The 84,943-nt window shown below is 71.7% G+C and carries 86 protein-coding genes and 1 rRNA gene; 54 read left to right on the top strand and 33 right to left on the bottom strand.

The features are described from left to right. The 9 genes from rrf to E6R18_RS22585 form a co-directional block, all read left to right on the top strand. Window positions 1–109, top strand: a 5S ribosomal RNA gene (gene rrf / locus E6R18_RS22625); the annotation flags it as partial. Window positions 110–180: 71 nt separating this feature from the next. After that, complete coding sequence (locus E6R18_RS22620; RefSeq protein ID WP_136318723.1) at window positions 181–825, top strand: HAD family hydrolase; 645 nt, start codon at window positions 181–183, stop codon at window positions 823–825. 42 nt (window positions 826–867) lie between these two features. Beyond that, window positions 868–2,073, top strand: coding sequence for an MFS transporter (locus E6R18_RS22615; RefSeq protein WP_168712410.1), 1,206 nt, complete (start codon window positions 868–870; stop codon window positions 2,071–2,073). Next, window positions 2,042–3,214 (top strand): acetoin utilization protein AcuC, encoded by a 1,173-nt coding sequence (locus E6R18_RS22610; RefSeq protein WP_136318722.1) that lies wholly within the window; start codon window positions 2,042–2,044, stop codon window positions 3,212–3,214. The genes E6R18_RS22615 and E6R18_RS22610 overlap by 32 nt, the downstream gene beginning before the upstream one ends. Window positions 3,215–3,307: 93 nt before the next feature. After that, window positions 3,308–4,123 (top strand): phosphatase, encoded by an 816-nt coding sequence (locus tag E6R18_RS22605; RefSeq protein ID WP_136318721.1) that lies wholly within the window; start codon window positions 3,308–3,310, stop codon window positions 4,121–4,123. 127 nt (window positions 4,124–4,250) lie between these two features. After that, window positions 4,251–4,463 (top strand): helix-turn-helix domain-containing protein, encoded by a 213-nt coding sequence (locus tag E6R18_RS22600; protein ID WP_136318720.1) that lies wholly within the window; start codon window positions 4,251–4,253, stop codon window positions 4,461–4,463. Window positions 4,464–4,573: 110 nt separating this feature from the next. Further along, the gene (locus tag E6R18_RS22595) at window positions 4,574–4,672 is read left to right on the top strand and encodes an AURKAIP1/COX24 domain-containing protein (protein WP_003948845.1); all 99 of its coding nucleotides are present in this window, start codon (window positions 4,574–4,576) and stop codon (window positions 4,670–4,672) included. Window positions 4,673–4,835: 163 nt separating this feature from the next. Then, window positions 4,836–5,909 carry an NAD-dependent epimerase/dehydratase family protein gene (locus tag E6R18_RS22590; RefSeq protein WP_136318719.1) on the top strand — a complete coding sequence of 358 codons (1,074 nt, stop codon included), beginning with the start codon at window positions 4,836–4,838 and terminating at the stop codon, window positions 5,907–5,909. 15 nt (window positions 5,910–5,924) lie between these two features. Beyond that, the gene (locus E6R18_RS22585; protein WP_136318718.1) at window positions 5,925–6,947 is read left to right on the top strand and encodes a lysophospholipid acyltransferase family protein; all 1,023 of its coding nucleotides are present in this window, start codon (window positions 5,925–5,927) and stop codon (window positions 6,945–6,947) included. 27 nt (window positions 6,948–6,974) lie between these two features. On the opposite strand, the gene E6R18_RS22580 is transcribed toward E6R18_RS22585, so the two are convergent. The 3 genes from E6R18_RS22580 to E6R18_RS22570 all read right to left on the bottom strand — a co-directional run bounded on the left by E6R18_RS22580 (window position 6,975) and on the right by E6R18_RS22570 (window position 10,431). Then, on the bottom strand, window positions 6,975–8,177 hold the full coding sequence (locus E6R18_RS22580; protein WP_136318717.1) for a DUF5667 domain-containing protein: 1,203 nt from the start codon (window positions 8,175–8,177) through the stop codon (window positions 6,975–6,977). A gap of 228 nt (window positions 8,178–8,405) precedes the next feature. Then, the gene (locus E6R18_RS22575) at window positions 8,406–9,182 is read right to left on the bottom strand and encodes an ECF subfamily RNA polymerase sigma factor, BldN family (RefSeq protein WP_136318716.1); all 777 of its coding nucleotides are present in this window, start codon (window positions 9,180–9,182) and stop codon (window positions 8,406–8,408) included. Between the two features lie 301 nt (window positions 9,183–9,483). Beyond that, window positions 9,484–10,431, bottom strand: a complete 948-nt coding sequence (locus tag E6R18_RS22570) for an HAD-IB family hydrolase (protein WP_136318715.1) — start codon at window positions 10,429–10,431, stop codon at window positions 9,484–9,486. A gap of 106 nt (window positions 10,432–10,537) precedes the next feature. On the opposite strand from E6R18_RS22570, the gene E6R18_RS22565 reads away from it, so the two are divergent. The 6 genes from E6R18_RS22565 to hemB all read left to right on the top strand — a co-directional run bounded on the left by E6R18_RS22565 (window position 10,538) and on the right by hemB (window position 16,989). Continuing rightward, window positions 10,538–10,813, top strand: a complete 276-nt coding sequence (locus E6R18_RS22565) for a glutaredoxin family protein (RefSeq protein ID WP_136318714.1) — start codon at window positions 10,538–10,540, stop codon at window positions 10,811–10,813. A gap of 272 nt (window positions 10,814–11,085) precedes the next feature. Further along, window positions 11,086–11,865 (top strand): redox-sensing transcriptional repressor Rex, encoded by a 780-nt coding sequence (locus E6R18_RS22560; protein ID WP_136318713.1) that lies wholly within the window; start codon window positions 11,086–11,088, stop codon window positions 11,863–11,865. After that, the gene (locus tag E6R18_RS22555; RefSeq protein WP_136318712.1) at window positions 11,862–13,259 is read left to right on the top strand and encodes a glutamyl-tRNA reductase; all 1,398 of its coding nucleotides are present in this window, start codon (window positions 11,862–11,864) and stop codon (window positions 13,257–13,259) included. The genes E6R18_RS22560 and E6R18_RS22555 overlap by 4 nt, the downstream gene beginning before the upstream one ends. After that, on the top strand, window positions 13,256–14,218 hold the full coding sequence (gene hemC, locus E6R18_RS22550; protein ID WP_136318711.1) for a hydroxymethylbilane synthase: 963 nt from the start codon (window positions 13,256–13,258) through the stop codon (window positions 14,216–14,218). The genes E6R18_RS22555 and hemC overlap by 4 nt, the downstream gene beginning before the upstream one ends. Next, window positions 14,215–15,882: a bifunctional uroporphyrinogen-III C-methyltransferase/uroporphyrinogen-III synthase gene (locus E6R18_RS22545; RefSeq protein WP_136318710.1), complete on the top strand. Its 1,668-nt coding sequence runs from the start codon at window positions 14,215–14,217 to the stop codon at window positions 15,880–15,882. The genes hemC and E6R18_RS22545 overlap by 4 nt, the downstream gene beginning before the upstream one ends. Window positions 15,883–15,993: 111 nt before the next feature. After that, window positions 15,994–16,989 carry a porphobilinogen synthase gene (gene hemB, locus E6R18_RS22540; protein WP_206308358.1) on the top strand — a complete coding sequence of 332 codons (996 nt, stop codon included), beginning with the start codon at window positions 15,994–15,996 and terminating at the stop codon, window positions 16,987–16,989. A 9-nt stretch (window positions 16,990–16,998) separates the two neighbouring features. Here the strand turns inward: hemB and E6R18_RS22535 are convergent, their stop codons facing one another. Next, window positions 16,999–17,346, bottom strand: coding sequence for a hypothetical protein (locus E6R18_RS22535; protein ID WP_136318709.1), 348 nt, complete (start codon window positions 17,344–17,346; stop codon window positions 16,999–17,001). A 90-nt stretch (window positions 17,347–17,436) separates the two neighbouring features. Here E6R18_RS22535 and E6R18_RS22530 point away from each other — a divergent pair, with 90 nt between their 5' ends. Further along, window positions 17,437–17,850 carry a DUF3224 domain-containing protein gene (locus tag E6R18_RS22530; RefSeq protein ID WP_136318708.1) on the top strand — a complete coding sequence of 138 codons (414 nt, stop codon included), beginning with the start codon at window positions 17,437–17,439 and terminating at the stop codon, window positions 17,848–17,850. On the opposite strand, the gene E6R18_RS22525 is transcribed toward E6R18_RS22530, so the two are convergent. Next, window positions 17,844–18,554, bottom strand: coding sequence for a DUF4232 domain-containing protein (locus E6R18_RS22525; RefSeq protein WP_136318707.1), 711 nt, complete (start codon window positions 18,552–18,554; stop codon window positions 17,844–17,846). The two genes, E6R18_RS22530 and E6R18_RS22525, sit on opposite strands and share 7 nt — an antisense overlap. Window positions 18,555–18,894: 340 nt before the next feature. Here E6R18_RS22525 and E6R18_RS22520 point away from each other — a divergent pair, with 340 nt between their 5' ends. Then, entirely contained in the window at window positions 18,895–20,250 is a 1,356-nt protein-coding gene (locus tag E6R18_RS22520; RefSeq protein ID WP_136318706.1) for a helix-turn-helix transcriptional regulator, read from the top strand. Between the two features lie 59 nt (window positions 20,251–20,309). Here E6R18_RS22520 and E6R18_RS22515 read toward each other — a convergent pair whose 3' ends face one another. Further along, window positions 20,310–21,578 (bottom strand): choice-of-anchor A family protein, encoded by a 1,269-nt coding sequence (locus E6R18_RS22515; protein WP_136318705.1) that lies wholly within the window; start codon window positions 21,576–21,578, stop codon window positions 20,310–20,312. Between the two features lie 113 nt (window positions 21,579–21,691). Continuing rightward, a complete protein-coding gene (locus E6R18_RS35400) occupies window positions 21,692–21,814 on the bottom strand; it encodes a DUF4253 domain-containing protein (protein ID WP_346764996.1) in 123 nt (40 codons plus the stop codon). Window positions 21,815–22,158: 344 nt separating this feature from the next. On the opposite strand from E6R18_RS35400, the gene E6R18_RS22505 reads away from it, so the two are divergent. After that, complete coding sequence (locus E6R18_RS22505) at window positions 22,159–23,388, top strand: phospholipase D-like domain-containing protein (RefSeq protein ID WP_136318704.1); 1,230 nt, start codon at window positions 22,159–22,161, stop codon at window positions 23,386–23,388. A gap of 69 nt (window positions 23,389–23,457) precedes the next feature. Here the strand turns inward: E6R18_RS22505 and E6R18_RS22500 are convergent, their stop codons facing one another. Next, on the bottom strand, window positions 23,458–23,871 hold the full coding sequence (locus E6R18_RS22500; protein ID WP_206308357.1) for an ATP-binding protein: 414 nt from the start codon (window positions 23,869–23,871) through the stop codon (window positions 23,458–23,460). A 186-nt stretch (window positions 23,872–24,057) separates the two neighbouring features. Between E6R18_RS22500 and E6R18_RS22495 the strand changes: the two genes are divergently transcribed. After that, on the top strand, window positions 24,058–24,486 hold the full coding sequence (locus tag E6R18_RS22495; RefSeq protein WP_136318703.1) for a hypothetical protein: 429 nt from the start codon (window positions 24,058–24,060) through the stop codon (window positions 24,484–24,486). Window positions 24,487–24,546: 60 nt separating this feature from the next. Here E6R18_RS22495 and argS read toward each other — a convergent pair whose 3' ends face one another. Next, window positions 24,547–26,325, bottom strand: a complete 1,779-nt coding sequence (argS, locus tag E6R18_RS22490; protein ID WP_136318702.1) for an arginine--tRNA ligase — start codon at window positions 26,323–26,325, stop codon at window positions 24,547–24,549. 170 nt (window positions 26,326–26,495) lie between these two features. Between argS and lysS the strand changes: the two genes are divergently transcribed. Further along, window positions 26,496–28,262, top strand: coding sequence for a lysine--tRNA ligase (gene lysS / locus E6R18_RS22485; protein ID WP_136318701.1), 1,767 nt, complete (start codon window positions 26,496–26,498; stop codon window positions 28,260–28,262). Window positions 28,263–28,331: 69 nt separating this feature from the next. Here lysS and E6R18_RS22480 read toward each other — a convergent pair whose 3' ends face one another. From E6R18_RS22480 to E6R18_RS22470, 3 genes are all read right to left on the bottom strand, one after another. Beyond that, window positions 28,332–29,705: a DUF2637 domain-containing protein gene (locus tag E6R18_RS22480; RefSeq protein ID WP_136318700.1), complete on the bottom strand. Its 1,374-nt coding sequence runs from the start codon at window positions 29,703–29,705 to the stop codon at window positions 28,332–28,334. Between the two features lie 139 nt (window positions 29,706–29,844). Further along, complete coding sequence (locus E6R18_RS22475) at window positions 29,845–30,642, bottom strand: DUF3558 family protein (RefSeq protein ID WP_136318699.1); 798 nt, start codon at window positions 30,640–30,642, stop codon at window positions 29,845–29,847. A 191-nt stretch (window positions 30,643–30,833) separates the two neighbouring features. Beyond that, window positions 30,834–31,694, bottom strand: coding sequence for a DUF3558 domain-containing protein (locus tag E6R18_RS22470; RefSeq protein WP_136318698.1), 861 nt, complete (start codon window positions 31,692–31,694; stop codon window positions 30,834–30,836). A 170-nt stretch (window positions 31,695–31,864) separates the two neighbouring features. Here E6R18_RS22470 and E6R18_RS22465 point away from each other — a divergent pair, with 170 nt between their 5' ends. After that, window positions 31,865–33,058 carry an RtcB family protein gene (locus tag E6R18_RS22465; protein ID WP_136318697.1) on the top strand — a complete coding sequence of 398 codons (1,194 nt, stop codon included), beginning with the start codon at window positions 31,865–31,867 and terminating at the stop codon, window positions 33,056–33,058. A 17-nt stretch (window positions 33,059–33,075) separates the two neighbouring features. Here E6R18_RS22465 and E6R18_RS22460 read toward each other — a convergent pair whose 3' ends face one another. Together E6R18_RS22460 and E6R18_RS22455 are read right to left on the bottom strand one after the other, a co-directional pair. After that, window positions 33,076–33,834 carry an SDR family NAD(P)-dependent oxidoreductase gene (locus tag E6R18_RS22460; RefSeq protein WP_136318696.1) on the bottom strand — a complete coding sequence of 253 codons (759 nt, stop codon included), beginning with the start codon at window positions 33,832–33,834 and terminating at the stop codon, window positions 33,076–33,078. A gap of 58 nt (window positions 33,835–33,892) precedes the next feature. Next, window positions 33,893–34,228, bottom strand: coding sequence for a YnfA family protein (locus E6R18_RS22455; protein WP_136318695.1), 336 nt, complete (start codon window positions 34,226–34,228; stop codon window positions 33,893–33,895). A 182-nt stretch (window positions 34,229–34,410) separates the two neighbouring features. Here E6R18_RS22455 and E6R18_RS22450 point away from each other — a divergent pair, with 182 nt between their 5' ends. Further along, window positions 34,411–34,908 carry a MarR family transcriptional regulator gene (locus E6R18_RS22450; RefSeq protein ID WP_136318694.1) on the top strand — a complete coding sequence of 166 codons (498 nt, stop codon included), beginning with the start codon at window positions 34,411–34,413 and terminating at the stop codon, window positions 34,906–34,908. Between the two features lie 13 nt (window positions 34,909–34,921). Here E6R18_RS22450 and E6R18_RS22445 read toward each other — a convergent pair whose 3' ends face one another. The 7 genes from E6R18_RS22445 to E6R18_RS22410 form a co-directional block, all read right to left on the bottom strand. Further along, window positions 34,922–35,656, bottom strand: a complete 735-nt coding sequence (locus E6R18_RS22445; protein ID WP_136318693.1) for a Mut7-C RNAse domain-containing protein — start codon at window positions 35,654–35,656, stop codon at window positions 34,922–34,924. 65 nt (window positions 35,657–35,721) lie between these two features. Next, on the bottom strand, window positions 35,722–36,561 hold the full coding sequence (locus E6R18_RS22440; RefSeq protein WP_136318692.1) for an NAD(P)H-binding protein: 840 nt from the start codon (window positions 36,559–36,561) through the stop codon (window positions 35,722–35,724). A 99-nt stretch (window positions 36,562–36,660) separates the two neighbouring features. Further along, window positions 36,661–37,200, bottom strand: a complete 540-nt coding sequence (locus tag E6R18_RS22435; RefSeq protein ID WP_136318691.1) for a GNAT family N-acetyltransferase — start codon at window positions 37,198–37,200, stop codon at window positions 36,661–36,663. A 43-nt stretch (window positions 37,201–37,243) separates the two neighbouring features. Next, entirely contained in the window at window positions 37,244–38,065 is an 822-nt protein-coding gene (locus tag E6R18_RS22430; RefSeq protein ID WP_136318690.1) for a helix-turn-helix domain-containing protein, read from the bottom strand. Between the two features lie 11 nt (window positions 38,066–38,076). After that, complete coding sequence (locus E6R18_RS22425) at window positions 38,077–38,337, bottom strand: hypothetical protein (protein ID WP_136318732.1); 261 nt, start codon at window positions 38,335–38,337, stop codon at window positions 38,077–38,079. A gap of 373 nt (window positions 38,338–38,710) precedes the next feature. Continuing rightward, window positions 38,711–38,866, bottom strand: a complete 156-nt coding sequence (locus E6R18_RS34120; RefSeq protein WP_168712409.1) for a hypothetical protein — start codon at window positions 38,864–38,866, stop codon at window positions 38,711–38,713. Between the two features lie 124 nt (window positions 38,867–38,990). Then, window positions 38,991–39,584, bottom strand: a complete 594-nt coding sequence (locus tag E6R18_RS22410; RefSeq protein ID WP_136318689.1) for a hypothetical protein — start codon at window positions 39,582–39,584, stop codon at window positions 38,991–38,993. Window positions 39,585–39,714: 130 nt separating this feature from the next. On the opposite strand from E6R18_RS22410, the gene hemL reads away from it, so the two are divergent. From hemL to ccsB, 7 genes are all read left to right on the top strand, one after another. Next, window positions 39,715–41,031 carry a glutamate-1-semialdehyde 2,1-aminomutase gene (hemL, locus tag E6R18_RS22405; protein WP_136318731.1) on the top strand — a complete coding sequence of 439 codons (1,317 nt, stop codon included), beginning with the start codon at window positions 39,715–39,717 and terminating at the stop codon, window positions 41,029–41,031. Then, the gene (locus E6R18_RS22400; protein ID WP_136318688.1) at window positions 41,028–41,738 is read left to right on the top strand and encodes a histidine phosphatase family protein; all 711 of its coding nucleotides are present in this window, start codon (window positions 41,028–41,030) and stop codon (window positions 41,736–41,738) included. Before hemL ends, E6R18_RS22400 begins: the two co-directional genes overlap by 4 nt. Before the next feature lie 165 nt (window positions 41,739–41,903). After that, window positions 41,904–43,166, top strand: coding sequence for a hypothetical protein (locus E6R18_RS22395; protein ID WP_136318687.1), 1,263 nt, complete (start codon window positions 41,904–41,906; stop codon window positions 43,164–43,166). Between the two features lie 67 nt (window positions 43,167–43,233). Then, window positions 43,234–43,842: a TlpA disulfide reductase family protein gene (locus E6R18_RS22390; RefSeq protein WP_136318686.1), complete on the top strand. Its 609-nt coding sequence runs from the start codon at window positions 43,234–43,236 to the stop codon at window positions 43,840–43,842. Between the two features lie 4 nt (window positions 43,843–43,846). Next, complete coding sequence (locus E6R18_RS22385; RefSeq protein WP_136318685.1) at window positions 43,847–44,608, top strand: cytochrome c biogenesis protein CcdA; 762 nt, start codon at window positions 43,847–43,849, stop codon at window positions 44,606–44,608. 6 nt (window positions 44,609–44,614) lie between these two features. Continuing rightward, window positions 44,615–46,366 (top strand): cytochrome c biogenesis protein ResB, encoded by a 1,752-nt coding sequence (locus tag E6R18_RS22380; protein WP_136318684.1) that lies wholly within the window; start codon window positions 44,615–44,617, stop codon window positions 46,364–46,366. Next, a complete protein-coding gene (gene ccsB, locus E6R18_RS22375) occupies window positions 46,363–47,445 on the top strand; it encodes a c-type cytochrome biogenesis protein CcsB (protein ID WP_136318683.1) in 1,083 nt (360 codons plus the stop codon). The genes E6R18_RS22380 and ccsB overlap by 4 nt, the downstream gene beginning before the upstream one ends. A 73-nt stretch (window positions 47,446–47,518) precedes the next feature. Here ccsB and E6R18_RS22370 read toward each other — a convergent pair whose 3' ends face one another. Further along, window positions 47,519–47,902 (bottom strand): PLD nuclease N-terminal domain-containing protein, encoded by a 384-nt coding sequence (locus E6R18_RS22370; RefSeq protein ID WP_136318682.1) that lies wholly within the window; start codon window positions 47,900–47,902, stop codon window positions 47,519–47,521. Window positions 47,903–47,991: 89 nt separating this feature from the next. On the opposite strand from E6R18_RS22370, the gene E6R18_RS22365 reads away from it, so the two are divergent. Together E6R18_RS22365 and mqnP are read left to right on the top strand one after the other, a co-directional pair. Further along, a complete protein-coding gene (locus E6R18_RS22365; protein ID WP_136318681.1) occupies window positions 47,992–49,449 on the top strand; it encodes a menaquinone biosynthesis decarboxylase in 1,458 nt (485 codons plus the stop codon). Then, on the top strand, window positions 49,446–50,363 hold the full coding sequence (gene mqnP, locus E6R18_RS22360; RefSeq protein ID WP_136318680.1) for a menaquinone biosynthesis prenyltransferase MqnP: 918 nt from the start codon (window positions 49,446–49,448) through the stop codon (window positions 50,361–50,363). Before E6R18_RS22365 ends, mqnP begins: the two co-directional genes overlap by 4 nt. Here mqnP and E6R18_RS22355 read toward each other — a convergent pair. Further along, a complete protein-coding gene (locus E6R18_RS22355) occupies window positions 50,353–50,946 on the bottom strand; it encodes a rhomboid family intramembrane serine protease (RefSeq protein WP_136318679.1) in 594 nt (197 codons plus the stop codon). The two genes, mqnP and E6R18_RS22355, sit on opposite strands and share 11 nt — an antisense overlap. Window positions 50,947–51,058: 112 nt before the next feature. On the opposite strand from E6R18_RS22355, the gene E6R18_RS22350 reads away from it, so the two are divergent. After that, window positions 51,059–51,724 carry a UbiX family flavin prenyltransferase gene (locus E6R18_RS22350; protein WP_136318730.1) on the top strand — a complete coding sequence of 222 codons (666 nt, stop codon included), beginning with the start codon at window positions 51,059–51,061 and terminating at the stop codon, window positions 51,722–51,724. 11 nt (window positions 51,725–51,735) lie between these two features. Here the strand turns inward: E6R18_RS22350 and E6R18_RS35280 are convergent, their stop codons facing one another. Next, window positions 51,736–51,870, bottom strand: a complete 135-nt coding sequence (locus E6R18_RS35280) for a hypothetical protein (protein WP_276607266.1) — start codon at window positions 51,868–51,870, stop codon at window positions 51,736–51,738. 132 nt (window positions 51,871–52,002) lie between these two features. On the opposite strand from E6R18_RS35280, the gene E6R18_RS22345 reads away from it, so the two are divergent. The 6 genes from E6R18_RS22345 to E6R18_RS22320 all read left to right on the top strand — a co-directional run bounded on the left by E6R18_RS22345 (window position 52,003) and on the right by E6R18_RS22320 (window position 57,276). Further along, window positions 52,003–52,458 carry an Lrp/AsnC family transcriptional regulator gene (locus E6R18_RS22345; RefSeq protein WP_136318729.1) on the top strand — a complete coding sequence of 152 codons (456 nt, stop codon included), beginning with the start codon at window positions 52,003–52,005 and terminating at the stop codon, window positions 52,456–52,458. A 50-nt stretch (window positions 52,459–52,508) separates the two neighbouring features. Continuing rightward, window positions 52,509–53,672, top strand: a complete 1,164-nt coding sequence (gene mqnE / locus E6R18_RS22340; protein WP_136318728.1) for an aminofutalosine synthase MqnE — start codon at window positions 52,509–52,511, stop codon at window positions 53,670–53,672. A 124-nt stretch (window positions 53,673–53,796) separates the two neighbouring features. Then, window positions 53,797–54,321 (top strand): GNAT family N-acetyltransferase, encoded by a 525-nt coding sequence (locus E6R18_RS22335; RefSeq protein ID WP_206308356.1) that lies wholly within the window; start codon window positions 53,797–53,799, stop codon window positions 54,319–54,321. A 145-nt stretch (window positions 54,322–54,466) separates the two neighbouring features. Further along, a complete protein-coding gene (locus E6R18_RS22330; RefSeq protein WP_136318678.1) occupies window positions 54,467–54,721 on the top strand; it encodes a DUF4229 domain-containing protein in 255 nt (84 codons plus the stop codon). A 412-nt stretch (window positions 54,722–55,133) separates the two neighbouring features. Further along, window positions 55,134–56,492 (top strand): dicarboxylate/amino acid:cation symporter, encoded by a 1,359-nt coding sequence (locus E6R18_RS22325; protein ID WP_136318677.1) that lies wholly within the window; start codon window positions 55,134–55,136, stop codon window positions 56,490–56,492. Between the two features lie 160 nt (window positions 56,493–56,652). Beyond that, the gene (locus E6R18_RS22320; RefSeq protein WP_136318726.1) at window positions 56,653–57,276 is read left to right on the top strand and encodes a TetR/AcrR family transcriptional regulator; all 624 of its coding nucleotides are present in this window, start codon (window positions 56,653–56,655) and stop codon (window positions 57,274–57,276) included. Here the strand turns inward: E6R18_RS22320 and E6R18_RS22315 are convergent. Together E6R18_RS22315 and E6R18_RS22310 are read right to left on the bottom strand one after the other, a co-directional pair. Continuing rightward, entirely contained in the window at window positions 57,273–58,139 is an 867-nt protein-coding gene (locus E6R18_RS22315) for a MaoC/PaaZ C-terminal domain-containing protein (RefSeq protein WP_136318676.1), read from the bottom strand. The genes E6R18_RS22320 and E6R18_RS22315 overlap by 4 nt on opposite strands. A gap of 4 nt (window positions 58,140–58,143) precedes the next feature. Continuing rightward, on the bottom strand, window positions 58,144–59,463 hold the full coding sequence (locus E6R18_RS22310; protein WP_136318675.1) for a 3-oxoacyl-ACP reductase: 1,320 nt from the start codon (window positions 59,461–59,463) through the stop codon (window positions 58,144–58,146). A gap of 76 nt (window positions 59,464–59,539) precedes the next feature. Between E6R18_RS22310 and E6R18_RS22305 the strand changes: the two genes are divergently transcribed. Both E6R18_RS22305 and E6R18_RS22300 read left to right on the top strand, forming a co-directional pair. After that, complete coding sequence (locus E6R18_RS22305; RefSeq protein WP_136318674.1) at window positions 59,540–60,817, top strand: acetyl-CoA C-acetyltransferase; 1,278 nt, start codon at window positions 59,540–59,542, stop codon at window positions 60,815–60,817. 246 nt (window positions 60,818–61,063) lie between these two features. Further along, window positions 61,064–62,977 carry an AMP-dependent synthetase/ligase gene (locus E6R18_RS22300; protein WP_136318673.1) on the top strand — a complete coding sequence of 638 codons (1,914 nt, stop codon included), beginning with the start codon at window positions 61,064–61,066 and terminating at the stop codon, window positions 62,975–62,977. Window positions 62,978–63,019: 42 nt separating this feature from the next. On the opposite strand, the gene E6R18_RS22295 is transcribed toward E6R18_RS22300, so the two are convergent. Beyond that, on the bottom strand, window positions 63,020–63,757 hold the full coding sequence (locus E6R18_RS22295) for a helix-turn-helix domain-containing protein (RefSeq protein ID WP_136318672.1): 738 nt from the start codon (window positions 63,755–63,757) through the stop codon (window positions 63,020–63,022). A gap of 274 nt (window positions 63,758–64,031) precedes the next feature. Between E6R18_RS22295 and E6R18_RS22290 the strand changes: the two genes are divergently transcribed. The 10 genes from E6R18_RS22290 (at window position 64,032) to E6R18_RS22245 (ending at window position 75,719) form a co-directional block, all read left to right on the top strand. After that, window positions 64,032–64,991, top strand: coding sequence for an ATP-binding cassette domain-containing protein (locus E6R18_RS22290; protein WP_136318671.1), 960 nt, complete (start codon window positions 64,032–64,034; stop codon window positions 64,989–64,991). After that, a complete protein-coding gene (locus E6R18_RS22285; RefSeq protein WP_136318670.1) occupies window positions 64,988–65,764 on the top strand; it encodes an ABC transporter permease in 777 nt (258 codons plus the stop codon). The genes E6R18_RS22290 and E6R18_RS22285 overlap by 4 nt, the downstream gene beginning before the upstream one ends. Before the next feature lie 111 nt (window positions 65,765–65,875). Continuing rightward, window positions 65,876–66,820, top strand: a complete 945-nt coding sequence (locus E6R18_RS22280) for an LLM class F420-dependent oxidoreductase (RefSeq protein WP_136318669.1) — start codon at window positions 65,876–65,878, stop codon at window positions 66,818–66,820. 10 nt (window positions 66,821–66,830) lie between these two features. After that, window positions 66,831–67,616 carry a glucose 1-dehydrogenase gene (locus tag E6R18_RS22275; RefSeq protein WP_136318668.1) on the top strand — a complete coding sequence of 262 codons (786 nt, stop codon included), beginning with the start codon at window positions 66,831–66,833 and terminating at the stop codon, window positions 67,614–67,616. 112 nt (window positions 67,617–67,728) lie between these two features. Then, window positions 67,729–68,850: an LLM class flavin-dependent oxidoreductase gene (locus E6R18_RS22270; RefSeq protein WP_136318667.1), complete on the top strand. Its 1,122-nt coding sequence runs from the start codon at window positions 67,729–67,731 to the stop codon at window positions 68,848–68,850. Window positions 68,851–69,129: 279 nt separating this feature from the next. Next, window positions 69,130–70,869 (top strand): D-aminoacylase, encoded by a 1,740-nt coding sequence (locus tag E6R18_RS22265; protein WP_136318666.1) that lies wholly within the window; start codon window positions 69,130–69,132, stop codon window positions 70,867–70,869. Further along, window positions 70,866–72,329 (top strand): aldehyde dehydrogenase family protein, encoded by a 1,464-nt coding sequence (locus tag E6R18_RS22260; RefSeq protein WP_136318665.1) that lies wholly within the window; start codon window positions 70,866–70,868, stop codon window positions 72,327–72,329. Before E6R18_RS22265 ends, E6R18_RS22260 begins: the two co-directional genes overlap by 4 nt. A gap of 262 nt (window positions 72,330–72,591) precedes the next feature. After that, entirely contained in the window at window positions 72,592–73,818 is a 1,227-nt protein-coding gene (locus tag E6R18_RS22255) for an MFS transporter (RefSeq protein ID WP_136318664.1), read from the top strand. A gap of 114 nt (window positions 73,819–73,932) precedes the next feature. Next, the gene (locus E6R18_RS22250) at window positions 73,933–74,772 is read left to right on the top strand and encodes a hypothetical protein (protein ID WP_240799823.1); all 840 of its coding nucleotides are present in this window, start codon (window positions 73,933–73,935) and stop codon (window positions 74,770–74,772) included. Between the two features lie 101 nt (window positions 74,773–74,873). Beyond that, a complete protein-coding gene (locus E6R18_RS22245; protein WP_136318663.1) occupies window positions 74,874–75,719 on the top strand; it encodes an LLM class F420-dependent oxidoreductase in 846 nt (281 codons plus the stop codon). On the opposite strand, the gene E6R18_RS22240 is transcribed toward E6R18_RS22245, so the two are convergent. Beyond that, window positions 75,716–77,200 carry a hypothetical protein gene (locus E6R18_RS22240; RefSeq protein ID WP_136318662.1) on the bottom strand — a complete coding sequence of 495 codons (1,485 nt, stop codon included), beginning with the start codon at window positions 77,198–77,200 and terminating at the stop codon, window positions 75,716–75,718. The two genes, E6R18_RS22245 and E6R18_RS22240, sit on opposite strands and share 4 nt — an antisense overlap. A 39-nt stretch (window positions 77,201–77,239) precedes the next feature. Continuing rightward, window positions 77,240–77,965: a class I SAM-dependent methyltransferase gene (locus E6R18_RS22235; protein WP_136318661.1), complete on the bottom strand. Its 726-nt coding sequence runs from the start codon at window positions 77,963–77,965 to the stop codon at window positions 77,240–77,242. Window positions 77,966–78,157: 192 nt separating this feature from the next. On the opposite strand from E6R18_RS22235, the gene E6R18_RS22230 reads away from it, so the two are divergent. Together E6R18_RS22230 and E6R18_RS22225 are read left to right on the top strand one after the other, a co-directional pair. Continuing rightward, a complete protein-coding gene (locus E6R18_RS22230; protein ID WP_136318660.1) occupies window positions 78,158–78,634 on the top strand; it encodes a hypothetical protein in 477 nt (158 codons plus the stop codon). A gap of 151 nt (window positions 78,635–78,785) precedes the next feature. Continuing rightward, complete coding sequence (locus E6R18_RS22225; protein WP_136318659.1) at window positions 78,786–79,406, top strand: DUF4333 domain-containing protein; 621 nt, start codon at window positions 78,786–78,788, stop codon at window positions 79,404–79,406. A gap of 51 nt (window positions 79,407–79,457) precedes the next feature. On the opposite strand, the gene E6R18_RS22220 is transcribed toward E6R18_RS22225, so the two are convergent. After that, window positions 79,458–79,703, bottom strand: coding sequence for a DUF397 domain-containing protein (locus E6R18_RS22220; RefSeq protein ID WP_136318658.1), 246 nt, complete (start codon window positions 79,701–79,703; stop codon window positions 79,458–79,460). After that, window positions 79,700–80,566, bottom strand: a complete 867-nt coding sequence (locus tag E6R18_RS22215; protein ID WP_136318657.1) for a helix-turn-helix transcriptional regulator — start codon at window positions 80,564–80,566, stop codon at window positions 79,700–79,702. The genes E6R18_RS22220 and E6R18_RS22215 overlap by 4 nt, the downstream gene beginning before the upstream one ends. A gap of 133 nt (window positions 80,567–80,699) precedes the next feature. Between E6R18_RS22215 and E6R18_RS22210 the strand changes: the two genes are divergently transcribed. Next, the gene (locus E6R18_RS22210; RefSeq protein ID WP_136318656.1) at window positions 80,700–81,161 is read left to right on the top strand and encodes an ATP-binding protein; all 462 of its coding nucleotides are present in this window, start codon (window positions 80,700–80,702) and stop codon (window positions 81,159–81,161) included. Here the strand turns inward: E6R18_RS22210 and E6R18_RS22205 are convergent. Together E6R18_RS22205 and E6R18_RS22195 are read right to left on the bottom strand one after the other, a co-directional pair. Beyond that, window positions 81,136–81,222 (bottom strand): hypothetical protein, encoded by an 87-nt coding sequence (locus E6R18_RS22205; protein WP_136318724.1) that lies wholly within the window; start codon window positions 81,220–81,222, stop codon window positions 81,136–81,138. The two genes, E6R18_RS22210 and E6R18_RS22205, sit on opposite strands and share 26 nt — an antisense overlap. A gap of 176 nt (window positions 81,223–81,398) precedes the next feature. Beyond that, window positions 81,399–82,103: an HAD family hydrolase gene (locus E6R18_RS22195; protein WP_346764995.1), complete on the bottom strand. Its 705-nt coding sequence runs from the start codon at window positions 82,101–82,103 to the stop codon at window positions 81,399–81,401. A gap of 117 nt (window positions 82,104–82,220) precedes the next feature. Between E6R18_RS22195 and E6R18_RS22190 the strand changes: the two genes are divergently transcribed. Further along, entirely contained in the window at window positions 82,221–84,803 is a 2,583-nt protein-coding gene (locus tag E6R18_RS22190; RefSeq protein ID WP_206308355.1) for a bifunctional FO biosynthesis protein CofGH, read from the top strand. Window positions 84,804–84,943 lie beyond the last annotated feature (140 nt).

Genomic DNA, 84,943 nt, shown 5'->3' with positions numbered 1-84,943 from the left:
TCATTGCGTTAGGGAAACGCCCGGTTACATTCCGAACCCGGAAGCTAAGCCTTTCAGCGCCGATGGTACTGCAGGGGGGACCCTGTGGGAGAGTAGGACGCCGCCGAACTCCTTTTAGGAAGAGCCCTGTGCCCTTGTGGCACGGGGCTTTTCTGCGTTCTGAACGTTTAAGGTCGTGCCATGCGCTACGAACTTGTCATCTTCGACAACGACGGTGTGCTCGTGGACAGCGAGCCGATCTCCAACACCATCCTGGCCGGCTACCTCACGGAGCTGGGCCACCCCACCTCGTACGAGGAATCCCTGCGGGACTACATGGGGTCCGCCGTGCACCGCGTGCACGACCTCGTGGAAGAGCGGACCGGGGCGAAGCTGCCGGACGACTTCGACGTCACACTCCACTCGCGGGTCTTCGCCGCGTTCGAGCAGGAGCTGGAACCCGTCCCGGGGGTGGACGACCTGCTGGGCAAGCTCGTCGCCGACGGCATCCCGTACTGCGTCGCGTCCTCCAGCAGCCACCAGCGCATCCGGGTCAGCCACCGCAAGACGGGGCTCGACCAGTGGTTCGAGGAGGAGTGGATCTTCAGCGCGGAGGACGTCGGCCGGGGGAAGCCCTCGCCCGACCTCTTCCTGCTGGCCGCCGAGCGCATGGGAGTCGCGCCCGAGCGGTGCGTCGTCATCGAGGACAGCCCGCTCGGGGTCGAGGCGGCACGCGCGGCCGGCATGGACGTGTACGGGTTCACGTCGATGATGCCCGCGGACCGGCTGACCGGTGTGACCGGGTACTTCTCCGACATGGGACAGCTGCCGGAATTGCTTGCCTGACGCGTCTACCCATGGGTAGAAACTGGCTCTACGCTCGCGGCCATGACAGATGCACGTTTGCGGCACGGCAGGGCGTCCCTCGCGTTGAGCTTCTTCGTGCAGGGGGTCACCTTCGCCCTTCTGGTGACGCGGATTCCCGCCATCCAAGGCCGGTACGGGATATCCGACGGCCTGCTGCCGGTGTTCCTCGCCGCCGTGCCGATCCTGGCCGGGGCGGGCAGCGTGGTCACCGAGAAGGTGGTCGCGCGGGTGCGGCCGCGGGTGGTCCTGCGGTGGGCGCAGCCCGTCGTCCTGCTCGCGCTCCTCGGTGTCGGGGCCGGCAGCGAGGTGTGGGAGGCCGCCCTGGCGCTCGGGCTGTTCGGGCTGGCCGTCGGCGCGCTGGACGCGTCCATGAACATGATGGGCGTCAGCCTCCAGCGGGCGTACGGGCGTTCCATCATGCTGGGCTTCCACGCCGCGTACAGCCTGGGCGGGATCGCCGGGGCCTCGATGGCGTGGGCCGGGGCGCACTGGGACCTGTCGTTGCTGGTCTCGTACCTGCCGGCGGTCGTGGTGCTGCTGCCCGTCGCCTTCATCGGGAGCCGGTGGTACGTCGAGGGCGGCAAGGACGAGGAGCTGGAGAAGGGCGCCGAGGGCGGGAAGACCGCGTCGGTGTCGTTCCGGCTGCTGCTGCCGCTCTGCCTGGTGATGTGTTTCGCGTACATAGGGGACTCGACGGTCTCCAACTGGAGCGCGAAGTACCTCCAGGACGTGCTGGGGAGCTCCGAGCAGCTGTCGACCGTGCCGTACAACGTCTACATGGTGACGACGCTGCTGGGGCGGGCCGTCGGGGACTTCGGGGTGCGGCGGTTCGGCGCGGTGGCCGTGGTGCGGGCCGGGACCGTGCTGGCGGCGGCCGGATTCGGCGTGGTGGCCGTCGCGGACGGGGCGTGGACGGGAATGCTCGGGTTCACCATGCTGGGGCTCGGGCTGTGCGTGATCGTGCCGCAGACGTTCGCCGCCGCCGGGCGGATGTTCCCCGCGGCGAGCGACACCGCGATCGCCCGGCTGAACATCTTCAACTACGTGGGCTTCCTGGTCGGCTCGCCGCTCGTCGGGGCGCTCGGGGACGCCTGGAGCTACCGGGGCGCGATGCTGGTGCCGATGGTGCTGGTGCTCGCGACGCTCGTGTACGCCAAGTCGTTCGCGGCGGAACCCGCCCGATACGGTGGCGGGCATGAGCGGCCGCGCACAGTTGATGTGGGATGACGCAGTAACGGGGTACGACTTCGGGGAAAGCCATCCGATGGACCCGGTCAGGCTTGCCCTGACGATGGGGCTGGTGCGCGCGTTCGGTCTGGACCGGGCGGTGGACGTGGTGGCGGCCAAGGCGGCCGGGGACTCCACGCTGCGGCTCGTGCACCGGCCGGACTACGTGGCGGCGGTGAAGGCCGCGTCGGCCGATCCCCGCTCGGCCGACCAGGCGTACGGGCTCGGGACCGTGGACGATCCGGCGTTCGCCGGGATGCACGAGGTGTCGGCGCTGATCGCCGGGCAGTCCGTGGCGGCCGCCGAGGCGGTATGGCGGGGGGAGACCCGGCACGCGGTGAACTTCACCGGCGGGCTGCACCACGCGATGCCCGGGGGCGCGGCCGGCTTCTGCATCTACAACGACCCGGCCCTCGCCATCGCGCGGCTGCTGGAGCTGGGCGCCGAGCGGGTCGCGTACGTCGATGTGGACGTGCACCACGGCGACGGGGTGCAGGCGGCCTTCTGGGAGGACCCGAGGGTCCTGACCGTGTCGTTGCACGAGCACCCCCGGACGCTGTTCCCGCAGACCGGATGGCCCGAGGAGACCGGGGCGGGGGCCGGTGAGGGCGGTGCGGTCAACGTGGCGCTGCCGGCCGGTACGGGGGACGCCGGGTGGCTGCGGGCGTTCCACGCGGTGGTGCCGGAGCTGCTGGCGGACTTCCGGCCGCAGGTGCTGGTGACGCAGCACGGGGCGGACACGCACTTCGAGGACCCGTTGGCGCATCTCGCGGTCTCGCTGGACGCGCAGCGGTCCGTGATGGCGGCCTGCCACGACCTGGCGCACGCGTACGCGGACGACGGGCGGTGGGTGGCGCTCGGCGGGGGCGGCTACGCGGTGGTGGACGTGGTGCCGCGGTCCTGGACGCATCTGGTGGGCATCGCCGCGCATGCCCCGGTGCACCCGGAGTCGGTGATTCCGTCGTCCTGGCGGGACGAGGTGTACGCGCGGACGCGGCAGCCGGGGCCGACGCGGATGACGGACGGGCGTACGCCGTCGTGGTCGTCGTGGGAGGACGGGTACGACCCGGCGGACCGGCTGGACCAGGCGGTGCTGGCGACGCGGCGGTCGGCGTTCCCGCTGCGGGGGCTGCTGGCCTGAGGACGTACGGGATGTGAGTACGGGTTACGCCGACTGTGGGGCGAAATCCGGCTTTTGGTCCCTGGATGGTGCGGGTGGGGCAGCATCGGTGGGGTGTTGAGCACCGGAGCGCTGCGTGCGCATCTGCTGGCGGCCCGGCTGGCCGGGCCCGTGGCGACCTCGCGTGAGGTGAGTCTGCGGAGTTATCGGCTGTTCGCGGCCAGGGACCCGCGGGTGACGCTCGGCCTCGACCCCGGGCGGGGCTGGGGGGAGCGGGAGCTGCTGCGGCTGATGGCGGACCGGTGCGGGGTCTCGGACGATCCCGCGCATGTGTCGGGGCCCGATGTGATCGATCCCGAGCGGACGGTGGCGGGTCTTGACGCGTTCGCCGCGCGGTTGGCCGAGGCGGCGGCGCGGCGGGCGCCGGTGCTCTTCGGGACGGGGCATCCGCATCGGCTGCTCGGTTTCTACGCGGCGCTGGCAGACGCTTTGTCGACGGTGGGGTGCCCTGTTCTCACCCCGGCGCAGGGGCGATGTATCGACATAACGACTCGGTTCGGCCTACGTACGTACAACCTCGACTACGTACGGGGAGTCGCGCTGGTGCGTGAACCCGGCGCGGGGGCTGCGGGCGGTGGCACCGGCGCACACTCCCATTCGCCGCTTCCGGTGAGGGTGGTGCTGGAGGCCGCTGCGGAGGGCCGGGGGCCGCTTCCGGAACTCGTCGTGGGGGACCACGGGTGGGTCTGCGGGGCAGGTCAGCTGGGCATCGAGGCGATCGGGCTCGCCGATACGGACGATCCGGCGCTGTTCGTAGGGGAGGCCGAGGGGCGGGTGGCGGTCGCCGTTCCGCTGGACGACGCCGTGCGCTCCGCGTACTACCTGCCGCTCACGCGCTATGTACTCAATCGGGCGTGTCTGTCACAGTAGCGGCCGATCGTCTCTCCTCTTCCCCACTCGCATCACCCGCCCCTAATCTGGGGAGTGAGCGCACAACGACGAAGAGTCACCGGAGGGGAAGCCGGTGCGCGTCTCGTGCGGAAGGTACAGGTGAGTCATGGCTGCTGACAGCGAGATGCCTCTGAACGAGGTCAAGTTTCTGACTGTGGCGGAAGTCGCCTCGGTCATGCGGGTGTCGAAGATGACCGTGTACCGCCTGGTGCACAGCGGGCATCTGCCGGCGATCCGGGTGGGCAGGTCCTTCCGGGTGCCGGAGCAAGCGGTTCACGAGTATCTCCGCGAGTCCTTCGTGGGGGTGGCATCGGCCTGACATTCCCCTCGGATTACGTCCCTCACGCGGTGGCGGGTAGGCTAGGCCGACGTAGGTCGTGTGGGCCCAGACGCCCCGCACCAGTGAAGAAGAAGTGAGCGAGGGTAGTCGTGGGCTCTGTTATCAAGAAGCGGCGTAAGCGGATGGCCAAGAAGAAGCACCGCAAGCTGCTCAAGCGCACGCGCGTTCAGCGTCGCAACAAGAAGTAGGCGAACGCAGTTCGTGAATCCGCAGCCCTCCCGCCGTCCCGGCGGGAGGGCTGCGGTGCTGTGTGCGGGGGGTGTCCACCCGCTACGGTGACGTCCTGCGGGACTTCTCACCTCTCGCACGGAAGACCGACCGAATACGGGAGACCGACGGAAGGCGCTGATCTTGGGGAAGGTCGTGCTCGTCACGGGAGCGGCCCGGCAGCTGAGCGGCCGTTTCGTGCGGCGTGTCCAGCGTGAGCCGGACGTGGAGCGGGTGATCGCCGTCGACGCGGTCGACCCGGGGCACGAACTGGGCGACGCCGTCTTCGTCCGCGCGGACATCCGCCAGCCCGCCATCGCCCGGGTACTCGCCGAGCACGCGGTGGACACCGTCGTGCACCTGGACGTCAGCGGCACGGCGCTCGGCACGCAGGGGCGTACGGCGGTCAAGGAGACCAACGTCATCGGCACCATGCAGCTGCTCGGCGCCTGCCAGAAGGCACCGGCCGTGCAGCGGCTCGTGGTGAAGTCCAGCACCAATGTGTACGGTTCCGCGCCCCGCGATCCGGCGGTCTTCCACGAGACGACCCCGCCCAAGTCGCTGCCGGCAGGCGGCTTCGCGAAGGACGCCGCGGAGGTCGAGGGATACGTACGGGGCTTCGCGCGCCGCCGGCCGGACGTGGCCGTGTGCGTGCTGAGGTTCGCGAACATCCTGGGGCCCGACGCGGACTCGCCGCTCGCGGACTACCTGTCGCTGCCGGTGCTGCCGACCGTGTTCGGGTACGACCCGAGGCTCCAGTTCGTCCACGAGGACGACGTCATCGACGTGCTGGGCATCGCGGCGAGCGAGCCGAGGCGCGGGACGCTGAACAGCGGCACGTTCAACATCGCCGGCGACGGGGTGCTGCTGCTCTCGCAGTGCTCGCGGCGGCTGGGGCGGCCGACTGTGCCGTTGCTGCTGCCCGCGGTCACCTGGGTCGGGCAGGCGCTGAGGGCGGTCGGCATGACGGACTTCTCGCCGGAGCAGATCCGGCTGCTCACCCATGGCAGGGTGGTCTCCACGGTCCAGATGCGCGAGACGCTGGGGTTCTCCCCGCGCTACTCCACGGCGGAGGCGTTCGCGGACTTCGCGCGCAGCCGGGCGCCGGGGCTGCTGCCGCCCGAGGCGGTCGGCCGGGCCGTGGACCGCGTGGCCGCGGCGGTGCCCCGGATCGCCGGGGCGGACGGCGACACACACCCGACTCCGAGCGCCAGGTAGAGGAGTGCAGCGACGATGGCGGATGCCAAGGTCATTCCGTTCGACGACGACCGTTCGCGGTCCGGGGGTCTGCCGCGCGCCGCGCGCCGGCGGCCTCCGGTAGGCGGCACCGGGTCGGTGAGCGCGCTCCCGGGGCAGCCGGACGCCTCGCCGCCGCCCGAGGAGCCCCAGGAGGGCCCGCGGGAGGCCGCGGGGCGGGGCGGCTGGGAGCGGAGGATCGCGGGAGGGCTCGCCTTCCTGCGGCGGCGGGTCACGGGCGAGTACGACGTGGACGAGTTCGGCTACGACGAGGAGCTGACCGACCAGGTCCTGATGTCGTTGCTGCGGCCGGTGTACGAGAAGTACTTCCGGGTCGAGGTGAAGGGCGTTGAGAACATCCCGGCCCAGGGCGGGGCGCTCATCGTGTCCAACCACTCCGGGGCGCTGCCGCTGGACGGGCTGATGCTCCAGGTCGCGGTGCACGACCACCATCCGGCGGGGCGGCATCTGCGGCTGCTCGGGGCGGACCTGGTCTTCATGCTGCCCGTGGTCAACGAGCTGGCCCGGAAGGCGGGGCACACCCTGGCGTGCGCGGAGGACGCGGAGCGGCTGCTGCGCAACGGCGAGGTGGTCGGGGTGATGCCGGAGGGCTTCAAGGGGCTCGGCAAGCCGTTCGGCGAGCGGTACAAGCTGCAGCGCTTCGGGCGGGGCGGTTTCGTGTCGACGGCGCTGAAGGCCGGGGTGCCGATCGTGCCGTGCTCGATCGTGGGCGCGGAGGAGATCTACCCGATGATCGGGAACTCCAGGACGCTGGCGCGGCTGCTGGGCTTCCCGTACTTCCCGATCACGCCGACGTTCCCGTGGCTGGGGCCGCTGGGGGCGGTGCCGCTGCCGACGAAGTGGACGATCCAGTTCGGGGAGCCGATCGAGACGGACGGCTATCCGCTGGAGGCGGCCGAGGACCCGATGCTGATGTTCAACCTGACGGATCAGGTGCGGGAGCAGATCCAGCACACGCTGTACAAGCTGCTGGTGCAGCGGCGGTCGGTGTTCTTCTGACGGCCGCCGCCGCACCGGCGGGGCGGGTCAGCCCTTGTCGTCCTCGGCGTGGATGCCGAGGCCGCCGATCAGGCCGGGGAGCAGCGGCGGCAGCGTGACGTCCGGGGCCGGGGGTGTGCTCGGGGTGTCCTTCGACGGGGTGGTGGCGTCGGGCGAGGGCGGGTCGAAGAGGCCGCCGCCGTCCGTGCCGCCGCCGATCAGGCCGTCTGCCGGGCTGCTGCCGGCGTCCGAGGGGCGGGGGGACGAGCTGGTGTCCGTACCGCCCTTGTCGTGGCGGGCGGACGAGGAGGGCGACGGGGTGCGGGCGCCGGTGGACGGGTCCGTGCTGGTGCCGGTGGAGCCGGAGCGCTGGGATCCGCCGCTCTTCTCCGGGGCGCGCGGGAGCAGGGACTGCAGCGGCGCGACTTCTTCGTCTATGGCGGCGAAGACGGAGCTGACCTGGTCGCCGACGTCGGTGAGCTGGACGGGGAGGCGGTCGCGGAGGTTGGTCCAGCTGTCGCGGTGGGAGCGGGAGAAGCTGTCCAGGGCCTGGATCGGGCCGAGGGCGCCGTCCCGCTCGTAGGCGGCGTGGAGGAGGCGGTGGCCCTCGGTGGCGTCGTGGGTCATGCCGTTGAGCGTGCGCCTGATCTCGCCGAGCTGCTCGTGGTCGAGGTGGCCGGAGCGGGCGCGCTCCATGAGGCGGCGGGCCTCGCTGAGGCGGGTGGACGCCTGGTCGAGGTAGATCTCGCCGCGGTCGGTGTCGTTGTTGGTGAGGCCGAGGTGGATGTCCTCCATGCCGCGCTTCAGGCCGTAGAGCGAGTCACCCGGGAGGGCGTCGGAGCTGGCAGCGGCCACTCCGCCGAAGGCTCCTGCGGCCACACCGACCGTGAGCCCGCCGGCGGCGAGCCCCCTCGACCAGCGGGTTCTCGGGCGCAGCTTGCGGAGCGGGGAGGCGCGGTGGCTGCCCCTGCTCCGTTGTCCGGGCACCGTAGGGTCCGCGGACGCGCCCCCCTCGGCGAACATGGCCTCCATGGCGGCGACGAGCTGGGCTCGCTGCACCACTTTGACCTCGGGGTCCAACTGAGGCTTCGGTAGCTCGCCGAGGCCGTTCGCCAGGGCCAACAGCGGTCCTCGGTCGGCCTGTTCGGCCGGGTCCTCGGGCTGTACGGCCGCCGCACCGCGGAGCGACTGCTCCTCCAGGGCCTGGGCGAAGGCGTTCGCCCGCCGGTGTGCCGAAACGTTTGCGATCACTGGCGGCACCTCCTCTCGTCATGACGGTCGACTCCCCTGGGCATCCGGAAGGTTGCACACCTTGAGCGCTTCCACACGATCGAGTGAGCGTCTGCGGACATGGTGTGACGACAGGGGGCCTGCATCCGGCACAACGAGTGGCGCGGCACTTGGGTTACGCACGAAAGATGATCGGACCAGTGCGTCATGAACACAACGCCGGGGCCGGTCCGGACGGGGGAGGTGGGGTCAGCGGGCATCGTCCGGGAGGAGCCGGGCGAGGGTGCGGACGGCGCGGTACTGGAGGGTCTTGATCGCGCCCTCGTTCTTCCCCATCACGCGGGCGGTCTCGGCGACCGAGAGGCCCTGGAGGAAGCGCAGGGTCACGCACTCCTGCTGCTGGGGGTTGAGCCGGCGCACCGCGTCGAGCAGGGCGGCGTTGGAGAGGGACTCCAGGACGGAGTCCTCGGGGCTGCGCTCGACCTCGTTGGCGTCGAGCATTTCGCCGGTGGTCACTTCCAGCCGGAAACGACTGGATTTGAAGTGGTCGGCGACCAGGTTGCGCGCGATCGTGACCAGCCAGGCGCCGAAGTCGCGGCCCTGCCAGGTGAAGGTGGAGATGCGGCGCAGGGCGCGCAGGAAGGTCTCGCTGGTGAGGTCCTCCGCCGTCGCCTTGCTGCCCACGCGGTAGTAGATGTAGCGGTAGACGGTGTCGCTGTACTGGTCGTAGAGGCGGCCGAAGGCGTCGGCCTCGCCGGCCTGGGCGCGCTCGACGAGCTCCATCATGCGCGCGCTGTCGCTGTCGGCGGTCGGCCGACGGACGGTGGTAGTGGACGTGGCGCCGCGGTTGCTGCGTCTTCCGACCGCCGCACTGCGTTCGGCCAGGGCGTAGCAGGGGCCGGCAGGTGCAGGGGCGGCAAAGGCGGGTACGGCGTACGCGGTGGGGACGAAGCCGCGCAGGCGGTCGGCGACCGATGCGCGCAGCGTAGCCAGGCCCGAGGCGTCAACCCCGACGTGTGGGTACACGGGACTCCCAGAGGCAGAGCTTCCATCACGAGCAGTGCGAATCCGTCACTCGTCGTAGTGAGTGGCGGGTCCGGAATGCGTCTGAGGAGAATAACGCTTCGTACAGGCTGTGCTACACCCAGTTGCTCAAATCACCGATTACGTCGCTTCCGTGCCAACTTTTCGACGCATCAGGCAGCACAACGTGATCGCTTGTTGATCGATTTACTTCCGGATCTGTCTGCGGGCGCGACGGGTTGTGGTCGGCGGCAGGGGTGCCCGGAGGGCGGCGGGGCGGGAGCGGCGGCGGGGGCGGCCGGGGTCAGCGGCGGCGGCGGTGCAGGGCGACGGCCGCCGCGGTGCCGCCCGCGAGGGCGCCGACGCCGGCCGCGGCCGGGATGCCGACCTTGGCCGCCTTGCGGCCGGTGCGGTAGTCGCGCAGCCGCCAGTCCAGGGCGCGGGCGTGCTTGCGGAGCTTGGCGTCCGGGTTGATCGCGTAGGGGTGGCCGACCAGCGACAGCATCGGGATGTCGTTGTGGGAGTCGCTGTACGCGGCGCAGCGCGCCAGGTCCAGGCCCTCCGCCGCCGCCAGGGCGCGTACCGCCTCGGCCTTGGCGGGCCCGTGCAGGGGTTCGCCGACCAGGCGTCCGGTGTACACGCCGTCGACCGACTCGGCGACCGTGCCGAGCGCGCCGGTCAGTCCGAGCCGGCGGGCGATGATCGTGGCGGTCTCCACCGGGGCGGCGGTGACGAGCCAGACCTTCTGGCCCGCGTCGAGGTGGGCCTGGGCGAGGGCGCGGGTACCGGGCCAGATGCGGTCCGCCATGTACTCGTCGTAGATCTCCTCGCCGATGGACATCAGCTCGGAGACGCGGTGGCCCTTGACGATGGACAGGGCGCTGTCGCGGGCGTCCTGCATGTGCTCGGGGTCCTCGACGCCGGCCAGCCGGAACCATGCCTGCTGCCAGGCGAACCGGGTGAGTTCGCGGCGCTCGAAGAACTTGCGCTTGTAGAGGCCGCGGCCGAAGTGGAAGATCGCGGCGCCCTGCATCACGGTGTTGTCGAGGTCGAAGAAGGCGGCGGCCCGTTCGTCGCCGACGACGGGGAACTCGGGCTCCTCCGGCTCGGCGCTCTCCTTCTCCTCGGCTGACTCGGCGGACCCGGCTTCGAGCGAGGACTTCCGCGCGGCCTCCGCCGCCGCTTCGCCTGCCAGCACGCTGCGTGCGGTCGCGGAACGCCTACGGGGGGTGAGCCATCCGGGAGCGGCCATGCGGTGAGCATAGCCAGTCGGCCCGGTCCGACAGGCCCCGCCGTGACGCCGTGGGGTGAACTCCTGGTGTCCGAGGGCTCCGGGACGGGGCCCCAGAATGAGAGGCATGAGTGCCCTGTTGCGTCGTAGGAAGAAGAACCCCGCCGAGCGTGTGGTGACCCTGGTGGGGAAGCCCGGCTGTCACCTCTGCGACGACGCGCGGGTGGTGGTGCGGGCGGTGTGCGAGGAGACCGGCGCGTCCTGGGAGGAGAAGGACATCACCCAGGACGAGGAGCTGTACCGGGAGTACTGGGAGCAGATCCCCGTGGTGCTCGTGGATAACGAACAGCACACGTTCTGGCGGGTCGACCCCGCAAGACTGCGCAGCGCGCTGCTTTCCTGAGTGAAACCCGGTTACCATCGTGGGCGTTTTGAGTGGTCTCGGGGGCGTAGCTGTGAGGAGTGTGTTCCGCTTTGCCCCCTTCGGGCCTGCAACGGGCTGATGCGATCCGTGGTTCCTGGATCGCGCGACGGATGTGCGTGACCCCGGTCACTTTGACCGGACAAACCGGACACAATCTTTGTGCACGCGTTCACAAAGACATAGCCTGCATTCGACGGGGCGGTCTTGGGACATACGGCCGCCTGCAGCCCCGCTCATCCCGCAGGAGCACCGTGGCAACTGGCCGAAATCACCGACCGGCGACCCGTAGCCGAGGAATTCCCGAGGCCACCGTCGCCCGACTTCCGCTGTATCTCCGCGCGCTGACCGCGCTCTCCGAGCGCTCGGTCCCCACGGTCTCCTCCGAGGAGCTGGCCGCGGCGGCGGGGGTCAACTCCGCGAAGCTGCGCAAGGACTTCAGCTACCTCGGCTCGTACGGGACGCGCGGCGTCGGCTACGACGTCGAGTACCTCGTCTACCAGATCTCGCGCGAGCTGGGCCTCACCCAGGACTGGCCGGTCGCCATCGTCGGCATCGGCAACCTCGGCGCGGCCCTCGCCAACTACGGCGGGTTCGCCTCGCGCGGGTTCCGCGTCGCCGCGCTGATCGACGCCGATCCGGCCATGGCGGGTACGCCCGTCGCCGGCATCCCCGTCCAGCACGCCGACGACCTGGACCGCATCATCAGCGAGAACGGTGTGTCGATCGGTGTGATCACCACCCCGCCCGGCGCCGCCCAGCAGGTCTGCGACCGGCTCGTCGCCGCCGGCGTCACCTCGATCCTGAACTTCGCCCCGACCGTCCTGTCGGTGCCCGAAGGCGTCGACGTGCGCAAGGTCGACCTCTCCATCGAGTTGCAGATCCTCGCCTTCCACGAGCAGCGCAAGGCCGGTGAGGACGGTGTCGACGCCGGTCCCGACCCGGCCGCGCCGCCCGTGCGCGCCACCACCACCCACACGAGCACCGGCCGGAAGGGACCCGACGGGGACATGCCCGCCGTGATGCCGGCATGAGCCTGCTCCTCGTGGGTCTGAGCCACCGCAGCGCCCCCGTCTCCGTGCTGGAGCGGGCCTCGCTGGCCGCCGACACCCAGGCCAAGCTGCTCCAGGACACCCTGGCCGCCGAGCCCGCGACCGAGGCCGCCGTCCTCGCGACCTGCAACCGCATCGAGCTCTACGCCGACGTGGACAAGTTCCACGCGGGCGTCGCCGAGCTGTCCACCCTGCTCGCCCAGCACAGCGGCGTCGGGCTGGACGAGCTGACTCCGTATCTCTACGTGCACTACGAGGACCGGGCCGTCCACCACCTCTTCTCGGTGGCCTGCGGGCTGGACTCGATGGTCGTGGGCGAGGGCCAGATCCTCGGCCAGATCAAGGACGCGCTGGCCCTCGGCCAGGAGCTGCACACCGCGGGCCGGCTGCTCAACGACCTGTTCCAGCAGGCCCTGCGGGTCGGCAAGCGCGCCCACAGCGAGACCGGGATCGACCGGGCCGGGCAGTCGCTCGTCACCTTCGGCCTGGAACAGCTCGCCGACGGGGGCGACACCGCAGCCTGGGCCAGGGGCAAGCGCGCCCTGGTCATCGGCGCCGGCTCGATGTCCTCGCTGGCCGCCGCGACCCTGGCCCGCACCGGCGTCGCCGAGATCGTCGTCGCCAACCGCACCCGGGCCCGCGCCGACCGGCTCGCCGAGATCCTGAACCAGCCCGGCTCCACGGGCACGCGCGCGCACGCGGTGGAGATGGCCGAGGTCTCCGGTGAACTGACACGTGCCGACATCGTCGTCTCCTGCACCGGCGCCACCGGGCTCGTCCTCGGCGCCGAGGCCGTCGCCGATGCGCTCGGCCTGGACCACGTGCCCGCGCGCGAGGGGTCCGGCCTGATCCCGGCGCAGTCCACCGGGCCGGTGCGCCTGGCCCTGCTCGACCTCGCCATGCCGCGCGACATCGACGCGGGCGCCGGCCGCCTCGACGGTGTGCGCCTCGTCGACATCGAGTCGCTCGCCGAGGCGTCGGCCGACGCCCCGATGGCCGCCGATGTGGACCGGGTGCGCACCATCGTCGCCGACGAGGTCGCCGCCTTCGGCGCCGCCCAGCGCGCCGCCCACATCACCCCGACCGTCGTCGCCCTGCGCACGATGGCCGCCGGCGTCGTCGCGGACGAGATCGCACGGCTGGACGGACGCCTCCCCGACCTGGACGAGAAACAGCGCGCCGAGATCACGCAGACCGTGCGCCGCGTGGTCGACAAGCTCCTGCACGCGCCCACCGTGCGGGTCAAGCAGCTCGCCAGCGAGCCCGGCGGCGCCGGGTACGCGGACGCGCTGCGCGAACTCTTCGACCTCGACCCGCAGACGGTCGCCGCCGTCTCCCGGGCAGACCTGAACGACCCGAATCGAGGGCGGTCATGACCGACAACTCACCCCTGAGGCTGGGGACTAGGCGCAGCAAGCTCGCCATGGCGCAGTCCGGCCACGTCGCCGACGCGGTCAGCGAGGTGACCGGGCGCGCCGTCGAACTCGTGGAGATCACCACGTACGGGGACACCTCCCGGGAGCACCTGGCGCAGATCGGCGGGACCGGCGTGTTCGTCGCCGCGCTGCGCGACGCGCTGCTGCGCGGCGAGGTGGACTTCGCCGTCCACTCGCTCAAGGACCTGCCGACCGCGCAGCCCGAGGGCCTGGTCCTGGCGGCCGTGCCGGTGCGCGAGGACCCGCGTGACGTGCTGGTGGCCCGGGACGGGCTGACGTTCGCGCAGCTGCCGTCCGGCTCCCGCATCGGCACCGGCTCGCCGCGCCGCATGGCGCAGCTCAACGCGTACGCCCGCAGCCACGGCCTCGGCATCGAGACCGTCCCGATCCGGGGCAACGTCGACACGCGCATCGGATTTGTACGCAGCGGTGAGCTGGACGCGGTGGTTCTCGCCGCCGCCGGGCTCAACCGTCTGGGCCGCAGCGGTGAGGTGACCGACTTCCTGTCGGTCGACACCGTGCTGCCCGCTCCCGGTCAGGGAGCACTGGCGATCGAGTGCGCTGCGAGCAGCGCCGACCTCGCCGCCGCGCTCGCCGAGCTCGACGACCCGTACACCCGGGCCGCCGTGACCGCCGAGCGTGCCCTGCTCGCCGCCCTGGAGGCCGGCTGCTCCGCACCCGTGGGTGCGCTGGCCGACCTCCTCGCCGACGGTCAGGCTGTCAACGAACTGCGCCTGCGCGGTGTCGTCGGTTCCACCGACGGTGCCTCGCTGGTGCAGATGTCCACCACCGGTCCCGTTCCCACGTCGCACGACGACGCGGCGGCGATCGGTCGCGAACTCGCGGCCGAGATGCTTGCCAAGGGTGCGGCCGGTCTTATGGGGGAGCGAGCACTTTGAGCCCCACCGGCCCCGCCGCATCCGATTTCCCTGTCCTGTCCGCAGGGCACGTCACCTTCCTCGGCGCCGGTCCCGGCGACCCGGGACTGCTGACTCTGCGCGCCGTCGAGGCGCTTGCGAGCGCGGACGTTCTTGTCGCCGAGCCGGACGTTCTCGGCGTCGTTCGCTGCCATGCGCGGGCAGGGGTAAGCACCCCTGAGCTGGCGGTTGTTGACGCGCAGTCAACGGCCGCCGGAGTACCCGTTCTCAGGGACGCGGCCAATCTTGTCATGGAGGCCGCGAAGGGCGGCAGGCGGGTCGTGCGCGCCGTGGCCGGTGACCCCGGCCTGGACGGGAACGCGGCCGGCGAGATGCTGGCCTGCGCCGCGGCCGGCATCCCCTTCGAGGTCGTGCCGGGCATCGCCAACGCCGTGGGGGTGCCCGCGTACGCCGGGGTGCCGCTGCGGGACGCCCAGGGCGCGGACGTACGGTTCGTCGACGCCCGTACGGCGAGCGACCGCTGCTGGAGCGAGGTCGGCGCGAGCGATGCCACGTGCGTCATCTCGACGTCGCTCGACGCGGTGGCCGCGGCCGCCGGTGAGCTGGTCTCGGCGGGCCGCAAGCCCGACACCCCGCTGACCGTGACGGCCGCCGGCACGACGACGCGCCAGCGCACCTGGACGGCGACCCTCGGGACGATCGCCCAGGTCTTCAAGCAGGGCAAGGTGCTGCCGTCGCCGGAGGGGCACCAGCCGGTCATAGCCGTGGTCGGGGAGCGCAGCTCCGCCGCCCAGCGCGACCAGCTCGCGTGGTTCGAGTCCAAGCCGATGTTCGGCTGGAAGGTCCTCGTGCCGCGTACGAAGGAGCAGGCGGCCTCGCTCTCCGACCAGCTTCGTTCCTACGGTGCGGTACCGCACGAGGTGCCGACGATCGCCGTCGAGCCGCCGCGTACGCCCCAGCAGATGGAGCGGGCGGTCAAGGGCCTGGTCACGGGCCGGTACGAGTGGATCGCCTTCACCAGCGTGAACGCCGTGAAGGCGGTGCGGGAGAAGTTCGAGGAGTACGGGCTCGACGCCCGTGCCTTCGCCGGGATCAAGGTCGCGGCCGTGGGCGAGCAGACCGCCGCCGCGCTCATCGACTTCGGTGTGAAGCCGGACCTGGTGCCCTCGGGCGAGCAGTCGGCCGCCGGGCTGCTGGAGGACTGGCCGCCCTACGACCCGGTCTTCGACCCGATCGACCGCGTCTTCCTGCCGCGCGCCGACATCGCCACCGAGACCCTGGTGGCCGGGCTGATCGAGCTGGGCTGGGAGGTGGACGACGTCACCGCGTACCGCACGGTCCGCGCCTCGCCGCCGCCCGCCGAAACGCGTGAGGCGATCAAGGGCGGCGGTTTCGACGCGGTGCTGTTCACCTCGTCCTCGACCGTGCGCAACCTGGTCGGCATCGCGGGCAAGCCGCACAACGTGACGGTCATCGCGTGTATCGGCCCCGCCACGGCGAAGACCGCCGAGGAGCACGGGCTGCGCGTGGACGTCCTGTCGCCGGAGCCCTCGGTGCACAAGCTGGCCGAGGCGCTGGCCGAGTTCGGCGCGCGGCGCCGGGACGCGGCGCGGGAGGCCGGTGACCCGGTGACCCGGCCGAGCGAGCGGCGTCCGGGTGCGCGCAGGCGTCGTACGACGACCTGATCCGGTCGTAGGCGGGGCCCGGTCGCTTCTCCTCGAAGCGGCCGGGCCCCGCCCCGTTTCCCGGCACCCGTGTCGGCAAGAGCGCGATGTGTACGGGTCTAGTCTCGAAGGATGACTGTGTACGGAAACTTCCCCGGCTCCCGCCCCCGGCGGCTGCGGACGACCCCCGCGATGCGGCGGATGGTCGCCGAGACACGGCTCGACCCGGCGAACCTGATCCTGCCCGCGTTCGTGCGCGAGGGCATCGACGCCCCGGTCGCCATCTCGGCCATGCCCGGCGTGCAGCAGCACACCCTGGACACCCTGCGGAAGGCCGCCGTGGACGCGGTCTCGGCCGGGGTCTCGGGGATCATGCTGTTCGGTGTGCCCCTGGACGAGAACAAGGACGCGCGCGGCACGGCCGGCACCGACCCGGACGGCATCCTCCAGGTCGCTCTGCGCGCGGTGCGCGAGGAGGTGGGTGACGATCTCATCGTCATGTCCGACCTCTGCCTGGACGAGTTCACCGACCACGGCCACTGCGGTGTGCTGACCGAGGACGGCCGTGTCGACAACGACGCCACGCTGGAGCGGTACGCGGAGATGGCCCAGGTCCAGGCCGACGCCGGCGCCCATGTGGTCGGCCCCAGCGGCATGATGGACGGCCAGGTCGGCGTCATCCGCGACGCGCTCGACCAGACGGGGCACGAGGACGTGTCGATCCTCGCGTACACCGCGAAGTACTCCTCGGCGTTCTACGGCCCGTTCCGCGAGGCGGTCGGCTCCTCGCTCAAGGGCGACCGCAAGACGTACCAGCAGGACCCGGCCAACATCCGCGAGTCGCTGCGCGAGCTGGCGCTCGACCTCGAAGAGGGCGCGGACATGGTCATGGTCAAGCCGGCCGGCCCGTACCTGGACATCCTGGCGAAGGTCGCCGAGGCGTCGGACGTGCCGGTCGCCGCGTACCAGATCAGCGGTGAGTACGCGATGATCGAGGCCGCCGCCGAGAAGGGCTGGATCGACCGGGACGCGGCGATCCTGGAGAGCCTGACCGGCATCCGCCGGGCGGGTGCGCAGCTGATCCTCACGTACTGGGCGACGGAGGTCGCGCAGCGGCTGCGGGGCTGAGCGGGCCGGCTACGGCCAGGCGAGGATGGTCATGAACACCGCCCACGTGAGGACCACGACGAAGGGGGCGGCCACGGCCAGGAAGATCGCCGCCGCCGGCCTGCGCCTGGTGAGCACCCAGCTCGCGACCACGGTGACCAGAGCCAGGAGCAGGCCGCAGCAGGACACCGTGAAGGCCGGACCGAAGGTGGCTTCCATGCGCTCGTCATCCGCGTCCGAGCAGGAGTCGCAGGCCATCGGCGCGAACATGCTGTACAGCAGGGCCACGTAGACGAGCGGCGGTGTCACGATCGTGGAGAGGAGCGAGGCGATCCATGCGTGCCGGGGGCGGTCGTCCGCGACGACGGGGTGCGACATGCGTGCGATTCCACCAGTCGGGGTGTCCCGGCACATGAGTTGTCGTACCTAGGCCCTCGACTGTCGTACCCGGAAACTACGATCGGGCACATGAGAGCCTCCGGAACGTTCACCGTCAACTCCTTCGTCCCGTCCGAGCTGAAGCCCGAGCCCGAGGTCTCCACCGCGCTTCCCGTCGGGGTGGCGACGATCGTGAAGACCTTCGAGGGCGAGGTGGCGGGGCGGTCGACCACGCTGTTCACCGCCGCCTTCGACCAGGACGCGGGCGTGGGTACGTACATCGCCATGGAGTCCTTCGAGGGCACGCTCGCCGGGCGCGAGGGCACGTTCAACTTCGTGCACTCGGCCGCGACCGGCGGCAGCGACCGTACGAATGAGTTCTTCACGATCGTGCCGTCGAGCGGGACCGCCGCCCTCGCCGGAATCAGCGGGGGCGGCGGGCTGGCCGTCGATGCGGACGGTACGCACCGGATCTGGTTCGACTTCGAGCCGGCCGGTCAGTAGGTGAGCGCGTCGGCCATCTCGCTCTGCCAGTAGGTGACGAAGCCGTTGTCGTCCCAGTACGTCGTGCCGGGCAGCGTCAGCTCGGCCGGCGAGGAGTTGACGGGCGAGTCGCCGCGGTCGGCGAAGATGACCCCGAGGTGCTTGCTCTCGTACGGCTTCCGGCCGTTGGGCTCACCGGTCAGGGCGATCCCGGCGTACGCCGACTGGCCCGGGTCGAGCGTCACCACGGCCTGCGGCCGGCTGCTCTGCAGGACCTGGAACACCGCCTGGGCGCCGTCGAAGCGGAGCATGGGCGCGTGGTACGCGTAGCAGGGGCGGTCGCCCGTGTTGGTCGCCGTGAGCAGCAGGTGGTTGACCGGGCGGCTCACCTTGGTGACGGTGACCTTCGTGTTGGAGCCGGTGCACGTGACGGGGGACTTCGGCTTGGGGGCGGCCGGGGCCTTGGTCTTCGTTACCGTGGCCGGGGTCTTCGGCTTGGCGTCGGCGGCCGGCTCGGTGTCGGTCGCCGACGTCGAGTCCTTGGCCGGGGTGGCCGAGGGCGACGGGGAGTTCCCGCCGTCCTTGTCCGCCGTCGGGCCGGCCGCGGCGGCCGCGCCGGGCTTGCTGGTGTCGGTGCCCTCGTCCCCGCTGCACGCCGTGAGCGAGAGCGCGGCGAGCAGGGCGGTGGCCGCGAGAACGGTGGTGCGGATGCGGTTGCTGCGCATGGTGGTACTCCCCGTAAGTGTGTTCTGTGTGGTGCGGTCTGTGGTGCGGTCTGGGTCGTTCTGTCGTCAGTGGCGGCAGATCAGGAGCAGGACGATCGCGGTCGTCACGATCACCACTCCGATGGCCAGGACATCGGTCAACTCGATGCGGAAGAGGGTTCGCACTGCGTCGGTCCCCGTGGTCGCTGTGGTGTGATCCGAGCTTGCGGCACGGCGGATTCCGGCCGCAACGCCCGCCACACCATTGGGGATGCTGGAATGCCTGCGCGTACTGTGACCTGGGCAGATTCCATGTCCCTGGAACGGTGATCCGGGACGGACCAGGAGGGGGAACGCTGCAGTGGCGACGCCGGAGGCCGAGCAATTCGCAGGTCTGTTGAAGAAACTGAAGGACCGTTCGGGGCGCAGTTACGGGGTGCTGGCCGGCCGGCTGCACGTCAGTACGTCGACACTCCACCGGTATTGCAACGGGGACGCCGTCCCGGGCGAGTACGCCCCCGTGGAACGGTTCGCCCGCCTCTGCGGGGCCACGGCCGACGAGCTGGTGGAGCTGCACCGGCGGTGGATCATCGCCGATGCGGCACGGCGGCGGGGGAAGCCGGACGCCCCCGTCGCGGGGGCGGAGGCTCCGGATGCGGTGTCGGATGCGGAGCCGGAAGCCGATGCTCCGGTCGAGCCGGCTCCGGCTCCGGTCGAGCCCGCCCCGGCCCCCGAGCCTGTTCCGGAGGTCGAGCCCGCTGCCGTCCCCGGGTCCGAGCCCTCCTCCCGGTGGCGCCGCGCCTCGGCCCGTACGCGGGTGCTGCTCGCCGCCGCAGCGGTCGTCGCGCTCACCGTGCCCACCGCCGTGGTCATCGGCCAGCTCAAGGAGACCGGTGCGGGCTCCGCCGTGGGCGTGCCCGGAGCCCGGAGCACGCAGGAGGGCAAGGGGGCGGACGCGGTGTCCGAAAGCCCGGAGAGCCCGTCGGCGTCCGCTTCGGTGTCCGCGTCGGCGTCGGAGCGGGCCAGTGCCTCCGCGAGCCCCGGGTCCGCCAGTCCCTCCGTACGGTCATCCGTGTCCGCCTCGCGCACCCCCGAGAGTGCCGGGCGCCCGCCGACCGTCACCATCAGCTCGTACAACTGGGAGGAGCCCTGCGGGCAGTTCTATCTGCTCGGCCAGGACCCGGCGACCGTGCCGCCCCCGCCCTCTCCCACCAGCACCCGGGGCTGGGCCCGCTCGCTCGGCGGGGTGGACGGCGGCAGCATGAAGCTGGAACTCACCGTGCAGGGCACCTCGCAGCAGGCCGTCGTCCTGACCGGCCTGCACGTCCGCGTGCTGAGCCGGCGGGCGCCCCTGCAACGGCCCGCGTTCTCCATGGGCGAGGGCTGCGGCAGCGGCATCGAGCCGCAGTCCTTCGACATCGACCTCGACAACAGCCGCCCCGCGCTCACCCCGGTGGCCGGCAAGCAGGGCGACGAGACCGTCCCGGCGAAGGACTTCCCGTTCCAGGTCTCGTCCAGCGATGTGGAGGTCTTCGACCTGGACGCGCACGTCGAGGGCCACGACGTCAGCTGGTACCTGGAGCTGGAGTGGAGCAGCGGCGGCCGCAAGGGCACCCTGCGCATCGACGACGGCGGCACGCCGTTCCGTACGAGCAGCATCGCGGGGCGGCCCGAGTACTACTACCGCTACGACACGTCGGTCTGGGAGAAGCGCTGAGCGGATCGCGACCCCCAAGGGCCTGGTGAAGGCTCCCCGGGGGCCGCGATCCGGTGGGGTCAGGCGCGCTTGCGGCGGCGGGCCATGACGACCAGGCCCGCACCGGCGGCGACGACCACGGCGCCTGCGATGGTGATCGGGACCATGTTGCTGCTGCCGGTCGTCGCGAGGTCGCCCTCACCGGGCTGCGACGGACTGGCGGACGGGGCCGGTGCGCCCGGGGTCGCGGAGCCCGACGGGGTACCGGACGGCGTGGCGCTGCCGGACGGCGGGGTCACCGGGGCCGACGGGGTGCCCGTCGCCGGGGGCGTCGTGGTGGGCGTGCCGCTCGGGGTCGTGCCGGGCGACGGGGTCTCGGTGCCGGGGACCTCGGGCAGGCAGCCGGTGAACGGGAAGTGGTGCGTCTCCGCACCGCCCGAACCGTGCAGCGACGCCACCCACACCGAGCCGTTGACCGGCGCGGCCGTGCCCAGCTCCAGGTGGGCGTGGGGCGCGAGCACGCTGCCCGGCCAGGCGGCCTGGCTGTTCTTCACGACCTTCGTGGCGTCCGGGAAGTTCCACAGGAGCTTCGCCCGGACCGCGCCGTCCGACGCGCTCTGCAGCTTGTCGTCCAGCACGAAGTCCTGACCGCCCGACAGGAAGAAGCCGGTGGTGCGGGCCGTCGCCATGTCGTACTCCTGGCCGCTGACGTTGACGATCGTCGTCGCACCGGCCGGGACCTTGATGAAGACCTCCTTCGCCTTCTCCAGCTGCGCCGCCGGCACGGAGAAGACGTTGCGGCCGCTGTCGGTGCCGGTCAGCGTCAGCCGGTCCCCGTCGCGCCGCACCTCGGCGCCCGCCGTCGCGGACTCCCCGGCCAGCGCGGCCGAGTAGGAACGGAGTTCGGCGAACTCCCCGTCGAAGTCGATCAGGTCGGCCTTCTTGCTGAAGGTGCCGTTGTGCAGCTCGACGGCGCGGTCCTTGATCGCGCCCCCGACCACCGCGTTGCCCTTCATCACGACGGTGGCCGAGCCGCCGTTGAGCAGGTCACCGCGCACGACGAGCGAGGCGCGCCCGGGCAGCGCGTCGACCTCGGCGGCCGACAGCTCGTTGGCGACGCTGAACCCGCCCCGGAAGTCCGCGTCGCCGCCGACGGCCACCGCGCCTTCCGCGTCGGGCGAGTGGACGTCGTCCCCCAGGACGAACTCGCCGTACTTGCCGGCGATCCCGAAGGCGTCGGTCGTGCAGTCCGCCGGGGCGGGGGCGGCCTGGGCGGCCGGAGCGACGGTGAGCCCGAGGACGAGGGCACCGCCGAGCGCCGCGAGGGCGGCAGAGGTCGGTATGCGCATAGTGGGTGGTTCTCCTGCGGAGCAGTTATGAAGGTTCTGTGGCGACTCCGGTCATGATTCCCATACTTGCGAAAATTGGTCAAGACCAATGCGTCGATTCAGGCACACGAAGTTCAGTCCCACCAGAACGCCCAGCTCTCCTGCTTCAGCAGCGCCTCAGGCGCGTACGCCCGGAGCGTGTCGAGCGTCGACTGCCGGATGGTGTCCGGGCAGAACGCGAAGTGCTCCGCCGCCAGCGCCAGCGCCTCGGCCGTCGTCGTGGGCGGCCGGCCCCGTCAGTTGATCCGCGATCTCGGCCGCGAGGGCGTCCGGCTCGTCCGGGCCCGCCTCGGCCGGAGTCGGCGCCGGGCCCGGCCACACGCCGGCCGGTCGCGCGCAGCGCGGCCCACGCCCCTGGGCTCGCGGGCTGGTCCGCGTACCAGAGCAGGGGCTCGTGCCACGTCTCGTCGACCGTGGTGTCCACGAGGGTGCCGGGCGGGGCAGGGGGCACGCCTGCTCCGGCGCGTCCTGGGAAGGTGGTGTCTGCCCGTTCCCCGGAGAGGGGCCCCGGTGCCACCGACGACGACCTTCGAGGAGACACATGTCCAGCAGCACCGACGACAGACCGGAACTCCGGCAGGAACCGCCGGCCGCACCGGGCGAGGACGCGCTCCTCGGTGAACGCGCCGTCCGGCTCCGGCGGCGGCTGGAGAGGCTCATCGGGATCGCCGCGACCGAGGGGAACGCGCTGGTCCCCCTGCGCAACGGGGACGCCATCTTCGCCGCGATGCTGGACGGCATCCGGGGGGCCGAGCACACCGTGGACATGATGACCTTCGTCTACTGGCGCGGCGACATCGCGAGGGAGTTCGCGGCCACGCTTGCGGAGCGGGCGCGGTCCGGGGTCAGGGTGCGGCTGCTGCTCGACGGGTTCGGCAGCAGGCTCATAGAGAAGGACCAGCTCAGGGCCATGGAGGAGGCCGGGGTCCAGGTCGCGTGGTTCCGCAAGCCGCTCTATCTGTCACCGCTGAAGCAGAACCACCGTTGTCACCGCAAGGTCCTCGTGGTGGACGAGGAGACGGCGTTCACCGGGGGCGTGGGGATAGCCGAGGAGTGGTGCGGGGACGCCCGTAACGAGCACGAGTGGCGGGACACGCACGTCCAGGTGCGGGGACCGGCGGTGGACGGCCTCGCGGCGGCCTTCGCGCAGAACTGGGCCGAGTGCCACGACGAACTGTTCGACGCGCGCGACCGGTTCCTGAGCATCCCGCCGCAGGGTGAGGCCGTGGTGCAGGTGGTGCGGGGCTCGGCCAGCTTCGGCTGGCAGGACATGCAGACGCTGCTCCGTGTGGTCCTGGAATCCGCCGAGGAGCGTATCCGGATCGCCACGGCCTACTTCGCGCCGGACGCCTTCTTCATCGAGCTGCTGTGCGCGGCGGCGCGGCGCGGCGTGGAAGTGGAGATCCTGCTGCCGGGGCCGCACACGGACAAGCGGGTCTGCCAGCTCGCCGGGCAGCTGTACTACGAGGAGCTGACGGCCTGCGGCGTGAAGATCTTCCAGTACCGGCCGACGATGATGCACGCCAAGATCGTCACCGTCGACCGGGTTGCCGCGCTGATCGGGTCCACGAACATCAACCGCCGCTCCCTGGACCACGACGAGGAGGTCATGCTCGCGGTGATGGACCGGGCGTTCACGCAGACGCTGGACGGCCATTTCGAACAGGATCTGAAGGTGAGCGAGCGGATCGAGGGCCTGCGGTGGCGGCGGCGGTCGGTCGTGCAGCGGGTCCGTGAGGCATCGGTGGTGCCGTTCCGGCGCTTCCTCTAGGAATAAACAGAAAGCGCCCATCAATTCCACGGAAATGGCCGGATGCTCCGGCCCCGCGGAATGCCGCGGTCAGCGCGCCATGGAGACGAGAATGATCTTTCCCTGGTCGCCCCGGTCGCGGATGTCGGCCTTCCGGGCCAGCCGTAGGATCAGCGGCCAGCCGAACCCCCCGGCCCGTCCCCTCAGGTCCGGGGCGCGCGGCTGCGGGCGCACGGTACTGGGATCGGCGATCTGCACGTACAGCGTGTTCTCGTCGGCTCCGAACGCCAGTGCGGTGACGGCCCCCGCATGGCGCACCGCGTTCGTCACCAGTTCCGAAACGAGCAGCAGCAGGTCCTGGACCGCCGAGGACGAGGGCGGCGGGTCGAGCGCCGCGGCGAATGCGGCGGCCGCGTCCCGCGCCTCGGACGCCTTGGCGGGTGTCGGTACGGTGTCGGTAATGCCCTCCGGAGAAGAGGGGAGGGTCGCGTTGCGGTCGGTCATCTTTCGCCCCAAGAGAAATGATCGTCGAACGTTCTGAATTCTTCTTTTGCCCTCCAGACCCTTGCGTACCCGAAGTATTTCTGCGAGATGGCGGGAGGGTTGAGAGCCTTCGCGCGGGGAAAGCGAGTGAAGGAATCCCGGGCCGCTGGGACGTCCGCACAGGGGCCGCCGCCGAAGGGAACAGCCATGAATGACTCCGACGACCCCGCGCGGGACGCCCTCACGGTGGTCACCGAGCCCGTGCCCGATCTTCAGCTCCAGTTGCTGATCCGGCTCCTGAACCGCGAGATCCGGTCCGGGCTGCCGCTGACGCTGGCGGTTCCGGCCGGTGTCCTGCACGGAGACGTGATCGGCCACGAGGCGTGGAAGGCGGAGTGGTCCAGGAGCCTGCGCCAGGTCGAGGGCGAGGGGGCCAACCTCCTCGCGGAGTTCCCCGAGACGGTGGACCAGGGGATCAAGGAGATGCGGGGGGACGAGGACCCGGGGCAGCTGCCCAGGTGGATCCACCTGCGCGACGCGACCCTCGTCTGCGGCGGCGCGGGCCCGCTGCGGCTTCCGCTGTGGCGGGGCCGGCTGGCCGACGTCTCCGGGTGGGCGCTGGGACGGCCCGAATAGGGGACCGGGAACAGGAAGGGCGAGGCCCGCCGGGGCCCCGCCCTTCCGCGCCGCTCGTGCTCAGAGCCGCTCGGGTGTCCGGATGCCCAGCAGCGCCATGCCCTTGTGCAGGGTGCGGGCGGTGAGGTCGCAGAGGAACAGCCGGTTCTCGACCACCTCGGCCGGGTTGTCCTCGCTCAGGACGTGGCACTGGTCGTAGAACGTCGTGTAGTGCGACGCCAGCTGGTAGAGGTACGCGGCCAGCTTGTGCGGCTCGTAGTTCGCCGCGACCTCGGACAGCGTCTCGCCGAACTGGTCCAGGTGCAGACCGAGCGCCCGCTCGGCCGGGGCGAGCTCCAGCTCGGGGTGCGCGACCGGCTTCGCGTCCCCGGCCCTGCGCAGGATCGACCGGATGCGCGCGTACGCGTACTGGAGGTACACCGACGTGTCGCCGCTCAGCGACACCATCTGGTCCAGGTCGAACTTGTAGTCCCGTACGGCGGAGGTCGACAGGTCCGCGTACTTCACGGCGCCGATGCCGACGTACCGGCCGTTCTCCACGATCTCGTCCTCGGACAGGCCCACCTTCCCGGCCTTCTCCCGGACCACGGCCGTCGCCCGATCGACCGCCTCGTCCAGCAGGTCCTCCAGCCGGACCGTGACACCCTCACGGGTCTTGAACGGCTTGCCGTCCTTGCCGAGCACCGTGCCGAAGGCGAGCTGGTGCGCCTTGACGCCCTCGTTCAGCCAGCCGGCCCGCCGGGCCGTCTCGAAGACCATCTTGAAGTGCAGGGACTGCCGTACGTCCACGACGTACAGCAGGGTGTCCGCCTTGAGGTTCTGCACCCGGTCGCGGATCGCGGAGAGGTCGGTCGCCGCGTACCCGTAGCCGCCGTTGGTCTTCTTGACGATCAGCGGGACCTTGTTGCCGTCGGGGCCCAGCACGTCGTCGAAGAAGACGCAGAGCGCACCCTCGGAGCGGACGGCGACGCCCGTCTCCTCCAGGATGCGGCAGGTCTCCTCCAGCATGTCGTTGTACCCGGACTCGCCGACGATGTCGGGGTCGCTGATCTCCATGTCGAGCTTGTCGAAGACCGAGTAGAAGTAGATCTTCGACTCGTCCACGAACCGCTGCCACATGGCCAGCGTCTCCGCGTCCCCGGCCTGGAGCGCGACCACCCGGTCCCGGGAGCGGGCCTTGAACTCCTCGTCCGAGTCGAACAGGGCCCTGGACGCCTTGTAGAGCCGGTTGAGCGAGGACATGGCGGCCTCGCCGTCCTCCTTGCCGCCCTCGTGGTCCAGCTCGTCCGGGTGCTCGATGAGGTACTGGATGAGCATGCCGAACTGGGTGCCCCAGTCACCGATGTGGTGCCTGCGCACGACGGACTCGCCGGTGAACTCCAGGATCTGCACCATCGCGTCACCGATGACGGCGGACCGCAGGTGGCCCACGTGCATTTCCTTGGCCACGTTCGGCTGGGCGTAGTCGATGACGGTGGTGCCCGCCGCCTCGTTCACCGGGATGCCGAGCCGGTCGCCGTCGGCGGCCCGCGCGGCGAGGGTCTCGGTGATCGCCCGGTCGGTGAGCGTGACGTTCAGGAAGCCGGGGCCCGAGACCTCGATGTCCTTGATCAGGTCGGAGGCCGGGAGGGCGCCGGTGACCCGGTCGGCCAGCTCGCGCGGGTTGCCCTTGAGCTTCTTGGCGAGCGCCAGGATGCCGTTGGCCTGGAAGTCGGCCCGGTCGCTTCGGCGCAGCAGCGGGTCCGCGGCGCCGGCATCCGGCAGTGCTGCCGTCAGGGCGTCCGCCAGCTGCTGCTGGAGCGTGGAAGCGAGGGAATTGACCGAGCCGTGCTCAGGCATGGGACGGGCTGCCGTTTCCGTAGGGGTACAAGGGATGACCCCAAGTATCCCACGGCCTGTAAACGGGTTTCTTCGCCCGTGCCGCGGGGCCCCGTAAAGCCGTTTTCGTGCTGCGGGCCGCACCTGGGAGAATGGGCGGTGCCCCTACGAGTCCTACCCGAGAGAAGGACGTGCCGACCGTGGCTCAGAGTCAGAGCAGCACCGAGACCGACTGGGTCTCCCGCTTCGCGGACGAGGTCATCGCCGAATCGGAGCGTCGTGCGCCTGGCAAACCGGTCGTCGTCGCCTCCGGCCTCTCCCCGTCGGGCCCGATCCACCTGGGCAACCTCCGCGAGGTCATGACCCCGCACCTGGTCGCCGACGAGATCCGCCGCCGCGGCCGCACCGTCCGGCACCTGATCTCCTGGGACGACTACGACCGCTACCGCAAGGTGCCGAACGGCGTCGCGGGCGTGGACGAGAGCTGGGCCGAGCACATCGGCAAGCCGCTGACCTCGGTGCCCGCGCCCGCCGGGTCCTCGTATCCGAACTGGGCCGAGCACTTCAAGGCCGCGATGACCGCGTCCCTGGACGAGCTGGGCGTCGAGTACGACGGCATCAGCCAGACGGAGCAGTACCTCGCGGGCACCTACCGCGAGCAGATCCTGCACGCGATGCGCCACCGCGCCGACATCGACGCCGTCCTCGACCGCTACCGCACCAAGAAGGACCCGGCGGCCGGCGGTGCCAAGGGCGGCAAGAAGCCGCAGCAGCAGAAGAAGGTGGACGAAGCCGAACTGGAGGCCGAGGCCGGTTCCGGCGCGGCCGGCGAGGACGACGGCAGCGGCGGCTCCGCCGGCTACTTCCCGTACAAGCCCTACTGCGGCAACTGCGAGAAGGACCTCACCACCGTCACCTCGTACGACGACGACTCCACCGAGCTGAACTACACCTGCTCGGCCTGCGGCTTCGCCGAAACGGTACGGCTGAGCGAGTTCAACCGCGGCAAGCTGGTCTGGAAGGTCGACTGGCCGATGCGCTGGGCGTACGAGGGCGTGATCTTCGAGCCCTCCGGCGTCGACCACTCCTCGCCCGGCTCCTCCTTCGTCGTCGGCGGCCAGATCGTCCGCGAGGTCTTCGACAGCGTCCAGCCCATCGGCCCGATGTACGCCTTCGTCGGCATCTCCGGCATGGCCAAGATGTCCTCCAGCAAGGGCGGCGTGCCGACCCCGGCCGACGCGCTGGAGATCATGGAGGCGCCGCTGCTGCGCTGGCTCTACGCCCGCCGCAGGCCCAACCAGTCCTTCAAGATCGCCTTCGACCAGGAGATCCAGCGGCTCTACGACGAGTGGGACTCGCTGGCCCGCAAGGTCGCCGACGGCTCCGTGCTGCCGGCCGACGCCGCCGCGTACGCCCGCGCGATCGGCACCGCCGCCGGTGAGCTCCCGAGCACGCCGCGCCCGCTGCCGTACCGCACGCTCGCCTCGGTCGCGGACATCACCGCCGGCGCCGAGGACCAGACCCTGCGCATCCTCAGCGAGCTGGACCCCTCGAACCCGCTCACCTCGCTGGACGAGGCCCGGCCGCGCCTGGACCGCGCCGAGTCCTGGATCACCACCCAGGTCCCGGCCGAGGCCCGCACCGTCGTCCGCGACGAGCCGGACGAGGAGCTGCTCGGCTCGCTCGACGAGCAGGGCCGCGAGTCGCTGCGGCTGCTGACCGAGGGGCTGGACACGCACTGGTCCCTGGACGGGCTGACCACCCTCGTCTACGGCGTGCCGAAGGTCCTCGCAGGACTGGAGCCCGACGCCAAGCCGACGCCCGAGCTGAAGACCGCCCAGCGGTCCTTCTTCGCCCTGCTCTACCGGCTGCTCGTCAGCCGCGACACGGGCCCGCGCCTGCCCACGCTGCTGCTCGCGGTCGGGGCGGACCGGGTGCGCAGGCTCCTGGGCACGTGAGCGTGCGGATGCGCTGAAGGGCCGTCCCCCTGGTGGGGGCGGCCCTTCGCCGTACGTCAGGTGTCGCGCTCAGGCGATGTGGTCGGCCTCGAGCTCGGCCTGCTCCGCGTGGTAGCGCTCCTTGAACAGCGGCATCAGCTGCCGGATCAGCGCCTCGCTGCGCGGGTGACGCACGTTGTGGCCGTCCGACAGGTGTATGTCGAGCACCGCGACGCTCGGGTAGTCGTTGTGCTCGGTCACGAACGCGGCGAAGACCTCGTACGCGATCTCGCTGAACTCCGCGTCCTCCTGCGCCCATTCCTCGGCCCACTCCTCGGCGGCCTCGGCGACGGGCTGCTCCGGGAGCTGCTGTTGCGGGAGCTGTTGCGGGAAGGGGAGCTGCTGCTCGGTGCGGGCGTCGGGGGCGGAGCTGCCGACCGTACCCACGTTGCCCAGGGGGCGGGTGCGGCCGTTGGGGCCCGAGGGGACCTGGTGCGGAGTGGGCCCCGGCACCTCGAAGCCCGGGTCGTACCCGCCCTCGTAGACCTTGGCGGTCGCCTGGGACGGGAACCAGGGGTTCTCCTCGGTGGCGGGCTGCTGGGGGCCCTGGGGATGCTCCTGGGGCTGCTGGTGGTCCTGGGGGGCTGCGGGGGCCGTGGGACCTGCGGGGGCTTCCTGGTGTGCGGCCTGGGGGAGTTCGGGGTGCTGCTGGGCCGTTTCCACGGCGGGGGCGGCGGGTGCGGCGGGTGCGGCGGGTGCGGCGGGGGCCGGGGGCAGGAGGGCCGGTTCGATGCCTGCGGCGGCCAGGCCGGCCGGGCCGGTCTCGGCCAGCGGTACGCCGTACTTCGCGAGCCGGAGCGGCATCAGGGACTCGACGGGCGCCTTGCGGCGCCAGTTGCGGCCGTAGCGGGCCTGGAGGCGGGCCTGATAGATCAGCCGGTCCTGTTCGAGCTTGATGACCTGCTCGTAACTGCGCAGCTCCCACAGCTTCATGCGGCGCCAGAGGCGGAAGGTGGGGACGGGGGAGAGGAGCCAGCGGGTGAGGCGGACGCCTTCCATGTGCTTGTCGGCGGTGATGTCCGCGATCCGGCCCACCGCGTGCCGGGCGGCCTCGACGGAGACCACGAACAGCACCGGGATCACCGCGTGCATGCCGACGCCGAGCGGGTCGGGCCAGGCGGCCGCGCCGTTGAACGCGATGGTGGCGGCCGTCAGGAGCCAGGCCGTCTGCCGCAGCAGCGGGAAGGGGATGCGCAGCCAGGTCAGCAGCAGGTCGAGGGCCAGCAGGACGCAGATGCCCGCGTCGATGCCGATCGGGAAGACGAGCGAGAAGTCCCCGAACCCCTTCTGCAGGGCGAGCTCGCGCACCGCCGCGTAGGAACCGGCGAAGCCGATCGCGGCAATCAGGACCGCGCCGGCCACCACGAGCCCGATCAGCACCCGGTGCATGCGCGTCAGCTGCATCGCAGCCACCCCCCATCCCCTCCCTGTTCCCTCGTCCTCGTGCCCTTGGCTTGCTGCCGTGGCTTGTTTCCGGCGGGCACAGCCTGGCACATGTGTGCGAGGGGTGTCGCGGGGGGAGGGGGCGGGGGCGGTCCTCGGATCAGTCCGACGTCTTGGAACCTGCCGAAGAGGCGGGGGACTTGGAGGGCTTCCCGGAGGACTTCGGGGAGTTGCTCGGCTGAGCGCCCCCGTTGGCGTCGGCGACGGCGGCGACCGCGTCCTTGACGGCCATCGCGGCGCCCTTGACGACGGTCTCGGCGGTGGGGGTCTTGGAGCCCGCGAAGCCCGCGCCGTTGTAGTTGACGACGACCACGACGTTCCCCGTACGGGCGATGACCGTGGCGTACCTGAAGTCCTCGCCCGACTTGGCGAGGTCGTACGTGACCCTGGTCGCCTGGTCGCCGATGCCGGTGACGGGAGCGGACTTGACGTTCTTCGCGCCGTCCGCCGACTCGGCCTTGCCGACCTGCTTGGTGAAGTCGTCGCCGGCGCGCGAGGCCCCGCTGCCCAGGGTCCGGTCCGAGGCGAAGCGGGTGAAGCCGACGTCCAGCCAGCGGTACTGGGAGCCCTTGACGCCCTTGTCGGCCAGGCCGTTCCAGGAGCAGCTGCCCCGGGCGGCGGCGTCGCTGGTCTTGCCGCGGGTGCCCTTCTTGCTCTTGGCCGAAGGCACCAGGGACTTGACGGTCTTCGCCCGGACCGAGGAGCAGGGGTCCGGCAGCTCGGCGAACTTCGCCGCCTCGACGGCCGGTTCCGACTTCGTCGCCTCCGGCGAGGCGGAGGCGGACGAGGCCGCGTCCTTCTTGCCGTCGGAGTCCGACGAGCAGCCGGCGACGACGAGCATCACCGGGACGGCGGCGCAGGCGAGTATGCGGGTGAGTCGCGGGGCTGATCGGTGCATGGTTCCTTCAGTCGGATGGCGCGGCGGACGGGGGACGGTTGCGCGGCGGTAGCCGTGCGGAGGCAGTCGGCGGCGAGCGGCCGCCGGTGGCTCCGGAGGGCCACGGTACGACGGACGGCGACCGGATGCCGCCTCGGCCGGGCGGCCCGGGGAGCGGCCGGGGCCGGGGCCGGGCGGGCCCGCGGGCGGCGTCAGGCGTTGAACGATTCGACCAGCTGCCGGGCCAGTGCCTGGGCCTTCTCCTGGAGTTCCTTGCTGTCGGGGACCTGGGTGGAGAGGGCCGGCTGAGCCGTGTAATCGATGGTGACGATGACGTTCGATGTGCGGAACACCACGCTCACCGTGCGGTGCTGCGCGGTGGAACCCGCCCGGGTGAGCAGATCGTCCAGGAACGCGCTGTCGCCGAGCTTGTCGAGGAGCCGGGGCTGAAGGTTCTCGGCGGGGCTGCCGCCGGTGTCCCCGTCGGGCGTGCCGCCGTCGGCGGTCCCGTCGGGCGTGCTGCCGTCGGCGTCGGCGTCGGTGTCGGCGCTCGCGTCGTCGCTCGCGTCCGGGTCCGCCTTGCCGGAGCCGGACGGGGAGGCGTCGGGGGTGCCGCCGCTCCCGCCGCCGGACGGGAGGGTGGGGGCGGGGAGGTCGGCCGCCGCCTCCTTCTTCGCGTACACCTCGCGGGCGCGGTCGTCGTCGCTCACCGACGTGTCGTAGGAGACGACGCGCTCGAAGTCCAGGTGGATGCTGCGGGAGCCCTCGGGGGCGTCGGACTTCCAGCGGCAGCCGATCCGGCGGTCGGTGTCGTAGGTGACCGTGGGGGCACCCTCGAACACCTTCTCCTGCTGGGCCTCCGGCATTTCGGCGGTGCCGGGCAGGAGGTCCTTGAGGGTGGCGAGGGGGATGGCGCGGCAGGCGTCGGGGAGGGTGCGGTACTTGCCCGGCGGTGCGGACGACGCGGCCGGGGTCCCGGGCTTGCTGTCGGGGGCGGAACTGCCGCCTCCGGAGTCGCTGGAGCAGCCGGCGGCGAGCGCTGCGATGAGCACGGCGCCGGTCGCGTACGCCATTCGTCGCACGGTCCTGGGCTCCCTTCGTGCGAAAAACGGTTGCCGCCCGATGGCGGCCGGTGGACACAATGTGTATCGCACGCGCCGCTGTGAATGCCGGTCGGCCGACCTTATTGCCGATCTTGGCGCCGGTTTTGCGCTTTCAGACTTTTCGGGGGAATCGAGGGGCTATGTCGTATGTAGAGGTACCGGGGGCGAAGGTTCCCATCCGCATGTGGGCCGACCCGGCCTCGGTCGAGGACGTGGCGATGCAGCAGCTGCGCAACGTCGCCACGCTGCCCTGGATCAAGGGCCTGGCCGTCATGCCCGACGTCCACTTCGGCAAGGGCGCCACGGTCGGCTCGGTGATCGCGATGCACGGGGCGGTCTGCCCGGCCGCGGTCGGCGTGGACATCGGCTGCGGCATGTCCGCGGTGAAGACCTCGCTGACCGCCAACGATCTGCCCGGGGACCTGTCCGGGCTCCGCTCGAAGATCGAGCAGGCCATTCCGGTGGGCCGGGGGATGCACGACGAGCCGGTGGACCCGTCGGGCCTGTACGGGCTGGCCGCGCCGGGCTGGGACGACTTCTGGGGGCGGTTCGACGGGGTGGCCGAAGCGGTCAAGTTCCGTCAGGAACGGGCGACAAAGCAGATGGGAACGCTCGGCGGGGGCAACCACCACATCGAGGTCTCGTTGGACGAGTCCGGCGCGGTGTGGCTCACGCTGCACTCCGGCTCGCGTGCCATCGGAAAGGAACTGGCCGACTTCCACATCGGCCGGGCGCAGCAGCTGGCACACAACCAGGGACTGGTCGACCGCGACCTCGCGGTATTCCTCGCGGGCACCGAGCCGATGCGGGACTACCGCAACGACCTCTTCTGGGCGCAGGAGTACGCGAAGTACAACCGTGCGGCCATGATGGCGCTCCTGAAGAACGTGGTCCGCAAAGAGTTCAAGAAGGCGAAGGTGACCTTCGGCCAGGAGGTCAGCTGTCACCACAACTACGTCGCGGAAGAGCGCTACGAAGGCATGGACCTGCTGGTCACCCGCAAGGGCGCCATTCGGGCCGGCCAGGGGGAGCTGGGAATTATTCCGGGTTCCATGGGCACGGCCACGTACATCGTCAAGGGCCTCGGCAACGAGAAGGCGTTCAACTCGGCCTCGCACGGCGCCGGCCGCCGGATGAGCCGCAACGCGGCCAAGCGAAGGTTCTCGGCGCGTGACCTCGCGGCGCAGACGCAGGGCGTGGAGTGCCGCAAGGACTCCGGAGTCGTGGACGAGATCCCTGCGGCGTACAAGCCGATCGAGCAGGTCATGGAGCAGCAGAGGGACCTGGTGGAGGTCGTCGCCAAGGTGAAGCAGGTCATCTGTGTGAAGGGCTGAGCCCGGCCCTGCGGGGCTCAGCCGGTGCGGTGGACCTTCGAGTTGGACGCCTGGGCGCGGGGGCGGACCACCAGGAGGTCGATGTTGACGTGGCTGGGGCGGGTCACGGCCCAGGTGATCGTGTCGGCCACGTCGTCGGCGGTCAGGGGGGCGTCGACGCCCGCGTAGACCTTGGCCGCCTTCTCGGTGTCGCCGCGGAAGCGGGTGCTGGCGAACTCCTCGGTCTTGACCATGCCCGGGGCGACCTCGATGACGCGGACCGGGGTGCCGACGATCTCCAGGCGCAGGGTCTCGGCCAGGACGTGTTCGCCGTGCTTGGCGGCCACGTAGCCGGCGCCGCCCTCGTAGGTGGACAGGCCCGCGGTCGAGGAGAGGATGACCACCGTGCCGTCGCCGCTCGCGGTGAGGGCCGGAAGCAGGGCCTGGGTGACGTGGAGCGTGCCGATGACGTTGGTCTCGTACATCCGGCGCCAGTCCTCCGGGTCACCCGTGGCGACCGGGTCGGCTCCGAGCGCGCCGCCCGCGTTGTTGACGAGGACGGCGAGGCTGCGGAACGCGGTGGCGAACTCGTCGACCGCCGCGCGGTCCGTGACGTCCAGGGTGTAGGCCGCCGCCTGGTGGCCCGCCTCGGTGATCTCGGCGGCCAGCGCCTCGATGCGGTCCTTGCGGCGGGCGGTGAGCACGACGCGGTAGCCGGCGGCCGCCAGCTGCCGGGCGGTCGCGGCACCGATGCCGCTGCTCGCTCCGGTGATGACGGCGATGGGGGATGCGGCCATGACGGGCTCCTCGGACAGCTGATCGGTACCGGGCCAGGATAGGCAGGGCCGTCGCAGGTCAGTGGTTGCGGGGGGCGTACATGATCACGGCCATCCCGGCCAGGCAGATCAGCGCCCCCGTCACGTCCCAGCGGTCCGGGCGGTAGCCGTCGGCAGCCATGCCCCAGGCGATCGACCCCGCCACGAAGACCCCGCCGTACGCCGCGAGCACCCGCCCGAACTCGCCGTCCGGCTGGAGCGTCGCCACGAAGCCGTACGTGCCCAGCGCGATGACCCCCGCGCCGATCCAGGCCCAGCCGCGGTGTTCGCGCACGCCCTGCCAGACGAGCCAGGCACCGCCGATCTCGAAGAGCGCGGCGAGGACGAACAGGGCGGTGGAGCGGAGCACGGACATGGGAGCAGGGTGCCATGGAGCGCGTACCGCCGGACGCGTCGAACCGGTGGGCGAATACGCACAATTCGGGATGATTGGCATCTTCGAGCACGGGGTGCCGGCCCCCGACACCGGCGACCCGTACGTGTTCTGGGCTCGGGCGACGGGCCGGACCCCGCCTCCGCGCTTCGTACACTCTCCGCATGCCGCCCAAGCCGTCCCCCCGCCGCAGTGCGCTGCTGGCCGAGCTCTCCACCGCGTCGCGGCGCTACATGGCCGCGTACGCGCTGTTCAACCAGGCCGTCGCCGACCGGCTGGGGCTCCACCCCACCGATCTCCAGTGCCTCAACCTGCTCGGTCTGGAGGCGGCGCCCGTCACCACGGGGCGCGTCGCCGAGCTGACCGGGCTCACCACCGGCTCCGCGACCCGGCTGGTGGACCGCCTGGAGCGGGCCGGTTACGTGACGCGCGCACGGGACACGGCGGACCGGCGGCGGGTGCTCGTGGCGACCGTGCCCGAGCGGATGGCGGAGTTCGGCGCGGTCTGGGGGCGGCTGACCGGCGGCTGGGACGGCCTGTTCGACGCGTACGACGACGACGAGGTCGCCCTGCTCCTCACCCACATGCGGCGGACGGTGGAGCTGAGCGCGGCGCAGATCGCGCGGCTGCGCGCGGAGGGCGGGGCGGCGGCCGGCTCCTGACCTCGGCGGCCGGTCAGCGCGGCGCGGTGCCGAAGTCGCGGACCGCTTCCGTGACGATCGCCTCCAGGCGGGCGTGGTGCGCGCCCCGCCAGTACACCCGCCCGCACTCCGCGCACTGCGCGAAGACGTCGTACGAGCGGCGCGTCCCGTGCTCCAGGTGCGGGCCGACCGCGTCCTTGTCGGCCGCCTTCAGCCGCCCGTTGCAGGCGGTGCACCGGGTCCACGGGGCGAGGACCGGCGCGAACCGCCCCAGCACGTCCCGCAGCTGCTCGTCCGGGCGGTCGCTGTACACGTACGCTCCCGCCCAGATCTCCCGGCGGTGCAGCAGCCCCCGGTCCCGGGAGAGCAGGACGCGCCGTTCCTTCGCCGAGAGCGCGGCCAGGGCCGGATCGCCGATGTCCTCGCTCTCGTACGCGGCGTCGACGCCGAGCAGCCGCAGCCGGCGGGCGAGCGTGCCGAGGTGGACGTCGAGCAGGAAGCGCAGGGGCGCGCCCGGCACGTGCTGCGGGCGGGGTACCGGGCGCACCTCGACCAGTTCCCCCGCCGCCGGGATGTGCGCGCCGGTGACCGGGCGGCCGTCGACCAGCAACAGGCCCGCCTCGGTGAGCGGGATGCCGAGGGATTCCACGACGTGGCCGAGCGTGGACGCGCCGTCGGTGGTCACCGGCGTCCGCCCCTGCCGGCGCCCGTGGGCCACGAAGAGCCTGAGCTCGGGGGCGACTTCGAGTTGGATCTCCGGTCCGTTCACCAGATCAGGATGCCACCGGGGCCCGTGCACCGGCCACGCGATTGGGGTCGGGCGGGCCGCGCGGTTCAGGCGCGGAAGGCGGCGGCGTGCTCGGCGGCCCAGGAGGCGAACGTGCGGGCCGGGCGGCCGGTCAGCTTCCGGACGCCGTCGGCCACTTCGGCCGGGGAGCCGTCGGTGAGCGCCCAGTGGGCGAGGAGCCCGTCGGCGACCTGCTCCGGCATGAAGGGGGCCATGGCCTTCTTCCAGGCGGCCGGGCTCACCGCGTTGACGGTGGCGGGGGAGCCGGACGCCGAGGCCAGGATCGCCACCTGCTCGGCGGCGCTGAGGGATTCCGGTCCGGTGAGGTGGTACGCGGCGCCCTGGAGCGCCGGTTCGGTGAGTGCGGCGAGGGCCGCCTCGGCGATGTCGGTCTCGTGGATGGGGGCGCCCTCGCTGCGGGGGTGAGGCAGGTCGACGGGGTGCCCGGACCGGAAGGCGCCCGACCACTGGTACGCGTTGGTCGCGAAGGCGCCGGGGCGCAGGAGGGTCGTGGTGAGGGGCGAGGCGGTCAGGGCCTGTTCGACCGCGTGGTGCGAGGCGGCGACGGGGTTGGACTCCGGGTCGGGCGCGAGGACCGAGCTGGAGGAGAGCAGCACGATGTGCCGCACCCCGGCGGTCCGGGCCGCGGCGAGGAAGGCGTGAATGTGCGCGGGCTCGGCGTACAAGAAGACGGAGTCGACGCCGTCCAGGGCGGCGGGGAAGGTGGCGGGGTCGCCGAGATCGCAGGCCGCGGCCGGGACGCCGGGCGGCAGCGAGAGCCCCGCGGGGGTGCGCGAGGCGGCGCGGACGGCGTGGCCGCCCTGATGGAGGAGGGCGGTGAGCGCGGAGCCGACGCGGCCGCGGCATCCGGTGACGAGCGTGAGCATGGGGCTGGTCTCCTCGATAGTTCTTCTGCGTAACCCAGCATCTGCGTGGCGCAGGTAAATATGCGGGAGGGCGCCCGGTCCCGTCAAACGGATTCCGGCTCAGGCGGCCGTGCCGTCCGGGTGCAGGTCCAGGCGCCAGTCGTTCGCGCGGAGCGGGTGCCCCGGCGGGTACTCGATCTCGCACTCACCGAGCAGCGTGAATCCCGCCGCGCGGCACACCCCGTTCGACGGGCCGTTGGCCACGGACGGGTACGCGTGCACATAGCGGTGCTTGCGCGCGGCGCGCGCCCGGGCGGCCACCGCACGGGTCGCCGCCGACGCGATGCCCCGCCCCTGGAACTCCGGCAGGACGGTCCACCCCGTCTCGTAGACCTCCTGGTCCCGCCAGGTCCGCTCCCAGAAGCCGATGGTGCCCACGGCCTCCGCCTCGCCGGTCAGCGCGATGCGGAACATCCTGCCCCGGCCCGTGCGGTCCGCGCTCAGCGCGACATAGCGGGCGTGCCGCCCCAGGAGCTGGTCCTCCGACTCGGGGCCGCCGAGGTGGTCCATCAGCTCCGGTGCGTTGGCGCGGCGGAGGAGGTCCAGGTCGCCGTCCGACCAGGGCTCGATCCGTACGGAAGGTGCTGCGGTGCGCTCCATGACGGCACTGTAGGGCCGGGCACCGACAGTCGCGCCCTGACGGTCAGTGGGCGCCCAGTGCCGTGGGCGGTACGCCGATCGTCGCCGTGAAGTCCCGGACCAGGTGGGCCTGGTCGCTGTAGCCGAGGTCGGCGGCGAGGGCGGCCCAGTCCACGGCCGGGTCCGATCCGGCGCGCTCCAGCGCCTCATGGATGCGGTAGCGCAGGATGACCCACTTGGGGCCCACCCCCACGTACGCGGCGAACAGCCGTTGCAGCGAGCGAGCCGACACCCCCTCGGCGCGGGCGAGCGCGTCCACGCGCAGGACCGTGCGGTCGGTGCGCACCAGGTCCACCAGGGCCATCGCCCGCTCGGCCCGTGGGTCGGGCTCGGGGCCGAGCGTCAGCAGGTACGCGTCGAGGGCGGCGACCCGGTCGTCCTCGGCCTCCGGGTCCAGCACGGCCGACGGCGGGGCGGGCGGCGCGAACACCTCGGCCGCCGGGAGCCGGTGCCCGGTCCACCGCGACACGGGTGATCCGGGGGCGAACGGCCGGAAGCCGCCGGGCCGGAACTGCGCCCCGCAGACCCGCCCGCGCCCCTCCAGCTTCTGCGTGAACAGCTCCAGGCCGATGCCCGAGACCTCCGCGTACCCCGCGTCCTCGTCGCCGCAGCCCGCGTACCGCTCGAAGACGAGGTTGACGCTGGGGTGCGGGACGAGGTGGGAGGCGTACGGCTGGGAGAGGTCCCAGTCGATCAGCCAGTAGTGCTCCAGGTAGGGCCGCAGCGCGGGGGCCGGCTCGCGGCGCCGGAACCGCACGTGCGCGAACAGCTCGGGCGCGTCGACGATGCCGCGGGTGTCGCGCCGGGGACCTCGGTGACCGGCCATGACGGAAGATTTTAGGCCGAGTCCGCGAAGTCCCGCCGTAGCGGGGCCGAACCGCCCGGTCCGTCGTAGAGTCCGCCGAGCGTCCCGTACGCCTCGTCCACGATCCGCTCGGCGTCGGCCAGCATCGCCCGCTCGGCCAGCCGGGCGGCCTGATGGGTGTACGGGGAAGGCGGGGACGGGTGTCCGCGCCGCCACCAGGAATCGGCCGCCGCGTACAGACCACTGGCGAAGACCAGCGCGGGGACGGACAGGGCCAGCAGCGTGTCGCCCATGGCACCTCCTTCAGGCTCGATGCCTCCTGCATCGGCACGTCTGCCCGCTCCTCTGAAGACCAGTCTCCGGCCAATGAATGGCTGGATATGCGTGGCCGACATATGTCCTTCGCGCACGTGAGCGCAGGTGGGCGCCGGTTCGGGGCAGCCGCTCACCACGTCCCGGACCGCCGCGTAGAAGTCCTCCGCACGCGGGTGCCTGGGGTGAACGGGCCGCGCCAGGTGGACGGTGGCGGTGCGGAGCACGGCGACATCGGTGTCCCCGGTGGCCGGGCCCGCCGTGCCCCTTCCTCGCCGGCATCGAGGCGGTCCCGGCGGCCCGCGCGGCGACGGCGTACGTCCGCTCGACCGAGGGCGCGCAGACGGGACGGGTCTACCGGGTCCGGTAGAAGGACGGCAGCCCGGTCCGGGTGAGCGCCCACGACGCCCGGTTGCTGACCGGGAACAGCACGGGCGCGAGCAGCGCGGCCCGCACCGTGTCCGACGCCGGCACGCACAGCATCGAGGCCGGCGCCGCCCCTCTCGGCATGGTGCCTCCGCCCGCTCGCCGGACGCCTGGAGACCAGCTCCGTGCGCCGAGGGGCACCGGGCCCGGTGGATGCGGCCTTCCGGCGCAGCGGGCGCCGCCTACCGGTGGGGTGCGGCGGGGCCGCTCACGGCCACACCAGGCAGTACGCCTGATGCCCCGCGTCGTGCAGCCGGTGGGAGAAGTCCTGCCACTCGTGGAGCAGCTGGTAGACGTTGAACGCGTCACGCGGGCCGCCCCGGTCCGGGACCGTGGACCAGATGAAGGCGGCGGCGCCCACGGACTCCTCGCCCACGCCGCGCAGGGGGTCCACGACCGTCATCGGGAGCTTGACCACCGCGTAGTCGGGGTGCAGGACGACCAGTTCGAGCGGGGGGACCTTGTGCAGAGGTATGCCCTGTATGCCGGTGAGGACCATCGCGGCCACCGTCTCCGGCTTGATCTTGGTGAACATGCCGCCCATGCCGAGCTCGTCGCCGCCGAGCTCCTCGGGGCGCATGGAAATGGGCACGCGTGCGGCGGTGGCCCCGTCGGGAGCCCCGAAATACTTGTAGGTCACCCCCACCCGGCCACCACTCCTGCTCCCGGCTTCACCGCCCGTCTGCGCCTCACCGGCCTGTACGCCCTGCTTGCGGCCGGCCTCGCGCCGGTGCCGCCCCCGCCGGGCAGGCTCGGGCCCAGGGCCGTCGGTCCCTTCGCCCACTCCGCCACCGCGATGCATATCTCATCCACCCGACTACTCACTAGGAGGCACAGCCCCCGCCGTGCAACCCGATCATCGTGTCAGTGACCTCCCCCACGGGCGTGCGGTGAAACACCTGTCCGCAAAGACCGTCCGTGGCTCTGACACCATGGCATGTGTGAGCTTTCCCTATGACGCCCCAGTTTCGCAGACGCTTTTCGACCGCGCGTCCCTCGTGACGCCCGGCGGCGTGAACTCTCCCGTCCGTGCATTTAGGGCCGTGGGCGGTACGCCCCGGTTCATGGTGTCCGGTACCGGTCCGTACCTGACCGACGCCGACGGCCGTGAGTACGTCGACCTCGTGTGCTCGTGGGGGCCGATGATTCTCGGCCACTCCCACCCCGAGGTGATCGCCGCAGTCCAGGAGGCTGTCGCCCGCGGCACCTCGTTCGGTACGCCCGGCGAGGGCGAGGTCGCGCTCGCCGAGGAGATCGTCGCGCGCGTCGAGCCGGTCGAGCAGGTGCGGCTGGTGTCGTCCGGGACCGAGGCGACCATGTCCGCGATCCGCCTCGCGCGCGGCTTCACCGGCCGGGCGAAGGTCGTGAAGTTCGCCGGCTGCTACCACGGCCACGTCGACGCGCTGCTGGCCGCGGCCGGTTCCGGGGTGGCCACCTTCGGGCTGCCGGACACGCCCGGGGTCACCGGCGCCCAGGCGGGCGACACGATCGTGCTGCCGTACAACGACCTGGAGGCCGTGCGCGCCGCGTTCGCCGCGCAGCCCGGCGAGATCGCGTGCGTGATCACCGAGGCGTCGCCGGGCAACATGGGCGTCGTGCCGCCGCTGGACGGTTTCAACGCGGGGCTCAAGGAGATCTGCGCCGCCAACGGGGCCCTGTACATCTCCGACGAGGTGATGACCGGGTTCCGTACGTCGAAGGCCGGCTGGTTCGGCGTCGACGGGGTGCGGCCCGACCTCATGACGTTCGGCAAGGTCATGGGCGGCGGCTTCCCGGCCGCGGCGTTCGGCGGCCGCGCCGACGTGATGGCCCACCTGGCCCCGGCCGGGCCCGTCTACCAGGCGGGCACGCTGTCCGGGAACCCGGTCGCCACCGCCGCCGGTCTGGCCCAGCTGCGGCTGCTCGACGACGCCGCGTACGCCAAGGTCGACGCGGTCTCCGCCGAGATCCGGGGGCTGGTGAGCGCCGCCCTGGCCAAGGAGGGCGTCGCGCACACCGTGCAGGCGGCGAGCAACATGTTCTCCGTCTTCTTCACCGACGAGCCCGTCCGCGACTACGAGGACGCCAAGGCGCAGGAAGCCTTCCGCTTCACGCCGTTCTTCCACTCGATGCTGGCGCAGGGTGTCTACCTCCCGCCGTCCGCGTTCGAGTCGTGGTTCGTCTCCACCGCCCACGACACGCAGGCCGTCGAGCGCATCGCCGCCGCCCTGCCCGCCGCCGCCCGCGCCGCATCGGAGGCCACCGCATGAGCGAGAACGTCGAGAACGCCGGAACGACGAAGCGCAAGGACATCACCGTCGTCCACCTGATGCGCCACGGCGAGGTGCACAACCCGCAGGGCGTGCTCTACGGGCGCCGGGCCGGTTACCACCTCTCCGAGCTGGGCCGGAAGATGGCCGACCGGGTTGCCGAGCACCTGGAGAAGCGGGACGTCACGTACGTCGTGGCCTCCCCGCTGGAGCGCGCCCAGGAGACGGCGACGCCGGTCGCCAAGGCGCACGGCCTGGACCTCGCCACCGACGAACGGCTCATCGAGGCCGCCAACGTCTTCGAGGGCAAGACCTTCGGCGTCGGTGACGGGGCGCTGCGCAAGCCGGACAACTGGAAGCACCTGACCAACCCGTTCCGGCCGTCCTGGGGCGAGCCGTACATCGATCAGGTCGTGCGGATGATGGGCGCGCTGGACGCGGCGCGGGACGCGGCCCGGGGGCACGAGGCGGTCTGCGTCAGCCACCAGCTGCCGATCTGGATCGTGCGCAGCTTCGTGGAGCGGCGGCGGCTGTGGCACGACCCGCGCAAGCGGCAGTGCACCCTCGCCTCGCTGACCAGTTTCACGTACCAGGGCGACAAGATCGTGTCCGTCGGGTACTCGGAGCCGGCCCGGGACCTGGTGCCCGCACACCTGCTGGCCGGGGCGAAGCCGGTCAAGGGCGGGTCGAAGGGGTTCGGGGCGTAGTGGCCCTGGCGGGCCGGAAGCTAGGACTTATGTTCGGTCAACGTTTGGGGCTGGTTCCGTAAAGAATTGTGTGCTAATCGGGGGAACCCCCGTGTGGCTTCACTCATCTAAGCGTTTGCCAGTTTGTATGTACTTGAGGCAAAACGACCGCAGATGGGAAGCCGCATGCGAGAGATCAGCCGAAGGGGACTGCTAGGAGCCGGTCTCGGAGCCGCGGCCGCCGCCGGGCTGGCGGGCTGCAGTACCGCCGGCTCGTCCGATACCGGAAGCGGCGCCCCGGACAAGGGCGCCACCGGTGAGAAGGCGGCCGGCGGGACCTCCAAGGGGGCCGGGACCAAGAAGAAGGACGTCCGCGCCATCGGGGACGGTTCCACCGCCGACACCGGGAAGCAGCCGAAGCAGCCGCAGGCCCCCGTCCCGCTGGAACCGGGCCAGAAGCCGCCGCAGTTCGTGATCTTCTCCTGGGACGGGGCCGGCGAGGTCGGCAACGGACTCTTCCCGCGCTTTCTGGAACTGGCCCGGGAACACGACGCGTCGATGACGTTCTTCCTCTCCGGCCTCTATCTGCTGCCGGAATCGAAGAAAACGCTCTACCGCCCGCCGGGCAACCCCGTCGGCGCCTCCGACATCGGCTATCTCACCGACGGCCACCTCAAGGAGACGCTCAAGAACGTCCGGCAGGCATGGCTCGACGGACACGAGATCGGCACCCACTTCAACGGGCATTTCTGCGCCGGATCCGGATCGGTCGGCAACTGGACCCCGGCCCAATGGCAGAGCGAAATCGACCAGGCGATCTCCTTCGTCACCGAATGGCGCACCAATACCGGCTGGAACGACCTCGAACCGCTCCCCTTCGATTACCGCAAGGAACTCGTCGGAGGCCGCACCCCCTGTCTGCTCGGCCAGGACAACCTGCTGCCCACCGCGAAGAAGCTGGGCTGGCGCTACGACGCCAGCTCGCCCGGCGGCACCCAGGTCTGGCCCAGCAAGCGCCAGGGCGTCTGGGACCTGCCGCTCCAGGGCATCCCGTTCCCCGGGCACAGCTTCGAGGTCCTCTCCATGGACTACAACATCCTGGCCAACCAGTCGCAGAACTCCACCAAGGGAATGCCCTCGCGCTATCCCGGCTGGCGCGAGCAGGCCACGCAGTCGTATCTCAACGGATTCAAGCGCGCCTACGAGACGAACCGCGCGCCCTTCTACATCGGAAACCACTTCGAGGAGTGGAACGGCGGCATCTATATGGACGCCGTCGAGGACGCCCTCAAGCACATCGCCGGGAAACAGGATGTGCGCCTCGTCTCCTTCCGGCAGTTCGTCGACTGGCTCGATGTCCAGGACCCGGCGGTCCTCGCCAAGCTCCGTACGCTCCAGGTCGGAGAGGCGCCCGCGGGCGGCTGGAACACCTTCTTTAAACAAGCCTGACAACGGGCTTTACGGGCACCGAGGGGGGTGCCCAAGATCCCCGGAACCGCCATGCGAAACTTTTCACATGAGCCATGGCCGCGCACCCCGACGCCGCTTCACCCCGCTCGCCGTCCCCGTGGCGGCCGCCGCGCTCGCACTGACGCTGACCGCGTGCGACTCCGGCGACCAGACCGGTGGCGGCGGCGACACGCACTTCGTCACGGGCAACGGCGGAATCTCCACCGCGGCCAAGGGCGAGCGCGCCGACGCACCGAAGCTCGACGGCAAAACCGTGGACGGCAAGCAGCTCGACCTCGCCGACTACAAGGGCAAGATCATCGTCCTGAACGCCTGGGGCTCGTGGTGCGCCCCGTGCAGACTCGAAGCCAAGTACTTCAAGAAGGTCTCCGAGGCCACCAAGGACAAGGGCGTGCAGTTCATCGGGGTCAACACCCGCGACCCGGAGCCCGCCCAGGCCGTCAGCTTCGAAGAGAACTTCGAGGTCACCTACCCCAGCTTCTACGACCCGACCGGGAAGCTCCTGCTGCGCTTCCCCAAGGGCACCTTCAGGCTCCAGTCCATCCCGTCGACCGTCGTCATCGACCGGGACGGGAAGCTGGCCGCCCGCTACGTCGGCCCGCTCGACGACATCCAGCTGCACAAGATGCTCGACCCGCTGATCGCGGAGAAGTGATCAGGTGATCACCCTCGCCGCCGCCACGCACAACGAGACGGTGTTGAACGGAGCCCTCCTGGTCGCTCTGCCCATCGCCCTCCTCGGCGGGCTCGTCTCCTTCTTCTCGCCCTGCGTCCTGCCCCTCGTCCCCGGCTACCTCAGCTACGTCACCGGGGTCAGCGGCGCCGACCTCGCCGACGCCCGGCGCGGCCGCATGGTCGCCGGCGCCTCGCTCTTCGTCGTCGGCTTCACCGCCGTCTTCGTCTCCGGCGGCGCGCTCTTCGGCTACTTCGGCGACACGCTCCAGGAGTACAGCGGGCCCCTCACCAAGGTCCTCGGCGTGCTGATGGTCCTCATGGGCGTCTTCTTCATGGGCCTCATGCCGTGGATGACCCAGCGCGAATTCCGTATCCACAGGAAGCCGGTGACCGGCCTGGTGGGCGCCCCCCTGCTCGGCGCCCTCTTCGGCATCGGCTGGACCCCGTGCCTCGGGCCCACGCTCAGCTCGGTGTCCATGCTCGCCCTGGACCAGGGCACCGCCGGGCGCGGGGCCGTACTGACCGTCGCCTACTGCCTGGGCCTGGGCATCCCCTTCGTGCTCGCCGCCGTCGCCTTCCGCAAGGCGCTCGGCGCGTTCAGCTGGGTCAAGCGCCACTACGCCTGGGTCATGCGCATCGGCGGCGGCATGATGATCGTGACCGGGCTGCTCCTGCTGACCGGCGCGTGGGGCAGCATGATGCAGGAACTGCAGGGCTGGTCGACCGGCTTCCAGGTGGGGATCTGAGTACCAATGAGCAACACCACGTCCAACCCTTCCCAGCGGGACCGGGAGCAGGAAAGCACCTCTGAGCTCGGTGCCGCCGGCGCCCAGCTCTCCACCGCCCCGCGCGAGGAGCCCCTGGCCGACGCCCCCGCCATGGGCGTCATCGGCTGGCTCCGCTGGTTCTGGCGCCAGCTCACCTCCATGCGGGTCGCCCTGATCCTGCTCTTCCTGCTGTCGCTCGGCGCCATCCCCGGCTCGCTGATCCCACAGAACAGCGTGGACGAGCTCAAGGTGCAGACCTTCAAGGACGCGCACACCGTCGTCACGCCGATCTACGAGAAGCTCCAGTTCTTCGACGTCTACAGCTCGGTGTGGTTCTCCGCGATCTACATCCTGCTGTTCGTCTCGCTCATCGGCTGCATCGTGCCGCGCACCGCCACCTTCGTCGGCCAGCTGCGCAGCCGCCCGCCGGGCGCCCCCAAGCGCCTCACCCGGCTGCCCGCCCACACCACCTGGCGGACCGAGGCCGAGCCCGAGCAGGTCCACGAGGCCGCGCTCGCCATGATGCGCAGGCGCCGCTACCGGGCCCACCTCGCCGGGGACGCCGTCGCCGCCGAGAAGGGCTACCTGCGCGAGGCCGGCAACCTGATCTTCCACATCGCGCTCATCGTGATGCTGGTCGCCTTCGCCGTGGGGCAGCTGTTCAAGTCCGAGGGCGCCAAGCTGATCGTCGAGGGCGACGGGTTCTCCAACACCATCACCCAGTACGACGACTTCAAGTCCGGCTCGCTCTTCGACAACGACTCGCTGACCCCGTTCAGCTTCACCCTGGACGACTTCATCGGCACGTACGAGCGCAAGGGCCCCCAGATCGGCACCCCGCGTACGTACGAAGCGCACGTCACGTACTCCGACGGGGCCTACGGCAAGCCGAAGAAGACCGTCATCAAGGTCAACGAACCCCTCGTCGTCGACGGCACGAAGGTCTACCTCAACGCCCACGGCTACGCGCCCGTCGTCTCCGTCAAGGACGGCCGGGGCAAGGAGGTCTACAAGGCCGCCGTGCCGCTGCTGCCCCTCGACAACAACGTCACGTCGAGCGGTGCCATCAAGGTCATGGACGGCTACCGCGACAAGAACGGCAAGAAGGACCAGCTGGGCTTCCAGGCGTTCTTCGTGCCGACCTACGCCGGCGACGGCAAGGGCACGATGTTCTCGCAGTTCCCGGCCGCCGACATGCCGGTCCTCGCGCTCAACGGCTACCACGGCTCGCTCGGCGTCAACTCCGGCATCGCGCAGAACGTGTACCAGCTCGACAAGACCAAGATGACGGAGTTCAAGGACTCCGACGGCAAGCAGCTCAAGCAGCGCCTCCTCGTCGGCGAGACGATGAAGCTGCCCGACGGGGCCGGCTCCATCACCTTCGAGGGCCTCCAGGAGTGGGCCAGTTTCCAGATCTCCGAGCAGCCCGCCAGCGGCTGGGCGCTCACCGGCGCGATCGGCGCCATCGCCGGGCTCGCCGGCTCGCTGTTCATCCAGCGCCGCCGGGTCTGGGTCCGGGCCGTACGCGGCGCCGACGGCGTCACCGTCGTGGAGATGGCGGGGCTCGGCCGCAGCGAGTCCGCGAAACTTCCCGAGGAGCTGGCCGATCTCGCGGTCACGCTCAACGCCGAGGCGCCCACCGCGCCCGGTGCCGACCCCGAACCCGACCCCCAACCGGACCCCGACGCCGTCGGCGCCGCGTCCTCCGTAGAGCCTGCCGAAGGGGCTGAGAAGTGAATCTCGCCGCCGCAACCAACGAGAACCTGGCACACACCAGCAATGTGCTGATCTATTCGTCGATGGCCGTCTACACCCTGGCCTTCTTCGCGCACATCGCGGAGTGGGTGTTCGGCAGCCGCAGCAAGGTCGGCCGCACCGCCGCCGCGCTCACCACCGAGGAAGCCGCCGCCGGCGCGGTGAAGGTCCAGGTCGCCCGGAAGGGCGGGGCCACCGCCGTACTGGAACGGCCGAAGGTCGTCACCCGGTCCGCGGCCGGTACCCGTGACGTCCCGGACGGCCCCGGCGCCGCCGGCGGCACGTTCAAGGGCGACCTCTACGGGCGGATGGCGGTCTCGCTGACCGTGCTCGCGTTCCTCGTCCAGGCCGGCGGCGTCGTCGCCCGCGCCATGTCCGTACAGCGCGCCCCCTGGGGCAACATGTACGAGTTCTCCATCACCTTCTCCACGGTGGCGGTCGGCGCGTACCTCGTCCTGCTCGCGCTGAGGAAGAACGTCCGCTGGATGGGGCTGCTGCTGGTCACCACGGTCCTGCTGGACCTCGGCATCGCGACCACGGTGCTCTACACCTCCAGCGACCAGCTGGTGCCCGCGCTGCACTCGTACTGGCTGTGGATCCACGTCTCCACCGCCATCATCTGCGGGGCCGTCTTCTACATCGGCGCGGTCGCCACCCTGCTCTACCTCTTCCGCGACAGCTACGAGAACAAGATCGCCAACGGCGGGGAGCCGGGTTCGTTCGCGCAGTCCGTGCTCTCCCGGCTGCCCGCCGCCTCGACCCTCGACAAGTTCTCGTACCGGATCAACGCCGCCGTCTTCCCGCTGTGGACGTTCACGATCATCGCGGGCGCGATCTGGGCGGGCGACGCCTGGGGCCGCTACTGGGGCTGGGACCCCAAGGAGGTCTGGTCCTTCATCACCTGGGTCGCGTACGCCGCCTACCTGCACGCCCGCGCCACCGCCGGCTGGAAGGGCCGCAAGGCCGCCTACCTGGCGCTGATCGCCTTCGGCTGCTGGCTGTTCAACTACTACGGCGTCAACATCTTCGTCACCGGCAAGCACTCCTACGCCGGCGTCTGACGCACCCTCTTCAACGACGGCTGCCCGCCACCCGGAGGACCGGGGGCGGGCAGCCGTCGTACGTGATGCGTGCCTACGAGGCTTCGGGGCCGTTCTCCCGGCGCTTCAGCTCCTCCTCGCGGCGGCGCAGGTCCGCCTCCCAGTCCTTGAGAAGCGCCTCGTCCTTCTTGTCCTCTTCCTTCAGCGACTTCAGGAAGTCCGGGTTGTCGTCCGGCGCCACCCACTGCTGACGGTGGCCGCGGTGCCATTCGGACGGCGTACGGCCCCCGGCGGGCACCCCGCGCACCTTGCCCGCGGCCAGCCAGACGATCGGGCCGACGATCCAGAACAGCAGGATGATGAAGACCCAGGCGATCTTCGGCAGGTGCTTGGCCTCGTCCTCCGGGGTGTTCAGGCAGTCGATGAACGCGAAGATCGTCAGCGCCAGCGGCAGAAGGTAGATCAGGGCCCGGAGCATGGTGGAGAAGTCCCCCCGAAGAGAGTTGGCGGGGCAATGTCCCGCCCCGGTGACGGGCCCAGAGTAGCGGGTGGCCGATACTTGTCCCTATGGCTTACGACGATCTTCGATCCCTCCTCCGGGCTCTGGAGCGCGAGGGCGAGCTCAAGCGCATCAAGGCCGAGGTCGACCCCTACCTGGAGGTCGGTGAGATCGTCGACCGGGTGAACAAGGCCGGCGGGCCCGCGCTGCTCTTCGAGAACGTCAAGGGATCGTCGATGCCCCTGGCCATGAACGTCTTCGGCACCGACAAGCGGCTCCTCAAGGCACTCGGCCTGAAGTCCTACGGCGAGATCAGCGACAAGATCGGCGGGCTGCTCAAGCCCGAGCTGCCGCACGGCTTCGTCGGGGTCCGGGAGGCATTCGGGAAGCTCGGCACGATGGTGCACGTCCCGCCGAAGAAGGTGAAGAGCGAGAACGCGCCCGTCCAGGAGACCGTCCTGACCGGGGACGACGTCGACCTGGACCTGCTGCCCGCGCTGTTCACCTGGCCCAAGGACGGCGGCTCCTTCTTCAACCTGGGCCTCACCCACACCAAGCACCCGGAGACCGGCGTCCGCAACCTCGGGCTCTACCGGCTCCAGCGCCACGACCGGCGCACCATCGGGATGCACTGGCAGATCCACAAGGACAGCCGCAACCACTACCAGGTCGCCGCCCGGCGCGGGGAGCGGCTGCCGGTCGCCATCGCGTTCGGCGCCCCGCCGGCCGTCACGTACGCCTCCACCGCGCCGCTGCCCGGGGACATCGACGAGTACCTGTTCGCCGGCTTCATCCAGGGCAAGCGCATCGAGATGGTCGACTGCAAGACCGTGCCGCTCCAGGTCCCGGCCAACGCCGAGGTCGTCATCGAAGGGTGGCTGGAGCCCGGCAAGACGCTGCCCGAGGGGCCGTTCGGCGACCACACCGGCTTCTACACCCCGCAGGAACCGTTCCCCGCACTGACGATCGACTGCGTGACCATGCGCAAGCGGCCGCTGCTCCAGTCGATTGTGGTGGGCCGGCCGCCGACCGAGGACGGGCCGCTGGGGCGGGCCACCGAGCGGTTCTTCCTGCCGCTGCTGAAGATCATCGTGCCGGACATCGTGGACTACCACCTGCCGGAGTCCGGCGGTTTCCACAACTGCGCGATCGTCTCGATCGACAAGAAGTACCCGAAGCACGCCCAGAAGGTGATGAGCGCCATCTGGGGCGCGCACATGATGTCGCTGACCAAGCTGATCGTGGTCGTGGACTCCGACTGCGACGTCCACGATCTGCACGAGGTGTCCTGGCGGGCGCTCGGCAACACGGACTACGCGCGCGACCTGACGGTCTCCGAGGGCCCCGTCGACCACCTCGACCACGCCTCGTACCAGCAGTTCTGGGGTGGCAAGGCGGGCATCGACGCGACGGAGAAGTGGCCCGAGGAGGGGTACACGCGGGACGGGGGCTGGCCGGACATGGTCGAGTCGGACCCGGAGACGGCGGCGATGGTCGACCGCCGGTGGAAGGAATACGGACTGTGAGCGCCGCCGAAGCGACCCTGGGACCGGGGCCCGCGCAACCGAACAGCAGGGTGAAGGCTTTTTTGAGGCTCGTGATGATCGAGCACTCGGTCTTCGCGCTGCCCTTCGCCTACATCGCCGCCCTGACCGCGATGTTCCGGGTGGACGAGAGCGTCCACTGGGGCACGCTGCTGCTCGTCACGCTCGCCATGGTCGGGCTGCGGACCTTCGCGATGGCGGCGAACCGGATCATCGACCGCGAGATCGACGCCCGCAACCCGCGCACCGCGAGCCGCGAGCTGGTGACCGGTGCGGTGTCGGTGAAGTCGGCGTGGACGGGGGCGCTCGTCGCCGTCGTCGTGTTCCTCGGGGCCGCGGCCCTGCTCAACCCGCTGTGCCTGGCGCTGGCGCCGGTCGCCGTGATCCCGATGGTCGTCTACCCGTACGGCAAGCGGTTCACGAACTTCCCGCACGCGATCCTCGGGCTCGCGCAGGCCATCGGGCCCATCGGGGCCTGGCTGGCGGTGACGGGCAGCTGGTCGTGGGACGCGGTGATCCTGGGCCTCGCCGTCGGGATCTGGATCGGCGGCTTCGACCTGATCTTCGCCTGCCAGGACGTGCGGGCCGACCGGGCGCACGGGGTGCTCTCCTTCCCGGCGCGCTTCGGCATCCCGGCCGCGCTGTGGGGCGCGCGGGTCTGCCACGTGGCGACGACGGGCCTGCTGGTCTGGTTCGGCCTGGCGACGGACGCCGGGGCGTTCTACTGGGCGGGCATGGCGATCGTCGCGGTGGCCTTCGTGTACGAGCACCGGGTGGTGCGGCCGCACGACCTGTCCCGGCTGAACCGGGCGTTCTTCTCGGTCAACGGCTTCATCGGCATAGCGCTCTTCGTGTGCGCGCTGCTGGACCTGGTGGTGCGCGGCCTCACGGTGTGAGCGCGCGGGGGGTGGTGGGGCGGCGCAGCGCGAAGGCCGCCACCACCCCGCCTGTCAGCCCGAAGAGGTGGCCCTGCCAGCTGACGCCCGGGTCGGTGGGCAGGACGCCCTGGAGCAGCGAGCCGTACACCGCGGCGACGACCAGGCCGACGACCACGTCGAGCGGGCGGCGGTCCACGAAGCCGCGGACCAGCAGGTAGCCGAAGAGGCCGAAGACCACGCCCGACGCGCCGAGCGTGACGGTGCCCGCGGGGGCGGTGAGCCAGACGCCGAAGCCGCCGATCAGGATCACGGTGAGCACCACGCCGGCGAAGCGGCGCAGGCCGCCGAGTGCGGCTATGAAGCCCAGGACCAGCAGCGGGACGCTGTTCGACGCGACGTGGGCCCAGCCGTCGTGGAGGAACGCGGCGGGCACGAGGTCGAGCAGTTCGCCGGGCTCGCGGGGGCTGATGCCGTGGTCGTCGAGGCTGTGGCCGGTCGCGAGGTCGATGGCCTCCAGGACCCAGAGCAACCCGACCCAGCCCAGCATGGCCGCTCCGGCCATGAGGGCCCGGTCGCCGGTCCTCATCCGTACGTCGTCCATGGCAGGCTCCCCCCTTTCACCCGTCCTTCACCCGTCGGAACGTACCAGGCACCTCGGACAGTTCCGGATGTCGGGCGCCGGTAGGCTCGGGGGCGTGGATTCCCGGACTTCAGTGAGTCAGCAGCAGCGAATGCCTTGGATTGTCGGGGTTTCCGGCGCTTCGGGCACCCCTTTCGCCGCCGCGGTGCTGCGCGGGCTGCTGGCGGCGGGGGAGAGCGTCGATCTGGTCGTGAGCCGCGCCTCGCGGCTGACCCTGCTGGACGAGACCGGGATCGCCTTCCGCGACGCGCACTGGCGCGAGGACCTGGCCGGCTGGCTGGCCCGGGGGGCGGACGGGAAGCAGGACACCTTCGCTGTGGACGTGTCCGGCGTACGGCACTGGGCGGCCGGTGATCTGGCCGCGGGGCCGTCCTCGGGGTCGTACCCCGCCAAGGGGATGCTGATCGTCCCGGCCTCGACGGCGTGTGTGGCGGGGGTGGCGCTCGGGCTGTCGAAGGACCTGTTGCAGCGGGCGGCGAGCGTGACGCTCAAGGAGCGGCGGAAGCTGGTCGTCGCGGTCCGCGAGACGCCGTTGAACGGGCAGACGCTGAAGCAGCTGGTGGCCCTGGACGAGGCGGGCGCGGTCGTGCTGCCCGCCTCTCCGGGTTTCTACGCGGGGGCGACGCACATCCAGGACCTGGTGGACTTCGTCGCGGGGCGGGTGCTGGACGCGGCGGGGGTGCCGCATCAGCTGTACCGCCGCTGGGAGGGGGAGCTCGGTGGCGGCTCCGGGGGCTGATCCGGGCGGGGTCAGCGCTTCTTGGGGGTCCGCGGGCCGCGGGTCCGGTCGACCCGGAGGGCGGCGGCGGGCTGGTGGGCACGCGAGCGGTTGGCCAGGTCCTGCAGCTCGCGCATCCGGGCGTAGGCCATCTCGATCGTGTACACGGTGCTATCACTCCTGAAGATTCGAAAGCATTTTTTGATTACGCGGGAAGATTTGCAGGCTTCAATGCCTGCACGCCTTAGATTCTACACGTAGACTTGCGATACTGCTGAATAATGGAAGGTCTCAGTCACATGGACGCGGTGGACAGGCAGCTCATCCAGGCCCTCCGGGAGAACGGAAGGGCCTCGTACGCCGAGCTCGGACGGCTCGTCGGGCTCTCCGGGCCCAGCGTCACCGACCGCATCAACCGGCTGGAATCGGCAGGCGTCATCACCGGCTACCGCGCCACCGTGGACGCGGCCTCGCTCGGCCTCGGGGTGACCGCCCTGATCGGCATCTCGCTCTCCGACGCCGCCGACCACGAGGACGTGGCGCGCCGGCTGAAGGACCTCGCGGAGATCGAGGACGCCTGGTTCATCGCGGGCGACGACTCCTACATGCTCAAGGTTCGCGTTGGTGACGTGGACGGCCTGGAGAAGACCATCCGCCGGCTGAGCGGCACCAAGGGCGTCTCGCGCACCCGTACCACGATCGTGCTGTCCACCAAGTGGGAGAACCGGGTCGGAGAGCTCCCCGAGGAGGGCTAGGCGTACGGTGGGCCAGGTCCGGTACGGAGAGAAACATGGGAGGCGCCCTAGTGGACGCGGGACTCAAGCGCGAGCTGGAGCAGAAGGTCGGGGCCGGTGAGCGGCTGACCCGCGAGGACGGGATCGCGCTCTACGAGTCCGACGACCTGGCGTGGCTCGGCGGGCTGGCCCATGAGGTGCGTACGCGCAAGAACGGCGACGTCGTCCACTTCAACGTCAACCGGCACCTCAACATGACCAACGTGTGCACCGCCTCGTGCGCGTACTGCTCCTTCCAGCGCAAGCCGGGCGAGAAGGACGCGTACACGATGCGCATCGAGGAGGCGGTGAAGCTCGCCAAGGCGATGGAGGGCGAGAACCTCACCGAGCTGCACATCGTCAACGGGCTGCACCCCTCCCTGCCGTGGCGCTACTACCCGCGCTCGCTGAGCGCGCTGAAGGAAGCGCTGCCGCAGGTCTCCCTCAAGGCGTTCACCGCGACAGAGATCCACCACTTCGAGACCATCTCCAAGCTCTCCGCCTCGGAGATCCTTGACGAGCTGATCGAGGCCGGTCTGGAGTCGCTGACCGGCGGCGGCGCGGAGATCTTCGACTGGGAGGTCCGCCAGCACATCGTGGACCACCGCACGCACTGGGAGGACTGGTCGCGCATCCACCGGCTGGCCCACGAGAAGGGGCTCAAGACCCCGGCGACCATGCTGTACGGGCACATCGAGGAGCCCCGGCACCGCGTCGACCACGTGCTGCGGCTGCGTGAGCTCCAGGACGAGACCGGCGGCTTCCAGGTCTTCATCCCGCTGCGCTACCAGCACGACTTCGTGGACATGAAGGACGGCAAGATCCGCAACAAGCTCCAGGCGCGGACGACGATGGCGACCGGTGCCGAGGCGCTCAAGACCTTCGCGGTCTCCCGGCTGCTGTTCGACAACGTGCCGCACGTCAAGGTGTTCTGGGTGATGCACGGCGTGCAGACCGCCCAGCTCGCCCTCCAGCACGGCGCGGACGACATGGACGGCTCGGTCGTCGAGTACAAGATCACGCACGACGCGGACAACTACGGCACGCCGAACAAGCTCGGCCGCGAGGATCTGCTCGACCTGATCCGCGACGCCGGCTTCCGGCCCGTCGAGCGCAACACCCGGTACGAGATCATCCGCGAGTACCCGGGCCCGGACGCGGAGCGGCGCGAGTCGCCGCAGCCGATGCGGGTCTGACCCCGGCGCCGCCGCGCGCGCGGCGCTGCTCGTACGAAAGCTCCGGCCACCGTCCCCGGCCGGAGCTTTCTCGCGTTCCGGACGGCGGTTGAGTCGGCGGCAAGGTAATAGTTAATCTGCCGCTATGGCGCTTACATTCGAGGTGGATCCGAAGTTCGACCGGTCCGTGCGCGACGGCATCGCCGCGCTCTGGGCCGATGTGTCCAACGCGGGCGGTGCCGTGGGCTTCGTACCGCCCGTGACGGTGGAGGACGTCCGGCCCGAGCTGCTCAAGCACCTGGTCGCCATCGAGGAGGGCCGCACCCGGCTCCTCGTCGGCCACGACGAGGACGGCACCATCGCCGCCACCGCCTTCCTCGCCCGCAACACGCACCGGCTGATGACGCACTGGCTGTGGGCCTACACCGTGATGGTCCACCCCCGCCACCAGGGCCGCGGGTACGGCCGCGACCTGATGGCGGCCGCCGCCGACGCGGCCCGGGCGACCGAGGGCATCGAGGCCATCCGGCTCACCTGCCGGGGCGGCACGGGCGCCGACCGCTTCTACGCGGCCTGCGGATACAAGGAGGTCGGGCGGGTTCCGGGGGCGATCCGGGTGGCCGAGGGCGACGACCGCGACGACATCATCATGCTGCTGCCGCTGAGCTGATCGCCCCAGGGGCCGCCTCAGGGTGCAGCCCTGCGAATCGCTCGATTGCGGGGCATGCTTCACTGGTCGGGCAGGACTGTCGTACGTAGAGAGAGGGCCAGCTGTGTCCGCTGCCAAGCCGAGCGCAACGATCCGGTACACCGCGATGCGTCTCAGCATCTTCGTCGGCTGCTTCGTCGTCGCCGCCATCGCCGTCAACTTCGGGCTGGTGCCGTCCGGGGCCGGGGGGTCCAACGTCGTCTGGGTCATCCTGCTCGCCCTGGTGCTGTCCGCGCCGCTCAGTTACGTCCTGCTGCGCAAGCAGCGCGACGAGATGTCCGAGCAGATCGTCTCCTCGGTCGACCGTGCCAAGGCCCGCCTGGAGGCCAACCGCACGCGCGAGGACGGTGTGACCCAGTAAGAGGAACGTAAGCTTCCTCACACCCCTCGCTTTTTCTCGTCGAACCCCGGCACGGGAGCGCCCGCTCCTGTACTGGGGTTTTTCGCTGCTCCAGGCGGAGTTGAGGATTCCGGTCCGCCGCGAGGGGCTTTTGCGGCGCCGCTTCGTATCAAAGGAGACCTTTGAGGTTCTCAAAGTTCAAGTGTTAACGTGTTCGGCATGAAGACTGTTGTGCGCCTCCGACCTGCCACGAGCGTCCCGCTCGTGGCGCGCCTTCATGTCGACCTCTGCCGCTGTATGTCCGCGGTCTGTTGCCGCAACGTCTGAAACCGGCACCATGCAGCGGCGCCGCCCCTGACGCGGGCGCCGCACCCCCGTCCCCCTCCGCACACCGTCCCCGTGCGTCCCGATGCGTCACATCTGGAGTGTGTCCGTGTCCGCGAACCCCGCGTCCACCGCCGAGAAGCCCGCCGGCTCCGGCTTCCGCATACCGAAGGTCCCGTTCTGGGCCCAGATCGTCGCCGGTCTGGTCCTCGGCGTCCTGCTCGGCTGGCTCGCCCGCAGCCAGGACATCGACTGGCTCTACACCACGCTCGACAAGGTCGGCCACATCTTCGTCCAGCTGCTGAAGCTGGCCGTCGCGCCCCTCGTCTTCTTCGCGATCCTGGTGTCGATCACCAACCTGCGCAAGGTCAACAACGCCGCCCGGCTGGCCGGGCGCACCGTGCTCTGGTTCATGATCACCTCGCTGATCGCCGTCGCCATCGGCCTCGCGATCGGCCTGATCACCAACCCGGGCTCCGGCACCGGCCTCACCCCGAAGGACGGCAAGCTCCCCGAGCACGCCGGCTCCTGGCTCGACTTCCTGACCGGCATCGTTCCGAGCAACGTCATCACGCCGTTCGCCGAGCTGAACGTTTTGCAGATCGTCTTCATGGCCGCCGTCGCCGGCATCGCCGCCCTCAAGCTCGGCGAGAAGGCGCAGCCGATCCTCACCCTCAGCGAAGCCGTCCTGGAACTCCTCCAGAAGGCCCTGTGGTGGGTCATCCGCCTCGCCCCGCTCGGCACCGTCGGCCTCATCGGCTACGCCATCGCCGACTACGGCTGGGACCTGATCGGCAAGTACGCCACCTTCACCGCCGACGTCTACATCGGCTGCGCCCTGGTGCTGTTCGGCGTCTACCCGCTGCTGCTCGCCACCGTCGCCAAGGTCAGCCCGCTCCAGTTCTTCAAGGGCGCCTGGCCCGCGATCCAGCTGGCCTTCGTCTCGCGCTCCTCGGTCGGCACCATGCCGGTCACCCAGAAGGTCACCGAGCGCCTGGGCGTTCCGAAGGAGTACGCCTCCTTCTCCGTCCCGTTCGGTGCCACCACCAAGATGGACGGCTGCGCCGCGATCTACCCGGCGCTCGCCGCGATCTTCATCGCGCAGATCTTCGACGTGCAGCTGGGTGTCGGTGACTACATCCTGATCGCGTTCGTCTCGGTCATCGGTTCGGCGGCCACCGCCGGTCTGACCGGCGCCACGGTCATGCTGACGCTGACCCTGTCGACCCTGGGCCTCCCGCTGGAGGGCGTCGGCCTGCTGATGGCCATCGACCCGATCCTGGACATGATGCGGACCGCCACCAACGTGGCCGGCCAGGCCCTCGTCCCGGTGATCGTCGCGGCCCGCGAGAAGATCCTTGACCACGACGCGTACAACTCGGCCTCGGCCTCCCCGGTCGACGACGCAGAGGTGCACGACGCAGAGGTGCGCGACGCCGAGCCGGAGCGCGTCCCGGTCGCCGTCTGACCGCCCGTTCCACCACCTGAGGGCCCCTTCTCCCGCGCGGAGGAGGGGCCCTCGTGCGCTCCGTACGAGGGTCCTGGCCCCGCGGCCCCGTACCCTTACCGGGGAGTAGTGCTGCGGGGGGAGGGAGGAAGTCGACGTGGGTGCTGTGAGGAACAAGCGGATGCCGCGCGCGGTGCGTGAGCGGCAGATGATGGACGCCGCGGTGCAGACGTTCGGGCAGCGGGGGTACCGGGCCGCATCGATGGACGAGATCGCCGAGCTGGCCGGTGTGTCCAAGCCGCTGGTCTATCTCTACCTGAATTCCAAGGACGAACTCTTCACCGCGTGCATCCGGCGCGAGGCGCAGGCGCTGCTCGCCGCGGTCCAGGCGGGCGTCGAGCCGGGGCTGCCGGCCGACCGCCAACTCTGGGACGGGCTGCGGGCGTTCTTCACGCACACCGCGGAGAACCCGGACGGCTGGGCGGTGCTGTACCGGCAGGCGCGGACGCACGGGGAGCCGTTCGCCACCGAGGTCAACGTGATGCGCGAGGAGATCGTCGCGTTCGTGACGGGGCTGATCGGGGCCGCCGCCCGCGAGGCGCACCACGATCCGGCGCTCCCGGACCGGGACGTGGCGGGCCTCGCGCAGGCGCTGGTGGGCGCGGCGGAGTCGCTGGCCGGCTGGGCCAACGAGACCCCGGGCGTCTCGGCCCGGGAGGCGGCGGCCACCTTGATGAACTTCTCCTGGGCGGGCCTGGAGAACCTGATGAACGGCCGCCCGTGGCAGCTGCCGGCGGAGTCCTAGACGGTCCCCGTGAGGTGGACGCGCTCGCCGCCGCGCAGCTGGAACGCGGTGCCGTCGGTGGCGTAGGTGACGGTGCCGGGCAGCAGGACGGGTGCGCGGAAGTCGGCCCGTACGGTACGGATCCGGTCCGGTTCGGGGGCCTCGGCCAGGCAGCGGGCGACGGTCCACATGCCGTGGGCTATGGCCCGGGGGAAGCCGAACAGCCGGGCGGTCAGCGGGTAGAGGTGGATCGGGTTGCGGTCGCCCGAGGCCGCCGCGTACCGCCGCCCGAGGTCGGCGGGCAGCCGCCACTCGGCGACGGCGGGAAGATCGGGGGCTGCTTCCGGGGGCGCGGCGGAGTGCGCGGTCCCCGTGCGCGTTCCCGGGCCCGTTTCCGTGCGCGTTCCCGGGCCCGTTTCCGTTCCCGAACGCGGCGCGTGCCGGGAGAGGTAGCCGCTGCGGGACTCCCACACCAGCTCGCCCGCGAGACGGGCCTCGGTCACCACGGTGACCTCCGTGCCGCGCCGGTGCGGTGTCAACTCCTCGGCGTGCACCGTGAGTGCGAGCCGGTCCTCGGGGCGCAGGGCGCGGTGGGCGGATATCTCGATCCAGGTGTGGACGAGGCCGGTGACCGGGAGCGGGAAGCTGCGGCGGGTCATCAGCCGCATGGCGAGCGGGAACGCCAGGACGTGCGGGTACGTGACCGGCAGCGGGCCGGAGTCCGCGAAGCCGCATATGCGGCGGTACGCGGCCAGCGGGCCGGGGGCGGCGGGGGCGGCCGGCAGGCTCGGGCGGTCGGCGGGCAGGGTGGCGTCCGGCCGTCCCGCCCGCTTGAGGGGGGAGGTGAGGGCGCCCCGGGCCAGCGAGAGGGTCAGGCTCGGCACGGGGTCACGCTCCCAGCAGGCTCTGGCCGCAGACCCGGACGACCTGGCCGTTGACGGCCGTCGACGCGGGCTGGGCGAACCAGGCGGTGGTCTCGGCGACGTCGACCGGAAGCCCGCCCTGGGAGAGGGAGTTCATCCGGCGGCCCGCCTCGCGGATGAACAGCGGTACGGCCGCGGTCATCTTCGTCTCGATGAAGCCGGGGGCCACCGCGTTGACCGTGACGCCGTGGTCGGCGGCGGCGCGCGGGGCGAGCGAGCGGACGAGGCCGATGACGCCGGCCTTGCTGGCCGCGTAGTTGGTCTGGCCGTTGTTGCCGGCGATGCCCGCGATGGAGGCGGTGGCGACGATCCGGCCGCCCCGGTTGACCGTGCCGGCCTTCAGCAGGGCGTCGGTGGTGCGCAGGACGCTGTCCAGGTTGACGTCGATGACCGAGGCCCAGCGTTCGGCCGGCATGTTGGCGAGCCGCCGGTCGCGGGTGATGCCGGCGTTGTGGACGAGGATGTCGAGCCCGTCCGGGGCGGCGGCCGCGATGCGTTCGGCCGCGTCGTCCGCCGTGATGTCCAGCGGGAGGGCGGTCGCGCCGAGGCGGTCGGCGGTGCGCACCAGGTCCTCCTGGGCCTGCGGGATGTCCAGGCAGATGACGTGGGCGCCGTCGCGGGCCAGGACCGAGGCGACGGAGGCCCCGATGCCCCGGGCGGCGCCGGTGACCAGGGCGGTGCGGCCGGCGAGCGGGGCGGCCCAGTCGGCGACCGGGTCGGGGGCGGCGTCGGCCACCTCGATGACCTGGCCGCTGATGTAGGCGGACCGGGGCGAGAGCAGGAAGCGCAGCGTGGATTCGGCGGCGGCGACGGCTCCGGGGGCGATGCGCACCAGTTGCACGGTGGCGCCCTTGCCGATCTCCTTGCCGAGGGAGCGCACGAAGCCCTCCAGCGCCTGCTGGGCGGCGGCCTGGTGGTGGTCGTCCGGGGACGGCCGCACCCCGAGGACGACGACCCGGCCGCCGGGGGCGAGCGAGCGGACGACCGGGTGCAGGGCCGCGTGCACGGCGGCGAGCCCGGCGGCGGTGTCGACGGCCGTCGCGTCCAGCACGAGCGCGGCGGGCCGGTCGGCGCGCGCGACCACCTCCAGGCCGGTCGCGGCGAGGATCGCGGCCAGCTCCTCGGTGACGGCGGACTCCCCGGCGGTGAGGTGGAGGACCGGGCCGGTGAGCGCCGGTGTCTCCAGGGTCCAGCGCCGCAGCCGCGCGGGCTGCGGGAGGCCGAGCTTCCGGGTGAGGAACCTGCCGGGTGCCGTGCCGGTCAGGTGCAGATAGCGGTCGGCCATTGTCCAGACTCCCTGCTCGGTCGTAGATTTACTCCGGAGTAAGGTTACTCAAGAGTCAGGAGTTGGTCGAGATGAGTTGGTCGAGTTGATCCCCCTCGCACTCCCGCAGCCCCGCCGGGTCGCGGTCATCGGCGGCAGCCGCATCCCCTTCGCGCGCTCCGACGGGCCCTATGCACAGGCATCCAACCAGCAGATGCTGACCGCCGCGCTGAACGGGCTCGTCGAGCGTTTCGGACTCCAGGGGGAGCGGGTCGGCGAGTTCGCCGCGGGCGCGGTCCTCAAGCACAGCCGGGACTTCAACCTGGCCCGCGAGACCGTGCTCGGTTCGCTGCTCGACCCGCGCACCCCTGCCTACGACGTCCAACAGGCGTGCGGCACCGGCCTCCAGGCGGTCATAGCCGCCGCGAACAAGATCATGCTCGGGGCCATCGACTCGGCCGTCGCGGGCGGCACCGACACCACGAGCGACGCGCCGCTCGGCGTCAACGACGAGCTGCGCAGGCTGCTGCTGTCGGCCCGGCGCGCGAAGTCGGCGGGCGGCCGGGCGAAGGCCCTGACGGGCGTACGGCCCCGGCACCTCGTCCCCGACATCCCGCGCAACGCCGAACCGCGCACCGGCCTCTCGATGGGCGACCACGCGGCGGTCACCGCCCGGCAGTGGGACATCGCCCGCGCCGACCAGGACCTGCTGGCCGCCACCAGCCACCAGCGCCTCGCCGCCGCGTACGAGCGGGGCTTCCTGGACGACCTCGTCGTCCCGTACCTCGGCCTGGACCGGGACCAGAACCTGCGCCCCGGCTCCACGGTGGAGAAACTCGCCACGCTGAAGCCGGTGTTCGGCGCGGACCACCCGGACGCGACGATGACCGCGGGCAACTCGACCCCGCTCACGGACGGCGCCGCGACCGTGCTCCTGGCGAGCGAGGAGTGGGCCGAGCGGCACGGCCTGGAACCCCAGGCGTATCTGTCCCTGTACGAGACGGCCGCCGTCGACTACGTGGGCGGCGAGGACGGGCTGCTGATGGCGCCCGCGTACGCCGTGCCCCGGATGCTGGAGCGGGCCGGGCTCTCCATCGAGGACTTCGACCTCTTCGAGATCCACGAGGCGTTCGCCTCCCAGGTGCTGGCCACGCTGGCCGCCTGGGAGAAGCAGGGGCTCGCGCCCGTGGACCGGGACCGGCTCAACGTGGCGGGGTCCTCCCTGGCGACCGGGCACCCGTTCGCCGCGACGGGCGCCCGCATCGTCGCCACGCTCGCCAAGCTCCTCGCCGAACGGGACGCCCCCGGCCGGGGCCTGATCTCGGTCTGCGCGGCGGGCGGCCAGGGCGTCACGGCCATCCTCGAACGCGTGTGAGGCCGCCCGCCGTACGGGCGTGACGGGCGCGGCGGGACCCGCGCACCGCACGCCCGTACGGGGCGCGCACCAGCCGTACGAGCGCGAACCGGCTGCCCCGGCACCGGCGCCCGTCGTACGCGCCCGAACCCGGCCGCCGGCCGGGCCCGCGTACGTACCACCCCGGCCGCCGGCCGGGCCCGCACCACCCGGCGGCCACCCGCCGGCCCCAGTGAACCGCCCGACCCCGATGCCGAGGAGCCGCACGTGTCCACGCCACCCGCCCCGTCCCCCGCGCCCGCCGCCCCCGTCCTGGTCGAGCCGGCGAAGGTCCGGGCCGCCGACGGCACCGTCCGGCAGGTCTCCGTACCGGCGTTCGCCCCGCCCGTCCGGCGCGGCTCGCTCGCCGAGATCCCGTTCGACAACGCCCGCGAGGCCCCCGCCGACGCCGTCATCAGCCGCAAGCAGCCGGACGGCAGCTGGCGGGACGTGACGGCGGCCGACTTCGCCGCCGAGGTGCTCGCCGTCGCCAAGGGCCTGATCGCGGAGGGCCTGCGCGGCGGCGACCGGATCGCGATCATGGCCCGCACGACGTACGAGTGGACGCTGCTCGACTTCGCCGCCTGGGCCGCCGGTCTGGTCACCGTCCCCATCTACCCGACCTCCTCCGCCTTCCAGGCCCGCTGGATACTCCAGGACTCCGGGGCCGTCGCCTGCGCCGTCGAGACCGCCGACCAGGGCCGGATCATCAGCCAGGAACGCAAGCAGCTCGGCGGCCTCGCCCACCTCTGGCAGTTCGACACGGGTGCGCTCGGCCGGCTGAAGAAGCTCGGCAGGGACCTCCCGGACGACGCCGTCGCCGCCCGCCGCGCGACCCTGGAGCCGGAGACCCCGGCCACCCTCATCTACACCTCGGGCACCACGGGCCGCCCCAAGGGCTGCGTGCTGACCCACGGCAACTTCTTCGCCGAGGTGGACAACGCCATCGAGCTGCTGCACCCGGTCTTCAAGTCGGTCAGCAAGTACCCGGCGTCCACCCTGCTGTTCCTGCCGCTCTCGCACGTCTTCGGCCGGATGGTGGCGATCGGCTGCCTGCGCGCCCGCGTCCGCCTCGGCCACGCCCCGTCCATCCGGACCGAGGACCTGCTCGCCGACCTGGCCGGTTTCAAACCGTCGTTCCTGCTGGCCATCCCGTACGTCCTGGAGAAGGTCTACAACACCGGCCGGGCCACCGCCGAGAAGATGGGCCGCGCCTCCTCCTTCGACCGGGCGGCCCGGATCGCCCAGCGCTACGGCCAGGCCGTCGAGGCCGCCGAACACGGCACAGGGCCGGGCCCCGGCCTCGGGCTGCGCGCCGCCCGCGCCCTGTACGACCCGCTGGTCTACCGCCGCATCCGGGCCGCGCTCGGCGGCCACGTCCGGTACGCGATCTGCGGCGGCTCGCCGCTGGGCCGCCGGCTCGCCGCCTTCTACGCGGGCGCCGGCATCGAGATCTTCGAGGGCTACGGGCTGACCGAGACCACCGCCGCCGCCACCGTCACCCCGCCGCTCAAGCCCCGCCTGGGCACGGTCGGCTGGCCGATGCCCGGCACCGCCGTCCGCATAGCCGACGACGGCGAGGTGCTGCTCAGCGGCGGGCAGGTGTTCCGTGGCTACTGGGACACCGAGCGCGGCGAGGCCGTGCCCGTGCTCGACGGCGGCTGGTTCGCCACCGGTGACCTGGGCGCGCTGGACCAGGACGGCTACCTCACGATCACCGGCCGCAAGAAGGACATCATCATCACCTCGGGCGGCAAGAACGTCACCCCGGCCCCGCTGGAGGACTGGCTGCGCGCCCACCCGCTGGTCAGCCAGTGCATGGTGGTCGGCGACAACCGCTCGTTCATCACCGCCCTGATCACCCTGGAGCCGGACGGGCTCGCGCACTGGCGGCAGATGCGCAAGAAGAGGGACGTGCCCCTGCGCGAACTCGTCCACGACGAGGAGCTGCGCTCGGCGCTCCAGCGCGCGGTGGACGAGGCCAACCGGCTCGTCTCCCGGGCCGAGTCGATCCGCAAGTTCACGGTCCTGCCGGTGGACTTCACCGAGGAGGGCGGCCACCTCACACCGTCCCTGAAGCTGAAGCGGGACGCCATCGCGCGGGACTTCGCGGACGAGATCGAGGCGCTGTACCGGAAGTGAGGGGGCGGCGTCCCGACCGCGCCCCGTGCCGCCGGGGCGCGGTCAGGCGGGGGTGTCGGGGGGCGGCGTCCCCGGTTTCGTGTGGAGGAGGTCACGGGCCTCCTCCGCCGCGCGGGCCACGGCTTCGGAGACGTAGTTCAGGAACCGGGCCATGTTCTCCAGGCGGGTGCCCGCCGGGGTGTCGTGGCCGAGGACGGGGACGCCCTGGCGCGCGGTCAGCGCGAGCTGGGCGGTCGAGTGGGCGCTCGCCATCATGGACTCGTACATGATGTCGTCGTCCACGGTGTAGCGCTCGCGGCGGCCCCCATCACGCTTCCTGCGGACCATGCCCTGGCCCTCCAGGTACGTGATCGCCTTGGAGACGGACGCCGGGCTGACCCCGAGGCGTTCGGCGAGACCGGCGGCGGTGAGGCTCCCGCTGTCGGTGAGGGACAGGCAGGCCAGCACTCGGGACACCATCGGCGGCGCGCCCGACGCCATGATCATCGCGGTGAACACCTCCTCGTACGCGCGCACCGCGTCGGCGTCGCGTCCGTACGGCTGCGGGGCCGGGCGCGCCTCGCGGGGCTCGGCCTCCCTGCGGCGGTGGGCGCGGTGCTCGGTGGCGCGGTGGGCGGCCTCGGCGCGGTAGCCGGAGGGGCCGCCGTTACGGGTCACCTCGCGGGTGACCGTGGAGGTGGGGCGGTCCAGGTTCCGGGCGATCTCGGCGTAGGCCAGGCCGTCGGCCAGGCCCCGGGCGATCTGCCGGCGTTCCTGCTGGGTGAGCCTGCCTCCCGGCATCGCGGTCTCCTTCGTGGCCTGGGCGCGGCCCTGGGGCGGCCGATGGGCCGACTATAGCGTTCGCGCCCATTCCATTGCAACGAATGGTGTGGCCGATCGTTGCGTTAGGTGCGGGTCATTGCATCAACTTATCTGCTCCCGCGTGCAGTTATGCGAATCTGGTGCACGCAGGTCGTTGCCAGCTCAGTGAACGCAACGTAGCGTTTCCGTCATCGGAAAGTACGGGCCGGTGGGGCCCGCACGACCGGAGAAGGACCCCGAAGGAGCTTCTGTCATGACGAACCCGGCCATCGCGGCGAGCGGGCTGCGCAAGTCGTACGGCGAGAAGACCGTGCTCGACGGGATCGACCTGACCATCCCGGCCGGGACCGTGTTCGCGCTGCTCGGCCCGAACGGCGCCGGCAAGACCACCGTCGTCAAGATCCTCTCCACGCTGATCCGGCCCGGCGCCGGCTCCGGCGGGATCAGCGTCGGCGGCCACGACCTGGCCGCCGACCCGCAGGCGGTGCGCGCGGCGATCGGCGTCACCGGGCAGTTCTCCGCTGTGGACGGGCTGATCACCGGCGAGGAGAACATGCTCCTGATGGCGGACCTGCACCACCTGTCCAAGGCCGAGGGGCGGCGGACCGCCGCGGAACTCCTGGCCCGATTCGACCTCACCGAGGCGGCGAAGAAGCCCGCCTCCACCTACTCCGGCGGCATGAAGCGCCGCCTCGACATCGCGATGACCCTCGTCGGGAACCCGCGCATCATCTTCCTGGACGAGCCGACCACCGGCCTCGACCCGCGCAGCCGCCACACCATGTGGGGCATCATCCGCGGCCTGGTCGGCGACGGCGTGACCGTCTTCCTCACCACCCAGTACCTGGAGGAGGCCGACGAACTCGCCGACCGCATCGCCGTCCTGCACCGCGGGCGGATCGCGGCGGAGGGCAGCGCCGACGAGCTGAAGCGGATCGTGCCCGGCGGGCACGTACGGCTGCGCTTCACCGACCCGGACGCCTACCGCTCCGCCGTCCTCGCCCTGGCCGACGCCGCCCCGGACGACGAGGCCCTTTCCCTGCAACTCCCCAGCGACGGCACCCAGCGCGCCCTGCGCGCCGTCCTGGACCGGCTGGACGCCGCCGGCGTCGAGGCCGACGAACTCACCGTGCACACCCCCGACCTCGACGACGTCTTCTTCGCCCTCACCGACGCCGGCGTGCCCGCCCCGACCAAGGAGACCGTCCGATGACCAGCCTCTCCCTCGCCGTGCGCGACTCGTCCACCATGCTGCGCCGCAACCTGCTGCACGCCCGGCGCTACCCCTCGCTCACCCTGAACCTGCTGCTCACGCCGGTGATGCTGCTCCTGCTGTTCGTCTACGTCTTCGGCGACACGATGAGCGGCGGCGCGGGCCGCTCCGCGTACATCGCGTACATCGTTCCCGGCGTCCTGCTCATGACCATCGGCTCGACCACCGTCGGCACCGCCGTCTCGGTCTCCATGGACATGAGCGAAGGCGTCATCGCCCGGTTCCGCACCATGGCCATCCACCGGGGCTCGGTCCTGTTCGGCCACGTCGTGGGCAGCGTTCTGAAGACGCTCATGAGCGTGGTGTTCGTCGGGGCGGTCGGGGTGGCCATGGGCTTCCGCTCCACCGGCGCCACCGTCCTGGAGTGGTTCGCCGCCCTCGGCCTGCTCACCCTCTTCGCCCTGGCCTTCACCTGGATCGCCGTGGGCATGGGCCTGGGCAGCCCTAACGCGGAGGCGGCCGGCAACAACGCCACGCCGCTGATCCTGCTGCCGCTCATCTCCAGCGCCTTCGTCCCGCTGGACTCGATGCCCGGCTGGTTCCGGCCGATTGCCGAGTACCAGCCGTTCACCCCCGCCATCGAGTCCCTGCGCGGCCTGCTGCTCGGTACGGAGATCGGCCACAACGGCTGGCTCGCGGTGGCCTGGTGTATCGGTCTGGCCGTCCTCGGCTGCTTCTGGTCCAGGGCGCAGTTCGCCCGCGACCCCGAGTAGGCGGTCCGCCGGTTCGCCCCTCCCCCTTGCCTGATGGGCCGTCAGATACGACGATGGCCCCGCGCGGACGTCGACTGACGGCCCGTCAGGTCAAGGGGAAGGGGTCGTTCGGTGCCGATACCGCTCACCGGGCCGCTGTCGTACGGGATGCAGCTGCCCATCCAGTCGCAGAGCGCCCTCTTCGCCGAGCCGTGGGAGGCCGGGGCGACCCCGGCCGACCTCGCCGAGATCGCCAGGACCGCCGACCGGACCGGATTCGCCTACATCGCGAGCTGCGACCACGTCGCCGTCCCCCGGCGGCTCGCGGCAGGCATGGGAACCGTCTGGTACGACCCGGTGGCCACCCTCGCCTATCTCGCCGGGATCACCGAGCGGGTCCTGCTGATGAGCCATGTCGCCGTCGTCGGGCTGCGCCACCCGCTGGTCACCGCCAAGCAGTACGCCACCCTCGACCACCTCAGCGGCGGCCGGCTGATCCTCGGGGTCGGGGCCGGCCATGTGCGCGAGGAGTTCGACGCGCTCGGGGTCGGCTTCGAGGGGCGCGGGGCCCTGCTGGACGAGACGATCGACGCGCTGAAGGCCGCGCTCGGGCCGGAGGAGTACCCGCGGTTCGCGGGGGAGCGGTTCTCCTTCGCCGGGCTCGGCCAGCTGCCGCGCCCGGCCCAGGAACGGGTGCCGGTCTGGGTGGGCGGCTCCTCGCCCGCCGCGCTGCGCCGGGCCGCCGTGCGGGGGGACGGGTGGCTGCCCCAGGGCGACCCCCGGGACCGGCTGCCCGCGCAGATCGCCCGGCTGCACGCCCTGCGCGAGGAGGCCGGGAACGCCGAGCCGGTCGTCGTCGGCGCCCTCACCGAGCCGCTGTACGTGGGGGAGCCCGGCTGGTCCGTGGGGCGGCGCACGCTCAGCGGGAAGCCTCAGGCGCTGGCGGAGTCGCTGCGCGCGTACGCGGCGATGGGGGTGCACCAGATCCAGGTGCGCTTCCGCAGCCGGGGCGTGAGCGAACTGACCGATCAGATGGCGGCGTTCGCCGCCGAAGTCGCACCTCACCTCGACAGGTAGGAGTCAGGCCATGGGCAAGCTGGACGGGCGGACCGTGCTGATCAGCGGCGCCGCGCGCGGGCAGGGCGAACAGGAGGCGCGGCTCTTCGCCGCCGAGGGCGCCCAGGTGGTGATCGCCGACGTGCTGGACGAGCAGGGCGCGGCGCTCGCGAAGGAGCTGGGGGAGGAGTCCGCGCTCTACGTCCACCTGGACGTGTGCCGGGAGGAGGACTGGCAGGCCGCCGTCGCCACCGCGAAGGGCGCCTTCGGGAAGATCGACGGGCTGGTCAACAACGCGGGCATCCTGCGCTTCAACGAGCTGGTCTCCACACCGCTGGAGGAGTTCCAGCAGGTGGTGCAGGTCAACCAGGTGGGGGCGTTCCTCGGGATCAGGACCGTCGCGCCGCTGATCGCGGAGGCCGGGGGCGGCACGATCGTCAACACCTCCTCGTACACCGGGCTGACCGGCATGGCGTTCGTCGGCGCGTACGCGGCGAGCAAGCACGCCGTGCTGGGCCTGACCCGGGTGGCGGCGGTGGAGCTGGCGGCCAAGTCGGTACGGGTCAACGCGCTGTGCCCGGGTGCGGTGGACACCGCGATGACCAATCCGGCGGCGCTGGACCCGGACGCGGACCCGGAGGAGACCAAGGAGGCGGTGGACGCGCTCTACCGCAAGCTCGTGCCGCTGGGCCGGATCGGCCGGCCCGAGGAGGTGGCGGCGCTCGCCCTCTTCCTGACCTCGGACGACTCCTCGTACGTCACCGGCCAGCCGTTCGTCATCGACGGCGGCTGGCTGGCGGGCGTCAGCCTTTTCTGACGCCGCGTCAGCTATTGACTGACCCGGGAGCCGGTGGAACAGTCGGACGCACATCGCGAGCTGACGGAGCGTCAGAAACGGCGTCGATATCGATTGAGGACGGTGAACCCCCTTGGAATTCGGGCTCTTTGTACAGGGGTACGTGCCCGCCGCACGGGCCCAGGCGGACCCCGGGGCAGAGCACAAGGCGCTGATCGAGGAGACCGAGTACGTCATCCAGGCGGACAAGTCCGGCTTCAAGTACGCCTGGGCCTCCGAGCACCACTTCCTGGAGGAGTACTCGCACCTCTCCGCCAACGACGTCTACCTGGGCTACCTCGCCCACGCCACCGACCGCATCCACCTCGGCTCCGGCATCTTCAACCCGCTCGCCCCGGTCAACCACCCGGTCAAGGTGGCGGAGAAGGTCGCCATGCTCGACCACCTCTCCGAGGGCCGCTTCGAATTCGGCTCCGGGCGCGGGGCGGGCAGCCACGAGATCCTCGGGTTCATGCCGGGCATCACTGACATGAACCACACCAAGGAGCTGTGGGAGGAGACCATCGCCGAGTTCCCCAAGATGTGGCTCCAGGACGAGTACGTCGGCTTCCAGGGCAAGCACTGGTCGCTCCCGCCCCGCAAGATCCTGCCCAAGCCGTACGGGAAGTCCCACCCGGCGATGTGGTACGCGGCCGGCTCGCCGTCCTCGTACGCCATGGCCGGGAAGAAGGGGCTCGGCGTGCTCGGCTTCAGCGTGCAGAAGGTCTCCGACATGGAGTGGGTCGTCGACTCCTACAAGACCGCAGTCAAGGACGCCGAGCCGGTCGGTGACTTCGTCAACGACAACGTGATGGTCACCTCCACCGCGATCTGCGCCGAGACCCACGCGAAGGCGGTCGAGATCGCGGTCGGCGGCGGGCTCAACTACCTCCAGTCGCTGCTGTTCCGCTACCACGACACGTTCCCCCGCCCCGAGGGCATCCCCGAGTGGCCCGAGCTGCTGCCCGAGTACACCGAGGAGATCATCGAGCTGCTGATCGCCGAGGAGCTGATGATCTGCGGCGACCCGGACGAGGTACTGACCCAGTGCCGGAGGTGGGAGCGGGCGGGGGCGGACCAGCTGAGCTTCGGCCTGCCGATCGGGATCGGGCGCGAGGACACGCTTGAGTCGATCCGGCTGATCGGGGAGCACGTGATCCCGAAGATCGACACGGACCCGGTCCACCGGACGTCCCGGTTCCGGGACGCGGCGTAGACCCGGGGGCGCCGCCCCCTGACCCCCGCGCCTCAAGCGCCGGCGGGGCTGGTTTTTCAAGCCCCTCCGGCGCTTGAGGAGCGGGGTCCGGGGCGGAGCCCCGGTTACGGGAAGGGGCGGGTAGGGGAACGGGCCCGCCGCAGGCGCCCCGCCCCATCGCACCCGGCTCACCCCCCACACGGGCGGCGGCATCCCGGCCCGCCGCTCCCCGCCGGGGTGCGTACCGCGGCCGTACGCACCCCGGCGCACCACCCACCACCCACAGGAAGGGACCCCGCCATGCTCGACCACCTCATCCGCGGAGCGACCGTCGTGGACGGCACCGGCGGACCCTCCTACGCCGCGGACGTCGGCGTCCGCGGCGGCCGCATCGCCGTCATCGCGGAACCCGGCACCGTCGCCGAGGAGGCCGTGACCAGCGAGGACGCCACCGGGCTCGTCCTCGCACCCGGCTTCGTGGACCCGCACACGCACTACGACGCCCAGCTGTTCTGGGACCCGTACGCCACGCCCTCGATGAACCACGGCGTCACCACCGTCGCCGGCGGCAACTGCGGGTTCACGCTCGCCCCGCTCCACCCGGACCGGCCCGAGGACGCCGACTACACGCGGCGCATGATGGCCCGGGTCGAGGGCATGGCCCTCAAGGCGCTGGAGGAGGGCGTCGACTGGACCTGGTCCGGCTTCCGGGAGTACCTGGACGCGCTCGAAGGCCGCATCGCCGTCAACGCCGGCTTCATGGTCGGGCACTGCGCCCTGCGCCGCCACGTCATGGGCGCGGACGCGGTCGGCGGGCAGCCGACGCCCGAGCAGATGGACGCCATGCTGGCGCTGTTCCACGACGCGATGGACGCCGGGGCGTGGGGTCTGTCGACCACGCAGTCCTCCACCCACTCCGACGGCGACGGGCAGCCCGTCGCCTCGCGGCACGCGCTGCCGGAGGAGCTGCTGGCGCTCTGCCGGGCGGTCGGCGAGCACGAGGGCACGCAGATCGAGGCGATCGTGGCGGGCTGCCTGGACCAGTTCGCGGACGAGGAGATCGACCTGCTCGTGGACATGACGGCCGCCGCCGGGCGCCCGCTGAACTGGAACGTGCTGACCATCGACGCCGCCGTCCCCGCACGCGTGCCGCGCCAGCTGATCCCCAGCGAGCGCGCCCGCCGGGCGGGCGGCCGGGTCGTCGCGCTGACCATGCCGATCCTGACCCCGATGAACATGTCGCTCGGCACGTTCTGCGCGCTCAACCTGATCCCCGGCTGGGGCGACATCCTCGCCCTGCCCGTACCCGAACGCATCGAGCGGCTGCGCGACGCGGAGACCCGCGCCGAGATGCTGCGCCGCGCCGACAGCAAGGAGGCCGGGGTCTTCCGGCGCCTCGCGGACTTCGGCCGGTACGTCGTCGGGGACACCTACAGCACGGCCAACGAGGGCCTGACCGGCCGGGTCGTGAAGGACATCGCGGCCGAGCGCGGCCAGGACCCCTTCCACTGCCTGGTCGAGATCTGCGCCGCCGACGACCTGCGTACGGTCCTGTGGCCGATGCCCACCGACAACGACCCGGCCTCCTGGGCGCTGCGCAAGGAGACCTGGGAGCACGAGGACGTCCTGCTCGGCGGCTCGGACGCGGGCGCGCACCTGGACCGGATGTGCGGAGCCCCGTACACGACCCGCTTCCTCGGGGACTGCCTGCGCGGCCGGAAGCTCGTACCGCTGGAGCGGGCGGTGAAGATGCTGACCGACGACCCCGCACGCCTCTTCGGCCTGCGCGAGCGCGGCCGGGTCGAGGAGGGCTTCCACGCCGACCTCGTCCTGTTCGACCCCGAGCGCATCGACGCGGGCCCGGCGACCCTCGTCCACGACCTGCCGGGCGACAGCCCCCGGCTCGACTCCAAGGCGCTCGGCATCGTGTCGGTGCGGGTCAACGGGGTGGAGACCCTGCGCGACGACAAGGTGACCGGGGCGGTCCCGGGCACGGTCCTGCGCTCGGGCCGCGACACCAGGACGGTGAGCACCCGGTGACGAACGCGCCCCAGCGCCTGTTCATCGGCGGCGAGTGGACCGAACCGGCCGGCGGCCACTACGAGGTGACCGACCCGGCCACCGAGGAGACCGTCGGCCTCGCCCCCGAGGCGAGCCGTGCGCAGGTGTACGAGGCGGCGAGCGCCGCCCGCGCCGCTTTCGGCCCCTGGTCCCGCACCCGCCCCGAGGAACGCGCCGCGATCCTCGACCGCGCCGCCACCCTGATCCAGCGGGACGCCGCCGCCCACGCGGACCTCGCGCGGGCGGAGAGCGGCGCCACCACCGCGACGGCCCGGGGCATGCAGGTCGCCGTGGGCGCGGCCCGGTTCCGGCGCTACGCGAAGGGGGCGCTCGAACCGGTCGAGGAGGCGGTCGCGCCGCAGATCAACGAGGCCGGGCCGATGGGCCGGGCCGGGGTTTTCGGCGCGCTCGCCGTACGTCAGCCGGTCGGCGTCGTCACGTGCATCACCTCGTACAACAACCCGTGGGCCAACCCGGCGGGCAAGATCGCCCCCGCGCTCGCCATGGGCAACACCGTCGTCGTGAAGCCGGCCCCGCAGGACCCGCTCTCCGTCTACCGGATGGCCGAGGCGCTGGCCGAGGCGGGCGTCCCGCCGGGTGTCGTCAACGTGGTCAGCGGCTCGGCCCCGGCGGTGGGCGAGGCGGCCGTCGACGCGCCGGACGTGGACATGGTGAGCTTCACCGGCTCCACGGCGGTCGGGCAGCGGATCGCGGAGGTCTGCGGCCGTTCCATGAAACGGCAGTTGATGGAGCTGGGCGGCAAGGGGGCCGCCCTCGTCTTCGAGGACGCCGACCTGGACGCGGCGGTGGCGGGGATCGGTACGACGTTCTCGTTCTACAGCGGACAGATCTGTACGGCTCCGACCCGCGTCCTGGTCCAGCGGGGCGTCCAGGACGCGCTGATCGCCAAACTGGCCGCGTACGCCGGTTGTCTGAAGGTCGGCGACCCGGCGGTGAAGGGCACGGTCGTCGGCCCGGTCATCTCCGCCGCCCACCGCGACCGCGTCGAGTCGTACGTGGAGCTCGGCCGCGAGGAGGGGGCGCGGATCGTCACGGGCGGCGAGCGCCCGGACCCGACCGGCCGGGGCTTCTACGTCGCGCCGACCCTGCTGGCGGACTGCACCCCGGACATGCGGGTGGTGCGGGAGGAGATCTTCGGCCCGGTCGTGGTGGTGGTCCCCTTCGGCGACGAGGAGGAGGGCATCGCGCTGGCCGACGACAGCGACTACGGGCTGATCGACTATGTCTGGTCCGGCGATGTGGCCCGCGCCTTCCGCGTCGCCCGCAGGTTGCGGGCTGGCGGGGTGGGCGTCAACACGATCGGCCGGAACATGGAGGCGCCGTTCGGCGGGTTCAAGCGGAGCGGGGTCGGCCGGGACGTGGGCTCGTACGCGCTGCACGCGTACAGCGAGCTCCAGGCGATCGTCTGGCCGGGGTGAGCGAATGGCCGGGCCGGAGCGAACGGCCGGGCCGAGCGAACACTATTGTCTCGCCTTCAAGTATCTTGACATCGAGAGATCGACCCGGCAGGCTTCCCCAGGTCTGTTGGTCTCTTGGTGTCGAGATACCTGGGGGTGGGCGGCGGTGCGACGCGCAGGGGCGGGCACACGCGGGGCTGCGAGAACGGCGAGGGCGCCGAAGCGAGGCCCTGGCCTGCTGGCCCAACTGCGCAATCCGCCCGGCGGCCGGAACGCCCGGATCATGCTGCTCGCCCTGGCCGTCGACCGCACCGGCTCCGGCCTGTGGGCCGCCTCCTCGGTCCTCTACCTGGCCTTCGTCACCCACCTCAGCGCCCAGCAGATCGGCGTCCTGCTGGGCACGGCCGGCGTCGCGGGCATCGCGGGCTCCCCCCTCGCGGGCCGCCTGGCCGGCCGCTTCCCGGTGCGCCCGCTGCTCATCGGCTGCCACCTGCTGCGCCTGGTGACGCTCACGCTGGTGCTGCTCTGCACACGCTTCGACGCGCTGCTCGTGGTGGTCGCGGTGACCTACCTGGGGGACCGGGCGGCCAAGACCCTGGAGATGCTGTTCGCCACCCGCGCGGCGGGCGAACGCCGGGCCGCCTACCAGGCGCTGTCCCGCAGCGCGGCCAACGCCGGGTACGGGGTCGGCGCCGGAATCGCCGCCATCGGCCTCGCCGTCGGCACCACCGACGCCTACCGCGCCCTGATCCTCGGCAACGTCCTCTCCTTCGTCGTCGCCGCCGCGCTGGTGTGGCGCACGGGCGAGCCGGGGGGCCGCACGGCGGAGGTGGCGCGGGCGGTGCCCGTACCCGGCGCCGCGGCCCCCGTCCGCCCCAAGGGCCCCTGGCAGGACCGGGGTTACCTCCGCTTCGCCCTGCTGGACATCCCCATGAACCTGGACGACTCGGTCCTCGGAGTCGGACTCCCCCTGTGGCTCGTCAACCGCACCTTTGCCCCGCACGCCCTCGTGCCGGCCTTCCTGGGCATCAACACCGTGCTCGTCGTGGTGCTCCAACTGCCCGTATCCCGAAGGGCGGAGGGCCCGCGCAAGGCGGTACGGGCGGTCCTGCTGTACGGGGCCCTGATGTTCGTCTGCTGCGCCCTGCTGGCGGGCGCCACCGGCTGCGGGACCTGTGCGGCGGCGGCCGTCCTGCTCGCGGCGGCGGTCCTGGTCACGATGGCGGAGCTGATGCGCTCGGTCAGCTCCTGGGAACTGGCCGTGCTCCTTGCCCCGCCCGACGAGCGCGCCGCCTACCTGGGCGTGGCCGGCATGTCCCAGTCCATCCAGAAGTCGGCGGGCCCGCCGCTGCTGACGGGCGTGGTGATGGCCGCGGGTCCGGCGGGCCGGCTGGCGCTGGGGGTGGTGGTCGCGGGACTCGCGGTGGCGCAACAGCGTTGCTGTGCGGTGCGGTTGCGGACCATGCAGCCTCCGGTCCGGGCCGCCGCCCCCGCCGGGAGGGCGACCTGACACCCGCGTTCGTGAACACCGGCCCTCCGTAAGGCCGTTGCGGTCCGGCCTCTACGCTGTGCCGACGCGTCCGCACCGGCAGCGGCCGGGGGCGGAGCGCGCGGAGGAGGGGACATGCGAAGACCTGTGCTCTGGGGCACGGTGGCCACCGCGGTGGCCATGACCATGCTGGGGACGGCGACGGCGCACGCCGAGGGGCGGGGCGACATCCGGGTTACCAAGGCCGTGACCAACAACGGCAAGAACGTCATCGTCGGCACCAGTAAGACGGTGACCTTCCCGGTCAAACTGACGATCAAGGACAACTCGGGCGTCAGGAGCCTGAGTGAGATCCGAGCGGGCCAGGGGAGCGCCATGGGGGGTGCGCCGGTCGAGACGGTCGGCACGACGTGCAGGAAGCTGAGCGCCACCACATCGGAGTGCACAGCGACGATGCGCCTCAAACCGGTGTACTTCCCCTCGTACAACAGCGAGGAGAACGCCAACACCGCGGCCGGCGGCTGGTGCTCGTACGGCATCACGAATGCTGTCGACGACGACTACTGGATCTTCGACTGCGTCGCCCCGTTCAAGCTCAAGCGCGCCGCGACCCTGACGGCCGCCGCGACCGGGCCGAGCCCGCTCTCCGGCGGCAAGAAGGTCAAGGTCACGGGCACGCTGACCCGGGCCGACTGGGAGGCGCTGAAGTACCGCGGCTACGGCGGCCAGAGCGTCAAGCTCCAGTTCCGCAAGGCCGGGGGGAGCGCGTACACGACGGTGAAGACGGTCAAGACGAACAGCGCGGGCCGAGTCTCCGCGACGGTGACCGCGAGCGGCCCCGGCAGCTGGCGGTGGTTCTACCCGGGCACCTCCACCACCGCGCAGGTCGCCTCGCCGGGCTCCACCGTGACGCTGGCACCGGCCACGATGCGCGCCAACGTGCCGCGCGTCATGCACGCCGCCACGGCAGGCTGACGGGGCGCGCCACCGGGTCCCCGATCCGCCGGCGCCTCGGCCTGGCGCCCCGGACCGCATACGTTGGAGCGGCCACGCGACAACGACGGAGGTGCCTTCGTATGCGGATCGCCACCACGATCTTCCTCACCGACGAGACCATCACCCCGGTGCGGCTCGCGCACCAGCTCGAACAGCGCGGGTTCGCCGGGCTCTACCTGCCCGAGCACACCCACATCCCGGTGAGCAGGGAGACCCCCTACCCGGCGGGCGGCGAACTGCCCCGCGAGTACGGCCGCACCCTGGACCCCTTCGTCGCCCTCGCCCAGGCCGCGGCGGTCACCGAGCGGCTGGCCCTGGGGACCGGCATCACGCTGATCGCCCAGCACGACCCGATCGACCTGGCCAAGCAGATCGCCACCCTCGACCACCTCTCCGCAGGCCGCTTCACCCTGGGCATCGGCTACGGCTGGAACGTCGAGGAGGCCGCGGACCACGGGGTGGCCTGGTCGACGCGCCGGAGCCTGGGCCGCGAGCGGCTGGCGCTGATGCGGGCGCTGTGGGCGGAGGAACCCACGGCCTACGAGGGCGAGTTCGCCTCGGTGCGGGCCAGCCACGCGCACCCCAAGCCCTTCCAGCAGCCGCGCGGCCCGCTGACCGGCCCGCGCACCCTGATCGGCGGCGCCGCGGGCCCCAGGCTCTTCGCGCACATCGCGCAGTCCGCGGACGGCTGGCTCCCGATCGGCGGCCGGGGCCTCACGGAGTCCGTCCCCCGGCTCCGTACCGCCTGGCAGGAGGCGGGCCGCGACCCGAAGGACCTCCAGGTCGTCCCGTACGCGGTCGTCCCGGACCCCGGCAAGCTGGCCCACTACGCGGACCTGGGCATCGAGGAGATCGTCCTCCAACTTCCCCCGGCCGCCGCGCCGGAGGTGCTGCGGACGCTGGACGCGTACGCGGCGTACCTCTAACCCGCCTCGGCGGCCAGCGCGTTCATGGTGGCCACCGGCAGGACCGGGTTGGCGGCGGCCCGTGGAGCGAGTTCGGCGTCGTCGAGCAGCGCCGCGATCCGGGCCCGGGGGAGCCGGGGGTGACGGGCCGCGTCGGCGCGGACCAGCGGGTCCGGGTCGCGGGTGAGCCGGTCCGCGGTCTCCGGCGCCAGCCGGGGACCGAGCAGGGCGAGGCGGCGGACGGCCGGGTCCTCGTCGTCCGCGAACCGGGAGAGCCCGTCCCGCGGGAAACCGGGGCGGCGCGTCAGGTGCCACCGGTGGCGGCCGGTGTACTCCAGGAAGCTGCGGAGCAGCAGCGCGGCCGGGGCGTCCGGATGGTTCTGGCACAGCAGTACGCGGACGCCGGGGTCCGGGTCGTCCGCGAGCGCCGCCACCAGGTCGCCCGGGAGTCCGGGGTCCCGGGCCGCCCGCCGCCGTAGCAGCGGGTGCGTGGACAGCGCGTCCCGGCGCAGCTGGTCCGGGTCCGGGACCGCATCCGGGTACCAGCAGTGTCCGTACGCGTCGTCCTCGGGCACCACGTAGTGGATCGCGGCCCGTTCCGCCTCGGTGAGGTCCGGGTGGACGGAGAGGGCGAGGCGCACCCCCGGGTCGGGGTCCACCGCCAGCGCGCGCCGCTGGGCCGGTGGGAGGCCGGGGCGCCCGGCGACCCGGATGCGTACCTCCGGATCGGCGTGCCCGGCGAGGACGGCGACGGTCCCGGCCGGCGTGCTGGTGTTGCCCGCCACCGTCCACGCGTCATCCGGCAGGGCGGCGGCCAGGACGTCGGGGGCCAGGGCGCCGTACATCAGTAGACCGGTGCGCGCGTGGCAGTGGTGGCCGGGCAGGTCCTCCCGCACCGCGTCCGGGTCCCGGCGCCGCTCGTGCAGCTGATGGCTGCGGGCCGCCGACTCCCTGACGCCCGGGTCCGGGTCGGCCAGCAGCGCGGTCCTGACCCCGGGCGTCAGCCACTCCCAGAACCCGCCGCACGCCATTCGCCGTACCCGGGCCACGGGATGGGTCGCCATGGTGCGCCGCAGCCCGGTGGACATCTGCCGCAGCACCCCGGTACCGACCAGGTCGTCGTCGTACGTCTCGATGATCCGCACGACGGTCCGGTCCGGCAACGGCCGCACCGGGCAGCCGTCGTCGTCGGGGCGCGGGCCCTCGGCCAGATGCGCCCGCACGAACCACGCGGGGTCGTCCACCAGCCGGGCCCGCTGCTCCGGTCCGGCGTGCGGATTGCGGGCGAGGAAGCTGCGCGTGTACGGGTCCGGGTGGTCCACCACCGCGTCCGCGACGGAGTCGGGCAGCGCCCGGTCCCGGCACAGCGCCATCCGCACGGCGGCCGACCCGCCCGCGAGCAGCCGCAGCAACACGTCGTCGGGGGCCGCCGGATTGAGCGCGAGACCGGCGAGCCGCCGCTCGGCGGGGGTGGCGGCCTGTTCGATCTCCTCGGGAGTCACGGCGGGGATGATGTCATGCCCGGGCCCTGAGCGGTGGGTTCATATCCGCCGGGCCACGAAGACGAACTCCCGGCCCGGACGGTCGGGCGCGTCGCGCACGTCCTCCACCACGTATCCGTGTGCGCGCAGGTCCCGTTCGACCTCCTCCCGCTCGCGGAAGCGCAGCGTCGAGTCCGAGACCAGCACCTCACCGTCCGCCGCGAACCGGTAGGTCCAGCGGAAGGTGACCAGGGGCCCGGCGGCCTCGGTCAGCTCGACCCAGCTCTCGACCGGGCCGACGCCGGGCACCTCGTCCACACTGTGGGAGTTCTCGCGGGTCCACTCCTCCCAGGCGCGCCGGGCCGGATCACGCGTCTCGAAGACCAGACGCCCGCCGGGCCGCAGCGCTTCGCGGGCCCCCCGCAGGGTGGCGTGCCAGGTCTCGGGGCCGGCGATGGCCTGGGCGACGTTCGCGGTCATCGTCGCGAGGTCGACGCGCAACGGCGGCAGGTCCGTCGCGTCACCGTGGATCCAGCGCACGCGCTCGCCGCCCGGCTTGGCCCGGGCCACGTCGATGGATGCGAGGGCGGGATCGACGCCGACGACCTCCCTCCCGCGATCGGCCAGGAGCAGGGCGAACACTCCTGTGCCGCAGCCGATGTCCAGGACGCGGCACGCCTCGAACTCCTCCGCCATCAGCGCGTAGGCGTCGAGGTCGCTGCGGTCGGGGTCGAGCGGATCGTAGAGCCGGGCCAGTCGTGGATGCGCGAAGGAGTCGTCAGCCATGCCGTTGAACGTAGGCGGGGTGCGTACTGGTCCGCGAGCGCGTTTCGGGGGTGTACGCGGGCGTGACGCCCGTACGCCGCATGCCCGTTGGTCACAATAGGATCACTCCTCCTCCCCGATTTCCACACATCTCGTTCGAGGTAATACCGTCACTCCACTCGAAGAGACATCGGAAGAGACATGGGGGGCGGCATGCCCAATGCGTTGAGCCGGCGCAAGCGGATCTGGATAGGCGGCATCGCCCTGTTCGCCTTCGGGGCGGTGGGCTGCACGCAGTCCGGGCAGGACGACGCGGCGTCCACGGCGGCGACGAGCGCCGCGCCGGCCCCCACGGTCACGGTGACCGTCACGGCCACGGCGACCGAGACCGCCACGCCCGCCCCGGCGCCCACGGTGACCAAGACGAAGACCGTGAAGGTGCCCGGTCCGACCGTCACGGCGACCGTCACCAGGGCGACCTCCTCCGGGTCCGGTTCCGGGGGCAGTGGGTCCGGTGGCGGGGGGACCACGGCGACCAGCACGTGTTCGATCCGCTCCAACGCGGGCAACTGCTACCGGGCCGGCCAGTTCTGCCGGAACAGCGACCACGGCGCCCTGACGACCACGGCCACCGGTGCGCGTATCAAGTGCGGCTACAGCGGGAGCGCCTGGCGGTGGTCGTACGCGTGAGGGCGGGGAGGCGGCGGAGCGATCCGCCACCCCGGGGCTGACCGCTCCGGCTTCGATCGTCCGTTCGGAGCCCGGTGATAGCTTGGCCGGTCAGTTCTGACATGAACACTTTGCCAAGGGGGAGCGCGTGCGGCGGTCGGTGCGGAGTCGGATGGTGGCCGGAGCGGCGGCCGGGACGTTGGCCCTGCTCTTCGCCTCGGGCTGTTCGTTCAGCGTGGGCGGTGGCAAGGTCGTCAAGAAGGACGAGGTCGCCAAGCAGGCATCGGCGGGCCTGGGCAAGGAGGTCGGCCGCGAGCCCGAGGACGTGACCTGCAAGGACGACCTCAAGGCCAAGGTCGGCGAGACCGTACGCTGCACGCTGAGCGATGGCGGCAAGAAGCTGGGCATGACGGTCACCGTGAAGTCGGTCGACGGCGACAACGTCAAGATGGACTACAAGGTGGACGGCGGATCGGACACCGGCGCCTCCGCCGACCCCCAGCCCAGCGACTCCGCCCAGCCCACCGACACGACGACCGGCGGCACGGGCGGGGCCCAGTCCGTGGGCAAGGCGGAGGTGGCCCGCCAGGGCAAGGCCGCCCTGGCGGCCCAGGTCGGCAAGGATCCCGACGCCTTCTCCTGCCCGGAGAACCTCCCGGCCCGGGTCGGCGCCACGATCCGCTGCCGGCTGACCGATGGCGGCACGCAGTACGGAGTGACGGTCACCGCGAAGTCGACCGAGGGCGGCACGGTGAACATGGACTTCAAGGTGGACCAGGCGCCGGGCGGCTGAGCGGGGCCGGACGGACGGCGAGCGTCTGGCCCGTGCTCGCCGTCCGGCTGGTCAGCCCTGACGCGCGTACGTGACGAACGCGGCCCAGGCCGTGGGCGCCACGTCGAAGTGGGGACCCGGGATGTTCTTCGAGTCGCGGACGTGGACGGCGGAGGCGCAGGAGGCGACCTCGATGCAGTTGCCGCCCTCGCCGCTGCTGTAGCTGGACTTGCGCCAGTCGTAGGCGACCTCGATGCAGTTGCCGCCCTCGCCGTCGCTGTAGCTGCTCTTGAACCAGCGCAGTTGCTCGGTTTTCATTGGTCTCCCAACATCTTCTCGATGAGCGTCAGGGTCTCCCTGGGGGAGAGTGCCTGCGCCCGCATGATGCCAAAGCGTTCGGTGAAGACTCGCACCTCGGCCGGGTCCGTGATCAGCCTTCCATATCCATAAGTCTCGGTGTACGCGGCCTCTGGGCGCCCTCTCGGAGTGACCAGAGTGAATGACGCGTTCAGGCTGGGGTGTTCGGTCCGATCTGTTGTCATTACCTGGAGTTCGACCGTGCGCATCCGTCCTACTGTCAGCAGCCGCTGCAGCTGGGCACGGTGGACGGCCCGCCCGCCGATCGGGCGCTGTAGGACGGCCTCCTCCACGATGAAGCTCAGCGTCGGAGCGGGCCAGCGCTCAAAGATCTGCTGCCGGGCCATGCGGTCGGCCACACGCTTTTCGATCGTCTGCTCGTCCAGCAGCGGCCGCCGTTGGGTGAAGACCGCCCGCGCGTACTCCTCGGTCTGGAGGAGGCCCGGGATCACCTGGTTGTTGTAGTCATGCAACGCAACCGCCTCCGCCTCCGTCCGGGCGAAGTCCCGGAACCACCCCGGATGCCGCGTACGCGACCGCGCCAGCGCTTCCCGTACCTCGTCCGCCGCCGCCTCCAGCAGACCGCCCGTGTTCAGGGCGCGGTCGGCGAGGATCAGGAACTCCGGCTGCGGGGTGCGGACGCCCCGTTCCATCGCGGAGATCAGGTCCTCGCCGCAATGGGTCGCCGTGGCCAGTTCCTTCTGGCTCATGCCCGCGCGTTCGCGCAGGAACTTCAGCTGTCTGCCCAGCGCCCTGAACAGGTGGGCGGTCCCGTCCGATTCGGCCGGACGCTCCGGCCGCTCTTCACGTTGCGTGTTCGTCATCTTCCCCGTACCGCCTCTGTCCGTCCGGTCACGGCCGACGTCCCGTACAGCCGGTCGGGCGGGCCCGTACAGCGTTACGGAGTCGTGGTGTCACTCCTGGTCAGCGTACGAGCACACGGCCACGCTGAGTCACATGAACGCCGAAATCACCCTTGTGGGTACCGAATTCGTCCAGCGCTTCAGCGCATGCCGTCGAGGCGCCCGTCTCGCCCGCCGTCTCGCCGTGCACCAGCTGGACGCGTGGGGCGTGCCGTACGGGAGCGAGCTGTCCGACGACGTGGCGGTGGTCGTGGCAGAGCTGGCCGCGAACGCGGTGCTGCACGGCCATGTGACGGGGCGGGACTTCGAGCTGCGCGTGCTCCCCGTGGCGGACGGGTTCCGCGTCGAGGTGTCGGACGCGCGCGGCGAGCGGCGGCCGGAGGTGTGCGCGGGTGGTCCCGATGCCGCCGAGAACGGGCACGGGCTCCGCCTGGTCGAAGCGTTGGCGGCGGAGTGGGGCGTGGCCGAGCGGGTGGTCGGCAAGACGGTGTGGGCGCGGGTGGCTCGGGGGGATGACCGCCGGCCGGCGGTCAGCCGACGCGGCCCACGTGAATGACGATGATCGTGACGTGGGCGTCCTTGATCTCGTACAGCACTCGGTAGCGCCCGACGTGCATGCGGCGCAGTGGCCCGGTTCCTCAAGGACGACCCGGACGGACTGCGCCTGCTCATGGATGCCGTCGATCTGCTCGCCGAGAATCCGCTCCCCGAACGAGCGGCGCCCTACGGCTCGCCCGGTTGCGGTTCTGTTCAGTGGGTCGCGCGTCCCGTACCCGAGAGGGGCGAGCGCCCCCTACAACGCCCGCAGCGCCCGCACTCGCGTCCGTCCCGGCGCCTCCTCCGTCGGCTCCGCCGACCCCGCGCCCTCCACCAGCCCCGGCAGTTCCGTCAGCGCGGACACGTGGAAGTCCGCCGTCTCGACCACGTCCGGGTGGTCCGCCCACCAGTAGCCGGCCGCCCCGCGCCGGATGTGGGCCGCGCGCAGGCCCGAGGACTTCGCCGGGAACAGGCCGCGCGCCGGGTGGGCGCCCACGTAGAGCGTGGCGCGGGGGTCCGCGCCGGAGGCATCGAGGACGCGGGCGAAGAACTCCGGGTCCGGGGGCGCAACTCCCCACTCCCCGGAGGTGGCCACCAGGTCGGCCGGGAGGTCGAGGGCGCGCAGCAGCTCGCCGGCCCGGGCCGTGCCGGTGCCCGCGACCACCACCCGTACGCCCAGCTCCCGCAGCCGGGCCAGGGCCGGGCGCACGTCCGGGTAGAGGTCTGACTCGTCGAGGTGTTCGCCACGCCCGGCGGCGGCGCGGGCGTGGGCCGCCTCGGTGACGTCCATGCCGGGGCGCAGCAGGGTCAGTGCGTCGGCGCTGTCGCGGCCCTGGGCGACCGCCGCCCCGACCAGGGCGCTCAGCGTGTGCGGCGGGACGCCGAGCCAGTCGGCCCAGGACGCCCAGTACCGGTCGTCGCGGATGAGTGTTTCGCCGATGTCGAGGACGATCGTTTCCATCACCGGGCCGAGCCTACGGGGCCCGGCCCCGCGTACGGCCGAGGCGCAAGGGGCGCGTGTGACCTGCGGGAGAACCGCACGGTCGGCGGTCACCCGCCCGCTCGTATGCTCGTTGGCATGACCGATCCTCAGCGCGGACGCCCCACCACCAATTCGATGCGGCGTGCGCTCAAGCGTGCCCGTGACGGTGTCGCCCTCGACAGCGCGGAGGCCGCGGTCCTGCTCCAGGCGCGCGGCGACGATCTGACGGATCTCGCCGCGTCCGCCGCCCGGGTGCGGGACGCGGGCCTGGAAGCGGCGGGGCGGCCGGGAGTGATCACGTACTCCCGCAAGGTCTTCATCCCGCTGACCCGGCTCTGCCGCGACAAGTGCCACTACTGCACCTTCGTCACCGTGCCCGGCAAGCTGCGGCGGGCCGGGCACGGCATGTTCCTGTCGCCGGACGAGGTGCTGGCCATCGCACGCGAAGGTGCCGCGATGGGCTGCAAGGAGGCGCTGTTCACGCTCGGGGACCGGCCGGAGGACCGCTGGCCCGAGGCGCGGGAGTGGCTGGAGGCCGAGGGGTACGACGACACCCTCGCGTACGTACGCGCCATGGCGATCCGGGTCCTTGAGGAGACCGGGCTGCTCCCCCACCTCAACCCCGGGGTGCTCACCTGGACCGACCTCCAGCGCCTCAAGCCGGTCGCGCCCTCGATGGGGATGATGCTGGAGACGACGGCGACCCGGCTCTGGTCCGAGCCCGGCGGCCCGCACCACGGCTCACCCGACAAGGAACCCGCCGTACGGCTGCGCGTACTCGAAGACGCCGGCCGGTCCAACGTGCCCTTCACCACCGGGGTCCTCATCGGGATCGGGGAGACGTACGAGGAGCGCGCCGACGCGCTGTTCGAGCTGCGCCGCACCGCCCGCGCCTACCACGGCATCCAGGAAGTCATCGTCCAGAACTTCCGCGCCAAGCCGGACACCGCGATGCGCGGCATGCCGGACGCGGAGCTGGAGGAGCTGGCCGCCGCCATCGCCGTCGCCCGGCACATCCTCGGCCCCTCCGCCCGCATCCAGGCCCCGCCGAACCTGGTCGACGCGGAGTACGCCCTGCTCATCGGCGCCGGCATCGACGACTGGGGCGGGGTCTCGCCCCTCACCCCGGACCACGTCAACCCCGAGCGCCCCTGGCCGCACATCGACGAACTCGCCGCCCGCACCGCCGAGTCCGGCTTCGCGCTGCGGGAACGGCTGACCATCTACCCGGAGTTCATCCAGCGCGGCGAGCCCTGGCTCGATCCCCGGCTCCTCCCGCACGTGCGCGCGCTCGCCGACCCGGAGACGGGCCTTGCCCGCGAGGGGGCGATCCCCGCCGGGCTGCCCTGGCAGGAGCCCGACGAGGGCTTCAACGCCTCCGGCCGCACCGACCTGCACCGCACCATCGACACCGAGGGCCGCACCGGCGACCGCCGCGACGACTTCGACGTGGTGTACGGGGACTGGGAGGCGCTGCGCGAGGCGGCGGCCCCCGGGATGGTGCCCTCGCGGATCGACGGCGATGTGAAGACCGCGCTCAGCCAGGCCGCCGACGACCCGACGCGGCTCACCGACGACCAGGCGCTCACCCTGCTCCACGCGGACGGGCCCGCCCTGGACGAGCTGTGCCGGATCGCGGACACCCTGCGCCGGGACGTGGTCGGGGACGACGTCACGTACATCGTCACGCGCAACATCAACTTCACCAACGTCTGCTACACCGGCTGCCGATTCTGCGCCTTCGCCCAGCGCCGCACCGACGCCGACGCGTACACCCTCTCCCTGGACCAGGTCGCCGACCGGGCCGCCCAGGCGTGGGACGTCGGCGCGGTCGAGGTCTGCATGCAGGGCGGCATCCACCCGGACCTGCCCGGCACCGCGTACTTCGACATCGCGCGGGCGGTGAAGGAGCGCGTTCCCGGCATGCACGTCCACGCGTTCTCGCCGATGGAGGTCGTCAACGGGGCGACCCGTACGGGGATGTCCATCCGGGACTGGCTCGTCGCCGCGAAGGAGGCCGGGCTCGGCTCGATCCCCGGCACGGCCGCCGAGATCCTGGACGACGAGGTCCGCTGGGTCCTCACCAAGGGCAAGCTCCCCACCGCGACCTGGCTGGAGGTCATCAGGACCGCCCACGAGGTCGGCCTGCGCTCGTCCTCGACCATGATGTACGGGCATGTCGACCAGCCCCGCCACTGGCTGGGCCATCTGCGCACCCTGGCCGCGCTCCAGCAGGAGACCGGCGGCTTCACGGAGTTCGTGACGCTGCCGTTCATCCACACCAACGCGCCCGTCTACCTCGCCGGCATCGCCCGCCCCGGCCCGACCGACCGCGACAACCGGGCCGTCACCGCGATGGCCCGCCTGCTGCTCCACCCGCACATCACCAACATCCAGACCAGCTGGGTCAAGCTGGGGACGGAGGGCGCCGCCGAGATGCTGCGCTCCGGTGCGAACGACCTGGGCGGGACGCTGATGGAGGAGACCATCTCCCGCATGGCCGGGTCGAGTTATGGCTCGTACCGCTCGGTCCAGGACCTGGTCGCCATCGCCGACCTCGCCGGGCGCCCGGCGAAGCCGCGTACCACGCTGTACGAGGAGGTGCCCGAGGAACGGGTCGCGGCGGCCACCGGGTCGGACGGGCACCTGCCGGAGCTGCTGCCGGTGCTGCCCGACTGACGGCGGGGCTGCCGGTGCTGCCCGACTGTCGGCGGGCTGCCGGTGCTGCCCGACCGACGGGCGGGGGCTGCGCGCCGCCCCCGGGCGGGGCGGGATCGGTCCCCGGGCGATGCGGGCCGCCCGGGCCGGCCGGACCGCCC

The sequence above is a fragment of the Streptomyces sp. A1277 genome (genome assembly GCF_004795015.1).
In the GTDB taxonomy this organism is placed as follows: domain Bacteria; phylum Actinomycetota; class Actinomycetes; order Streptomycetales; family Streptomycetaceae; genus Streptomyces.
This window is presented reverse-complemented; position numbering and strand designations above follow the sequence as displayed.

Coding starts and splice junctions, on each gene's coding strand:
- E6R18_RS22620 (WP_136318723.1), top strand. CDS start 181: ATGCGCTACGAACTTGTCATCTTCGACAACGACGGTGTGCTCGTGGAC.
- E6R18_RS22615 (WP_168712410.1), top strand. CDS start 868: ATGACAGATGCACGTTTGCGGCACGGCAGGGCGTCCCTCGCGTTGAGC.
- E6R18_RS22610 (WP_136318722.1), top strand. CDS start 2,042: ATGAGCGGCCGCGCACAGTTGATGTGGGATGACGCAGTAACGGGGTAC.
- E6R18_RS22600 (WP_136318720.1), top strand. CDS start 4,251: ATGGCTGCTGACAGCGAGATGCCTCTGAACGAGGTCAAGTTTCTGACT.
- E6R18_RS22585 (WP_136318718.1), top strand. CDS start 5,925: ATGGCGGATGCCAAGGTCATTCCGTTCGACGACGACCGTTCGCGGTCC.
- E6R18_RS22570 (WP_136318715.1), bottom strand. CDS start 10,431: ATGGCCGCTCCCGGATGGCTCACCCCCCGTAGGCGTTCCGCGACCGCA.
- E6R18_RS22565 (WP_136318714.1), top strand. CDS start 10,538: ATGAGTGCCCTGTTGCGTCGTAGGAAGAAGAACCCCGCCGAGCGTGTG.
- E6R18_RS22555 (WP_136318712.1), top strand. CDS start 11,862: ATGAGCCTGCTCCTCGTGGGTCTGAGCCACCGCAGCGCCCCCGTCTCC.
- hemC (WP_136318711.1), top strand. CDS start 13,256: ATGACCGACAACTCACCCCTGAGGCTGGGGACTAGGCGCAGCAAGCTC.
- hemB (WP_206308358.1), top strand. CDS start 15,994: ATGACTGTGTACGGAAACTTCCCCGGCTCCCGCCCCCGGCGGCTGCGG.
- E6R18_RS22535 (WP_136318709.1), bottom strand. CDS start 17,346: ATGTCGCACCCCGTCGTCGCGGACGACCGCCCCCGGCACGCATGGATC.
- E6R18_RS22530 (WP_136318708.1), top strand. CDS start 17,437: ATGAGAGCCTCCGGAACGTTCACCGTCAACTCCTTCGTCCCGTCCGAG.
- E6R18_RS22525 (WP_136318707.1), bottom strand. CDS start 18,554: ATGCGCAGCAACCGCATCCGCACCACCGTTCTCGCGGCCACCGCCCTG.
- E6R18_RS22515 (WP_136318705.1), bottom strand. CDS start 21,578: ATGCGCATACCGACCTCTGCCGCCCTCGCGGCGCTCGGCGGTGCCCTC.
- E6R18_RS22505 (WP_136318704.1), top strand. CDS start 22,159: ATGTCCAGCAGCACCGACGACAGACCGGAACTCCGGCAGGAACCGCCG.
- E6R18_RS22500 (WP_206308357.1), bottom strand. CDS start 23,871: ATGACCGACCGCAACGCGACCCTCCCCTCTTCTCCGGAGGGCATTACC.
- E6R18_RS22495 (WP_136318703.1), top strand. CDS start 24,058: ATGAATGACTCCGACGACCCCGCGCGGGACGCCCTCACGGTGGTCACC.
- argS (WP_136318702.1), bottom strand. CDS start 26,325: ATGCCTGAGCACGGCTCGGTCAATTCCCTCGCTTCCACGCTCCAGCAG.
- E6R18_RS22480 (WP_136318700.1), bottom strand. CDS start 29,705: ATGCAGCTGACGCGCATGCACCGGGTGCTGATCGGGCTCGTGGTGGCC.
- E6R18_RS22475 (WP_136318699.1), bottom strand. CDS start 30,642: ATGCACCGATCAGCCCCGCGACTCACCCGCATACTCGCCTGCGCCGCC.
- E6R18_RS22470 (WP_136318698.1), bottom strand. CDS start 31,694: ATGGCGTACGCGACCGGCGCCGTGCTCATCGCAGCGCTCGCCGCCGGC.
- E6R18_RS22465 (WP_136318697.1), top strand. CDS start 31,865: ATGTCGTATGTAGAGGTACCGGGGGCGAAGGTTCCCATCCGCATGTGG.
- E6R18_RS22460 (WP_136318696.1), bottom strand. CDS start 33,834: ATGGCCGCATCCCCCATCGCCGTCATCACCGGAGCGAGCAGCGGCATC.
- E6R18_RS22455 (WP_136318695.1), bottom strand. CDS start 34,228: ATGTCCGTGCTCCGCTCCACCGCCCTGTTCGTCCTCGCCGCGCTCTTC.
- E6R18_RS22450 (WP_136318694.1), top strand. CDS start 34,411: ATGCCGCCCAAGCCGTCCCCCCGCCGCAGTGCGCTGCTGGCCGAGCTC.
- E6R18_RS22440 (WP_136318692.1), bottom strand. CDS start 36,561: ATGCTCACGCTCGTCACCGGATGCCGCGGCCGCGTCGGCTCCGCGCTC.
- E6R18_RS22435 (WP_136318691.1), bottom strand. CDS start 37,200: ATGGAGCGCACCGCAGCACCTTCCGTACGGATCGAGCCCTGGTCGGAC.
- E6R18_RS22430 (WP_136318690.1), bottom strand. CDS start 38,065: ATGGCCGGTCACCGAGGTCCCCGGCGCGACACCCGCGGCATCGTCGAC.
- E6R18_RS22425 (WP_136318732.1), bottom strand. CDS start 38,337: ATGGGCGACACGCTGCTGGCCCTGTCCGTCCCCGCGCTGGTCTTCGCC.
- E6R18_RS34120 (WP_168712409.1), bottom strand. CDS start 38,866: ATGCCGAGAGGGGCGGCGCCGGCCTCGATGCTGTGCGTGCCGGCGTCG.
- E6R18_RS22410 (WP_136318689.1), bottom strand. CDS start 39,584: ATGCATCGCGGTGGCGGAGTGGGCGAAGGGACCGACGGCCCTGGGCCC.
- hemL (WP_136318731.1), top strand. CDS start 39,715: ATGGCATGTGTGAGCTTTCCCTATGACGCCCCAGTTTCGCAGACGCTT.
- E6R18_RS22400 (WP_136318688.1), top strand. CDS start 41,028: ATGAGCGAGAACGTCGAGAACGCCGGAACGACGAAGCGCAAGGACATC.
- E6R18_RS22395 (WP_136318687.1), top strand. CDS start 41,904: ATGCGAGAGATCAGCCGAAGGGGACTGCTAGGAGCCGGTCTCGGAGCC.
- E6R18_RS22390 (WP_136318686.1), top strand. CDS start 43,234: ATGAGCCATGGCCGCGCACCCCGACGCCGCTTCACCCCGCTCGCCGTC.
- E6R18_RS22380 (WP_136318684.1), top strand. CDS start 44,615: ATGAGCAACACCACGTCCAACCCTTCCCAGCGGGACCGGGAGCAGGAA.
- E6R18_RS22370 (WP_136318682.1), bottom strand. CDS start 47,902: ATGCTCCGGGCCCTGATCTACCTTCTGCCGCTGGCGCTGACGATCTTC.
- E6R18_RS22365 (WP_136318681.1), top strand. CDS start 47,992: ATGGCTTACGACGATCTTCGATCCCTCCTCCGGGCTCTGGAGCGCGAG.
- E6R18_RS22355 (WP_136318679.1), bottom strand. CDS start 50,946: ATGGACGACGTACGGATGAGGACCGGCGACCGGGCCCTCATGGCCGGA.
- E6R18_RS22345 (WP_136318729.1), top strand. CDS start 52,003: ATGGACGCGGTGGACAGGCAGCTCATCCAGGCCCTCCGGGAGAACGGA.
- E6R18_RS22335 (WP_206308356.1), top strand. CDS start 53,797: ATGGCGCTTACATTCGAGGTGGATCCGAAGTTCGACCGGTCCGTGCGC.
- E6R18_RS22330 (WP_136318678.1), top strand. CDS start 54,467: ATGCGTCTCAGCATCTTCGTCGGCTGCTTCGTCGTCGCCGCCATCGCC.
- E6R18_RS22320 (WP_136318726.1), top strand. CDS start 56,653: ATGCCGCGCGCGGTGCGTGAGCGGCAGATGATGGACGCCGCGGTGCAG.
- E6R18_RS22310 (WP_136318675.1), bottom strand. CDS start 59,463: ATGGCCGACCGCTATCTGCACCTGACCGGCACGGCACCCGGCAGGTTC.
- E6R18_RS22295 (WP_136318672.1), bottom strand. CDS start 63,757: ATGCCGGGAGGCAGGCTCACCCAGCAGGAACGCCGGCAGATCGCCCGG.
- E6R18_RS22290 (WP_136318671.1), top strand. CDS start 64,032: ATGACGAACCCGGCCATCGCGGCGAGCGGGCTGCGCAAGTCGTACGGC.
- E6R18_RS22285 (WP_136318670.1), top strand. CDS start 64,988: ATGACCAGCCTCTCCCTCGCCGTGCGCGACTCGTCCACCATGCTGCGC.
- E6R18_RS22275 (WP_136318668.1), top strand. CDS start 66,831: ATGGGCAAGCTGGACGGGCGGACCGTGCTGATCAGCGGCGCCGCGCGC.
- E6R18_RS22265 (WP_136318666.1), top strand. CDS start 69,130: ATGCTCGACCACCTCATCCGCGGAGCGACCGTCGTGGACGGCACCGGC.
- E6R18_RS22255 (WP_136318664.1), top strand. CDS start 72,592: ATGCTGCTCGCCCTGGCCGTCGACCGCACCGGCTCCGGCCTGTGGGCC.
- E6R18_RS22250 (WP_240799823.1), top strand. CDS start 73,933: ATGCGAAGACCTGTGCTCTGGGGCACGGTGGCCACCGCGGTGGCCATG.
- E6R18_RS22245 (WP_136318663.1), top strand. CDS start 74,874: ATGCGGATCGCCACCACGATCTTCCTCACCGACGAGACCATCACCCCG.
- E6R18_RS22235 (WP_136318661.1), bottom strand. CDS start 77,965: ATGGCTGACGACTCCTTCGCGCATCCACGACTGGCCCGGCTCTACGAT.
- E6R18_RS22230 (WP_136318660.1), top strand. CDS start 78,158: ATGCCCAATGCGTTGAGCCGGCGCAAGCGGATCTGGATAGGCGGCATC.
- E6R18_RS22225 (WP_136318659.1), top strand. CDS start 78,786: ATGGTGGCCGGAGCGGCGGCCGGGACGTTGGCCCTGCTCTTCGCCTCG.
- E6R18_RS22220 (WP_136318658.1), bottom strand. CDS start 79,703: ATGAAAACCGAGCAACTGCGCTGGTTCAAGAGCAGCTACAGCGACGGC.
- E6R18_RS22215 (WP_136318657.1), bottom strand. CDS start 80,566: ATGACGAACACGCAACGTGAAGAGCGGCCGGAGCGTCCGGCCGAATCG.
- E6R18_RS22210 (WP_136318656.1), top strand. CDS start 80,700: ATGAACGCCGAAATCACCCTTGTGGGTACCGAATTCGTCCAGCGCTTC.
- E6R18_RS22205 (WP_136318724.1), bottom strand. CDS start 81,222: ATGCACGTCGGGCGCTACCGAGTGCTGTACGAGATCAAGGACGCCCAC.
- E6R18_RS22195 (WP_346764995.1), bottom strand. CDS start 82,103: ATGGAAACGATCGTCCTCGACATCGGCGAAACACTCATCCGCGACGAC.
- E6R18_RS22190 (WP_206308355.1), top strand. CDS start 82,221: ATGACCGATCCTCAGCGCGGACGCCCCACCACCAATTCGATGCGGCGT.